General features: G+C 43.4%; 99 protein-coding genes and 2 pseudogenes (2 of these 101 cut by a window edge). 85 read left to right on the plus strand and 16 right to left on the minus strand.

Going from position 1 to position 115,343, the window contains the following annotated elements; translation table 11 throughout:
- Positions 1–102 carry the final stretch of an OsmC family protein gene (locus FS628_RS10245; RefSeq protein WP_145321625.1) on the plus strand. The gene continues 414 nt to the left of window position 1, outside the view, so the window shows 102 of its 516 coding nt (coding positions 415–516); its start codon lies beyond the left edge, outside the window; its stop codon occupies positions 100–102.
- A gap of 119 nt (positions 103–221) precedes the next feature.
- Complete coding sequence (locus tag FS628_RS10250) at positions 222–1,412, plus strand: MalY/PatB family protein (RefSeq protein WP_145321627.1); 1,191 nt, start codon at positions 222–224, stop codon at positions 1,410–1,412.
- 912 nt (positions 1,413–2,324) lie between these two features.
- On the opposite strand, the gene FS628_RS10255 is transcribed toward FS628_RS10250, so the two are convergent.
- Positions 2,325–2,525 (minus strand): hypothetical protein, encoded by a 201-nt coding sequence (locus tag FS628_RS10255; protein ID WP_145321629.1) that lies wholly within the window; start codon positions 2,523–2,525, stop codon positions 2,325–2,327.
- Positions 2,526–2,910: 385 nt separating this feature from the next.
- Between FS628_RS10255 and FS628_RS10260 the strand changes: the two genes are divergently transcribed.
- Both FS628_RS10260 and FS628_RS10265 read left to right on the plus strand, forming a co-directional pair.
- Positions 2,911–3,177 (plus strand): CD3324 family protein, encoded by a 267-nt coding sequence (locus FS628_RS10260; protein WP_145321631.1) that lies wholly within the window; start codon positions 2,911–2,913, stop codon positions 3,175–3,177.
- Positions 3,178–3,302: 125 nt separating this feature from the next.
- Complete coding sequence (locus tag FS628_RS10265; RefSeq protein ID WP_186327785.1) at positions 3,303–4,277, plus strand: phosphotransferase enzyme family protein; 975 nt, start codon at positions 3,303–3,305, stop codon at positions 4,275–4,277.
- Between the two features lie 379 nt (positions 4,278–4,656).
- On the opposite strand, the gene FS628_RS10270 is transcribed toward FS628_RS10265, so the two are convergent.
- Positions 4,657–5,655, minus strand: a complete 999-nt coding sequence (locus FS628_RS10270) for an aldo/keto reductase (protein ID WP_145321635.1) — start codon at positions 5,653–5,655, stop codon at positions 4,657–4,659.
- A gap of 233 nt (positions 5,656–5,888) precedes the next feature.
- Between FS628_RS10270 and FS628_RS10275 the strand changes: the two genes are divergently transcribed.
- The 5 genes from FS628_RS10275 to FS628_RS10295 all read left to right on the plus strand — a co-directional run bounded on the left by FS628_RS10275 (position 5,889) and on the right by FS628_RS10295 (position 10,613).
- Positions 5,889–6,548 carry a TetR/AcrR family transcriptional regulator gene (locus FS628_RS10275; protein ID WP_145321637.1) on the plus strand — a complete coding sequence of 220 codons (660 nt, stop codon included), beginning with the start codon at positions 5,889–5,891 and terminating at the stop codon, positions 6,546–6,548.
- 987 nt (positions 6,549–7,535) lie between these two features.
- The gene (locus tag FS628_RS10280; protein ID WP_145321639.1) at positions 7,536–8,294 is read left to right on the plus strand and encodes a formylglycine-generating enzyme family protein; all 759 of its coding nucleotides are present in this window, start codon (positions 7,536–7,538) and stop codon (positions 8,292–8,294) included.
- A gap of 209 nt (positions 8,295–8,503) precedes the next feature.
- Positions 8,504–8,881 (plus strand): TipAS antibiotic-recognition domain-containing protein, encoded by a 378-nt coding sequence (locus FS628_RS10285; RefSeq protein ID WP_260871081.1) that lies wholly within the window; start codon positions 8,504–8,506, stop codon positions 8,879–8,881.
- Between the two features lie 197 nt (positions 8,882–9,078).
- Positions 9,079–9,615 (plus strand): AAA family ATPase, encoded by a 537-nt coding sequence (locus tag FS628_RS10290; protein WP_260870995.1) that lies wholly within the window; start codon positions 9,079–9,081, stop codon positions 9,613–9,615.
- Between the two features lie 185 nt (positions 9,616–9,800).
- A complete protein-coding gene (locus FS628_RS10295; protein WP_145321641.1) occupies positions 9,801–10,613 on the plus strand; it encodes a hypothetical protein in 813 nt (270 codons plus the stop codon).
- Between the two features lie 657 nt (positions 10,614–11,270).
- On the opposite strand, the gene FS628_RS10300 is transcribed toward FS628_RS10295, so the two are convergent.
- Complete coding sequence (locus FS628_RS10300; RefSeq protein WP_145321643.1) at positions 11,271–12,335, minus strand: GntR family transcriptional regulator; 1,065 nt, start codon at positions 12,333–12,335, stop codon at positions 11,271–11,273.
- 262 nt (positions 12,336–12,597) lie between these two features.
- Here FS628_RS10300 and FS628_RS10305 point away from each other — a divergent pair, with 262 nt between their 5' ends.
- From FS628_RS10305 to FS628_RS10320, 4 genes are all read left to right on the plus strand, one after another.
- Positions 12,598–13,935 (plus strand): ABC transporter substrate-binding protein, encoded by a 1,338-nt coding sequence (locus FS628_RS10305; protein WP_145321645.1) that lies wholly within the window; start codon positions 12,598–12,600, stop codon positions 13,933–13,935.
- Positions 13,936–14,019: 84 nt separating this feature from the next.
- Positions 14,020–14,916 (plus strand): carbohydrate ABC transporter permease, encoded by an 897-nt coding sequence (locus tag FS628_RS10310; RefSeq protein WP_145321647.1) that lies wholly within the window; start codon positions 14,020–14,022, stop codon positions 14,914–14,916.
- A 31-nt stretch (positions 14,917–14,947) separates the two neighbouring features.
- A complete protein-coding gene (locus tag FS628_RS10315) occupies positions 14,948–15,766 on the plus strand; it encodes a carbohydrate ABC transporter permease (protein WP_373461373.1) in 819 nt (272 codons plus the stop codon).
- 28 nt (positions 15,767–15,794) lie between these two features.
- Positions 15,795–16,778, plus strand: a complete 984-nt coding sequence (locus FS628_RS10320; RefSeq protein ID WP_145321651.1) for a glycoside hydrolase family 43 protein — start codon at positions 15,795–15,797, stop codon at positions 16,776–16,778.
- Between the two features lie 248 nt (positions 16,779–17,026).
- On the opposite strand, the gene FS628_RS10325 is transcribed toward FS628_RS10320, so the two are convergent.
- Both FS628_RS10325 and FS628_RS10335 read right to left on the minus strand, forming a co-directional pair.
- Positions 17,027–17,527 carry an AAA family ATPase gene (locus FS628_RS10325; RefSeq protein WP_222125215.1) on the minus strand — a complete coding sequence of 167 codons (501 nt, stop codon included), beginning with the start codon at positions 17,525–17,527 and terminating at the stop codon, positions 17,027–17,029.
- A 1,382-nt stretch (positions 17,528–18,909) separates the two neighbouring features.
- Complete coding sequence (locus FS628_RS10335) at positions 18,910–19,875, minus strand: hypothetical protein (RefSeq protein WP_145321655.1); 966 nt, start codon at positions 19,873–19,875, stop codon at positions 18,910–18,912.
- 461 nt (positions 19,876–20,336) lie between these two features.
- Here FS628_RS10335 and FS628_RS10340 point away from each other — a divergent pair, with 461 nt between their 5' ends.
- Together FS628_RS10340 and FS628_RS31960 are read left to right on the plus strand one after the other, a co-directional pair.
- Positions 20,337–21,014, plus strand: coding sequence for a hypothetical protein (locus FS628_RS10340; RefSeq protein ID WP_260870996.1), 678 nt, complete (start codon positions 20,337–20,339; stop codon positions 21,012–21,014).
- Positions 21,015–21,114: 100 nt separating this feature from the next.
- A complete protein-coding gene (locus tag FS628_RS31960; protein ID WP_222125256.1) occupies positions 21,115–21,255 on the plus strand; it encodes a hypothetical protein in 141 nt (46 codons plus the stop codon).
- Between the two features lie 381 nt (positions 21,256–21,636).
- Here FS628_RS31960 and FS628_RS10345 read toward each other — a convergent pair whose 3' ends face one another.
- Entirely contained in the window at positions 21,637–22,458 is an 822-nt protein-coding gene (locus tag FS628_RS10345) for an oxidoreductase (protein WP_127537184.1), read from the minus strand.
- A 161-nt stretch (positions 22,459–22,619) separates the two neighbouring features.
- Here FS628_RS10345 and FS628_RS10350 point away from each other — a divergent pair, with 161 nt between their 5' ends.
- The 3 genes from FS628_RS10350 to FS628_RS10360 all read left to right on the plus strand — a co-directional run bounded on the left by FS628_RS10350 (position 22,620) and on the right by FS628_RS10360 (position 25,053).
- Positions 22,620–23,270 (plus strand): TetR/AcrR family transcriptional regulator, encoded by a 651-nt coding sequence (locus FS628_RS10350; protein ID WP_127537185.1) that lies wholly within the window; start codon positions 22,620–22,622, stop codon positions 23,268–23,270.
- A gap of 267 nt (positions 23,271–23,537) precedes the next feature.
- Positions 23,538–23,972: a DUF7674 family protein gene (locus FS628_RS10355; protein WP_145321657.1), complete on the plus strand. Its 435-nt coding sequence runs from the start codon at positions 23,538–23,540 to the stop codon at positions 23,970–23,972.
- Between the two features lie 811 nt (positions 23,973–24,783).
- On the plus strand, positions 24,784–25,053 hold the full coding sequence (locus FS628_RS10360; RefSeq protein WP_222125216.1) for a hypothetical protein: 270 nt from the start codon (positions 24,784–24,786) through the stop codon (positions 25,051–25,053).
- 279 nt (positions 25,054–25,332) lie between these two features.
- Here the strand turns inward: FS628_RS10360 and FS628_RS10365 are convergent, their stop codons facing one another.
- A complete protein-coding gene (locus FS628_RS10365; protein ID WP_145321661.1) occupies positions 25,333–26,184 on the minus strand; it encodes an aldo/keto reductase in 852 nt (283 codons plus the stop codon).
- A gap of 173 nt (positions 26,185–26,357) precedes the next feature.
- On the opposite strand from FS628_RS10365, the gene FS628_RS10370 reads away from it, so the two are divergent.
- Together FS628_RS10370 and FS628_RS10375 are read left to right on the plus strand one after the other, a co-directional pair.
- Positions 26,358–26,807, plus strand: coding sequence for a MerR family transcriptional regulator (locus tag FS628_RS10370; RefSeq protein ID WP_145321663.1), 450 nt, complete (start codon positions 26,358–26,360; stop codon positions 26,805–26,807).
- A gap of 147 nt (positions 26,808–26,954) precedes the next feature.
- Positions 26,955–27,383, plus strand: a complete 429-nt coding sequence (locus FS628_RS10375) for an alpha-L-rhamnosidase-related protein (RefSeq protein ID WP_260870997.1) — start codon at positions 26,955–26,957, stop codon at positions 27,381–27,383.
- A 177-nt stretch (positions 27,384–27,560) separates the two neighbouring features.
- On the opposite strand, the gene FS628_RS10380 is transcribed toward FS628_RS10375, so the two are convergent.
- Positions 27,561–28,880: an erythromycin esterase family protein gene (locus FS628_RS10380; protein WP_145321665.1), complete on the minus strand. Its 1,320-nt coding sequence runs from the start codon at positions 28,878–28,880 to the stop codon at positions 27,561–27,563.
- Between the two features lie 91 nt (positions 28,881–28,971).
- Here FS628_RS10380 and FS628_RS31965 point away from each other — a divergent pair, with 91 nt between their 5' ends.
- The 13 genes from FS628_RS31965 to FS628_RS10430 all read left to right on the plus strand — a co-directional run bounded on the left by FS628_RS31965 (position 28,972) and on the right by FS628_RS10430 (position 53,164).
- Positions 28,972–29,142: a hypothetical protein gene (locus FS628_RS31965; RefSeq protein ID WP_222125217.1), complete on the plus strand. Its 171-nt coding sequence runs from the start codon at positions 28,972–28,974 to the stop codon at positions 29,140–29,142.
- 523 nt (positions 29,143–29,665) lie between these two features.
- Positions 29,666–29,806, plus strand: a complete 141-nt coding sequence (locus FS628_RS33110) for a CPBP family glutamic-type intramembrane protease (protein ID WP_369008894.1) — start codon at positions 29,666–29,668, stop codon at positions 29,804–29,806.
- Positions 29,807–30,348: 542 nt separating this feature from the next.
- A complete protein-coding gene (ppsA, locus tag FS628_RS10385; protein ID WP_145321667.1) occupies positions 30,349–32,967 on the plus strand; it encodes a phosphoenolpyruvate synthase in 2,619 nt (872 codons plus the stop codon).
- Between the two features lie 264 nt (positions 32,968–33,231).
- Positions 33,232–33,675, plus strand: a complete 444-nt coding sequence (locus tag FS628_RS31970; RefSeq protein ID WP_222125218.1) for a hypothetical protein — start codon at positions 33,232–33,234, stop codon at positions 33,673–33,675.
- Positions 33,676–34,218: 543 nt separating this feature from the next.
- Positions 34,219–35,409 carry a glycine C-acetyltransferase gene (locus FS628_RS10390; RefSeq protein ID WP_145321669.1) on the plus strand — a complete coding sequence of 397 codons (1,191 nt, stop codon included), beginning with the start codon at positions 34,219–34,221 and terminating at the stop codon, positions 35,407–35,409.
- Between the two features lie 37 nt (positions 35,410–35,446).
- Positions 35,447–36,406 (plus strand): L-threonine 3-dehydrogenase, encoded by a 960-nt coding sequence (locus tag FS628_RS10395; RefSeq protein ID WP_145321671.1) that lies wholly within the window; start codon positions 35,447–35,449, stop codon positions 36,404–36,406.
- A 1,019-nt stretch (positions 36,407–37,425) separates the two neighbouring features.
- Positions 37,426–38,463 (plus strand): LacI family DNA-binding transcriptional regulator, encoded by a 1,038-nt coding sequence (locus FS628_RS10400; protein WP_145321673.1) that lies wholly within the window; start codon positions 37,426–37,428, stop codon positions 38,461–38,463.
- Between the two features lie 133 nt (positions 38,464–38,596).
- A complete protein-coding gene (locus FS628_RS10405) occupies positions 38,597–41,059 on the plus strand; it encodes a hypothetical protein (protein WP_145321675.1) in 2,463 nt (820 codons plus the stop codon).
- A gap of 169 nt (positions 41,060–41,228) precedes the next feature.
- A complete protein-coding gene (locus FS628_RS10410) occupies positions 41,229–42,620 on the plus strand; it encodes an extracellular solute-binding protein (RefSeq protein ID WP_145321676.1) in 1,392 nt (463 codons plus the stop codon).
- A gap of 45 nt (positions 42,621–42,665) precedes the next feature.
- Positions 42,666–43,643 (plus strand): carbohydrate ABC transporter permease, encoded by a 978-nt coding sequence (locus FS628_RS10415; protein WP_186327786.1) that lies wholly within the window; start codon positions 42,666–42,668, stop codon positions 43,641–43,643.
- Positions 43,631–44,524, plus strand: coding sequence for a carbohydrate ABC transporter permease (locus FS628_RS10420; protein ID WP_222125219.1), 894 nt, complete (start codon positions 43,631–43,633; stop codon positions 44,522–44,524). Before FS628_RS10415 ends, FS628_RS10420 begins: the two co-directional genes overlap by 13 nt.
- Before the next feature lie 18 nt (positions 44,525–44,542).
- Positions 44,543–50,878 carry an S-layer homology domain-containing protein gene (locus FS628_RS10425; RefSeq protein WP_145321681.1) on the plus strand — a complete coding sequence of 2,112 codons (6,336 nt, stop codon included), beginning with the start codon at positions 44,543–44,545 and terminating at the stop codon, positions 50,876–50,878.
- A 300-nt stretch (positions 50,879–51,178) separates the two neighbouring features.
- Positions 51,179–53,164, plus strand: a complete 1,986-nt coding sequence (locus FS628_RS10430; RefSeq protein WP_145321682.1) for a glycoside hydrolase family 127 protein — start codon at positions 51,179–51,181, stop codon at positions 53,162–53,164.
- Positions 53,165–53,402: 238 nt separating this feature from the next.
- On the opposite strand, the gene FS628_RS10435 is transcribed toward FS628_RS10430, so the two are convergent.
- The gene (locus FS628_RS10435; RefSeq protein WP_260870998.1) at positions 53,403–54,362 is read right to left on the minus strand and encodes a helix-turn-helix transcriptional regulator; all 960 of its coding nucleotides are present in this window, start codon (positions 54,360–54,362) and stop codon (positions 53,403–53,405) included.
- 120 nt (positions 54,363–54,482) lie between these two features.
- Between FS628_RS10435 and FS628_RS10440 the strand changes: the two genes are divergently transcribed.
- The 4 genes from FS628_RS10440 (at position 54,483) to FS628_RS10455 (ending at position 65,286) form a co-directional block, all read left to right on the plus strand.
- Positions 54,483–55,793, plus strand: coding sequence for an ABC transporter substrate-binding protein (locus FS628_RS10440; protein WP_145321685.1), 1,311 nt, complete (start codon positions 54,483–54,485; stop codon positions 55,791–55,793).
- A gap of 120 nt (positions 55,794–55,913) precedes the next feature.
- Positions 55,914–56,792 carry a carbohydrate ABC transporter permease gene (locus tag FS628_RS10445; RefSeq protein ID WP_260871082.1) on the plus strand — a complete coding sequence of 293 codons (879 nt, stop codon included), beginning with the start codon at positions 55,914–55,916 and terminating at the stop codon, positions 56,790–56,792.
- Positions 56,793–56,796: 4 nt separating this feature from the next.
- Positions 56,797–57,651, plus strand: a complete 855-nt coding sequence (locus tag FS628_RS10450) for a carbohydrate ABC transporter permease (RefSeq protein WP_313958581.1) — start codon at positions 56,797–56,799, stop codon at positions 57,649–57,651.
- 318 nt (positions 57,652–57,969) lie between these two features.
- Positions 57,970–65,286 carry a DUF5695 domain-containing protein gene (locus FS628_RS10455; protein WP_186327787.1) on the plus strand — a complete coding sequence of 2,439 codons (7,317 nt, stop codon included), beginning with the start codon at positions 57,970–57,972 and terminating at the stop codon, positions 65,284–65,286.
- 255 nt (positions 65,287–65,541) lie between these two features.
- Here FS628_RS10455 and FS628_RS10460 read toward each other — a convergent pair whose 3' ends face one another.
- The gene (locus tag FS628_RS10460; RefSeq protein ID WP_145321689.1) at positions 65,542–66,093 is read right to left on the minus strand and encodes a TetR/AcrR family transcriptional regulator; all 552 of its coding nucleotides are present in this window, start codon (positions 66,091–66,093) and stop codon (positions 65,542–65,544) included.
- A 147-nt stretch (positions 66,094–66,240) separates the two neighbouring features.
- Here FS628_RS10460 and FS628_RS10465 point away from each other — a divergent pair, with 147 nt between their 5' ends.
- A complete protein-coding gene (locus FS628_RS10465) occupies positions 66,241–67,161 on the plus strand; it encodes a ketopantoate reductase family protein (protein ID WP_145321691.1) in 921 nt (306 codons plus the stop codon).
- Positions 67,162–67,317: 156 nt separating this feature from the next.
- Here FS628_RS10465 and FS628_RS10470 read toward each other — a convergent pair whose 3' ends face one another.
- On the minus strand, positions 67,318–68,526 hold the full coding sequence (locus FS628_RS10470; protein ID WP_145321693.1) for a sugar efflux transporter: 1,209 nt from the start codon (positions 68,524–68,526) through the stop codon (positions 67,318–67,320).
- A 1,094-nt stretch (positions 68,527–69,620) separates the two neighbouring features.
- Between FS628_RS10470 and FS628_RS10475 the strand changes: the two genes are divergently transcribed.
- Positions 69,621–70,022, plus strand: coding sequence for a DUF3888 domain-containing protein (locus FS628_RS10475; protein WP_145321695.1), 402 nt, complete (start codon positions 69,621–69,623; stop codon positions 70,020–70,022).
- Positions 70,023–70,144: 122 nt separating this feature from the next.
- On the opposite strand, the gene FS628_RS10480 is transcribed toward FS628_RS10475, so the two are convergent.
- Positions 70,145–70,750 carry a GNAT family N-acetyltransferase gene (locus FS628_RS10480; RefSeq protein WP_145321697.1) on the minus strand — a complete coding sequence of 202 codons (606 nt, stop codon included), beginning with the start codon at positions 70,748–70,750 and terminating at the stop codon, positions 70,145–70,147.
- Positions 70,751–71,043: 293 nt separating this feature from the next.
- Between FS628_RS10480 and FS628_RS10485 the strand changes: the two genes are divergently transcribed.
- From FS628_RS10485 to FS628_RS10515, 7 genes are all read left to right on the plus strand, one after another.
- Positions 71,044–71,427, plus strand: coding sequence for a hypothetical protein (locus FS628_RS10485; RefSeq protein WP_222125220.1), 384 nt, complete (start codon positions 71,044–71,046; stop codon positions 71,425–71,427).
- 259 nt (positions 71,428–71,686) lie between these two features.
- On the plus strand, positions 71,687–72,175 hold the full coding sequence (locus FS628_RS10490; protein ID WP_145321699.1) for an NUDIX hydrolase: 489 nt from the start codon (positions 71,687–71,689) through the stop codon (positions 72,173–72,175).
- A 513-nt stretch (positions 72,176–72,688) separates the two neighbouring features.
- Entirely contained in the window at positions 72,689–72,892 is a 204-nt protein-coding gene (locus tag FS628_RS10495) for a response regulator transcription factor (RefSeq protein ID WP_260870999.1), read from the plus strand.
- Positions 72,893–73,049: 157 nt separating this feature from the next.
- Complete coding sequence (locus FS628_RS10500; RefSeq protein WP_145321701.1) at positions 73,050–73,928, plus strand: CPBP family intramembrane glutamic endopeptidase; 879 nt, start codon at positions 73,050–73,052, stop codon at positions 73,926–73,928.
- 347 nt (positions 73,929–74,275) lie between these two features.
- Positions 74,276–74,650: a hypothetical protein gene (locus FS628_RS10505; RefSeq protein ID WP_145321703.1), complete on the plus strand. Its 375-nt coding sequence runs from the start codon at positions 74,276–74,278 to the stop codon at positions 74,648–74,650.
- A 589-nt stretch (positions 74,651–75,239) separates the two neighbouring features.
- On the plus strand, positions 75,240–75,908 hold the full coding sequence (locus tag FS628_RS10510) for a Type 1 glutamine amidotransferase-like domain-containing protein (RefSeq protein ID WP_145321704.1): 669 nt from the start codon (positions 75,240–75,242) through the stop codon (positions 75,906–75,908).
- A 143-nt stretch (positions 75,909–76,051) separates the two neighbouring features.
- Positions 76,052–76,591: a nucleoside deaminase gene (locus tag FS628_RS10515; protein WP_145321706.1), complete on the plus strand. Its 540-nt coding sequence runs from the start codon at positions 76,052–76,054 to the stop codon at positions 76,589–76,591.
- Between the two features lie 148 nt (positions 76,592–76,739).
- On the opposite strand, the gene FS628_RS10520 is transcribed toward FS628_RS10515, so the two are convergent.
- A complete protein-coding gene (locus FS628_RS10520; RefSeq protein ID WP_186327789.1) occupies positions 76,740–78,344 on the minus strand; it encodes a PucR family transcriptional regulator in 1,605 nt (534 codons plus the stop codon).
- A gap of 272 nt (positions 78,345–78,616) precedes the next feature.
- On the opposite strand from FS628_RS10520, the gene FS628_RS10525 reads away from it, so the two are divergent.
- The 20 genes from FS628_RS10525 to FS628_RS10615 all read left to right on the plus strand — a co-directional run bounded on the left by FS628_RS10525 (position 78,617) and on the right by FS628_RS10615 (position 98,606).
- Entirely contained in the window at positions 78,617–79,414 is a 798-nt protein-coding gene (locus FS628_RS10525; protein ID WP_145321710.1) for an ABC transporter ATP-binding protein, read from the plus strand.
- A gap of 30 nt (positions 79,415–79,444) precedes the next feature.
- Positions 79,445–80,323, plus strand: coding sequence for an ABC transporter permease (locus FS628_RS10530; protein WP_145321712.1), 879 nt, complete (start codon positions 79,445–79,447; stop codon positions 80,321–80,323).
- Between the two features lie 26 nt (positions 80,324–80,349).
- Positions 80,350–81,378 carry an ABC transporter substrate-binding protein gene (locus FS628_RS10535; protein WP_145321714.1) on the plus strand — a complete coding sequence of 343 codons (1,029 nt, stop codon included), beginning with the start codon at positions 80,350–80,352 and terminating at the stop codon, positions 81,376–81,378.
- A gap of 62 nt (positions 81,379–81,440) precedes the next feature.
- On the plus strand, positions 81,441–82,253 hold the full coding sequence (locus FS628_RS10540; protein WP_145321715.1) for a cysteine hydrolase family protein: 813 nt from the start codon (positions 81,441–81,443) through the stop codon (positions 82,251–82,253).
- 21 nt (positions 82,254–82,274) lie between these two features.
- The gene (locus FS628_RS10545) at positions 82,275–83,462 is read left to right on the plus strand and encodes an amidase (protein WP_145321717.1); all 1,188 of its coding nucleotides are present in this window, start codon (positions 82,275–82,277) and stop codon (positions 83,460–83,462) included.
- Positions 83,463–83,537: 75 nt separating this feature from the next.
- Entirely contained in the window at positions 83,538–84,380 is an 843-nt protein-coding gene (locus tag FS628_RS10550) for a creatininase family protein (RefSeq protein WP_186327855.1), read from the plus strand.
- Positions 84,377–85,243, plus strand: coding sequence for a fumarylacetoacetate hydrolase family protein (locus FS628_RS10555; protein ID WP_145321721.1), 867 nt, complete (start codon positions 84,377–84,379; stop codon positions 85,241–85,243). The genes FS628_RS10550 and FS628_RS10555 overlap by 4 nt, the downstream gene beginning before the upstream one ends.
- 35 nt (positions 85,244–85,278) lie before the next feature.
- A complete protein-coding gene (locus FS628_RS10560; protein ID WP_145321723.1) occupies positions 85,279–86,295 on the plus strand; it encodes an ABC transporter substrate-binding protein in 1,017 nt (338 codons plus the stop codon).
- Between the two features lie 48 nt (positions 86,296–86,343).
- Entirely contained in the window at positions 86,344–87,678 is a 1,335-nt protein-coding gene (locus tag FS628_RS10565) for an FAD-binding oxidoreductase (RefSeq protein WP_145321724.1), read from the plus strand.
- Positions 87,679–87,774: 96 nt separating this feature from the next.
- The gene (locus FS628_RS10570; protein ID WP_145321726.1) at positions 87,775–89,457 is read left to right on the plus strand and encodes a CocE/NonD family hydrolase; all 1,683 of its coding nucleotides are present in this window, start codon (positions 87,775–87,777) and stop codon (positions 89,455–89,457) included.
- A 45-nt stretch (positions 89,458–89,502) separates the two neighbouring features.
- Positions 89,503–89,943 (plus strand): cupin domain-containing protein, encoded by a 441-nt coding sequence (locus FS628_RS10575; protein WP_090898515.1) that lies wholly within the window; start codon positions 89,503–89,505, stop codon positions 89,941–89,943.
- On the plus strand, positions 89,940–91,268 hold the full coding sequence (locus FS628_RS10580) for an amidohydrolase family protein (RefSeq protein ID WP_145321728.1): 1,329 nt from the start codon (positions 89,940–89,942) through the stop codon (positions 91,266–91,268). The genes FS628_RS10575 and FS628_RS10580 overlap by 4 nt, the downstream gene beginning before the upstream one ends.
- Before the next feature lie 57 nt (positions 91,269–91,325).
- Positions 91,326–92,906 carry a gamma-glutamyltransferase gene (gene ggt / locus FS628_RS10585; protein ID WP_145324063.1) on the plus strand — a complete coding sequence of 527 codons (1,581 nt, stop codon included), beginning with the start codon at positions 91,326–91,328 and terminating at the stop codon, positions 92,904–92,906.
- Between the two features lie 493 nt (positions 92,907–93,399).
- The gene (locus FS628_RS10590; protein WP_145321730.1) at positions 93,400–94,671 is read left to right on the plus strand and encodes a hypothetical protein; all 1,272 of its coding nucleotides are present in this window, start codon (positions 93,400–93,402) and stop codon (positions 94,669–94,671) included.
- Positions 94,672–94,703: 32 nt separating this feature from the next.
- A complete protein-coding gene (locus tag FS628_RS10595) occupies positions 94,704–95,048 on the plus strand; it encodes a DUF3221 domain-containing protein (RefSeq protein ID WP_186327790.1) in 345 nt (114 codons plus the stop codon).
- A 403-nt stretch (positions 95,049–95,451) separates the two neighbouring features.
- A complete protein-coding gene (locus tag FS628_RS10600) occupies positions 95,452–96,498 on the plus strand; it encodes an NADH:flavin oxidoreductase/NADH oxidase (protein WP_145321734.1) in 1,047 nt (348 codons plus the stop codon).
- A 71-nt stretch (positions 96,499–96,569) separates the two neighbouring features.
- A complete protein-coding gene (locus FS628_RS32595) occupies positions 96,570–96,782 on the plus strand; it encodes a hypothetical protein (RefSeq protein ID WP_260871000.1) in 213 nt (70 codons plus the stop codon).
- Positions 96,769–97,092 (plus strand): VOC family protein, encoded by a 324-nt coding sequence (locus tag FS628_RS32600; RefSeq protein WP_260871001.1) that lies wholly within the window; start codon positions 96,769–96,771, stop codon positions 97,090–97,092. The genes FS628_RS32595 and FS628_RS32600 overlap by 14 nt, the downstream gene beginning before the upstream one ends.
- A gap of 190 nt (positions 97,093–97,282) precedes the next feature.
- Positions 97,283–97,696, plus strand: a complete 414-nt coding sequence (locus tag FS628_RS10610) for a MarR family winged helix-turn-helix transcriptional regulator (protein WP_145321736.1) — start codon at positions 97,283–97,285, stop codon at positions 97,694–97,696.
- A gap of 682 nt (positions 97,697–98,378) precedes the next feature.
- Positions 98,379–98,606 carry a hypothetical protein gene (locus FS628_RS10615; protein ID WP_145321738.1) on the plus strand — a complete coding sequence of 76 codons (228 nt, stop codon included), beginning with the start codon at positions 98,379–98,381 and terminating at the stop codon, positions 98,604–98,606.
- Between the two features lie 23 nt (positions 98,607–98,629).
- Here the strand turns inward: FS628_RS10615 and FS628_RS10620 are convergent, their stop codons facing one another.
- A complete protein-coding gene (locus FS628_RS10620; RefSeq protein ID WP_145321740.1) occupies positions 98,630–99,013 on the minus strand; it encodes a RidA family protein in 384 nt (127 codons plus the stop codon).
- A 1,015-nt stretch (positions 99,014–100,028) separates the two neighbouring features.
- Between FS628_RS10620 and FS628_RS32605 the strand changes: the two genes are divergently transcribed.
- The 8 genes and pseudogenes from FS628_RS32605 to FS628_RS10655 all read left to right on the plus strand — a co-directional run bounded on the left by FS628_RS32605 (position 100,029) and on the right by FS628_RS10655 (position 105,578).
- Positions 100,029–100,112, plus strand: a complete 84-nt coding sequence (locus tag FS628_RS32605; protein WP_260871084.1) for a ribosomal-processing cysteine protease Prp — start codon at positions 100,029–100,031, stop codon at positions 100,110–100,112.
- A gap of 696 nt (positions 100,113–100,808) precedes the next feature.
- Positions 100,809–101,207, plus strand: a complete 399-nt coding sequence (locus FS628_RS10630; protein ID WP_260871002.1) for a MarR family winged helix-turn-helix transcriptional regulator — start codon at positions 100,809–100,811, stop codon at positions 101,205–101,207.
- 62 nt (positions 101,208–101,269) lie between these two features.
- Positions 101,270–102,598, plus strand: a complete 1,329-nt coding sequence (locus FS628_RS10635) for an SCP2 sterol-binding domain-containing protein (RefSeq protein WP_260871003.1) — start codon at positions 101,270–101,272, stop codon at positions 102,596–102,598.
- 113 nt (positions 102,599–102,711) lie between these two features.
- Positions 102,712–102,807: a 4Fe-4S domain-containing protein gene (locus tag FS628_RS33455; protein ID WP_440131290.1), complete on the plus strand. Its 96-nt coding sequence runs from the start codon at positions 102,712–102,714 to the stop codon at positions 102,805–102,807.
- A 274-nt stretch (positions 102,808–103,081) separates the two neighbouring features.
- Positions 103,082–103,447, plus strand: a complete 366-nt coding sequence (locus FS628_RS10645; protein WP_145321744.1) for a hypothetical protein — start codon at positions 103,082–103,084, stop codon at positions 103,445–103,447.
- 615 nt (positions 103,448–104,062) lie between these two features.
- Positions 104,063–104,205, plus strand: a pseudogene (locus tag FS628_RS33460) (tyrosine-type recombinase/integrase); the annotation flags it as partial.
- Between the two features lie 246 nt (positions 104,206–104,451).
- Positions 104,452–104,787 (plus strand): glycoside hydrolase family 3 protein, encoded by a 336-nt coding sequence (locus tag FS628_RS31975; RefSeq protein WP_222125221.1) that lies wholly within the window; start codon positions 104,452–104,454, stop codon positions 104,785–104,787.
- A gap of 14 nt (positions 104,788–104,801) precedes the next feature.
- A complete protein-coding gene (locus FS628_RS10655) occupies positions 104,802–105,578 on the plus strand; it encodes a fibronectin type III-like domain-contianing protein (protein WP_222125222.1) in 777 nt (258 codons plus the stop codon).
- 563 nt (positions 105,579–106,141) lie between these two features.
- On the opposite strand, the gene FS628_RS10660 is transcribed toward FS628_RS10655, so the two are convergent.
- Positions 106,142–107,023, minus strand: a complete 882-nt coding sequence (locus FS628_RS10660; RefSeq protein WP_145321745.1) for a LysR family transcriptional regulator — start codon at positions 107,021–107,023, stop codon at positions 106,142–106,144.
- A gap of 184 nt (positions 107,024–107,207) precedes the next feature.
- On the opposite strand from FS628_RS10660, the gene FS628_RS10665 reads away from it, so the two are divergent.
- The 4 genes from FS628_RS10665 to FS628_RS10680 all read left to right on the plus strand — a co-directional run bounded on the left by FS628_RS10665 (position 107,208) and on the right by FS628_RS10680 (position 111,844).
- Positions 107,208–108,191, plus strand: coding sequence for an aldo/keto reductase (locus FS628_RS10665; RefSeq protein ID WP_145321747.1), 984 nt, complete (start codon positions 107,208–107,210; stop codon positions 108,189–108,191).
- 737 nt (positions 108,192–108,928) lie between these two features.
- On the plus strand, positions 108,929–109,393 hold the full coding sequence (locus tag FS628_RS10670) for a hypothetical protein (RefSeq protein WP_145321749.1): 465 nt from the start codon (positions 108,929–108,931) through the stop codon (positions 109,391–109,393).
- A gap of 343 nt (positions 109,394–109,736) precedes the next feature.
- The gene (locus tag FS628_RS10675) at positions 109,737–110,960 is read left to right on the plus strand and encodes an RNA polymerase sigma factor (protein ID WP_145321751.1); all 1,224 of its coding nucleotides are present in this window, start codon (positions 109,737–109,739) and stop codon (positions 110,958–110,960) included.
- A gap of 407 nt (positions 110,961–111,367) precedes the next feature.
- Positions 111,368–111,844, plus strand: coding sequence for a hypothetical protein (locus FS628_RS10680; RefSeq protein ID WP_145321753.1), 477 nt, complete (start codon positions 111,368–111,370; stop codon positions 111,842–111,844).
- A gap of 111 nt (positions 111,845–111,955) precedes the next feature.
- On the opposite strand, the gene FS628_RS10685 is transcribed toward FS628_RS10680, so the two are convergent.
- Complete coding sequence (locus FS628_RS10685; RefSeq protein WP_145321755.1) at positions 111,956–112,300, minus strand: DUF3221 domain-containing protein; 345 nt, start codon at positions 112,298–112,300, stop codon at positions 111,956–111,958.
- A gap of 177 nt (positions 112,301–112,477) precedes the next feature.
- Here FS628_RS10685 and FS628_RS10690 point away from each other — a divergent pair, with 177 nt between their 5' ends.
- The 7 genes and pseudogenes from FS628_RS10690 to FS628_RS10720 form a co-directional block, all read left to right on the plus strand.
- On the plus strand, positions 112,478–113,032 hold the full coding sequence (locus tag FS628_RS10690) for a VanZ family protein (RefSeq protein WP_145321757.1): 555 nt from the start codon (positions 112,478–112,480) through the stop codon (positions 113,030–113,032).
- Positions 113,033–113,112: 80 nt separating this feature from the next.
- Complete coding sequence (locus FS628_RS10695) at positions 113,113–113,514, plus strand: hypothetical protein (RefSeq protein WP_145321759.1); 402 nt, start codon at positions 113,113–113,115, stop codon at positions 113,512–113,514.
- 236 nt (positions 113,515–113,750) lie between these two features.
- Complete coding sequence (locus FS628_RS10705) at positions 113,751–113,981, plus strand: hypothetical protein (RefSeq protein WP_260871085.1); 231 nt, start codon at positions 113,751–113,753, stop codon at positions 113,979–113,981.
- A 106-nt stretch (positions 113,982–114,087) separates the two neighbouring features.
- Positions 114,088–114,318: a hypothetical protein gene (locus tag FS628_RS31335; protein ID WP_186327792.1), complete on the plus strand. Its 231-nt coding sequence runs from the start codon at positions 114,088–114,090 to the stop codon at positions 114,316–114,318.
- A 72-nt stretch (positions 114,319–114,390) separates the two neighbouring features.
- Positions 114,391–114,789 (plus strand): MerR family transcriptional regulator, encoded by a 399-nt coding sequence (locus FS628_RS10710; protein WP_145321763.1) that lies wholly within the window; start codon positions 114,391–114,393, stop codon positions 114,787–114,789.
- 158 nt (positions 114,790–114,947) lie between these two features.
- A pseudogene (locus FS628_RS10715) lies at positions 114,948–115,118 on the plus strand (GNAT family N-acetyltransferase); the annotation flags it as partial.
- 137 nt (positions 115,119–115,255) lie between these two features.
- Positions 115,256–115,343 carry the beginning of a sigma-70 family RNA polymerase sigma factor gene (locus FS628_RS10720; RefSeq protein WP_145324069.1) on the plus strand. The gene runs 479 nt beyond the window's last position, so the window shows 88 of its 567 coding nt (coding positions 1–88); its start codon is at positions 115,256–115,258; its stop codon lies off the right edge, out of view.

A 115,343-nucleotide genomic window follows, 5' to 3' on the forward strand; every position in this document is an offset into this window, starting at 1 on the left:
CAGGTTCAACAGTTGATAGCAAAAGCCATTGAAATATCACCTGTGAAAAACACCATTGAAAGAAACGTTAAAGTGACTTCGTCGTACACACTTAACAGTTAAAACTTTGGATACTTGATTGTCTTGCAAGAAGCGTAGACATTATGCGAGAAACACATAGCATAATGTCTACTTTTTTAAATACCAGTATAAAAGTCTTGCAGTAGGAGTGGAGAAAACAGATGAAATACGATTTTGATGAAATCATTGATCGAAAAAACACTAATGCGATGAGTACAGATGGTTTTAAAGAATACATTTTTAAGGCCTCTAATGATATGACGTTCCCTTTTAAAGATGATGAATTTATTCGCATGTGGGTTGCTGATATGGAATTTGCGACTCCACCTGAAATCATTCAATCTGTTAAAGATCGTTTAGATAAACGAACTTTGGGCTATACCAAAGTATTCGATCCTGACTACTATCTTTCGGTTGTTCAATGGACACAAGATCACTATGATTGGAGCTTTCAAAAAGAACATTTGGTCACTTCACCTGGTATTATTCCCGCGTTATATGAGTTGGTTGAGTACATTTGTAAACCAGACGAAAAGGTTTTAATTGTTACCCCATCATACGCATATTTCAAGCATGCTGTAGACTTCAATCATCTGGAACTGGTGACCTCTGATTTAGTGAATCAACAGGGATACTATACGATGGATTATGATGATATAGAATTAAAAGTGCGTGATGAAAAGGTAAGCTTATGTATTTTTTGCAATCCTCATAATCCCACAGGACGTGTTTGGACACCAGAAGAACTGAGTAAGTTTGGCGAAATATGTCTCGAAAATGACGTTATGATTATTTCAGATGAAATTCATTGTGATTTGCTTAGAAATGATATGGTTCATACACCTTTGGCAAAGGTCTTTCCAAATACAGACAAGATCATCTCCTGTATGGCTCCAAGCAAGACTTTTAATATGGCAGGGATGATGCTATCCAATATCATCATTCCCAATGATGAAGTCAGAGCGTTGTGGAAGGCACGACACTACAGTATGGAAAATCCACTAAGCATAGCTGCAACACAGGCAGCTTATCAACATGGTGATGAGTGGCTGAGACAATTAAAAACTTACTTAGATGATAATTTTCTTTTTACGCAGCAATATTTAGAAAATCATCTACCTCAGGCTGTATTCCGTGTCCCAGAGGCTACTTATCTTGCATGGGTGGATGTCCGTGCATATCTTCCTAATGAAGAAAACATGTCTTTATATTTTGCGAACAATGCAGGAGTGCTACTGGAAGGCGGGAGTATGTTTGTAGCCAATGCTGATGGTTATATTTTGCTTAATCTGGCTTGTCCGAGGGCAATTTTAGAGGAAGGTCTAAAGAGAATTTGTGAAGTTTTGCAGTAGAAAAACTATACCTAGAAAAACGACAAAGATGGGGATTATTAGTTTAGACCTAACGTTTACACATTAGATGATATCGAGTCCAGATAAAGAAAATCGTATGCTCCACGAGTAACAGCTCGTCAAGCATACGGTTATTTCATTTTGTAGAACGATCAACCATAGGAGGACTAGCTGGCATGAATATTGGCGTGAACTCTTGAGGATTGGCTTGATCACAATGTACGAGATTAGGTACACCGGGTTGTTATCAACCCCAGATAACAGCATCTCTTCGGCCTTGTTGCCCATATTGATTTATTGCAGACTGACAAACAAATCCATGATTTGACGATGTATGGTGTCGCAGGCAATCACTACGAGCCAATCGAAGAAGATAAATATAAGCCTCGCCTAGAGGAGTTTCATATTCCTTAAAGACTGGCTTTATTCTTTATATGTGATAACGAATGTATCACGTCATATTGATGTTGACCAATCCCATTTTGAAATAGAAGGTTTTCAACATAATAATTCTTAATTGCATAATAATAGTTTAATACATGATGAATTAGTATAGAACGTAACAAAATTAGAAGTTTTAAATGAACTTTTAACGTTCAAGCAAGTGTGTCTGCTCAATAAATGGGAGGATTATCAGCCAGTACTCCATAGCGGAAATATCTTCATACCGTTGGCATATTAAACCATATGAAATGAGAGGAATTACGAGGAACATAGATACAGATAGACACATTTATCCATATATTGAGACCAACTAGAATTTTATTTAGCAGGTAGTGGTCATTAATAAATGAATGTCGTGTGGAGGAATGAATGGATATGAATATGAATCGCCCTTGAGGATTAATGTCGAGGGACAAGAACATAGTCCGATCGCCGATTAGATTTATATCTAACGATAAGCACATGCACTCAAAATCTCATTAAGTACCATAATACATTGTAGGACGGATCAGGATAAATAAGCCTAAGTGCAGAATGGCTTTCTTCCTCATCCTCCAGTTCAACATTAAGTTGGTTGAAGTAGTTCTCGATTTGCGTAGATAGTGCCGAGAGGATCGTTTCCTCATGATGCAAAATGACAATGTACTGCTTCGTTTTGATGATTTTCAATCTACCTACCTCCTGAAAAAGAAAATAACCCTCGAAAAAGGGGTCGTAGTTCTAGGTCACGAATATAGTATATGTCCCAAAGTTCCCCTGAACCGGTTTTGAGTTATCGGGGTATTTGTGCGGTGCAGGAAATAGTCGAGAACTAGTAATTACGAATATTTGGGGATGCGTTACATTTATAATTTTGGGAGGGAGGGTTTCAACTGATGGGAAAATCCACAATCTGCTCCATGCAAAGTCTATTCTATAAACAACGGCGGTTGTTTGTATGGAGCAATAACGAACGAAATTTAACCGCTGAATCATCTCTGGCATGATGTTTACTGTTTATAGAATGACTTTGCTCCCTTAAATTTTCAAAAAAACTTTAAGGAGCAGAGCTATCATGAAATATGTAAATGCAGACAATATCTTTCCGGAAGAGTTGCTAAAAGAAATTCAGAAGTACATTCACGGCCGCATGGTGTATGTCCCGACCCCTGAAAAATTGCACAAAAAATGGGGAGAAAAATCGGGGAGTAGAGAACAGCTAAGTCTAAGAAACGAAACGATCCGTCAAACATATTTCAATGGAAAGTCGATCGATGAACTCTCGAATGAATTCGGTCTTTCCTACGAAAGCATTAAGAAAATCATTTACTCTAGAAAATAGACTCACTTGTAAGTCACATCGAGCTTTCTGATGTGGCTTTTTGTGTAGAATTTGATTCTGAATCAAATTCAGTATATTTTCAATCAGCACCTTTTGTTACCATGAAAATAAAGGGGAGAGGTTATATGGATAAAAAGATTAAACTACTATACACACAAGATATATTGAGACAGTCCGCACAATGTTTTGGAATACGTGAAGACTCAATTTTCGAATTAAATGGATTTCAAAATTTCGTTTATTCCGGGGTAGTTGGAGATCGAAAAGTTATTTTAAGAATTGCCCATGTCACACATCGAAATGAATTATTAACAAGAGCAGAACTAGATTTTATCATGTTCCTGGCTGATTGCGGAATGAAAGTAGCGAGGCCCATTCAGTCTTTATCAGGGGATCTTATTCATATCATTGACGAGTCCTTTGTTGTGACAGCTTTTGAGAAAGCACCCGGCAAAAATGCAGTAATAGCCGAGGAGAGCAATACGTTTTATGAGAATATCGGTCAAATGGTCGGGAAAATACATAAGTTTTCATTTAATTATTCGTCCCAACATTCACGCTATGAATGGAATGATAATGCCCTATTAGCCTCATTTAAGAAGTATTGTCCGTTAGAATTACATGATAACTTTGATCGTTTAATTACTGAAGTTAGCGCTCTAGCCAAGGAAAAAGATACGTACGGTCTTATTCATGGGGATATCAGCCCTGGCAATTATCTTAATGGTGGGGACAATGCCTTTATTATTGATTATGACGATGCGGAATATAGCTGGTTTGTTTCTGATATTGCTACTCCATTATTCTATGAAATCCCTATTCCGTGGGTTGTGTCTGGAGATGTAAGAAAGGAGATTACAAAGCGTTTCTATTGCAACTTCTTAAACGGCTACTGTAAGGAAAATACTGTGAGTCAAGGTTGGTTAAACAAAATCCCATTATTTATTAATTTAAGGCAAGCTAGAGTTTTAGCCGCGTTCTATAGAAGCAGAGATTTTAACGCTCCTGATTGGAGCGAATGGGATGAGCAAGCCCGACGCTTCTACTATGAAAATTTGTTAAATAACACTCCCTATATTGATATGGACTTTTTGTGTTAACGGGTACGATAGTTTAACAAAGCCAGAAAAGGAAGGGCCATCCCACAAAGGATGGCCTTTAAACTTGCCGTTACAGACAGCGGGGATTGTCGAGGGACAAGAACATAGTCCGATTGCAGATTAGGCGTACATCTAATCGTTATTTTGCCGTTAATTCACCCACAAGCAGTTGCGCTGATGCTCAGAGGCAGTAAACCTGATGAGGCAAAAATGATACTCAGTTGAAGCATATGTGATAAATCATTGTAACACACTTAAGCTTATAGGATTTTTCGAACAGGATGATACGGAGTTTTAAGTGTGTTGATAAAAAACAGCTAACTAAGACTATGTCCTTAGTTAGCTGTTTTTTATTCATCTTTTTAATTTTCTATAAAAGTTATGAATCTCTTGTGAAATTCTCCATCATTCCAGCTGGATACCGGCTACCGGCTGATCCGTGTGGAAGGATCTCCTTAATACGTTGAAGATCAGCTTCTGTAAGTTTAACGTTAGCAGCAGCAACGTTTTGCTCAACCCGCTTAGCACTTCGTGTACCCGGGATCGGAACGATATCTTCTCCCTGGGCGAGAAGCCAAGCCAGTGCCAATTCGGCTACAGAAATACCTTTGTTAGAAGCCAGTTCATTAAGTTGTTCTGTTGCTCGTAAATTGTAGATATAATTTTCGCCTTGCCAGCGCTCGTCGTAACGGCGCATATCGTCTTCCGCGTACTCTTGGGCTGGTTTAACAGCACCTGTCAGGAACCCTCTGCCTAAAGGAGCGTAAGGCACTAAACCTATACCGAGTTCATTCAATGTCTTTCGTATATTGTTGTCCTCAATCTCGCGTTCGAATATCGAGTATTCAGTCTGAAGCATAGAGACTGGTGTAACCGCGTGAGCTTTACGAATTGTGTTTGAACCGGTGTTGCTCAAACCGAAATATTTAACTTTGCCTTCTTTGATAAGGTCTCCGACGACCCCAGCTACTTCTTCGATAGGAACATCGGGATCTGGGATATGCTGATAGAACACATCAATGTAATCAGTCTGCAGATAGCGAAGACTGTTCTCAGCTACCTTACGAATATTTTCTGGCCGGCTGTTAAAACGTGTTCCAATCTGCTCGGCTGTCATATCAAAGCCAAACTTGGTAGCCAGTACTACCTTGTCACGAAAATCCTTTACAGCTTTACCCAGCAACTGTTCATTGTGACCATTTCCATATCCATATAATTCTGCCGTATCAAAAAAGTTAACTCCAAGCTCATAAGCTCGACGAATAGTTGCTATTGCTTCATCTTCATTTGAAGGACCGTATGCCATTGTCATCCCCATCGTACCCAAACCAATAGAAGAGACTTTTAAACCTTGTTGACCAAGACTTCGGGTTTGCATTTTTGTTCCTCCTTAAATAATTCTATCACCTAAGTGTTTAAAGCCTAGATAAAAAGGTATCCAATCTTAGCTCGTTCAATATGAATTTTCATCACTGTTATTCATAGGAACAAAAAACATAATATCATGGGAATTAAATAAAGTAAACAAAAAGTATATAAAATGTCTATTTAGTATAGTTTGTTTAAAATGATGATTATGAGATATAATATAATTTATAAGGGGGCAGTTAGATGGAACGGCAGATTGAAAAACAACATCAGATGAGGCAAAAGCTTACTAATAGATTGTTATTACACGTTAGAAAAAATGGGTTTCAAGGTTTGAAAATGGATGAAATCTCAAAGATTATGGGTATAAGCAGGGCGACTTTATATAAATATTTCTCTACCAAAGAAGATATTATTTCGTTTATTGTGAGTACATTTGTCGAATATATCCACGAAATTATTGAAGATTCTGATGCTGATCAAGTATTTGTTCAGCGATTTCAGCAAACATTTGAACAAACAATCTTATTAAAAGAGTTCATCACAGACATTTTCTTAAGGGAACTTGAAAATAGTTATCCTGAGAACTATGAGCGACTAAAAGAAGCCATGAAGCAACGAGAATATCAGGAATTGGCTTTTTATGATGAAGGAATAAAAGAGGGTTTTTTTAATAAGATTGATGGTAGGCTTATCATTATGCAAGATGAGATTCTAAGTAACGTTTTAGATGTAAAGTACCTGATGGAGAACCATTTGACTGTGTATCAGGTGCTTTTTGACTATTACAATCTAAAGAAATTTCAGTTGTTTAAACCTGATAAAATTAAAATGATGGATGACAACCTGATGATCCCTAGAATTGAGTGCATGGCACAAAAAATTTCAAAAAACTTATATTAATCTTAGCAATTTGGATTATCTAATTTTCTATAAAGTGAACACGTCTTAAGCTTAAGTTGGGCATTTTTCCGTGATATATTAGGAGCATAGAAAAAGGACGGCTGCACAACATTCAAAGTCGCTCATTTAGCGGATTTTTTGTTTTTATGTCGAGGGACAAGAACATGTTCCCATTAAAGTCGCTATTTTAGCGGCTTTTTTAATTTATCGGTACAAGTTCTTGTCCCGATTGCCGGAATGGACAAGAACATAGTCCGATTGCCGATTAAGCGTATATCTAATCGTTATTTTGTCGTTAATTCATTAAACTAACGGGCAGGTTAGTTTAATGATTTCTTTGTTTTCAACATAATTATGATAAAGTAAAACAGGGGGATGGAAATGAGAATAGCAAAAAATATTGGGGTAGTATCTTCAATTTGCACCATGATACTATGAATTATATTAACTTTATTAAATCCTTACACTCATGAACGCGCTGAGAATGATGTTATCATAAGCACATTATTTTCGCTTTTGGTTCCAGCTTGTTTAGCATTGTTAGCATCCGTTATCAAAAAACCATCACTTATGTTTGTTGCATTTGTCTGGTCACTTCCTATCAGTCTATATTTGACGATGACTCCAAGTATTTTTAAGTTGTTTGGAGTTACTTCTTTTATGTACCTCATATCTGGTGTTTTGACGATTAGGGAAATTAGGTCACGACTTAAGGGGATTAATTAGGGATAGAATTGACTTTGAATCATTAGGGAAATATGAACATACATCATTACGCTAAACGGGAAACGATAGCATAATAAACAGCTGATCCATGTGATTGGTTGCTTTATTCAACTAACGGATAGGATACTTTCAAGATTAGACGCGGTGAACCACACTAAAAGTATCGACGAGTTTATCTTCGTTAGCAACTATTAAGCAGGATAATACAGTTTCTGGGTCGAATTTGGTTGGCGGTAAGTTAGAATGGGGGGGGGATAAGATATGGAAAAGTACGGAAGTGACAAGGCACGTTTTCTAAAAGAAATAATGGATTTGATGGTACCCATAGAAGGCGGATCAATTGAACTACGCGATTTTCTTAATACAGATAAATGGCTTAGTACTGATTACACTTTATCTAACCCAGAAAGTAGTAAAAAGACTATAACGTGGACTGAAGCTATAGAGCCATTCCATGTAATGAAGTATCCAGTAACACAGCAGTTATATCATTTTGTCATGCATGAAGAAGAAATAGAGCCACTTGTGAGTAAACTGCCAATCACGGAAGTTTCGTGGATGGATGCTATTGCTTTCTGTAATGAGTTATCGAGAAAGCTTGGCAGGATGGAATGTTACACAGTTACAAACGAAAGTGAGAACACAATATATAACAAAATAGCGAATGGATTTCGATTACTGTCAGACGCTGAATGGCAGTATGCGTGCAAAGCAGGATCAACGGGATATCGGTATGCAAGAATTGATCAAATTGCATGGTATCAAGGAAATTCCAATGGATCTGTTCATAAAGTAGGACAGTTGCTTCCTAATCCATGGGGACTTTATGACTTGATCGGTAACGTCTGGGAATGGTGTTGGGATCTATATGATGCTGAACGATATGGGAACTATAGAGTTTTCAGGGGAGGCAGTTGGGCTGAAGTGGAGAACAATTGTGGTTCTACGAGTAGAAGGAAAAGCATGCCCAATTTCAAAATAGATGATCTTGGTTTTAGAATAGCACTTACAAATCCTTGAGAAAATGACACATCGAGTATGTTCAAGTCGTTGAGCTGACGGTAGGTGTTCAACTATCGGGAACTATAGCTTACTGATGACCCGAAGGCAGCCGACGACTAAGATCGGCTGCCTTCGCTGCGCTAACGGGGGCAGGGTAATTCAATATCTTTGTCTTCATAATGCTTATCCACTTTAACAAAGATGAGAAAACAGTTTAATGAGTAAATATTGCCAATGCAGCCAATGAGGCAAGATTCATTTATGGCGAAACAGAGGCGTACAAAGTATATAGTGAAACGATGGGAAATTTATCAGTAGATGAAAAAAAGAAACATTTTTCCGACATTGAAGAAATATATAAACAAATTGCGTGTTGTATCCATCAGGATCCTTCCTCCGATGAAGTGCAGCGATTAATCGAAGAGTGGAAAGAAAATCTAATGCAATTCATGACATGCGATGCAGAGTTACTGGCTTGCATTGCCCATACCTACAAATTTGATGCACGGTTCAAAAGCTACTTTAATCAATATGGTCATGAGGATTTAGCAGATTTTCTTTACAGCTCAATTATGCTAAATATCAATCGGGAATCATCTCAATGAATGGTTAATGCTCGATAGTCACTCCCTATGGTAGGTTGGACCATGACGATTGTCTATGTGGCATGGTCAGCTGCCTTTATTCAACTAAAGGGCAGGATAGCGTAATAAATGAATATATCTATAATCGACCTTTTTTCGATTTTTCTTATCAACTATTATGTTTATATAATAACTTAAAGGAGGGTGGTTTTACGTTAGTGGAAAATCCAAACATCATACTCATTACAGGAATAATGGCCAGTGGAAAATCTACCGTAGCACAATTACTGTCCGAACAATTTGATAAATCGGTGCATTTACGAGGTGATATTTTTCGAAGAATGATTGTAAATAACCGCAAAGAGGTTCGTCCAGATTCAGAAAGTGACGAGTTTGATCAGTTGAGGTTACGATACCAGCTCGCCGCCCAATCAGCGGAGATGTATTATAAGGCGGGATATACGGTCGTTGTTCAAGATGTTGTCATCGGACCATTACTTACTGATTTCATCTCGTTTATTAAGAGCCGGCCATTTTACTTAGTCGTGCTTTGTCCAAACTCTACAGTGGTTGCAACGAGAGAGGCTACGCGGGCAAAGAAGGGTTATGGGATTTGGAGCGTAGATGAGTTGGATCGCGTATTGCGAAATGAAACTCCACGCTCGGGTCTTTGGTTGGATTCATCTGATTTGTCCCCTAAAGAGACGGTTAAAGAAATAATCATGCGACTACAAAACGAGGCGTTGATAACATAAACGATGACGCTAACGGGAAACGATAGCTCAATAAAAAAAAGGGGCAGCCGGTCAACATGATCGGCTGTCTCTATTCAATTAACGGGCAGGTTAGTTTAATGAATAACTTTCCAGTCATTGGGTAGACTACTCTCGCATTGGTGAGAAGTTATTTCTGCGAGGAGATTCTTCTCAAGGAGGATATTATGAGAGTTAAGACACTATTTATTCTAATGATAATAAGTTTGTTCTATTCACTGCTGTCGAGCACTGCTACAGCCCATAACATAGAACCATCCGAATTTGTGGCAGCCCCTACTGAGGGCGAAACTCGCCAGGGACCAGTAAATCGGTTTGCAAAAGCAATACTTCGAAACGATCTTGATGAGGCACAAAAATATGTAGAAAAGGATTATGTCCAAATCCCCGAGATAAGGGGGAATTCCCAAATCAGCGGAGTACAGCTCGTTTCCTCACCAAAGTCAGATGTGAAATACCTACTAGCTCATTTTAATGATGAATTTTTAGAGGAAGAACGACTTGCTTTCATATGGGAACTAATCATAAAGGAAGACCGTATCACTAAAATCAGCATTCTGTTCGACGGAGCCAATCCGCTCGTCGATGAGGCCCGATTGATCAGGGAATACCAACTGAGGTTCAAAAGGGACGTACTGGTACCCTCTGGGTTTCCGTTCAAGATAACTCACTTCGACGGATACGTTGATAGTAATGAATCACTTGAACTAATCTATCGAAACAAAGCACTGAACGGCTTCTTCCGGGTCAAAGTATTCCCAGTGGTAGTAGAACTGGAACGGTGCAAAGGAAAGGATGATGTGTATTATCAACTAAAAGACGGAACGAAAGCATTGTACCGGCCTAAATTCGAATTGGGATATGAACTTCGATTCCAGAAAAACGGGATGCAATATACGCTTGCGATTGGAAACAAGAAAATGTTGAAAGCGAAGTTTAAAGCAACAGACTTACTCAAACTTGCCAATTCTATGATATAGAGAATCAAGAGCCATATCTTGGCTTGCTTGTGCTAACTCACTATGTCTAGAAAGTATAAGGTTAGATTAGCGTAATCTATGATGAATAGGTGATTACACTAATGGGAAACGATAGCGATATGAAACAAAAAGCAGCCGACCAACGTGATCGGTTGCTTTTATTTCAAACTAAAAGGTTAGCCCGCCGATTCACTCCCGGCGGGCTTTATTATTGTACAGCTATTCGGCACAACAAACTCAACGGAACTCAGATATACGATAGGTCAATGACCGGGAACCATCCGTGAGATAACCGGAAGTGCTTTTGCACGGTGAAGTACGTCCAATCTTGTTGTGTTTTGATGATTCTCACTTATATCCCCCTCGAATGAAAAGACCTGTAATAACCTTAAGACAACAGATGGGCGTGTTGTTGTGGCAAGAAACTAGAGCGAACTACCATCCTTCCCGCAACAGCTCGCCATTCGTCTGGACCATTCATGACCGGCTATGCTCTGAGATTCCTTAGCATTCGCGTAGGAGATGCGCGTTGCAAGGGACATGAACAAATTGGTAGTGAGTCTTAAAATAACTGGGCAGACAATAATGAACAACATCGCCGGTAAAACCAATCAATATGCCTAGTTCATCTATCGCCTGGCTGCAACGTTTGTCGTGTCAAGGGAAAATGAGTTGCACGGGAATAACGGCGTTCTTAGGAGAATAAATATCTTCCATTTGTTCACGTAACAGCTTTACGGCTGTTCGTGCCATTTCCTGTTCATCCTGCTGCACATAAGCTACGCCTGAAAGATGTGGATTATCGAAAGATAGCAAATCGATATTTGAGTGATCGTTCAGACGACTGATAGCGGCCGATGTAAGGCGTGCGGTTTCTTCAGTCAAGGAGAAGGCTGCCGAAATTCCACTGTGGTCCTGCAAGAAGTCGCTTACATAGTCCAATGCTTGCTCGCCGCGTAGAATGTCGAGAGGGATGTGACACCACAAGCTCTTGTCAATCGAGATGCCTTGATCTGTGTACGCCTGCTCAAAGCCGAGCGTGCGATCCTCGACGGCTGTATTGGCATTTTCAGGTGAGATGAGCGCAATCTGCTGATGACTCTTGGATAGCAAATGGGAGACCGCCTTGTACGCACCGCCGTAATTGTCGGATGTAATGGTGTACGTCTCAATATTGCGCAGATAGCGGTCGATGAACACACACGGGAATTTATCGAGCGACAGACGCAGTAATGATTCGTTGTACTTCTCATCTTCTGTCGGAAAAACGATCAGCCCCTTCACACCGAGCTCCGTTAGTGTACGAATGACGTTTGATTCGATAGAGGAGGACTCGCGCGTGATGCTTAGTATCATGCTGAAGCCGGCTTCTTGCAGGAATTGTTCCGTGTAGTCAACGAGCTTCTGAATGACACGGGTCCTCATCGTCGGAATGATGAATCCGATGAGCGGCATGGAGGACGCGCTGCGTGGGGATGGTGGGGAATTGATGCTAGAAACAACAAGACTAGAAGAGACGAATGAGCCTTTGCCTTGTACGCGTATAATTAATCCTTCGTCAGCTAGTAGGGTTAGGGCGTTCCTGACGGTTATTTTACTTACTCTGAATTCGTCCATTAGTTCTTGCTCAGAAGGAATGCGGTCCGTTGGCCGAAGCTGCCCTGATTTAATTTTCTGAAGAATATCTTCTCGAATTTGTTTGTAGAGCGCCAGCTTTTTCAAAAAGTTGCATCTCCCCATAAACTTTATGATTTTATAATCAATTGGTTATATAAAGCATATTTCATCTATATTATAATACGGCATGTAAAGCGCTTACAATATTGAATCTGAGAAATTGTTGCGAAGGGGTCTTTTCTTTGAACGGTTAGAATTATGTTAAGGATGGTGGTGCCAAGGTGGACTGAACCCGCTTAAATTAACAGAACTAACTAGTCAGCCGACTTTTCAAATGCATAACAAAAAAAGAGAGGATGACGAACAAATGAAAAAACGCAGTACTATAATCTCCATCGTTACGGTCCTTATTATGTCACTTGTTTTTACAGCATGTGGTAATCCTTCTGATTCAAAAACGGAAACACAGCAATTAGGCGCTGATGCCGGTGAGAATGCAACAGAATTGTCATTTTGGACATTCGTAGATTTGCACGGCAAGCATTTAGATAAAATGCTGGGGTTATGGAACCAACAGAACCCAGACAAACAGATTAAGTTAAATGTAACGGTTATGCCTTACGATGATATGCACAACAAGCTCTTATTGGCAGTTACAAGCGGAAAAGGTGCGCCTGATATCGCGGATATCGAGCTTGGTCAATTCCCTAAATTCTTGGAAGGTGACAACGTTCCACTGGAATCTTTGAATGATGTATTTGCACCATACAAAGACGTTGTTGTTCCTTCACGTGTCGAGATTTACTCCAAAGCCGACCAGGTTTATGGCTTTGATTATCACGTAGGTGCTACGCTTGCTTTCTACAACACTGAAATTCTCGAACAAGCAGGTGTTGACTACAAGACAATCAAAACTTGGGAAGATTACAAACAAGCAGGCATAAAAGTTTATGAAAAAACTGGCAAGTACTTAGGTACTGCTGATACATCAGCTACGTGGCAAGCTTCGCTGCTGCTAGCTCAGCAAAACGCTGATTTTACAGATGAAAATGGTAATCCAAAAGTTAACTCGCCTGAAATGATTAAAGCGTATGAAATGTTAGTCGATCTGCAGAAGAACAATGTTATTCATACGATCCCTGGCGGGCAACCCGACACAGAAGAAGCAAAAGGCGAATACAACAAAGGCAACTACGCAAGCGCATTGATGCCTGAGTGGTACATGTCCCGCTTTGTAAACGAAATGAAGGACCTTAAAGGTAAGTATGCAATCGCTCCATTGCCTGTATTTGAAGAAGGTAATCCTCGTTCCGTTGGCTTAGGCGGTACCGGCACAGTTGTTACTAAGAATGGTAAAGACGTTCAATTGGCCAAAGAATTTGTAGCCTTTGCTAAGCTTTCGAAAGAAGCTACTACTGAAATCTGGAATACGCTTGGATTCGATCCAATCAACATGGAAGTCTGGAAAGATGATGCAGTAACGAAAAACCCTGATAACGAGTACGTCCAATACTTTAAAACAAATGCATTTGATACTTTGAATGAAATCAAAGACGAAATTCAAGCAATCAAATCCGTTAAAGCGTCACCGACGATCGGCAATGTCTTCAATACGGTTACTTTGAATGCGATCTTTGAAGATGGCCAAGACGTGAAGGAAGCGCTGGATGAAGCACAAGAAGCAATTGAACAAGAATTGAAATAAATATAATAAGTAAATGATTTGATTAAACCTGTCGGCAGGTATAGTAGTCGGCAGGTTTAACCATAGTCAAGGGAGATTGAGAATATGATAAAGAAATTTGTATACTCTCAAAAAGTTGCGCCTTATGTTTTTGTATTGCCATTTATACTCATATTTTTGATCTTCTGGTTTTATCCGCTTCTAAATTCATTCGTAATGAGCTTTCAAGATAAGATGTTGGGACAGGATCCTAAATGGATTGGTGAAGCGAATTATTCGAAATTGCTTACAGATAAAGTGTTTTTGACGGCTATTAAAAATAGCGTTGTGTACATGTTAGGAACCTTAGTGTTGTTGATTCCCTTTCCCATGTTATTCGCCGTTATGATCAACAGTAAGTTAATGATGGGAAGAGAGTTTTTTAAATCTTCGTTCTTTCTCCCTGCATTGACATCTGTCGCAGTTGCGGGTACCATTTTCCGCCTTACATTCGGTGAAATGGAAGGTTCATTAATGAACAGTTTCCTGGGTCTATTTGGTGTAGAGCCTATTAAATTCTTGAAAGACGGAGAATGGAGTATGGCAGCACTGTTAATCCTCGCATGTTGGAGATGGACAGGTGTTAATATGCTTTACTATCTATCCGGTTTGAAAAGCATTGACAATGAATTTTATGAGGCTGCTTCAATTGACGGAGCATCTGCTTGGCAGAAGTTTAGAACGATCACAATGCCATTATTGAAGCCGACCACGGTATATGTTACGACAATTAGTGTTTATGCAGGGTTAGCCATGTTTACCGAGAGCCTGATGATGTTTAACGGTAACAATTCACCCAAAAATATTGGCTTAACCATTGTTGGATATCTGTATAGACAAGGGATTGAGAAAAATAAGCTGGGTTACGCAGCTGCAGTTGGTATCATTCTGTTAGTCATTGCTATGGTTATCAATTTAACGCAGTTGAAATTTAGTGGAATGTTCAAAAAGGAGGAGGATTAAAGTGGGCAAAAGTCAGACGAGGAATGAATTCATATCCAGAATAGTAATTATTAGTTTGTTCATTATACTATTCGTTATAATAATGATTCCATTCTATGCAGTGGCCCTATCTTCCTTCAAACCAGGTGAATCATTAATTAGATATGGTCTTAACCTAAGTTTGGATTTTAGTATTATGAGTTTTGACAATTTTATCTATCTGTTTACAGGAGAACATGATTATTTTGTGTGGTTTTGGAACAGTATGACTTTAACAATCGTTCAAGTAGTTTTAACACTTTTTGTAAGCGCATTTGTTGGATATGGTTTTGCAGCATATGATTTTAAAGGGAAGAACTTCCTCTTTATATGTGTTTTGCTCATTATGATGGTGCCTTTCGAAATACTGCTGGTTCCTTTGTACAGCCTAATTAATGATTTGAAAATGGTGAATAGCTATTCAGCAATCATTCTGCCGGGTATAGCCAATGCCGCGACAATATTTTTCTTCAGGCAATATCTAAGAAGCATACCCAAAGAGATTATTCAATCTGGGCGGGTTGATGGCGCAAACGAGTATGCGATTTATTTCAGACTAATTATGCCGATTATGAAGCCTTCCTTTGCGGCAATGGCCATTTTGAATGGTATGAATAGCTGGAATAATCTGTTGTGGCCATTCATGGTGCTCGGAGATCAGAGTAAATTCACACTTCCAATCGGTTTGAAAACGTTGTTAACTCCTTATGGCAATAACTATGACCTCTTGATCGTGGGCTCCTTCTTCTCCATCATTCCAATTTTCATACTGTTTATTGCTTTCCAGAAATATTTCATAGACGGTATGACTGCAGGGGCTGTTAAAGGGTAGAAAATATTATGATGAAGCAGGTGATAAGATGGAAATCCAGCCAAGAGCGTTACACGACATTCAACCATTAATTGAGCAGAGAGCAGATCCTTTTATGTACCGACATTCGGACGGTTATTATTACTTCGTAGCATCCGTTCCGGAGTATGATCGGATCGAAATCCGTAGAGCTGAGAACCTTGAGGGGCTTGTTACATCAACTCCGGTAGTGATATGGAGAAAGCGCGAGACTGGTATCCTTAGTGCCAATATTTGGGCGCCTGAACTGCATTTTATTGATGACAAATGGTACGTGTATTTCGCTGCCGCACGCACAACGGAAACGATTGAAGGCTTGTTCGACCATCGGATGTACGTGCTAGAGAATGAACATGCCAATCCACTCGAAGGCAGTTGGACGGAAAGAGGGCAGGTTCGTACCGCGTGGGAAAGCTTCGCCCTCGATGCCACTACCTTTGAGCATAATGGCAGCCGTTATTACGTATGGGCACAAAAGGATCCGAATATCGAAGGTAACTCTAATCTGTATATATCTAAAATGAGCAATCCGTGGACGCTGACTGGGCCGCAAACGATGATTTCGATGCCGGAATATGACTGGGAGATCATTGGTTATAAAGTGAACGAAGGCGCGGCATTTCTTCGCAAGGGTAATCGGGTATTCCTTTCTTACTCGGCTAGCGCTACTGATTTCAATTATTGCATGGGCCTGCTTGAAGCCGATGTGGATGCTGATTTGCTCGATGCCACCTCATGGCGCAAGTCGCAAGCAGCGGTTTTCTCGACAGATGAGAGCATCTCTATGTATGGTCCCGGTCATAATTCCTTCACGGTGTCAGAGGCCGACGAAAAGACGCTATTTGTGTTCCACGCAAGAACGTACAAGAACATTATAGGAGATCCGCTATACGATCCGAATCGCCATACATTTGTGACAGAGCTTTTTTGGACGGCTGACGGCAGACCCGATTTCCGCGGCTCTGTTGCAGCACTTGCACGTTCTTTACAGTGAACGAGTGTCCCAACAAGGTTGGTTGATGGATTTGAGTTCGTTTATCCAACTTGCCAAAGAGAGACAGTAAGAACATCGAAGGCACCCTACTGGGTGCCTTCGATTTCGCACTACAGATAATACGCCGAACCGTACCACAAGTAATGGTAAGTTGCTCATTCTATTTTCATTAAGCTAACGGGCAGTTTAGTTTAACAAGCTACTTAGATTGGGCGAACTGGGCGGTATTGTACAGTGCGATTAAGTGATCAGCTAGTGGAGTTGGCAATGAGCTCAAGCTCGGTTACAACTTCATCAAGCGGTTTCCTGGTGTCGATCTCAACAGTAGCTCCAGCACGTAAGAGAGGCTCAACACTAGCGACGTATTGTATAATTTCTTCCCGTTGTTCGACAGTTTTTCCATAATCGTTCGTCTTACGGGAAGCCACACGTTCAAGGATTACTTCGAGGGGGGCACTTAACAACACTACTGCATCAAACATCGGGTAAAACTTCCTCTGATTTGATACACAACCCGAAATGAATAAAGTACCTTCGCTATGTTCAGTGAGCAGCTCATGGATTCGTTTCTCGTGCCATAACCACCCAGAACCATCCACATTCTCACTCCAACCATCATAATCGGTGTCGATAATTCTATGCCCCCTATGAGCAAGTTCGCCCAGAACCGTTGATTTACCTGTACCCGACATCCCTGTAACCAGAATTATCGCCTTCTTTTTTGATATTGAGCCCGAATTATTTGTCATATTTTCGCTCCCTTTTTAAGAAAGTCCCTTGGACTACATTAACACATAAAGGCGATAAAGGAAGTTAAGTTAATTAATTCACTCATATAGTCGGGTTATTTTAACGCACAGTTTTCGTCAACTTTGCGTTATTTCTTATTGTGCTAGCGGGAAATGATAGCTCAATAAAACCAACAAAGCAGCTGACCAATGTGATCGGCTGCTTTTGTTCAACTATCGAGCAGGTTACGCAACATAACAATTATTGGAAACGTCTTAAATAAAAACGAGTACGGAGGTGTAAGATGATATTTTTGTCTATTTGCATAATATTCGTTACTATCGCGATCGTCGTTCTAAGAAAAGCTGGTGTGCTATACCCTTTCTCTAAGGGATTCGCAATGGCTACTGGTATATCCTTGTTAACTGTTGCTTGTCTTGCCCAAAACTACACTCAGAGTTTAATTCCCGTGGCTAACGATGGAATAGCCATATCTAACCAGATAGCTTACTGGATAATAGGTGAAGATGGTTGGTCTCATGATTTGTTTTTGAATACTTTTAAACTATCGATTTTTTTCACCGGAATCATTATCATACTTTATCCAGTAATTCTTGTAGCTGAGTCGAAATTTTCTTCAAAGGCTTTATGCTCATTACGCTAACTGGAAACGATAGCTCAATAACAACAAGAAAGCAGCCGCTCATTGTGATTGGCTGCTTTTATTAATCAACTAGCGGACAGGATAGTCTAATGACAGTAGAGAATGCACCAAGCAACGGGTACTTGATTACTTAGAGGGCTTCAAGACTCTAAAGAAAATGGTACTGTACCCATACGCAATAGCCAGAGGGAGTAAATATGATATGTATGTCCAAGCTATATTCCAATCATTGAAATACAGCACTTTTCCCGATGCTTTTGCTATCCATGGATGTGATTGATGTTGCTTAATATAGTAAATCATGAGACATTCAGTCATGGAGAAAAGTCCTAATTCAAAAGGCAGAGCTGAAAAGGTGTTCCTGGGCTGTACGATCAGTTACTCCATAGGTGAATGAACATTAGGAACTAAAGTTAAAAAATGAATTAAATGCAAAATAACCCCTAATGGCCGCACGTGGATACTGTAGGGAACTTTGTTTCACTGGAGAATGACATAAAGTTGCCTACCAGTCTGGAAAAATGTCGGAGGACAACCCCGGATATATCTTTCAGCGGACGTGGAGGTATACGGTTTAATACGCTTGGACAAAATAATGTCCAAGGTTGTCGAGGGACAAGAACATGGTACCAATGAAGTCGCTATTTTAGCGGCTTTTTTATTTTATCGGTGACACGTGAAAGTCTTCTCCAGAATCTGACTCGACCCGCCAACCTGCGGAGCTTATCTGGAATACTGTTATTTTCCCTCCGGACGCTCTGCGAACAAACCGCTGCTCCGTGCTGAAGCACCCCACAGGAGATCAAAAAAAGGCAGAGATTCTTCAATAGATGAGAATCTCTGCCCTGCTATTCTTTTAAATGACGAAACAATCAATAAAGAGCGGTTATAGCCGTCCACAACTTCGCCTTCATCTACCCTTCCGGGAGCAACTATGCATGAGGCAGAGGCCCGGCATATCTGATAGAGATTGTTCTCTTCATCTTCTTTTCTGATTTGCTCAATAAGCTCAAATTCATCAGGACTCATGTAGTAGAAAGCGATCATTACATCCTCTATCCCTTTTTGCAGCAAGCTTCTCTGGATTAGGTCAATGTTTTTTGCCTCAGCCATTTTATCTATGCTCTTCGTTTGCTTCACATTTACGTCAACAAGAGCAGAGTAATCATAATCCCCGGTTAATGTAGCGGGAGTGTATTTAGTATCCGGCATATTTCCCCAGGCCCCATTATCATATCCGGCGTCGATTTTAATGTCCCTGCCCAAAATGGGAGATATGAGCTCCGATAATTCGCTTTTCAATTTCCCTGCCATAAGGTGATTTATGTAGTCATCCTCAATGATGCCCTTTTCTTCCCAATACTCTACCTTAAACGTTTCTTCGGGCGCATCTACCGGATAAGCCTGTGTTTCAAAGCCCACTACATCTCCAGTGAGTTCTCCAGGAACGTGTATAAAGAGATCATCAGCTGTTTCCACTGCAAATTCCTTTTCATACTTTTCCGCCAGGTGTTTTTCAATCTTCGCGGTTGCTGCTTTTTTTTCTGATGTCGAATGTCTGTTACAGGCTGTTAATGCTACTGTTAATATCAATGTGATTACAGCGAGAAACCAAATCCTCCGGTTCAAAACCATCCCTCCGACGTATTCGTTATCCGATGTGCTCAAAAATACAGTCAAGTTATAAGGTCTATTTTTTACCATTATATACTACATCCTTAATGACTTCACAGCACTCAGTAATCTATAATTATAGTCGCAGCAGCAAATAGGTTAACGTCATTCAGGAATTTATAATCCGGACATCACTCTTAGCCTGTAAAAGGAGTACACTAGTGGGCCGTCCTGGGTGTGAGCTGCGCCGGTGGGCGCTATGAAGCTGCGCGGATCTCGCCCGAATCGAAGAGAGCAGCGGCGTGCCGGTCGCCTGGGCTTCAGCTGTTCTGTGAAAATAAGACTGGCAGCCGGCATTAGCCAACGGGCAGGATAACGGAACCATTAGATGGACTTATTGTTCTCATATGATACAATATATCCCAGAAATATCTTCGTGGGTTAATGAAAAGCGCTGATGAACTAATAAGAGACCAGCACAAAAAAGTGGTAGTTTTATGGATATGCAATAGTCGCCGAATGGAACTTGGTACTAAAAGGAGGCAGGACACATGCTAGAAGAACAGGAAATATTCGCGGGCGAAGGATATAACAGGTCGTACGCAATTGCTACGGGTATGCCGATTTTGAATCTTAGGGGTAGCATACCGCGTGAAGGTAACGGCCAACTACCGTTTCCGTGGGTGACAACGGGCATCAGGATTGATAAAGAACAGATGTTGGAAACCGTTATGAAGCAAAAGACACTCGAGTATTTGTTTAATATGCAATTCAGTAAGGAGGAGATGACCGACCGCAATTTGGTTGTAGGCTGTTATGAATACAGGAATCCGAATGACCAGGAACAAATATTGCTATATGCGCTGGTTTCGTTGAAGGAATTTCTCGCGAGATACGGCGATGAACGGGCATCGGAGATTCTGATGCGAGTTGGCTGCACGTACGAGAAGATTATGGAGGAATGCGATGAAGCCATTGAAGAACACTTTGCAGTGTTGCGCCGGTCACTTCAATTAAAGAATTTGAGGGACAAATATGATGTCGTTTACGAGTGGAGTGAAGAGGAAGGGGTAGAGACGTACATAATCAGATACACCAAATCGAGTTATACGAAGATTAAAGCTAAATCATTCGAAGAGTTGACCAAACTCTATGAGGAGCAACGGAAGAAGGATGCAAAGAAGACGTTCGCGATTCTGGAACCGTTAGAAGCATTTATGCAAGCCTAAGAAAACCGCCCCTTTACGGGGCGGTTATTCAACATTTCATCGAAAGAAGATTCGAGGAATATCCAGCGATAGAGAGGATTCTCGACAGTCGCATCGGAAATTGCTGACCCGTACGCCAGATATGGTCGAATGGGGACTGATGGAAGACGTTGATCTAGCCGATTATTTCGGCAAAACCATAGAGGTAGAACGATTTAAGGCGATTGGAAGCCTAGCGATTCAGGGAGAAATTCTGAACTGAATTTAGTCATAAAAAAACTGCACCTCCAATTGTTAGTTGTGTCTAACAATTGGGGTGCAGTTCATGTCTGGAGTGGTTTTTTTGTTTGTATAATGATGTATTTACTTAGCATTTGAATGAATTCATCACGGTGAAAGGCGTCACAAGTCATTAAGCTAACGGGTAACGTTAATTCAATAGCAAGGAGCAGTTTACCGGTTGGAAGCAAGTTTTTAGAAAAGCCTGTATTTACATCGAGAAGAGTGATTGGTCTCGCTCCATACTACACCTAATTTTTTGCGTGCTAAGGAAATGCGAGAAGGTACATGAGAATAGATAATAATGTGTAGGTCAGTTTATAAAAGTCACTTAATAAAGAGCGTGATGATTAGCGTCAAGCGATCATATGTTAAACGCTCGGTAAAGAATACGATCAAACATTCTATCCGACAAGATTCTTCTTACGAGTATAACCGGTCTGGCGTTGCCCGCTACGTATCTTGTTTTCGGTTTTTTGGATCGGATCGCCTTTGAAACCAAGTGTGCAATCCGAGTAGGAGGATAAACAGCACCGGGTTTTTTTAAAGCTTTTATAAAAGCATCGGCCATGATACTGTATGCCGTACTCCCTGATGTTGTCTGCACATGTTCAAATACAACCTCTGCCCATTCACTATCAGTAGCCCCCGGCTCAATGATAATGACATCAATTCCAAATGGCTTGACTTCCACGCGCAGGCAATCAGAGAATCCTTCCAGAGCATGTTTTGCAGCATGATACCAGGCACCAAGTAACGTATAAACTTTGCCGCCTGCAGACGAAGTGTTGATAATCTTCCCTGATTTTTGTCTTCTCATATAAGGAAGAACCAATTGTGTCAGACGGCTTAATCCAAAAAGATTCACTTCAAATTGTCGTCTTGCTTCCTCCAGTGGTACATCCTCAACTGCGCCATAGGCGCCGTATCCCGCATTATTGAATAAAACGTCAATTCTTCCCTGCTCCCGAATGATACGATATACACCATTACTCATGGAGGTTTCATCGGTTACATCCATTGCTATAATCCGCGCGCCTTTGGATTCAATGTCCTTCATTTGCTCTATTCGTCGGGCGGCTCCATACACTATAAACCCTTCTTGTAATAGTAACTCTACTGTGGCTTTACCTATACCTGCCGATGCTCCTGTGACCAAAACGACCTTTTGTTCATTCCTATTCATCGCACTCGCCTCCTGGATTATTGGTAATCGATAAACCGAATGTAGACGATAATAACCGGTAAGTAACGTGACGTCACGTTACTTACCGGTTATTATAAATTGCTAAATAGGGATGCGCAAGGTTTATATGCTATAATTTTTTTCGAAGGAGGCTCTAAGTGATGGAATTTAACCGGGTAAGAAATGATGAACAGCGAAAGATCAGAATAGAACAGATAAAAAGTGCGGCGATCAAGCTTTTTGATACAGAGGAATTTCATAAAATTGACCTAGCTAAAATTGCTAATGAAACGACCTTTACACGTGGGAATTTATATAAATATATCTCTTCCAAAGAAGAGATATATCTTCTGGTAGCGCTGGATGAGATTAAGGATTGGATGCGTGACATCAGACATACTTTTGACTCTGATATGACTCATGATATTTCAAATTTTTCACGCCAGTGGGCAGAAGTTTTGTATCGGCATCCACGGTTTTTAAAGCTTGTTTCTATGCTTTTTACCATGATTGAGAGAAATGTTTCTCTCGACAGACTTGTAGATTTCAAAAAGCAATATCTTATCACTATGATTGAGGTAAACAACGTCATTAAAATCATTTTTCCTGCATGGGACGTCAAAACCATTGATAAATTCATTCAGTTGCAATCCAATTATGTGATTGGATTATTCCCTTATACATCGCCGACGCCTATCCAAAAACTAGCCATGGAACAATCCGGAATGAATTATGAAGCTATAAATTTTGTTGATGATTTTTCCGAATTTGTTACCTTTACGGCAAGTTATTTGAACAGCAAATTGCATTGAGCATATTCATCCTTCAATACCTCAAACATTTTAGGATTCTACGGGTCCTTTAAGCATTAATGCCGACAGTCCCCTTAAACTAAATCGTATCACATACTGTAGTAAATCGAAGAAGGTGGATTAAGCTAACGGGAAACGATAGCATAATAAAACTAAGAAAGCAGCTGATCGAATTGATCGGCTGCTTTTGTTTAACTAACGGGCAGGATAGTTTAACAAATAAGTCGAAGATTTAAGAGGGATTAACCTTGCTTAAGGAGGAAAGAGATGACGTTGAATTATAAAAACGTTGTTCACGAAATGCGTAGGCTATTGCCAGCATTAAATACTCTATACATAAAAGAGCTAAATGAACTATGGAAAGAAGAGGGGGAGATTCCGCCTCACGTTGCATTTGGCAATATACTGAATCCCTATTTAATCAACCTACTCCAAATTAATCATGAATTAACTAAAAGTGAGGAAAAATTACTTGTTATAATTTTTGGGTTTATTGAACAAATGGCTTTAAGTAATAATGATGATGTTCGAAATGTTGTAAGTGTAACAGTTATGGCTCGGCTAGGCGACGACACAACAGTTTTGACTAACGCCTTGAAATATCTAGGGAAACAAACAAAAGTATTGTCTAAAGAAATTGAGGCGAGTTATGGAAGAAGTGGCAATCTAAAGATTCTAGATTCAACTATCGAGGAACGATAGCTCAATAAAACAAAGGAGGCAGCCGACCATCACGTTCGACTGCCTTTGTTAAGCTAACGGGCAGATTAGTTTAAAAAGTATTGAGTAGTATAAAGTTTAGGTGGAGATATAGGGAAATTTGAATTCTTGATTGGTCGTTACAGAAAATCTATATTGTGTGGTTCCGTAACTGATTATGAGAAAGGAGATAACATGAGTAAAAGCGGAAGACCTCGCGAATTTAATAAGCCGGAAGTGCTAGATGCCACCATGTTCTTGCCCTCTGTCGCGGGACAAGAACATGGTGTCATTTCGGATTAGGTAGTTATCTAAATAGTTTCATGATGGAACTGATGTGGCGAGATAAATGCACATTAATATAAGAATTCGTTTAAATAACGATTTTTTTGTATCAGGAACCAGATTTTTTCTGACCTATGGCAAGAACTCAGTTCATTGCTGAAAAGGTTAACATTGTACCAATCTCGATTTGAAATATTTTTCGTTCGGAAATTTCTAAATCATACAACAATATGGATTTACCTCAAAAGACTTATTTGGGGCAATGGTTAGATCATTAATCAACTAATGGGCAGTTTAACAGAACAACTCCTTTATACATAAAACTCACGCTTATGAGGAAAAATCATGTTGAGGTGATTGTATGAGAAAAATTTTGATGTCGATTCTAGTCCTTTCTATTGGGACTATTTTATCCATTCCGTCAGTAAGTGTAGCTCATCCACATGATGAAGCGACTAAAGGTAAGGATTCGATTGAATGAGTTGCATTATGGGGATTTCCACAAACAAGAGAAGAACAGTTGGAGCGTATGTTAACGACTGAATTGCAAAGGAAGACACTATTTGCGCTCCAAGAAAAACAATACTTAAAGACGGGGAAAGAAAATGTCTATAGCATCGATCCGTTTCAAGTAGCGAATATGAGAACGGTAGATGGTGGTTTTTATGTACTGGATGTAATAGCAAGTGTTCACAAGGTTATTAACAATGAGGTAGACAAGAAAGTAGAAAAATATCAAATAACTTTCCGCCACAGTTACGATTTAGGATTTGTCGTCATGAATGTAGTAAAAAAATAAACCACCCAAAGTAGTTAAACTAACGGGAAAGATAGCTCATACAACAAACAAAGCAGCTGACCAATGTGATCGGCTGCTTTTATTCAACTAACGGGCAGGATAGTTCGGGAGATCTTGGTGCTTCTGTGTGTTACCTGCTTAGATAGATTTCGTTACACTACTAGCTGCAGTTTTGCTATTCTTAGAATTTGCAATTCAAGTAAAAAAAGGACAGGGGTGCCCTGTCCTTTCTTAATAGATGAGTGTAAAATCCTGATGAGTTTACGGTTCGATCAAGGTTTACAGATCGACTTTCAAGGTACCCAGCATCTTGGCGAATTTCGGATCGTGGTAGGATAAGAAAAGACTTTCCCGTGTATCGAGGGTGGCAATCTGTTGCATATCGTCTGCGCTCAACTCAAAATCGAAAATGTCGAAGTTTTCGACGATCCGCTCTTTTCTCACCGATTTTGGAATAACAACGACTTCACGCTGAACAAGCCAGCGCAGTACGACCTGGGCGACGGACTGGTTGTGTTTTTCTGCTATCGAGGCCAGCACTTCGTTGCCGAACATGTTGCCCTTTCCTTCAGCGAACGGCGCCCACGACTGGTGCTGCACTCCCTGCTCTTTCATAAAAGCGGTACTCTCGATCTGCTGGTAGAACGGGTGCGTTTCAACCTGATTGACTGCAGGTACGATTTCGTTATGCACGATGAGGTCCATCAGACGGTCGGGCAGGAAGTTGCTGACACCGATCGCCTTGATCTTGCCTTCGCGGTATAGGTCTTCCATCGCACGCCAAGCGCCATAGTAATCGCCGAACGGCTGGTGTATAAGATATAGATCGAGATATTCGAGCTGTAACTTCTTCAAGGATTTGGCAAACGCCAGCTTGGCACTCTCGTATCCTGCATCTTGAACCCAGAGCTTGGTCGTGATGAACAGCTCCTCACGCGGTACGCCGCTGCGCTTGATCGCGCGTCCGACCGCTTCCTCGTTCAGATAACCGGCGGCGGTGTCGATCAGGCGGTAACCGGCCATCAGCGCTTCATATACCGCGTTCTCGCATTCTTCAGCATCGGGAACCTGGTAGACACCGAAGCCGATAATCGGCATTTTCACTCCGTTGTTCAATGTTACGTTTTGCATTTTAACTCCTCCTAGTATTTAAATGTATGATAGCAAACGGCGCGTATCCCGGGAATCGAGCACTGCAGCGGTAATTCCACTTACGGCTGAATTGCATTACAATAAGCTTAGAACCTTCGTGCTACACGAAGTCAAGTCGTCTTCACAACTTTATTTTCCAAGGAGGATTTGACATGTATACGGTCAAAGAAGCCGCCCAGATAACGGGACTCACCCAGCACGCCGTGCGCTTTTACACGGATAAAGGCCTGGTGCCAAGCCTACAGCGTAATCAAAACAACATTCGGATGTTCAACGACGAATCAATCAACTGGCTGCATGGCGTGAAATGCCTCAAGCAATCCGGGATGCCGATTGAATTCATTAAAAAGTATATCGATCTCTGTCTCGAAGGGGATTCGACCATTCCGCAACGCTTCGCACTTATGATGGAGCATAAAGAAGCGGCGCTCGTTCAGCTTGAAGAAGCCAAACGGCACGTTGCCCATTTAGAACAAAAAACCGACCTATATCAGGCCATTCTGGAGCACCGCACTCCAGACACGACCAATCCCGGTAACTGGGACAAAATTCAGCATATGCATGCTGACGTATTTTACTCGCCCTCTGTTCGGAAGGCGTGAGACATATTTTGAGCACATCAACCGTTTTGGGGAAAATCTTCGGTTTAAAACTCTTGATTGGCTTGCAATGAACAAGATTCACATCAATCTAGATTGAACTAACGGGAGACTATAGTTAATCTAATAAGAATTTTAGAGGGGCTTGGTATGAAAAACATTTTTCTGATTGGCGGTACAATGGGCGTAGGGAAAACAACAACTTGCCAAAGTGGGGAAGCGAGACAGGTGTCCTGGGCATCTCAGGTATGGATGATTCTTGCCGAGGTTGTTGATGCGCCTCTTGCCAGGAATCTGCTCGAACGACTGGAACGCAACGAAAATGCCATTGGCATGGCCACCCCGTATATGGTTCATCATTACGTAGATGCATTGGTTCTGAGCGGGCAAAGGGAAAAAGCCATGGAACAAATCCGAAAATATTGGGGCGGTATGCTGAAAAATGGAGCAGACACGTTTTGGGAGCTCTATGACCCGGAAGACAAAACGTTTTCTCCTTACGGCAGTAATTTGGTCAATAGCTATTGCCACGCATGGAGCTGTACTCCAAGTTATTTTATAAGACGATATTTTTCATAGTTAAGATTCAGAACTAAGTTCGAAGGAGCTGACCATGTTAGTTCTTTATTCATTTACTGACGCTAAACGATAGTCCAATAAAAAACAGCAGTCTTCCGTTTCGATTGAACGATTCAGAGACTGCTGCTTTTATGTTGGAATCTGCCTTCGACACCACCAGACGTTTAGGAAGATCCGTTATGTTGAAAATAAAGCTTCTATTGCAACGGGCTGATGCACTTGCAGTGGCTGAAGAGCGCTGGTCCGATCGATATGAATAAACGCATCATAACGATCCGCCATGTTGGAAGGTACATAATTGCCGTAGCGCTCATGATCAGGATTATATACCACACCGATCGCACGGTGGCCAATGACTTTATGCAAGACGGAGGATGTATCGGAGAGCATGACCAGGCCATCCCGGCCTTCACCTGCCCGGTGCATGTAATCCTCCCAGCTTCCTGGCTGTCCAGGTGGAACAATCATTTTCTCCACAGGATCTCCCCAAGCTCTTCCCGCGAGTACCTCACCCTGATAGGTTCCGAAGCCAACGGCAAACACACGGTGTTCCGGGTCCTCTCGCAGCAGCTGACCCACATTCACCATGCCATCCTGTATCATATCCGTTGCCCGCGCGTCACCAATATGCGTATTGTGCTCCCAGACAATGGCTTTGGCAGATCTTCCATAAAAGGACATGATTCTCTTTAGCGATTCAACCATATGTTTATCCCGAACATTCCAGGATTCCGGACCGCCTCGGACCATCGTACGGTAATAGGCCTCGGAGCTTGAAGTAACCAGCATATTGACCTCAGCATTCAGTTCTTCCTCACTACCCGGATGCGCCATGCGCCGGTTCTGCATTTGTTTTAGCAGTTCAACCACTTCATTCTCACAGCTCTCCGAAAGTAATCCTGCCGCGATGCCATAACTCTGATGATCCTTACTGTAAGGATCGAAACAAGCGTATGTACGGCGTGCCTGTTCCAGTTGGGGAGACTTTGTTTCCTCCAAATAACCGATAATGGCCTCCATCGATTCCCACAATGAATACATGTCTATACCATAAAATCCAACCTTCGGACGTTCACTGCTTTCAGTGTGATTCGCTGCATTATACTCTTTCAGCCACTCGGCAAAATCACAAATATCCGTATTCGCCCACATCCAGGTTGGCCAGCGGGTAAAATCCCCCAGTGCATCGGATGCCGAAGAATCGGATCCCGACATTCCTTTCACATACCGGTTCAGCCGATAAGCAGCAGGCCAATCACCCTCCACGCCGATGATATTGAATCCCTTACTTGCAATCAGTCTCTTCGATAGTTCGGCACGATATCGGTAGAAGTCAGCTGTACCATGGCTTGCTTCGCCGAGCAATACAATATCTGCATCTCCGATCGCGTCAACCATGCGGTCCAGATTCTCCATGCCATCCAAAGGGATAAATAGGGCGTTCAGTTCTTTCAAATAAGCACTCTGCTCTGATGATTGAGAATCATTAGAATTCATGAAGTTGTTCCCTCCTATAGGCGGTATGAGTGAATTATTTCCGAATTGCCCATTTAATAACCAAATTAAGCTTTCGTAGTTTATAATCTTAATGAAGGAACAGGGCTTCGTCCTTGCCGATTACCAGGGTGTTATGCTCAGTTACATCGCGGTGGTGCGGAAGCGGATGGCAACGAACCGATTGCTAAATGAATTAAGTCAGCGATGCGCACCTTTAAAGTCAGGCTGCCTTAACCTGGATCTGTTCAGTTCCTCAGCATAACAGAAGATCAGTGTGTCCGTACTGGCAATAAGGGCTGAAAACAGCACCATGCATGATTCGGCAAACGAAAATTTGAGACTAGGTTGAAATGGAGTATTCACATATAACTCCTGAGCAGAGAGAGGGGATAACAGTGATTGACCATCTGTTTAGGTTACGTAGAGTTATCGTGAGTATAATGATTATTCTGGTGTCAGCCTCGCTATACTGGCGGCTAATGTTGTGGTTTCAACAAAGTTATATGAAGTCTGGCTATAGCCAATTACATCATCTTCTCATGGGCTTAACTATAACTCTCCTGGTATTGATAACGTTGTATATTGCCGGGAGATGCAGTAAGGAGAACTTAAAATGGAGGGAACATCGTTCATTTAGAACAAAACTAAGTTCATTTATTACCGATTTTCTAATCTGGCTCATACCCGCAACATTGGGGGTGACACTATGTATCACTCTAGGTTGGAGTAATGTCAGCATATTAAATACTCCTATTAGCGATATGCTGTTAGGTGCTGGACTTCTCATGATTTCCGTTTTTCTCATTGAGGCACTACCTGAGGAATTGATCTTTAGGGGGTTTGTTTTTAAACTTCTGCAATCAATTCTACCACTTTGGTGGTCTGTTGTGATGATTCAAACGGTACTCTTTTCATTGTTTGCCTAGGTAATCGGTGCATTGTATTCTTCAGAACAGATTCAATTTATACCTGGATTTGCTCTAATCCTAGGCTATCTCCGAGCAGTGTCAGGAACAGTATGGGTTGCGATCGGTTTTCATACAGCCATTATGACGTTTGCCCAATTCCTAGATCCAATTCATGGGTATGTATGGATAGAAGGCATGAAAGCACTCCAATTCACGGCCTTTGTATTGTTTCCATCTGCATTAGGCGGAATTTTCTTAAGTTTATATATCCCAAGCCTGATTGGAAGGGGGATATGCCGTAATTAACTAATGAGAAAAAAGTTATTTAGATTGATAATGATCTTATTAATGGACCTCTCGATCGCGAACATGAAAAAAGAACCTGACAAAATGCTCAGGTTCTTTTTTCATTGCATATTAACAGTCACAATGATATGATCGGATTACGTCTATTAAATAATGTTAAGATATAGTTAGTGCATCTTACATTCTAATTGTAACATGCCGGTAAAATCTTGTCAAAGGATTTTTTTTAATTTGGTGGTTAGGAGAGATGTTGAATGAGTTCTTTGGTTCTTAACATCCAGGAAATCAAGAAGACACAGCATTGGCTCGTTGGCGGGAAGGGTTTAAATTTAGGGGAACTCTCAAAAGCGGGAGGGATACAAGTACCGGAAGGATTTTGTATTACAACAGTAGGATATCAAAAAACCATTGAACTAAACGAAACATACCAAGCATTATTGGACCGTCTTCGTATGCTAAAAGTAGAAGATCGTGATCAAATTGGTGAAATCAGCGGGAAAATTCGGAAAATCATTTTGGACTCAGAAATTCCTTCCGACGTGGTGGAAGCAGTTAGTCGCTCTCTCTCCCAATTTGGTGATGAACATGCTTATGCGGTGCGTTCCAGTGCGACTGCTGAAGATTTACCACATGCCTCTTTTGCTGGTCAACAAGACACCTTCTTAAATATTATCGGCAAAGATGCAATATTACAGCATATTAGCAAATGTTGGGCTTCCTTGTTTACGGATCGCGCGGTAACCTACCGTATACAAAATGAATTTGACCACAGTCAAGTATATTTATCCGTCATTATTCAAAGGATGATCTTCCCTCAAGCTTCAGGGATTATGTTTACTGCTGATCCGATTACATCCAATCGAAAACTGTTATCCATCGATGCCGGTTATGGACTTGGAGAAGCCTTAGTTTCCGGTTTGGTATCAGCGGATTGTTACAAAGTACGGGAAGAGGAAATCACAGATAAAATGATTGCAGCCAAAAAACTGGCTATCTATGGACGAATAGAGGGCGGAACAGAGACTCGAATGATTGATCCTGACCAGCAAAAAAAACAAACGCTTACGGATCAACAAATTCTAAAACTGGCCCAAATAGGAAGACAGATCGAAGCTTATTTTGGTTGCCCGCAGGATATCGAATGGTGTTTGGCCAATGACACATTTTATATTGTGCAGAGTCGGCCGATCACGACCTTATATCCGATTCCTGAAGTATATGATCATGAAAACCACGTTTACGTATCTGTCGCTCATCAACAAATGATGACTGATCCCATGAAACCACTTGGATTATCATTTTACCTGTTAACAACTCCTGCACCGATGCGGACCGCTGGTGGAAGGTTGTATGTTGATGTGACATCAATGCTGGCTTCACCAGCCACTAGAGAAACGATATTAAGTGCTCTGGGACAATCCGATCCGCTCATTCAAGACGCATTAATGACTGTCATTGAGCGAGGCCATTTTATAAAATCGTTACCGAATGACAAAAAAGAAAGCAGTCCCGGTGAGAGTAAAAAAGGCTTGCCGTCTGCCAGTTTTCAAACGCCAATCAATGAAAAAGATCCGACCATCGTTTATGAATTGATTAAGAGCAATCAAGCATCAATCGAAGAGTTAAAACGAGCCATTCACACGAAAGCAGGATCCAATTTATTTGAATTTATTCTGGAAGATATCCAGCGATTAAAGAAGATATTATTTGACCCGCAAAGTTCGGCTGTAATTATGGCTGCTATGGACGCTTCATTATGGATCAACGATAAAATGAACGAGTGGTTAGGCGAAAAAAACGCAGCAGATACGCTTTCCCAATCTGTTCCAAATAATATTACATCGGAAATGGGCCTCGCGCTATTGGATGTTGCAGATGCGATTCGTCCTTACCCGGAAGTCATTGATTATTTACAGGATGTAAAAGATGATCATTTTTTGGAGGAACTCGTAAAGTTTGATGGTGGACGGGAAAGCCGAGAAGCTATTCTCGCTTATCTAAGCAAATACGGAATGCGATGTGCAGGAGAGATTGATCTGACCAGAACTCGTTGGATCGAAAAACCAATGACACTTGTCCCGTTAATTTTGGGTAATATCAAAAATTTTGAGCCCCATGCCAGCAGTCAGAAATTTGAGCAAGGGCGCCAGGAAGCTCTGGAAAAAGAACAAGAGTTAATTGAGCGGTTGAAGCAATTGCCTGATGGGGAACAAAAAGCGAAAGAAACAAAGCAAAAGATCGACCTCATCCGAAATTACAGCGGGTATCGAGAGTATCCCAAATACGGCATGGTTAATCGCTACTTCATTTATAAGCAGGCTTTACTAAGGGAAGCCGAACAACTTGTACAAGCGGGCGTTTTGCAAGAAAAAGAGGATATATACGATCTTACTTTTGAAGAGCTTCACGAAATCGTACGCACCAACAAACCGGATTACCAGATCATTAACAAACGAAAAGACGAGTACAAGGTATACGAAAAACTAACTCCACCCCGTGTTATCACATCTGATGGTGAAATTATAACAGGTAAGTATAAACGAGAAAATCTCCCAGCCGGTGCGATTATAGGTTTGCCTGTTTCTTCCGGAGAGATCGAAGGACGGGCCCGTGTGATCTTAAACATGGAAGAAGCAAAACTCGAAGATGGAGATATCTTAGTCACTGCTTTCACAGATCCGAGCTGGACCCCCTTATTTGTATCCATCAAAGGCCTAGTCACCGAAGTGGGAGGACTGATGACTCATGGAGCCGTTATCGCACGTGAGTATGGACTGCCAGCAGTTGTCGGAGTAGAGAATGCGACCAAGCGGATCAAAGATGGGCAGCGAATTCGGGTTCATGGAACAGAAGGGTATATTGAAATATTGTAACTATCAGACGAACGATTCAAAAGCGTAAGATATACAACAGACAGTGGTTGAGGAACAAGAATAAAGGTCATTGAGAGTCGCTATTCTAGCGACTTTTCTTGTTTTTAATGGTACAAGTTTTGTCGAAGAGTGGTCAATGCTCGCGAATGGTCGTATATTAATAGTATGTGCATCGTGGAAACAACTATGGACCACTTGCGCAATGATAACGATTATACATAAAAGGACGGGAAAATATGGACTTTAAACCGCTTACTTCATTTATTGACCTGGAAGAAGATTTCTACCGAGGACAAAGATCAGGCAGCACGTATCAAAGCGGCCATCAGTGATCTATTTGATGAGAATGATCCCGTGTTTAATCAGGAGCTACCTACATACTATGAACCCTTTCAGCGAATGAAAGACATAAGGTATGAGTTGGAATATCAAATAAGCAAAAGTAATTGTAAGGGTCACAAGTTAATTCATCAAGCAACGAATCGATACAACGAAGAAGTGTTAGTTTTCCAAATGCAAAACGATAGTATGGAGGAAGAGCGAATACGGCTTAGAATTATGGTTGTTACCCCGAAGGGCGTGCAAGCACCGTACTCATATGTCTATCTAAGTATCAAACCTGAACATAAAAGAATGCATATTCAAGATTTTAGGATCGAGGGAGACCGAATTAACAAAGGTTACGGCTGTTGCCATGGGAGCGATTAAGAAACTTGTAGATAAAATGAGTCTTACAGCTATTACCGGAAGCATCAAACCTGCTGCCGAGGGACAAAAACATGTTCCCATTGAATTGAAGTCGCTATTTTAGCGGCTTTTTTATGTTATCGGTAGAAGTGGACAAGAACATATTCCTTTTTCCGATTAGATGGATATCTAAGAGGTCAAGAGAGCCTAACTTCGGCAAGCGCTTCCGTACGGAGTCATCTCATTGCGTTGGCCACGTAAGAATCCCGTTTAGACTGGGGGAGATCGATTGATTTATAGGAATAAACAAAAGAAATAATGGCTGCACAAGAAGTTACCGAGCAGCAAAAGATATAAACAAAAATTTAATAGCGATTACTTCCGGGGAAGGGGAAATAATCACTATGTTTATTTGCTTATTTTTTTACTTTTTGTCCTCCACATGTGTACAAAGAATAAAAAAGATGCTACATTGAAATTAGTCTAACCCCCTTTATAACAAGGTTTTTCGCAGAATGACATGTCTCCTGTACAAGGACAAACGTATATCAAGGAGGGAATCGAATGTCAAGTCAAGCATTGGACCAATTTTTAAGTTCGAACATCGAAGATCTAAAGACTAAAGGTCTATATAACTTCATCGATACACTGCAGGGTGCAAATGGTCCTGTTATTTGTATTGACGGAAAGTCCCTAATCAATTTGTCTTCTAATAACTATTTGGGCCTGGCAACAGATTACCGCCTGATTGATGCTTCAGTTAAGGCGGCGCAGACATACGGGGCAGGGGCAGGGGCTGTGAGAACAATTAATGGAACGATGGATCTTCATATTGAGCTTGAAGAAAAACTGGCCCGTTTCAAAAAAACGGAAGCCGTTATCGTGTATCAATCGGGATTTAACTGTAATATGGCTGCTATATCCGCGGTAATGGACCAGCATGATGCGATTTTATCCGATGAGCTGAACCACGCTTCAATTATTGATGGCTGCCGCCTGTCGAGAGCCAAGGTGATTCGCTTTAAGCATTCAGATATGAATGATTTAAGACAGCAGGCGAAAGAGGCCAAGGAATCCGGTAAGTACCATAAAATTATGGTCATCACCGACGGGGTTTTCTCCATGGATGGTGATATAGCAAAGCTGCCCGAAATCGTGAAAATAGCAGAAGAATTCGATCTGATTACTTATGTGGATGATGCCCACGGTTCGGGCGTTCTCGGAGCAGGTGCGGGAACCGTGAAGCATTTTGAATTGTCCGACCGCATTGACTTTCAAATTGGTACTCTTTCCAAGGCGATCGGCGTTGTCGGCGGTTATGTGGCGGGTAAAAAACAACTGATCGAATGGTTGAAGCTGAGAAGCCGTCCGTTTCTGTTCTCGACATCGCTACCTCCGGCTGCAACCGCTTCTTCTATCGCTTCTGTTGACATTTTGATGAATGACAAAGAGCTGATTGAGAAGCTATGGGAGAACGGCAATCATTTGAAAAATGGCTTGAGCCGGCTTGGATATGATGTAGGCCAAAGCGAAACTCCGATCACACCTTGTATCATTGGCGATGAAGTAACCACCCAACAGTTCAGCAAACGGCTCTATGAAGAAGGCGTTTACGCCAAGGCAATCCTTTTTCCTACGGTCCCGAAAGGAACGGGAAGAATACGCAACATGCCGACAGCTGCCCATACCAAGGAGATGCTCGACGAGGTGATCTATGTTTATGAGAAAGTTGGCAAGGAAATGAAGCTGATTTAGCTGCATTCGCGGGAGTATATTTCGGGAGGAATGTCTTATGAACAAGATTTTGGTGACCGGAGCACTAGGCCAAATCGGTTCTGAGTTAGTTGTTAAATTACGTGAGATTTATGGTGCGGATCACGTCGTTGCTACGGATCTCAGGTCATCAGCCCACGAAATTACCCGATCCGGACCATTCGAGCTGCTGGACGTGACGAATGATAAGGCGATGTTTGAAATTGCCAAGCAGTACGAAGTTGATACCATCATCCATTTGGCTGCGCTGCTGTCGGCTACCGCAGAGGAGAAACCCCTGCTTGCCTGGAATTTGAATATGGGCGGATTGATAAATGCACTTGAAATATCCAGAGAGCTCGGCTGCCAATTGTTCACTCCAAGCTCCATTGGATCTTTTGGCCCTACGACTCCGAAATACAATACCCCGCAGGATACGATCCAGAGGCCCAATACGATGTACGGCGTGAACAAAGTGTCCGGCGAACTGCTTTGTGATTATTATTTTCACAAGTACGGTCTGGATACTAGGGGGCTGCGATTCCCAGGTTTGATATCTTATATGACGCCTCCCGGCGGAGGAACGACGGATTACGCGGTGGAAATTTATTACGCAGCCGTGACGGCTGGCCGGTATACATCTTATATCGCCAAAGACTCAAACATGGACATGATGTATATGCCGGATGCCCTAAACGCTATCATCGATCTAATGGAAGCGGATTCTTCCCGGTTGATGCACCGAAACTCATTTAATGTCACCGCAATGAGCGTGGATCCAGAGGCGATCGCTGCAGCAATTCGAGAGGAGTTTCCCGGCTTTATCCTAGATTATGACGTTGATCCGAAGAGACAGGCGATAGCCGATAGCTGGCCGCATTCCATTGATGCGACGGCAGCAAAAACGGAATGGGGATTTCATGCCCGCTACGACTTGAAGGCTATGACGAAGGATATGCTTTCACAGCTAAGCGAGAGACAAATGCTTCGCAAAGCTTAAAGTTATTATAAATTTACTGTGCAAACCAAGTAGAAATACAAAAGAATCTGCGTCAAGAGGAGGTTTGGCGTTACCCGGATAAAATGAAGGGAAGAACAACGTCAATCGTCAATGGGGTACAAGAACATTGTTCCATTCAAAGTCGCTATTATAGCGGCTTTTTAGTTTTAAGGAACCAAGTTCTTGTACCAAGCTGAGGACAAGAACTTGGTTCCTTTGCCGAAAAGGACAAGAACATTGTGTCATTTCGGATTAGGTAGATTTCTAAATCGTATGATGCTGGAACTTCCATGGCGAGATAAAAGCCACATAAATATAAGACTTCGCTTGAATAACGACTTTTCTTGTATCAGGACCTAAGGCAAGAACTTAGTATCATCGCTGAAAAGGTTAAGAACATGGTACCATGTCGATTAAAATATTTATCTGTTTCATTAAGCTAATCCGACTAGTGGCATTTTCACGAGGAATGGCTGGAATGATGCTATCTGCGCGAAACATAGGTGGATATATTAATAAATTCGTTCCGGGTGGTAATGGGCTGGATCTTCAACTATATTTACCCCTTGTGATAACTGTGTTTATTTACTCGTGCTTCATTCAAAGAAAACAAAGAATTTTTCTGGAAAAAACCTCATTTAGTTGTCTTCATATTTTCATTGCAATAATAAGCTGTTTTTCTGCTTGTGTAGTTTTACTTTTGATTTAATCCTAATTGGTGTTACGCTAGCGGGGAGCGTTAAGTTTAAACATAACAGACCAGCCGGCGAGCGGCTGTTTTTAATATGCTAAATGAGCTGTTAAGCTCAGTAGGTATGGAATTTTAAGGATACTATAAAGTCTAATAAAAGAGATTATTAGTCATAATCAACGCTAGTGTCTCAGTAAAAAAAAGTGGAAGTAAAACCCAAAATAAAGATTGCTTAATCAGTGATTGTAAGGTAAGATTCAACTATCAAAAATCTAAACGTTTAAACAGCTAATGAACGATGGTTCGTATGCTTAGACAGGAGAGACCTATGAGAAAAACTAGCATAAAGGACATCGCACTTAGGGCTAATGTTTCTATTGCTACAGTCTCCTATGTACTCAACGGCACTCGCAATGTGCGTCCCGAAACGCGCAGAAGGGTCCAGGAGGCCATCGAAGCATTGAATTACAAACCGAACGAGATTGCTAAAAGCCTCCAACGTAACCGTACCAACACAATTGGTGTTATTACGGAGGATGTGACTGTTTTTAACGCTCCGGATATTATCGATGGTATTAACGACTTTGGAGACCGTCACGACCTTCATATCCTGCTGGTTAACCTTAGGCTCGACAAACGAATTGGCCGTAATTTTCAAGACGTCGAAGCTTACCGTAAGTATGCAGGCAGTGCTGTATCTGAACTGCTTGGTAAACAGGTGGATGGTATCATTTACATCGGAGTTCACACTCGCGACTTGACAGGTCTAATCAATGTTGAAGGTAAACCGATTATATACACCTACGGTTACACACAAGACGATATTTCAATTCAGTATAATGATGAACAGGCATCTTATGAAGCGATGTCGTACTTGGTACAAATGGGACACAGTCGCATCGCAATTATTAGTGGCTTAATGGATTCAATCCCTTCAAGACGCCGATTAAACGGTTATTACAAAGCAGTCACCGATTTTGAATTGCCGTTTGATCCTTCCTTAATAAAGATGGGGGATTGGGAAAGAGATTCGGGCTATAGGTACGCTAACGAGCTACTCGACATGGACAATCCGCCGACTGCGATCCTGTCAATGAACGATGTTATGGGCGTCGGGGTTCTTCAGGCCGCGAAGGAAAAGGGGCTAAGCGTTCCTGAAGATATTTCTGTAGTTGGTTTTGATGATCGAGAATTCAGCGATTACCTGAGCCCACGTCTGACAACAATGGGATTACCGCTTCATGAGATGGGATATTTAGCGATAGAAACCCTTTACCGCCTAATCAATGGAGAAGATATACAAAACCTAACCATGCCGGAATGTCGCTTGATCGAACGCGATTCCGTTCGGAAGCTTAAAAGCTAAAAAGGCGCATGCCAGTTTCCATATATAGAACCAACGCAGGTAGGATTTGCAATACCAAAGAGGAATTTAAGTTTCTCTTTTCAAAGTAATTTAAACGTTTAACTTAATTCTGATCAATGAAAGGGAGATCTGAGTGACCATTCTTAGTAATGAAAAATTCAGGATCGAGTTTGGTAAACGTGGTACCGTTCAGTCCTTGGTGATGAAAGATGATCCGCATGAGATGAATTGGGTAGTAGATCCTCATTATTTGCAAGAGGTTGGATTCCAAGAGGATGAGGATAAGCTCTTTGGCGAATGGAGTATGCAGCTGAATGATAGGTTTGTTCAAAGCTCGATGTTTGAGCCAAATATTACGAAACATAGCACGAACCATGTTACTGTTGAGTTCAAAGATGTACAGGTCAAGATCTTGTTTTCATATTTGCTGGAAGGCAATCAATTCCGCTGGGGTATCAAACTGACCAATAAATCGGATACGAACATTAAAATTCAAGGGTTGCATGTGTGGTTTTCTCTCGCCTACATTATGTTTCGGACGCAAGATGTTTACCGTAACATGCATGAATCCTGCGCCGTATTTACGCACATCGGTGGGAACTTTGCCAAGTTTGCTGCTGTACGACGAAGTAACGACGGACCTCATCTGGGAATCTACACGCTCAGAGGAAATACATCCACCATGGGTTCTCATTGTCGTTATTGTAACCGCTTTCTAGAGCAAGTTTCTCCATCTTTGGACGGCTTGTTATTCCACAGACTTTCTTTAGTGGAGGATGGGACCTCATTGAAAGATTTGGTACTTACCGATTGGATCTATGATTGCGCTTACAACTCTTTAACGTTAACGCCCGGGCAAGCGGAAAATTGGGAGTACGGATTTGTGTCATTCCAGAATCTGACGGATTTCTACCACCAAGGCAAGGTCCTCGGACATCCTCACTGGAGCTTTACACCCGTTGTGCCTGAAGGAGGACAATTCACAGCCTCAGTCCGTTTGCCTAGGGATCTTGAAATAAGGTCGTTAAAGCTATACAGTGCGCCTGGACACCAGAATGGCATTGAAGAGCAGGATATCTCCGCACTACTGGTTCCTTCAGAAAAGTCTATGTCACTAGACGTAGGCTCTAATCAAATTAGCAACCCTGTTGTTGAACAGGAGTTCATAGTAACCCTACCCGCTGACGTACCGGGAGAACGTAAACTGGAGTTGATACTCAAGGACGGACGTCGTGACATGCTGGTTTGGAATGTCCTTGAACCCGTTCACACCTTACTTGAAAAGCGAGCTGAATGGCTGGCATTAAATAGCTATGAAGGCAGGGAGACAGCGGATCGGCCCCATGCATTCCGTCCGTTATCTAACCAAGGTGAGTCACTGGGAAAATTGGCATTCTTATTGATGAAAAATGGGATGTCTTCGCCTGTTCCCGAGCAGGTTAAAAAGGCGGAAGCAGCTGCGGTGCTAGATATGAAGGTGCACTGGTTCATTGAAGGTGATTTGTCCCGGCCGAAACCTTTGTACGGTAACTTTTATCGTATCTACGATTTCGATTATATCGCGCACGTTTTTTATCTATTATCACAAATGGATGAAGAGCTGCTTCATTTGCATTCTCCTTCCGAGTATTTGAAATGGGCCGCCGAAGTTATGTGTTTGCGACTTGATCCAGATTGCCATTCAGGTCAGCGAGAAAAGGACGAATCGCGTCTAAATGGTGTGTTTATCCTTTACATACGTGAACTGCTACAAGCGTTGAAAGACAAGGGATATGCTGAATTACATAACCAACTACGACAGCTATGGGATCGCTTTGGACAGGAAATGGAAATTGGTGTTCGGCACTATGGCGGGGCCGTTACTGAGCACTTCTATGATAATGCGGGATTTGGTCCAACGTGCAACGCATTATGTTTCCTTGGGCATACCGACGAGGCTTCACAATATGGTCAGCTTATTTTGGCGAATATCGGGTTCAGCAACGACTATAGGCTGCAGAATCCGGATCGATGGTGGGAAGCACTGTCCCCAATGATTCATTCCTTGTGGGGAGGACTAGTGGCATCATCGGCATTGGTTGCGTATGAACATCTCGGTGATCCTGAATATCTGGAAGCAGCTTATCGCTCTACGATGGCAATTTTTCATTGCTATGACTGGAATGTAAGATCCACGCCGCGAAGGCTGGAGCAAGGTGAAGCCGCTTCGACGTATAGTGTATCTGCACCCAACTTGAACATGCCGTCATTGTCGCGTAATCGTTTCGGACAATCGGTGTTCGTGGAAGCAGATGATCCGCTGTTTGCCGCTTTGTTCTCCGATGTATCGGGGGATGACTGGGATATGGGTGAAGAATTAGTGGCGTATTTGCTGGGGTTTGGAACTACGACGTACCTCTATCGAGATGAAGAAGGCAGATTAAGATGTGTCAACGGATTCGTGACAGAAGAGCATGACGGTTGGACCGTGAAAAGTTATGCGGCGTATCCGTCCAGGTACGTATTCCGTGAAGAACACTTAGAATTCCGAGCGCCTCTAGGAACATTGCAAAAGAGCATTCGCCTGGAAAATGGAAAGTTCAGAGTTTGCCTATGACGAGTCTTCTAACTTGGCAGTTTCCACTTGTTCTATAAAGGGAAGTACAGACTTGGCAACGATCAGCACCATGTAATCATCCGGATATGAAAAAGGACTACGTTTTTAAGTTAAACGATTAAATTCGTTGGCTTGAAATAAATAGCATTCGAAAAGGGAGGAAACAAACATGAGGTTTGGTAAGCGCAAGTTGGTACTATCTCTCGCATTAACCTTGGCTTTCTCCACGCTAGCAGGTTGTTCCGGGAATTCGGACACTTCCGGCAATGCCAAAAATGCAGGGGCGGGCAACGGGGATACGTCGGCTGGGGGCGTCACCCTTGAGTTGCTGTATTGGGGGGATGATGTACAGAAGCAACTGGTGGAATCCGCTGCAGAAAAATATACGGCGGACACCGGGGTGAAAATCAATGCGCAGGTGTTGCCCGCAGACGGCACATTCGACACCTTCATCCAGACGAGACTTCAATCCGGAGAACTGCCGGACATCAGTTACATGGGGGAAGCTGACATTCAAAAATATAATGAGATGGGCATTTTAGAGGACATTTCCGATCTACTTGCGGATGGAAGCATTCCAGAGAAACTTCCTGCAATCACCATCCATACTCCAGAACAGAAAGTAATCGGTGTAGGTTTGTCCAATCAAATGGAACTGCTTTTTTATAGTAAATCGAAATTTGATGAGGCAGGCGTTCCATATCCACCTACCAAGGTTGAAGAAGCCTGGGATTGGGATACCTTTGTTGCCAATGCCAAGAAGCTAACCAAGGACTCAAGTGGTAAGACGGCCGCCGATGCTGGGTTCGATGCTGCATTGACCGAAAACTATGGTCTTGGTTTTACGGCAGGTCGTGAATTTCACCATTTTTGGGCAGCGAGCGCGAATGGAGGTGGCATTGTATCCCAGGATGGAAAAGAGTTTCAATGGGATTCACCCAAAACGACAGAAGGTATTCAAAAACTGGTTGATCTGGTGAACAAAGACAAAGTTGCTTCTGCCTTTAGCTATACCTGGAGTTCTGGGATTGGCTCGGCTGTGGATGCATTAAGAGGGGGGTACGCTATGGCAATCAGCGGATCCTGGGATTTAGCGAATATCAAAGGCAATGAGGATATTGGTGTAGGTGTACTCCCTAAAATGGAGAGAGCAGTAACGATGAATGCTGGAGCTCCTCTAGTTGTGTACAATACTTCCAAACATATCGAAGAGGCCAAGAAATTCTACGCCTACATGGTCAACCCGGAAAACAGCCTAGACTTGCTGAAAAGCGGAGCATGGCTGCCCAATCAGGCAGACTGGTATACGGACCCAGCTTTAATCGATCAATGGACGGCAGATCTGCCAGCAAGCGCGAAGGAAACAATCCTTAGCTATGCCACGACTAAGGATGCCATTGTCCAATGGCCTGCGTATTATGTTCCGGCTTACTTGAAAATGAACACAGAATACGAAAAGTCGATCGACCAGGCATTATCGGGACAGAAAAGCGTCAAGGAAATCTATGATGCAATTATGCCGGTAATTAAGTCGCTGTGGGAAAGTGGGAAGGTTTCCTAGCAATAGGAACGCTGAAGTTTGAATTTGAAAAGAGAGGCTATGCTTATGAATCCAGAACGCAAAATTGATTCGGAATCCACCCCAATCCGAAGATTTGCTAAAGGTGCTACCAAAGAGGCCATTGCCGGATATCTATTCGCCGCTCCCGCCATTATTGGATTTTTGGTGCTGACGATGTATCCGATGCTCGCCAGTTTATATTACAGTTTTCATAAAATTACGATTATTAGTGGTAGTCAGGTCATGGAATGGATTGGGCTCGATAATTTCAAGTACATTTTCAGCAATCCCAGCTCTGAATTCAAAAAGTCAATTACGGTTACGCTGGTTTACGCATTTGTTAACGTTGCGCTCGTTATCGTGTTCTGCCTGATCGTTTCCTTGCTGCTGAACCGCAAATTTATCGGAAGAAATTTGCTAAGAGCCATCTTTTTTCTGCCATCCGTCGTACCGATGCTAGCGACAACAATCGTTTGGCAGATGCTATTGCAAAATCAGGCCAAAGGGGGACTCATCAACTGGGTTCTACTGCAGATGGGCATTGCACCATGGGATTTTCTCAATGATCCACTACGGATTTTCTACACCTTGTTTATCATGAGCCTGTGGACATGTGGCGGGACAATTGTTGTATTTATCGCCACGTTGCAGGACGTCCCGGGTGAACTGCTGGAAGCCGTAGAGATGGACGGAGGAAACGCCTGGCACAAGTTTATTAAGGTAACTTACCCTACAATTAAACCCGTACTCTTTTTTCAGCTCATCATGTGTATGATGACGTCGATCCAGATCTACACCCAGAGCGTGGTGTTATCTAGAAATGGTGCGCCTGATCGAATGACATACTTTATCAACGTCATGATCTACGACCATTCCTTTGTTCAAGTGGGCATGCGTGGTTTGGCCTCAGCCGAAGCCTGGATCGTTTTTCTGATCACTTTGGTGATTACGGGTGTGTTGTTTTACTTTCAAGGCGCACTGAAACGTGATGATTCCATGGGCAAACGAAAGTGGGTGAGATAATGGAGACGGTACCTGCACCGATGAAGTATACAAGCATCAAGCAGGCAAAAAACCGAAGAAAAGCGATTCATTTCGGATTAATTTTGTTATCTCTCCTGCTTGCATTAATGTTTGCTTTTCCATTGTACTGGCTATTACGCGGAGCAATGGTTAGTCATTCGGAAATATTGGCCAGGCCGCCTGTATTTTTTCCAAAGGAGCTTGGGTTCGAGAATTTCAGGCTTGGGCTGGAACGGATTCAGTTCTGGCGTCAGCTATGGAATTCGGTCTCCATCGTCGTTCCTTATGTCATTGGTACTGTGATAACGACCAGCTTTGCGGCATACGCGTTTGCCAAATTACGTTTCCCTATGCGCGGCGCCTGGTTTGTACTTGTCATCAGCAGTATGATGCTGCCTAGTGCGGTTACATTACTGCCGCAGTTTTCGTTATATACATCGCTTGGGCTTGCAGGCAAACCTGCGCTAATTATTCCAGCCTTTTTTTGCGCAGGCGGTAATGCATACTTCGTTTTTCTGCTAAGACAATTTTTCATGACCATCCCTGCTGAACTAAGCGAGGCGGCCAAAATCGACGGCGCGGGGTATTTCCGCATTTACTATCGGATCATGCTGCCTCTCATTCGCCCTGCTATGATCGTTGTTGCACTATTCAGTTTTATCAACTGTTGGAACGAATTTTTCTATACAATGATTTATCTGAAAACAGAGGCCGATTATACCTTGCCCATGGGCTTGTACATGGTGAACGGAATGCGTATTCCGAACTATGAGCAGGTCATGGCGCTTGCACTGATCGTAACACTTCCCTGCCTGGTGTTTTTCCTGATCGGCAACAAATACTTTGTAGAAGGCATTACGTTGACGGGAATTAAAGGTTAAAAAGGAGGAGACGAAGCAATGGCGAAAAAGAAGAGGAAATGGGCAACGAAAATGTGGGTGGCCGCTTTGGCCACCGTCGTAACCTTGAATACAGGCATCGTACCAGTATCGGCGAACTATACGACAGATTTTGTGCATGAAGGTGTGGGTACAGACTACGGCAAAGCAACATGGAATAATAATCAGATCGTAAGACAGCCCGTGGATTTCAGTCAGGAAACTGTTGGCCAAATGATGAAAACCATTGAAGATTTTGATTTTGACCAATTCGCTGCAGATCATGCAGACTTACCATGGCTCGATCAATTGCTGGTAAACGAGGGTGTCATCCCAGACGACAATAACGATGATGGCAGTGCCAACACGCTGTTCAGCCGAGGGAGCGCTTTATACATGAAAACGCAGGATAACCGGCAACTCGGTTTTGTCGGGACGGTGCATTATGCGGATACCCTTAACAAGGATACGATGTATAACATTACCCTGTCTACGGGAGCCGTTGTGGAAGACAAGGGTGCTCGTAAAAATTATCCGAGCCATGCTGACCAGACCTACAAAAGCGGCGGATTGGATATCAGCCAGCGTAAATTCATTTCCTCCTCTAACAGTGCCGTTACTTTACTGAAGTTGACCAATAACGGTAATTCGCCAATTACGTTAACGATGACCGTCAAATCTCCATTTGTAACTGAAGTCGAGGGAGATGAATTGATCGGCAAACGGGTGGCTGCCCCAATCATGGTTGGACGCGCCGGAGAAAAATACGTGGAAGCGATGTCGTATGTTGACGTGCATCTAAGTGGGGATGGCATGATGCCTGCTGGCAATGATTTGGTCAAAGAGATTACGATTCCTGCAGGTACATCGGTGGATGAAAAAGTGGTCATGGGATGGCTGGCGGAAGAAATACCAGCCTCGAAAACGCAGTATGCTGCTTTTATAGCAAGTAATAATGAAAAGGCTTTCAGTGATCAGGTGAAGGAGTACAACGAATGGTGGGCGCAGAATATCCCCTACATCGATATTCCGGACGAAAACGTGAAGAAGATACTGTATTACCGTTGGTGGTCCAACCGCTTCAACTTGCTGGAAGCCAACATTCCCGGCAACGACTGGCAATTCCCGATGAACATGGAAGGGGTGCTCGGTTATAACAACGGCATTACGGTCAGTGTTCCGTGGGTGTTGCAGGACTTGAAGTGGCTACGTGATCCATCTTATGCATACGGTACTTGGCTAGCCCAAGGCGAATATTCCGAAAACGCCAATTATAAAAACAACCCGGGACGACCCAATATCTGGACGTGGGATATGATGCAAAACACCTCGCAAGTCGGTTGGGAAGCTTACAAAATTTATGGTGGCGGAGAAAAGGTGTTGAAAAAATTCGCTGATTTCTCGGCAAACGATGTGACAGGTACATTGAATCATTTCCGGGGAACCAATCCTGATTTGGTCTATTACAATCACGGGCCGATTACCGGCAATGATGGAGACACAGTATCCATGCACTGGAAAGGAAACGGAAACTATGCGCGTTTGGACGGTTCTTCTACAGCGTATGCAAACGCGGTAGCCACGCAACAAATGTACGAACAACTCGGGGATGACGCAAACGCTAAACGCATGGAAGAGGTTGCCGAGCGCATTCGGAACGCGATCCTGAACAACATGTGGTACGACGAAGCGGACTTTGACGCTGACGGCGAGGCTGATACCAACGGGGAAGGCAGCTTTTTGCACAAAAAAGTTATCAACCAACAAGACGTATTCAATCCATGGCGTGACAACAATATGTTTGTGTTTAACTTTGGTGTGGTGCCGAAAGAAGGGGAGCCAGGGTACGAATCCAAGTACTTGACCCAATTGTCTGATTACGGCGATCCGAATTATTATCCGATCTTCCCATTCTTCACGGCAGATCAGCACAGTATCATGAAACGTGTGGAAGCATTCCAGAACGGAGAGACCAGCGCGTTCGGAACCGACCAGTTCGCTTGGTGCAACTTTGGAAATTATATCAATACCATTCGCGCTTCTTTACGCCACTACCCAGTGGAGAATATCAACAGTGACACCTACAAAACGTTGTTTGACTGGGGTGCTTGGCTACACACAGTTGAACCGGGTAATACCGACCATCTAGATTCCAATGAATTCTTCTGGCTGGAGGATTATTTCTTTGGTACGCCTTGGACGCCGCAAAACCCGCCGAATCCAAGTGGCAAGATGGTGCGGGCTTGGATTCACCACGATACGCTCGGGATGATGAATTATTCCGTAATGGAGGATATGGCAGGCCTTCAACCACGAGCGGACGATAAAATCGAGCTTTGGCCTCTTGATATCAAATACGACCATTTTGCTGTGGACAATGTGCGTTATCACGATGCCAATCTGTCCATTGTGTGGCAGGACCCGGCCAAGTATAACGATAGCGATCCATACTACAAGGATATCCCTGTCGGGTACTCGTTGTTCATTAATGGCGAACGTGTCATGACTACCGATGAAATGTCACATATCATTTTTGATACAGCAACTGGCAAGGTAGAAAAACCGGACGGTGACGTGCCAGGTGCCGTCGGGGACAACACAAACACCAACGTCATTTATGAAATTGGTAGCGCTGTTGATCTGGCTTCGGCAGACGATACTTCACTGGTAGGCAATGAAAAAGCAGTAGACATGTTCAACAAAGCTGGAGTTGATGTGGAGCATAGCGGCGTAAACCTGGCGACGGCATCTGGAACTACGGTTGAGTCTAGTTATATTCATAGCAACTCCAATGTGAACAGACTGACAGACGGGTCTACGATTGCCTCCATTAATCATACCTCGAATACTGCGTTATTCGGCGGCTCGCCGAACCCATCCGATTCGGTTACGTTTCAATTTGACGGAGCGCAAGCGGTGGATAACGTGAAAGTGTACTTCTATAATGATCGGCGGCCAAACGGCTATGCAGCCCCGCAAACGTTTGGTGTGGAATACTTGGATGCGGACGGCACCACATGGAAGCCTGTGGAAGGGCAATTCCGTTATCCAGATTATGTGGCTGCAAATTACAACAATGTTGAATTTAATGCGGTGAACACGGCGGCCATCCGAGTCCATTTTACGCATGCATCGGGCTACTCGACAGGAATTAAGGAAATTCAAATCTATAATAACGACCTGAACGTTACGCCTTCGGAAAATCTTGCACCAAAAGTGCAACTAGACCTGCCGGTGAACGTGGAGCAAGGTGCCCCATTGAAGTTGGCGCCCGTAATTACGGATGATGGTCTGCCAAGCGGGCGTTTGACGTATGCATGGAATCTAGTATCAGGTGATGCTGGTGCAGTGCAGGCAGAGGCACTGGATCAGGCCACACTAAATGTGACATTCGGCGCGGTGGGCGAATACGTCTACGAGTTGAGCGTCAGTGACGGGGATGCAATCACGAAGGTAGAAGTACCCATCACGGTATACGTAGCGACGGCCGAATTGTCTAATGTCATTGCCAAGTTTGCAGACCGGGTATCGCCGCAGGGCAAACTTGTCCGTAATGCGGATGACTTCACGCCGGAGTCGTGGCAGGCTTTGCAGGCAGCGCTGACTGAGGCCAAGGAACTGCTTGCGAGAGATGATTATACGCTTGATGAAGTGCAGTCCATGACGAATCGAGTGCGCCTTGCTGAAGAGAGTCTCCGTTATCGCAATGCTGCCCTTTTGGCTACGCCAAGCGCTTCTTATACATCGGCATGGGAATCTTTGAACTCGGTGAATGACGGGTATATTCCTTTAGTTCCTGGGAGCATCGGTAACCCAGAGATCGAAACTCAATATGGAAACTGGGGATCGCCCAACCAGAATCATTGGGTGGAATATACATGGAAAAACCCTGTGACCCTGTCTGGTAGTTCGATGTACTTTTATGATGATGGGGGCGGCGTTCAGGTTCCGGCTGATTACAACTTCGAGTATTGGGATCAGGAGACGGGCGAGTATGTGGCGGTTAGCGGACTTAGTGATAAGAAAATGGAAAAGGGCAAATTCAACCAAGTCACCTTTAATGAAGTCATGACCGACAAATTACGTTTAACGATGAAAAATCAAAGCAGTTCGGTGTACACCGGTTTAAAAGAATGGCGGGCCATCTCTGCCAAACCTGAGGGGGAAGAACCACCTCAAACGGACCATGGCCCGATTACGGCCATTGAGCCAACTTCGGTCAATACGACCATTAACATCATGCCTGAGCTGCCAACCCAAGTCACCGTGACCTATGCAGACAATACAAAAGGGCTAGCTAATGTAGTGTGGGATGAAATTCCGGAAAATAAGCTATCCATCGCGACCGATTTTGTTGTGCTTGGCAGTGTGGAAGGAACCGACCTGAGAGCAAGCCTACGTATTTATGTTAAATACGATAAGTCCCGCCTAAAAGCGGCAATTGATGCTGTATCAGATCCTTCCGTGAACAAAGAGAACTATATTGGCACACCGGAACAATGGCAAACGTTGCAAGCAGCTTTGCAGTTAGCTAGTGACGTGTATAATAATGACGCTTCGACCGAAGGAGATATCGATTCAGCGTACAAAGCGTTGCTGGAAGCATTTGAAGCCCTAGAGCCGGTAGAGGGACACAATGTAACTATTATCGGTATCAACATTCCAGGCGGTTCTGTGGATCAGTTGGCGAAGGAAATCGTTGTTCCTGAAACGACGACGCTGGAAGAACTTAATGCGGGGTTGAACGTCCCTGCAAGTGTGACATTTGCGGTGTACGAATCTGATGGGCTGACATCGGCAATTGATTTGAAGACTGGATACAAAGTGACGGTAACAGGTTCTGATCAAATCACGACGAAGACGTACACCGTCCTGATGATTACAGAAAATCCGCCAGTGAATACAGCGGCGCTCGAAGCGAAGCTGAATGAAGCAAAGGCGTTGAAGCAAGAGCGGTATACTGCGGCAAGCTGGCAGAACCTAGCGGAAAAGATGGCATCTGCTGAACAATTGTTGACGAGCGGTTCCGCTTCACAGGCTGACATTGATGCTGCGGTTCTCGCGCTGGATTCTGCAATTGCGGGATTAAAACTGTTACCTACACCGACTCCAAGCCCATCGCCATCAGCTCCAACACCAGTTCCAGCACCAGCTCCTACGCCTTCGGATCCGAAAGAGCTTACGCCAGTTACCGTGAGCCAAGGCAGAATCAAAGTAAAAGCAGTTGCTAGCGGAAAAGATGGTAGGGCCAAGGCTCAGCTTACAGACAGCGATATTAAAGCAGCGCTGCAAGATATGAAGGACGGGAAGTTAACCATTGTCATTCAGAAGGACTTGGAAACACAACAAGTCGAAGCCTTGCTTCCGTGGAAAACGCTTAGTACTGCGAAGTCTTTAACCACTGTGAGGATCGAAATGGGACCAACCTTGTTGACGATACCTCATCAATTCCTGACTACGTTTAAGGACATCAGTAATCTGGGAGTGGCCTTTGAAGCCGTGGAACCAAGCCAGCTGCCAAAACATGCTGGAAAACTTCGTGAAGCGGAAGTGGTCAGCAACATCTCGGTAACTGCGGATGGAAATAGTATTTCTTCTAAAGAACTACATGGAAAAGGACTAAGACTAGCCATGCCTTATCTGTTGAAGGTAGGGATAAAAGGGCATCAGGTTGTGGCCTTCACGCTGAACGATGCCGGTACAGCCCGAGCTATTGTTGGCGGTAAATATGATGAACCCACAAAAATGTTTGAGTTTAACATGGAGCAGAACGGCATGTTCGGAGTAATTGGCGTAAACGTTGCCTTTAAGGACTTGATCAATGTGAACTGGGCTGTGGAAGGCATTGAAGCACTAGCAGCAAGAGGAGCTATTGAGGGAACGGGAGCTGGAGATTTTAATCCGGCATCTCAAGTAACCCGGGCAGAATTCATCAAAACATTGATGAACTCATTCGATCTGTTGGATGAAACAGCAATAACTGCATTTAGCGATATCAAAGAAGGTGCTTGGTATAGCACTTCAATCGCAAGTGCGCATAAGCTGGGCATTGTCAAAGGCAAAGCAGATGGCACTTTTGGTCCCAATGAACCAATTACCCGCGAGGAAATGGCTGTGATGATTTATCGTCTAGCAGGTAATTTAAATGTTACATTACCAACCGAAGGGGAAGATGATTCTGCGAAGTTTGTTGATTTGGAGAATCTTTCATCGGAATCCTCAGCAGCAGTAGAGGCTGTTCGCATGGGTGGTTTAATTACAGGCATGCCGGATGGCCGCTTTATCCCTAATGGCCAGACCACACGTGCGCAAGCGGTGACGGTCATTTACCGATTGCTGACAAACCTAGAAAAGTAGACTGCACAACTCTAGAATCTACTTGTTACAAAAATAATGGTTGCCCAACATATTTGTTGAGGGGCAACCATTATTTATATTATACTGACCAGTTTGCATCCGAATTGCCGATTCCAATCATGGTTATAAGCTGTCGGCCGTGTATCTTGTTGAGGAGAAAAGCCTGAATAAGAACAATTGTAGCAAGGAAGGCGCTCGTGCAAGGTTGTAATCATATAAATTTCAGTTGGAAATGATGATTTCACCCTGATGTAATGATTTGTAAAATAAGGATATTGAATAGAACAAGGAGAGGTTCCCATGACAAAACCAGATGTGCCGCACCATCCACAGACACCAGGATATAGCCATAAAATCAATGATCCATTCTGGTCCCATTATATTGAACTGGTCCGCAACGTGGTTGTTCCCTACCAATGGGAAGCCCTCAATGATCGTATCGAAGGAGCTGAACCAAGCCGGGCCATTCGGAATTTCCGCATTGCTGCAGGGGAGGAAGAGGGCGTTCATTACGGCATGGTATTTCAGGACAGCGATGTTGCAAAATGGATTGAAGCAGCTGCGTACCTGCTCTCTGCGAAGCCCGATCCGGAACTGGAAGTCCTCGTGGATTCCGTAGTTGAGACCATAGCACAGGCGCAGCAAGCTGATGGTTACTTGAACACCTACTTTACCTTGCGTGAACCTGGGGCGCGCTGGACAAACCTCGCCGAATGCCATGAACTCTACTGTGCAGGACATATGATTGAGGCTGGTGTGGCGTACTATCATGCCACGGGCAAGCGCATGCTGCTGGATGTGGTTATTCGCCTGGCGGATCATATAGGCACCGTGTTTGGTACAGAGCCGGGACAATTGCCTGGTTATGATGGGCATCAGGAGATCGAACTTGCACTCTTCAAGCTGTATGAGACGACAAAGGAAGAGAATTACCTCGAACTAAGCCGTTATTTTTTGGATCAGCGGGGAGCGAGTCCGCATTTTTTTGTAGAGGAATGGGAACAAAGGGGCCGTACCGTACATTTTGGCGAGTTGGACATGGTTCATCGGCACACCTACTCCCAGTCTCATCTCCCCATTAGGGAGCAGTCGACAGCAGAAGGCCATGCGGTTCGACTGGTGTACATGTGTGCGGCTATGGCAGATGTAGCTGCAAAGACGGGGGATACATCGCTGAAAGAAGCCTGTGAACGATTGTGGAGCAACACAGTGAGCAAGCGAATGTACATTACGGGAAGCATTGGCACATCAGCAAAAGAAGAAGCATTTACAGCCGATTATGACCTGCCGGGAGATACTGCCTATGCAGAGACTTGTGCCTCGATTGGCCTGATCTTTTGGGCGAAGCGTATGCTTCAGATGAATCCGGATAGCAAGTATGCGGACGTTATGGAGCGGGCTCTGTACAATACGGTGATTAGTGGAATGTCCTTGGATGGTCAACGCTTCTTCTATGTGAATCCGCTTGAAGTCGATCCGGAGATTCAACGTGTGAATCCTAATTATGCCCACGTGCGAACACGCCGGCAAGGATGGTTTGGTTGTGCCTGCTGTCCGCCGAACATTGCACGATTACTGGCCTCATTGGATCAATATGTGTATACCCCAGTTGTGGAACAGGCTACGTTGTATGTGCAATTGTACATCGGCGGGGAAGGAGAATTCACACTAAAGGATAGAAAAGTAGCTCTAACTATGGCGTCTGACTACACCTCCACCGGAGAAGTAAAGCTGATCGTTCAGCCCGATTCCTCGGAAGGTATGGAGTTTACGATAGCTCTGAGAAAGCCGGACTGGTGTGAAATTCCCGAGTTATGGATTAATGGGGAGAAGACAGAACATGGTGGATTTATTTTTGAATGGGGTTACATGAAAGTGACCCGTACATGGAGAGCTGGTGATGAGATCAGGCTTCATTTCCCTATGGAGTTACTGCGGATGAAAGGGCATGATCACATCAGAGCCACTTTCGGAAAAGTAGCCATACAGCGGGGACCGTTTATGTACTGTCTGGAAGAAGTCGACAATGGCCGCGGATTGCATCGCATTCAGCTGCCCCGGGACGCCCAGTTTCATATCGGTAGCGGGGATCGGATGCCTCTGGGGGTTCCGGCATTTACAACCATTGGGCAGCGAATGGTATCCAATGAAGACTGGGGAACACATCTGTATCGCAGCGATGTCCACTGGGATGCCCAGCCTGCCGATCTTCGCTTCATTCCCTACTTCACTTGGGCCAATCGGGATGAAGGAGAAATGAGCGTTTGGATTCGGGAGTGCGAATAAGGGGATGTCTACCAGGAATTTACCGATCGAGGAACAGTAGAGGGGACCGAGCTAAAAGCTGTTGCCACAGTGACGATTACCCGTCCTGCGAAACTGGAACCAGAAGCAGGGCAAGGTGAAGCTTAGGTTGAAAAGTACTTCTTCATAAAGGATAGACAAAAAAGGGAAAGCGTCCGATAGACCCAGAATGCGCGTTGCAGGATAACGCGATCTCTGGGGATCGGACGCTTTTTAATTTTCAAGTTATCGGTTCTGAATGAGTCGGTTTATTTTCTGTGTTGGTGAACTTGCTGCGGAAGTTGGAAGGAGAAATGCCCTCTTTTTTGGAGAAACAGGAAGAGAAGTAGGATACATGATTGAAGCCGATCTCTTCGGCGATACGAGCAACGGACCAGGCTGTTTGCAGCAGCAGCTTTTTGGCCTGTTCGATTCTGTAATGCAGCAGATATTCCATGGGTGTCATGCCATACACTTTCAGCATGCTGCGTGCGAGATAGTTTGGATGGTAGTTGAGTTCCTTTTGCAGCAATGGATTGGAGATCGGTAGAGGGTAATTGTGGCGGATGTAGAGTTCAATTTTCTCGGCAATCCGAATGGCGGCAACGTCGGACAGTGAGGACAGCCCAAGGTCCAGATGCTGCATAAATTGCTGGAAGGTCGCCTGTCGTTTCCAGTTGCGCATGGACTGGGGCTCCTGATCGAGCTGAGAGAAATGCTCCAGCAGTTCCATGTCTTTGGTTGTAATGTGCATATGTTTGGGGATGAAGATGGAACAGACATCACAGTGGTTCAGATACGCGCTTACCTTATGTGTCTCGATTAGTTCGGCCTGATTGAGGAGGCATTCGTCCATGTTCGCAGACTCTCTCCAGCTGCCATAGGTTTGAAAATGAATCCAGATCATTTCCGTTTCCGCTTCACAGGCTGCGCTGCCGTAATGGTGTCCATCCGGCTTAAGGATCAGCGCTTCTCCTTGCTTCAGAAGCCATTCCGTCCCGTTTTCACTAATGGCGAGTGAACCGCGTGTAACCACAATCAGGTCAAAGACACCGATGTCTCTGCGGTTGATGTGATATTCACCAGCTTCGTAATAAGCACGTCCGCAATCAATAAAATAGGGAATGGGCGGGGTGATGAAATGAAGGATGGGCGAGTCCAATCCGGCACCTCCGAACAGGTTGAAATATTTAAAATTCATGTTGGCATCGAGCATTTATTTTTTATGATACAGCAAGTAACATATAAAATAAAGCGCTTACGAAATTCAGTTTTCCATCCTTAAACGGAATCAGATTCAACCTTGGGAAGGGGATTGTACATGAAGAAAATGCAGGTTTGGTTAGGGGTATGTCTTCTTGTGATGGTGGTGGCTCTGAATGGTTGCAGTACAACAAAGGAAGCATCAGGCGGGACATCTGAAGAGGCAGGAAGCGGAGGAGTGACCAAACTGGTCTTCTGGACTTTTGTGGATGCCCATCAGAAATTTTATGAGAGCATGGCAGAGCAGTGGAATCAGGACCATCCTGATCAACAGATTGAACTCGAAGCAACCACGATTCCATATGACGATATGCATACCAAGCTATTGCTTGCCTTACAATCCGGTGTTGGCGCACCTGATCTGGTTGATATCGAGCAGAGCAAATTCCCCAATTTTATGAAAGGTGTACCGCAGCTGGTGGATCTGACTGACATGATTCAGCCCGAACTGAACAACATTGTGCAATCTCGTGTGGAGATTTACAGCAAGGAAGGCAAATACTACGGCATCGATTATCATGTCGGTGCAACCGTCATGTATTACAACCGGGACATTCTGGATCAAGCGGGCGTTAACGTAGAGGATATCAAAACATGGAGCGATTTTGAGCAGGCAGGGAAGCAGGTGCTTGAGAAGACCGGCAAACCGATGATCACGTTTGAAGGTAACGGGAACTGGTCCTGGTGGCCGGCCATTAGCCAGCAGAAGTCGGATCAGGTGGATGCCGATGGCAATGTAACGGTGAACGCACCCATCAATATTGAAACGATGAAGTTCTTTCAGAACATGGTCCAAGAAGGGGTTGCTGCTGTCGCGCCTGGTGCAGGGCATGACACGGAAGAATACTTCGGATATATGGATAAGGGGAGTGCAGCAGCGGTGTTTATGCCGTTCTGGTTCATGAATCGGTTCACCGATCATATCCCGGATCTCAAGGGCAAGATGATCATTCGCCCAATGCCGGCCTGGGAAGAGGGTGGTAATCGTTCCGCAGGCATGGGAGGTACAGCAACGTCCATTACCAACCAGTCCGCATCGATTGAACTCGCCAAGCAGTTTCTCGCTTATGCCAAATTGTCCAAAGAGGGTAACATTCAGATCTGGAAGCAGCTTGGATTTGACCCGATTCGCACAGATGTATGGACAGATGCAGCCATGAAGGAGTCGAACAAATACACGGATTATTTCGGTGATGATATTTTCGACACCCTGCTCGAAGTGAAGGATGAGATTGCTCCAGTCCACATTCGGGAGAAGTCGCCTGAAGTATTCGATGCGGTGCGTAATAAAGCGATGCCAGAAATCTTCATTAATATGAAGGATCCTGAACAAGTTTTGAATGACGTGCAGGCTGAATTGACTCGGTAAACGGTGTTGTTTGATCGTTTTTGATATAGAGGATATGGCTTATTCCAGGTGGGGGGTTGGTCCACAGTGCAGCTTCATAAGGAAACAACAGCTTCAGTACACGCCAACAGGCGCCGGAGCATCAGATTGAATACCAGAACATGGGCTCCGTATTGGTTTGTGTTGCCATTTATCTTGTCATTTCTCATTTTTTTCGCTTATCCGTTGTTCCGGGCTGGCATGATGAGCTTTCAGCAGGTTCTCCCTGGAGATGTTCAGTTTGTGGGGCTGGAGCATTACAGCAAACTCTGGAACGCCGACTTTCGGGCTGCACTGTGGAATAGCACACGTTACACCTTCTGGACGTTGCTGTTGTTGGTTCCGGTACCCATGGTGCTTGCCGTATTGCTTAATTCCAGTCGCATGATGGCGCGCAATCTCTTTCGCTCAGCCCTGTTTATTCCTGCACTGACTTCGGTTGTTGTGGCAGGGGTTGTATTTCGACTCATCTTCGGAGAACTCGACGGAGCACTGATGAACTCCATCTTGAGCGTCTTTGGTATTCCAAGCCAGCAGTGGTTATACAGTTCGTCACTGGCCATGGTTGCACTGGTCGTGCTCGCAGGCTGGCGCTGGATGGGCATTAACATGCTGTACTTTCTCTCCGCGCTGCAGAGCATTCCCAAGGATCTGTATGAGGCCGCAGATATCGATGGTGCTGGAGTGATGAGGAAATTCACGAATATTACGGTGCCCATGCTTAAGCCGATTACCATCTATGTGATTACGATTACGCTGTATGGTGGGTATGCGATGTTCACGGAGAGCTACATGCTCTGGGCAGGCAAACCCTCTCCGCAAAATATCGGACTGACAATGGTGGGTTATATCTATCAGCAGGGATTCCAATATTTTAATCTCGGATTCGGTGCAGCCATCGGCATCACATTGCTGGTGATCACACTCCTGATCAGCATGCTTCAGCTTACCGTGCTGGGCATGTTCAGGAAGGAGGATTAGTACCTTGGGGACACGGAAAAATAAAATAAATGCTGCTTCTGTGCTGTTACTGGTGCTGTTTGCGGCTTTGGCTGTCTTGATGCTGTTTCCGCTGTATGCACTAATACTTGCCTCACTGAAGCCAGCTGCCGAATTGTTCCGGTACGGCCTCAACGTTCGTTGGGATTGGGCATTAATGAGCCTGGACAATTATAAGACGATTTTTGCCGGATCAGGAGCGGCAGGCCACTACTTCACGTGGTACAAAAACAGTCTGGTCATCACCGCGTTGTTCACAGTACTGAGCCTCTTATTTTCCTCCATGGTCGGTTACGGACTGGGCGTGTACCGGTTCAGAGGACAGAACCTAATCTTCACTCTCGTGCTGGTTGTGATGATGATTCCAATGGAAATTATTATCCTGCCCCTGTATGAATTGACAATTAAACTGAAGCTGATAAATACAGTATGGGGCGTTATTCTGCCTTTTGTGGTGGCGCCTTTGCCGATCTTCTTCTTCAGACAATTCGCTCAGGGTTTGCCCAAGGATTTTATGGATGCAGGCAGAATTGACGGCTGTACCGAGTTTGGCATCTTCTTCCGCATCATGGTGCCGCTGATGGCCCCGGCATTTGGGGCAATTGCCATCTTGCAGGCCATGAACAGCTGGAATAACTTTCTTTGGCCACTCATTGTGCTGCGGACAACGGAACAGTTTACCCTACCGATTGGGCTGGCTTCCTTCGTATCCCCATTGGGCAATCATTATGAGGAACTGATCTCAGGAGCCGTGCTTGCCATTGTACCCATCTTGATTCTGTTTCTTTTCTTTCAGCGCTACTTTATCTCAGGTCTCACGGTTGGCGGGGTGAAAGGTTAAATCAAACTCCCTCCATTTGACGATATGGATGTCCCAAGCTTCATTCAAGTTTTTATTGCCTCTGCTTCGAACTAGGAGATGGGATGGGGCATTCAATCATCATCTGAAGAGATGTAATCGATGTAAGCTCCACGTATGTGGAGTAACGGTTATAGGATTCGATTATCTTAACAAACAACTTAGAGATTCTACTTTAGACGAAAGCATAAACGTCATTTTCGATTGATCGTCAAAGGTATTTCGTAGAAGAGCTATACTCACCGGTTTAAGAGAATTAAACCCTTAATGGATATGATCACATATATACAGGAGGTTATAATGACAATGATTTCGAAGAAGTGGAAGCCGCTTATGATCGCGCTGCTTCTGGCTATTCCAAGTCTGCCGATACAGGTTAGTGCTTTGCCTGAGGTTGCGGCGGCTACAGTAAAGACCGGTATCTCCAATGCCAGCCTGTCGGCCAAAGTCGGCGATTTAGGCCAGATTGAGGAACTCTATATCAACAACAATCCTACCAATAAACAGGGGGAGCCGATCAATTTCGTTCTGCCTAACACTACATCGCCGCAGAATGGTACCCAGCACCAATGGATGGGGGAAATGATCTTCTCTTACCGTACGGGTGCCAATGGACAATTCCCTGACAACAGGGACGGCTTTGTAGAAGTTGATACCAATAAAACATTGGCTGCCGGGGGATCTACACAATATTCGACCATTAATCCGGATAACCCCTACATTAACAAGACAGCATCAGCAGACGGCAAGAAGGTAGAAGTCAATTTTATTGGACAGAACCTGGGATCTACAGACCAGCGGGTAATGAAGGGCTTCGATGTGAAATCAGTTTTTGATATGGAGACCAATGACGGTTCACTGCTTTGGGAAATTACGGTGAAGAACAAGAGCAATCAGTATATCGAATTCGGGGATATCGGCTTGCCGATGCCTTGGAACAACAAATACCAGACCTTATCCGATACCTATGATGACCGTGTGACGGTGCATAATTTCGCAGGTGCTGACAGTGGATATTCTTATGCCATCCGCACCAGTGGTGAGGGAAACTTTATGCTCTTCACTCCGGTGCCGGAAAGCGGCGCTCGAATCGAGTATGTGGATTATTGGATGCATGAAGCAGGAGAGCGACGTGCTGCAGACACCTTTAAGAACTGGACAGGAGACAGTGGCGGCTGGTATCCGGGGCTGAACGTGCTCTATATTCACTCCAAAGAAATCCAAAAAACGGGACGCGGATACTTTACTGATGCTTCCAGCCTCGTCCTAGGACCGGATGAGTCCAAGACGTATAAGTTCAAATTCTCCGCAGTCCGTGGAGGCGACAATACGCCGCAGGAAAGCGCCCAAAGCCCAAATAACAGTTCGACCTCGATGGAAGACCGTGAAGCCAATCTCCGGTCCATCCTATATAAATCAGGCATGATTGATGCCGTAGCGGTGCCGGGCTTCCAGACAGCGATCAATATGCCTGTAAAGCTAGACCTGCACTATGACGACAGTATCGTTGATGTACAGTCTATCGATATTCAGAATGTGGAAGAGAATGATCCGTTTGACGAAGCGCATATTCCGGATATCAAGCCTGGAAAGAGCAGGAAGGAAATGGTTGACAATTCGCGGACCGGACGTGGACTGCCTGACGGGAGCCCCGGCTACAACGAGTCGGTTGAGTTTGTGAAGACCAAGATCGTAAATGGTGAACAGCATCATATCTATTCACTTCAGTTTGATTCGGTCGGCAACAACAGCGTACGTATCGAATATAAACTGAAGGACGGAAACGAATGGGTGGATAAATTCACTCAATTTGAATTCAATGTTCTAGCCGAGCTGGATGCAATCTCGGATGCCCATTCCGAATTCATGGTTCAGCAAACACAGGATAAGAACCCGGAAAGTCCGACTTACGGTAACTATTTCGACTGGTATCTTTCAAGCGGCATCGATCCCAACACAAGCCATTGGGGAGATGACTGGAGCCATGACAACATCAACTTCATGACGATGAAGAACTATCTGGCCCCCAATCCCGATGAAATTCGCTCTATCGAGACATACCTGATCGACTTCATGTGGGAACGATACATGAAGAATACTCAGGATAGCTACATCGTTGCGAACTGGCTGAAAGATTCTGGAGCGTATACCGACAAAGATAAGCCTTATACACGTACCTTCTCCGAAATCATGGAAGCTACCGGATTTTTCAACATGTACCGGATTCAGAAGGCTTATCCTAATTTGATCGAGTACCGGGAATCGCCTCAGTTTTATCTGGAGAAAGCTTATAACATCTACTATAAGCGCGTTTCCACCGGGGCCATCGGATTCTATGGCGAGCAGCAAATCCCGGATATGATTGAAGCACTGAAGGAAGAGGGAATGCAGAACGAGTCAACCAATCTGCAGAAGAAGTTCGCCCTCGACAAGGGACGGAATATGACCAGAGCCACTTATCCTTACGGATCGGAATTTGAATATGATAATACTGGCGAAGAAGGGGCCTATGCAGCAGCGAAGGCGCTGCGCACGTACTATCCTGCAGACGCGCTTACAGGTGCAGCTGAGAAAAGTATGGAAATGGCCGATTGGAAAACACGTGCTATGCGCGGGATTCAGCCTACCTGGTTCCATTATTCCGTGCCCGTTTTCCGCGGCGGTGAAGGCTGGTGGAATTTCCAATATACTGCGTCTTTAGCAGGTTACATTATGGATGACTGGCTAAGGTATGAGAATGATGGCAGATCGGTGGAGCAGAAGGCAATTGCACAGCAGCGCAATTATGCCGCTAAGATTTCGAATTTCAATGCCGTCAATATGGGACAGATTTCGGCTAATTCAGTTGGCAGTACCTCTTGGAGATATTCGATGTATAAAGGAGGCACAGGTACGAAGGACGTATACGATGGCGGCTCACGCGTCATGAGTAACGGCTGGAATGATTTTTCGGGCGAATCAGAAGAAGGCCTCTATGGTTCCCTTCTCAGCATCAGCTCCGATATTGTTACAGATCCGATATTCGGGCTGTTCGGTTATGGAGCGCTGGTAACTGACGAAGGAGATAGCTACTATATTACGCCGAAAGACGGTTTCGGCAAACGGATCAATCTGATCGATGAGAAAATCTATTTGGAGCTGGAAAGCGATAAAGTAGAAAGCGCGCAAATTCAAAAAGATGGTAAGGGTTTTACTCTCCAGCTCCTGAATCCATCAGGGAAAGAGCATACTTCACGGATTTTGTTCGATGGAGTGGGGATGGAGAATGGCTACTATACCATGAAGCTGAATGGTGCAGCTGCCGGACAGTTTTATGTTCAGAACAATGAAGGCGTTGCCATGTTTCAGATGGGTAGCGTGCAGCGTGCTGAATTGATCATTGAAAAGTCAGCCGGCGGTGAAAATGAAGCTCCGCAAATTACTGTAGAGCTGGCGACACAACATCCACAGGCGTTGATTCCATTTATGCTGAATGGGATTGTAACCGATGATGGCGCGCCGGAAGGAACTCTGTCTTACCAATGGGAAGTGGTCAGTGCCCCAGAAGGTGCCAAGCTAACCTTTACTCATCCGAAAGCAAGCATTACACAGGCTACGGGTACCAAAGCAGGCTCATATACGGTTAAGCTTAGCGCAAGTGATGGACAACTGACTGGCTCCAGCCAGGTAATCTTCGAACTGGCTTCACCGCCGGATAAACAGCCTCCAGCAATTGGCCACGTAACTGCGGTTCAGGATGTTGCAAATAACAGTATCGTGGTATTGTCCGGGGAGGCCATTCCTGACCCTGTGCATAGCGAGGCAGAAGAACCCCAGTTGAAGTACACTTGGACCGTCAAGCAAAAGCCTCAAGGTTCAGCGGACATTTCATTTGTGGATGGTGACAAAACAGCAGCCTATGCGCGTGTAAGCATGGCAGGCACCTACGTGTTTACCTTCAGTGCGGCAGACGGAGACAAGAAGGCCAGCAAGGATATAACGATAGAGATTAAGGAAGATACAGTTGACGTTTACCGGGCACTCAGCGTTGTCACCAAGAAGGATATTGAACCAGAACTTCCTAGACAAATCTATATTCTGTCAGAGGAAGGGTATCTAGAGCAGGAAATCACTTGGGATGCTATTGATCCAAGCGGCTATGCTAGTGTAGGCCAATTTGAAGCCAGAGGAAAGGTCAATGGCAGTGCCTTGGAGGTTTGGGCTACCGTACATGTCGTGAATACTGAGCTGCAAAATGCGGCGCTGACAGCCAAGGCTTCCGCTAGCTTCTCTGGTGGCGACGGATATCCGGAAGCGATGAATAACGGCATTGAACCTAAAAGCTCGGCAGATTTCTCGCCGAACCGTGGTGCCCCCAACAGTGCATGGCATAACTGGGGTAGAGAAGGAGATCCAGCATGGGTGACGTATGAATGGGATCAGCCATTCCTGGCCTCATCCATGGATGTATATGTATTTCAAGACAACGGCGGGAACTTCCGTCCAAAGGATATGCAACTTATGCTTCGCGGCGAAGATGGGAAATGGTACACCCCGCGGGACATAAAGGGATTGGGCAATGAACTTAATAAATACAATACGACTACCTTTGAGCCCGCATATATTACAGGTGTTCGTATGGACATGAAGCCTTCCGTTAATGGCAGTGGTATTCTGGAATGGAAGATATACGGCTATACCGGAGCGGTAGATAAGTCAGAACTGATCAAGGTCTATAACTATGTAAATACATTAAATTCTTCGAACCTTGCAGATCCTGGCCTTGCACCAATAGAAGCGGCGAAGACAGATGCATCTGCTGTGATCAAGAATATGAATGCCACAGACGAAGAAGTTAGCCTGGCGCTTGAGAAGCTGTTGATGGATTTGCGTCTGCTCAGTCCGAGAGACGGCAATATGGCCTTCCTCGCAAATGCTTCTTCCAGCTATACCTCTCCTTGGGAGAGTCTGGCTGCAGTAAACGACGGAAAGAAAGATGGCAATAACATTTTGCATTGGGGAACCTGGGGCCATGAGGGCGCAGAGGAGTGGGTGCAATATGAATGGCCGCAGGGTGCCACCATCCGGAGTTCGAATCTGGTGTTGTGGTCAGATGGCGGCGGAATCAAGCCGCCTACCCAAATTGTATATTCCTACATCCCGGCGGATAGCGCAACTGATGAATGGGTAACAGCGGGAACGGTTACGGAGGGAATCAAAGTGGTTGAACATACTCCAGCGGAATCCTCCAATCCGTACACGTTTGACTCGGTGCTGAATGTAAAGGCAGTGCGAGTAACCCTGACCAAGCAATCACAGGCAGGCGATAACGGTGTTGGCCTTTGGGAATGGGAAGTTCTCCAGACCGGATCCACTCAAGATCGCGAGGCTCCAGTAACACCAGCTGGGGTGGCACCGTCCGTTCTCCATGGAGATGACGGCAAACTGATTGGTGTGACAACAGAAATGGAGTATAAGAAGGAAGGTGAAGAAGAATATACAGCAATTGCAGGAATTGAGGTCACAGGTCTCACCGCCGGTAAATATTATGTCCGGTATATGAAGACCGGTTCGCTGAGCGCCAGCCTGGATAAGGAAGTCGTTATTCCGCAAGGGCAGACACAGGAGCAGGCTGCACCAGATGCAAGTGGGTGGGGGATCTCACACGCCAATTCGGACACCAACATAAAAGGCATAATTGAGGGTTTGAATGATACGATGGAATACCGGAAGCTTGGCGAAGAGGACTACACGCCTGTTACAGGTTCAAGTATCAACGATCTGGAGCCTGGCAGCTATCAGATCCGGTATGCAGCCACAGACATCCTAAAGGCAAGTCCGCCGGTAACCGTGGACATTCGCAATGAAGCCAGGGCAGACAGAGAGGCACCAACAGCGGAAGGACTCGTCATTACACCGCCTACAGCGGCAGGCGGAAATGACGGCAGAATTGAAAATGTGACAGCCGATATGGAGTATCGAAAGGTGGATCAAGGTGGTTACATGCCGGTGAGTGGAACCAGCATTGAAGGCCTCGAAGCCGGCAGCTACGAGCTCCGGTACGCCGGGACGGATATGAGCAATCCAAGTCCTGCTATCCTGATCGTTGTGCCTGGCGGAACCAAGCAGGAGCAAAATCCGCCGTCCAGTGCAGAGGTCAAGGCTGTAAATGTCAGTGCAGCTGGAGCCAAGGATGGTAAGATCACTGGTGTAAGTCCAGTAATGGAATACCGGCAACTGGGAGTGGACGCTGGCAGCTGGAATGCGATCACAGGCACAGAGGTTACAGGTCTTGGCAACGGAATCTACGAAGTGAGATTCAAAGAAACGGCAACCCATTATGCGAGCCAATCCCTTACTGTCGTTATCAGCAATCCAGTCATTAATCCGAAGCCGACGGAAACACCGCCTTCAACGGATGCACCTGTGTCAGTCACCGCACCTTCACCGACTCCTGAAAACATCAAAGTCGAAGGGAATTGGATTAAGATTGTGGCACCAAAGACGGATACCAAAACCGGCAAAGCTAAAGGAGAACCCATCCGCCAGGAAGACCTTAATAAGGCTCTGGAGCATGTAAAGGCGAATAGCAGTAATATTAAAACACTCATTATGGACATTCCGAATGCAGAGGGAGCCAATTCCTATGCGGTTGAGCTTCCTGCAGCTGCACTAACCGCAGAGCATGCCAACATCAAGATCGAGATTAATACGGAATTTGGAACCGTTACAGTACCTTCTAATTTGCTGAAGTATGTATCAGGTGCCAAAAGTGTGGAACTGACACTGAGCTGGCTAGATACGGCAAAGCTACATTCAGAAGTAAAATCCGTAACAGCCAGCAGACCTGTTATTGCATTCGCTGTTCAACTAGATGGAGAAGAAATGGTAGCCTTGAATGCACCGGCTGAAATCAGACTGCCTTATGCTCCTGATGTTGAAGAATTGGCCAATTCCAAATACCTTACAGTTTCGTACGTGGCTGCGAATAGTACATTTGTTCAGCTACTGAATGGCAAATACGACAGTGCTCTACAAGCCATGGTTTTTCCAGCGTCAAACACAGGTGAATATGCAGTTGTGTATACAAAGAAGTTCTTCAATGATGTCATCAAGGATTCGTGGTACGCACCAGCGGTTGAAACAATGGCGTCCAAAGGATTCATCGACGGGACATCAGCAACAAGCTTTAGTCCTGGCCAAAAGGTCACAAGAGGTGAGTATCTAGCCTGGTTGGTAAGGACACTGGATCTCAAAGCAGAGTTCAACACCTCCTTCAGTGATATGAAGCGAACAGACCTTTATTATGAGGAAATCGGAATCGCCAAAGCACTCGGGATCGCCCTGGGCACGAACGGCAGCTTCTATCCGGAAACGGAAATTGCTAGACAAGATTTGGCTGTGCTGACCATGCGGGCTTTACGGGCAGTAGGCAAAACCGAGCAGACCCATACAGCTGAGGATCTCAAGAGATTTACAGATGCAGCAAATGTAGCAAAGTACGCAGTTGATGACATGGCTGCAATGGTTAAAATGGGTTTCATAAACGGGCGAAGCAATGTCACCTTGAGTCCTGCTGGAACGACAACCAGAGCAGAAGCTGCTCAGGTTCTGTGTAAGATTTTCTTGCAGCTATAATTAAAGAAACCGACCTTGATCCTGTTTTATGCAGGAACAAGGTCGGTTTCTTTTTCAGGGAATGCTTCGAGCATGATGCCTTGCCAATGTTTAAAAAAACGTTATTAACTATGTGAACCTGAGGATAATGTGAGCACAGTATTGATGTTTATCTGTTTCGTTAAGCTAACCGGCAGGTAAAAGTGGGTTAGTCTTTAGGGAGTGGGTTGTGTAATCAAGCTTATGCGCGCTTTTCATTGTTAAAAAATGACCGACTCATTCTTTAATATAGGGCGTAATCCCTCTTGAATATAGGTTCTCCACTAACTTGAAAAATTTTTCTGACGATAAATCCTTTTGACGCTGGAGCCAAAGACGAAATAAAGAAAGGGAAGTTGTCAGGTAAAACTCAATTAAGTATGGCGTTAAGGCATGGTTTTGTGGAACGTTAAATTCCAATTGGTCCAAAGTGATTTCTTTTTTTAGACGTTTTAAAAAACGTGCACTTCCATAATCACCCAAAAGGGCATTAAGAACCAGGAGATGTTCTCTTTTGTCCAAACAATAGAGCGTATCTTGAACCGTATGCATCGATAGCTCTTTATTCGCCAATTCTTTTTTAATGTCATTTAACAACTCATTTTCAACAGAGTCTAGCAATTCATAAATGTCAGGAAAGTATTGATAAAAGGTGCTACGGTTATATCCTGACTTATTCGCAATTTCCTGAACTGAAATTTTCTCAATTGGTTTTTGGCTGTATAACTCACAAAAAACTTCAACAAATGTTTGTCTTGTTTTCTCCGTTATTTGGGGTTGCTTTTTCATGTTTTCCTCCTACTAGCGAATAAGAATATCATCCGACAAATCATAAAAAACTGATGGTTGATCAATGTATAATGAAAATTTATAATCACATCATACAACATGTTGTCGGATAATCAAAAGAAATGTTAATAAGTAGGAGTGTTTTTAATGTCAACAAAACAAGATCGAATTCTAATTTTTGGTGCAGGTGTCATCGGGAGCATGTACGCAATTAAGCTTATTGAAGCAGGTTTTGACGTTACCCTGTTTGCACGTTCTAATAAATATAAATCATTAAGAGAAAATGGCCTGCGATATGAGGGAAAAGGTACAGTTAGATCGATACAAGTGAATGTCATCGATACGCTCGAAAATGATGATATATACGATTTCATTTTCGTTACCGTTCGTTATGATCGGTCCGAATCAGCATTGTTAGCGCTAAAAGATAATCAAAGCAAAAATGTAGTTACGATGACTAGTAATTCAATGGGATTTTCTTCGTGGCTGGATATCGTGGGGGATAGACTTTTACCAGCTTTTCCTGGCTTCGGCGGACAGATTAAAGATGGAGTATTGCATGCTCGATTTCTACCAAAGATTATAGCGGCAACAGCATTTGGAGAAATTAATGGTGTAGTGACAGAACGCATAGAAAACCTCGCAAAAATATTTAAAACAGCAAAGTTTCCTTACGTTATTAAAAAGGATATGCAGTCGTATCTAATCACACATTCCGTATCAGACATTGCCATGCTGAGCGTTTTACAATCCGAGAATAAGATAATTGACAAAAAAACAGCCAGAACCAGAAGGACGGCACGCAAAATAACAGTCACTTTAAAAGCGTATCTGAGGGCAATACAAAAAGCTGGCGTTTTAATTGATCCACCAATGCTTAAAATGGTGCTTAATTTTCCAAACTTAATTTTGGATCTTTTCTTTATGACATGGCTACGAACGAATATGGTTAGGGATATGATGTTGCCGGATTATGCGAATAATGCTAACAATGAGATTGTTCTGCTTAGTAACGATTTAATGAAATTTTTAAATCCAAATGATATCAAACCGGAAATCATTCACTAAACTCACAGGAAATTATAATTCAAAAGTCGAACAAGAGCAGCTAATCAATGATCGGCTGCTTTTGTTCAACTATTGTGCAGGTTAGTTTAGTGATAAGATGACATACCCCATACGTAGAAAAGCTCAAAATCTAAATTATCCCGTTGAATCGCGTAGTTAAGTTGAAATTTGCGGTTCATCTACAGGCTGTCGTCCACTTACCACAAGCATAATTACAGCAACAATGATAAGTATAAAGCAGAAGATAAATGAGTATCGGTAACCCACAATGCTGGCTACTCCACCACCAACAAGACTACCAATCAGCCTGCCGATTGTGGATGAATTCGAATAGAGTGTGGAAGCATATCCCGGCATACTAGGCAGCAGGTCCTGAATGTAGCTAATTCCAATCGCAGAAATGACGGCGACAAAAACAGCGAGCAAAATTTGTGCTGCAAGCATTTGCCACATCGCGTTCGAAATAAGGATAACGAAATAATAAGCTCCTCCGAAAATAGCCCCGCAAAACACCAAGATTCGGTTACTATACTTTGCACTAAGTAGACCGAGTACAATCATAAAAGGAATTTCCAGCGCAGCACATATACTGCTGACTAAACCGACATGACTTGTCGTTCCCCCAAGATTATTTGTAATAAAGAGAGCCGTGTTTATGCTGCTCATCCAATGAGCCGTGTACATGAGTACCAGAATTAGAAAAGGAATTAAAATATCTCGGTTTTGAGCCAGTCGGAAACTTTTTATATTCGCTTCAGCATTACTGCTCTTCATTTCTGTGTTTGATTTGAGAAACAGGAAAACAAGCAGAGCAACGAGTAGGAAAGCTCCGATCGTACCCAAAAAAATCCCCTTAAATCCAATAGCAGCGAGTAATAAAGTGCCGATTAAAGGACCTGTAATAAAGCCGAGAGAGAAAGCAGAACGCAAGGTAGAATTAGCAAACGCACGCTCAGTAAAATTACTCTTTATCACTGCTTCTCTAGAAATAGCGAACAACTGGGGCATCCCTGGTGCACCAAGGGCAGTAAACACAGTCATGTAAATGAACAAAATCGGAAAATCTTGAATGAACAAGTATCCACTAAAGGCCAGGACATTAGAGAGAGTAGAGAAAAGATAAACGCTTTTCCGATTCAAGCCGAGGTCAGAACGTCTCCCGATTAGCGTACTGATCCATATTCCTGCAATTAGTGTAACGGCTAGATAAAGACCAAACATTCCAATAGATACTCCAAGCTGTTCCGTGAAATAAATAGATAAAAAGGGGGTACTGAGCGAAATGCCCATTCCCTGTAATGCCATACACATAAAGAGTAAAGCATACGAAGGAATGGAAAATAGGCTAATGAATCGATTGATCATAGTGTGAAATTACTCCTCAGAATTTTTTGTTGTGTAATCACCTTACATGACCTTGCTTAAACTCGTCTAATTGTATTTTACTGGTAAATTCTTTACATTCACTTTGGGAAGCTTAAACGCTCATATTCATGGCTGGATAGAATCAATCGTACATCTTTATTATGTACTAAATGACAACACAAACAATATAACATTCGTGTCAAATGCTTGCCTAAACCTACTATAGACTCGTGTGAGTGTACAGTAAAGTAAAGGCAGTTTCCCGGAAAAATGAGATTCCCTTTTCACTATCAACAGGTTGTTTTTAAGGAAATACATAGTCATTTTTAAGACAGTACATGTTGAACATGATCCAAGGCCTCATTCTGCTGTAAACTATGCTTGAAGCCACCAAAAATCCCTTTACAAGATAGGGGATGAACGTTAAAGTTAACGCAATTAAAGACAGGCGATAGATTTAAAAAGATGAGATGAGCACCAAAGGAAGGATGCCCATGATAAAAAAGTTGAGGTTTCAAAACAAATAGATGTTGAGTTACAAATGCAATTGCCCAAATCTCTGAAAAGATTGCCGGTTTTTTTGTGTTTAAACAGGGTAAAATGAGAAGGAAAAGGCAACGTAAACGGCAATAGGTACAAGTGTCGAGGGACAAGAACATGGTCCCATTGAAGTCGCTATTTTAACGGCTTTTTTATTTTATCGGTACAAGTTCTTGTCCCAAGCCAAGGACAAGAACTTGTACCGATTGCCGGAATTGACAAGAACATAGTCCGATTGCCGATTAGATATATATCTAAACATTGATCACATGCACTTAAAACTTCATTAAGTACCATAACACATAAAAATGTTCATATTGTTATGGACAACTGAATCAAAGAGAGGTTAAACATGGTTGGATGGGTATTAAAAAAGCGAATATCAGACTGAAACTAGCTGTTGAGGACAAGAACATGTTCCTATTTCCGGTTAGACACATAACTAATCGTCATCTTGCCCTTCAATTCATTAAACTAACGGGCATGTTAGCATAATAAATTATCTTCATTTAGTGAAAACTACCCTTAAAAATCTGGGGATGAGGGTTTCAGAAATGAAAAGATTTATGGGATCATTGCTAACAGTCATCATTTTCTTGATGGTAATCCAGCCCATTTGCGCAAAGCCAAATGATGAACCATTGAAACGGCTTGTACTTACTTTGTTAGCTCCAAAAATACAGGAACAGATTAACCACTACTACAAAAATAAATTAACTGTATCACCTACGTTTACGCCTTTTTTGGATGGAACTGATGTAGACGTTAAATATCATTCTTCACATATTGATGTTCAGGTTAAAACTATCCCGTACGTAGGACCTCATTTGAATGTTGGACTCGACTCAATGAGGTTTAGTATAGATAACTCGGGATCAATAGTGGTTCTTGAGTATAAGCACATTAGGGATTATGACTTGCCTCCTAACTGGCAAGAAATTATTAAATCTCATTGAACTAATGAAGAAACTATAGCTCAATAAAGCCCCTTGTTACGATGGGCTTTTATTGAGCTTACCAATGGCATTTGGCTAGGAAAATATCAGGGTGCTTCTTTTACTTTCTTTTGTACAAACATCTATCTTGTGTTTTTTGGAGAGTATTTTATATGGATCATATGTTCAAGAGTGCTTTTTACCTCAGGCCAGTCGTTATCTGTAATGCTATAAAAAACATTGTCATGAAATCTACCTTGAGTATCCCGCCTATGCTTCCTAAATATGCCTTCTTTAGTTGCCCCAATCCGTTCTATCGCTCGCTGTGACCTTATGTTATAGCCGCTGATGGAAAATTGCACGCGGACTAGCGCTAATTGTTCGAAGCAATAATTTAACAGTAAAAACTTACATTCCGTATTTACACCTGTACGCCAGTAAGTTGGTGTTAGCCATGTCCAGCCGATTTCCGCATTTTGATTGACCATATCAATATCTCCGATTCTTGTGGTTCCAATAATTTTTTCCGACATGAGTTCGACGATGACGAAAGGGAGTTGGGTGCCATGAAGCTGGTTTTGTATGGCTTGTTCGATTAAATGCTTAATATCATCATATGTTGCATTTTTTCTCCAAGTAAATTCCCATATGTTTGGATTCATCAGTGTTTCAAGTAAATCTTCTTTATGTTTAGATTCTAGGGGTAAGAGTTTTATTGTCTTGCCTATTAAAGTAACATTTTGATTCATGTCATTTACACCTCCGATTCCGTTGTGATTCATTATCTTAACGTGGTGGGATTAGTATATATTTATTGGTATCGACGTTGAATGCATTAACCGTTGAATTATTGTACTTTCATGCATCACAAATTCCCTACAGGTGTTCTATTAAGTTAACTAACGAGCAGGATAGTTTAGTGAAGGGGGAGGATAAATTCAGATAGAATTCAATAACAAAACCAAGGTAACTTAATAAATTTTAGTTACAAAGGGAAGATCAATGTTGAAACGAATGCCTTTTGAACGTCCAACGGAGCATTATGACGAACGAATTTATAAAATTGACGAACAAACTTTGTGAAATGTTAAAACTTCGGAAGCAGCTTTCAAATAACAATCCTGGTTTCCCGCCATTTGAATATATCTCTAAATGGGCTGAAACTTTTGAACTTTACGAGGATTTTCTGAAAATCGTTTTTGGAACATTGAGAAGTGAAGAGCATTATAAACCAATGGTTGGTCCATCGGACTTTAGAAAACATGTACCCGTACTAATGTCAGTCGAAGAAGGGAACTTCTTTTATACTTTAAATTCAATAAGGCAATATAGTAATGCAAGTGTAGTGACTTTTAATATTGATTGGGATGAGGTTGAGGTACCCTCAATTCAAAATGGAGAAGAAAACGTAGAAATGTTAGCTTAAAGCATCCTCGTGATCAACTGCGGTTTACAACTAGTGGATGATAATAGGGATCGTTGCAGAAATGCTGACGATCCTTTTTATATACCTTTAGGGACGGTAGAGAACGAAGAAATTATATTAGAGTGATAATGCCTCATTAAGCCAACGGGCAGGTTGGTTCAATCATGCTGGCAGTATCTTTTAGAAATTCACAAAGGCAGGAAAGTGTAGGAATTGTGTGGAATAAATATACAAATTCATCTTATTTGGAGGTTGTAAAATGGCGTTCCCGACACATATTGTATCTGCAGGCGGAATTGTAGAAGATGGAACTGGAAATATCCTTTTAGTAAAAGCTCATGACGATGGTTGGGTGTATCCTGGTGGGATAACTGAAGTAGGAGAAAACCTGATTGATGGCGTCATTCGTGAAATCAAAGAGGAAAGTGGAATAGACGCCATGGTTAGCCATTTGATTAGTGTTGTTTCGAATACAACAAGCCATAAGTGGTATGACGGTGTGACTGATGTCCCTACGAAGGTCATGTTTGATTTTGTGTGTAAAGCTGTGGGGGGAGAGTTAGCTACTTCTAATGAAACGAGCGAATGTAGGTGGGTACCAAAGGAAAATGTTCTGGATTTGATTACTTTACCTGGAATCCGCATGCGTTATGAAGCTTATTTGAACTTTAACGGATCTGTGAATTATATGGAGTATGTCACTGCGTCAACGACAGAATTTGATGTCAAGCTTCAAAGGAGTGTTTAGTTGTACGAGGGATAGTGTATTGAACTAACGGGGAACGGATAGCTCAATAAAATTAAATGAACAAAAAACAGCCGATAACGTGACTGGCTGTTTTTTGTTCATTTAATTAGCACTATAAGTTGAAGTTTAGGGAGTACAATGAATGGGTCCGAGATAAACAAGGTTCGTTTGCCTGGGAGAAACAGAGGGCAGGTGTTATATCCAACACTGAGCAAAAGACGCATTCTTACTATGCACGATTCGGGCTAAAGAGGAGCCTGCAGTTATCGATGTCCACTACATTTTGGTTGAATCCTGTAAGGGCGCGCTTTGGCCGTTGGCTTTTCATTCATAATTTTTCTTCATAGGAATTTCGAAGCTCCAGTCTCCGATGAGCAGATCCTGCTGAGGCGGGGCATCGTTCAGGACTAACTGCCGGGATACGGGTGGTTCATGCGGGAGGGACGTTAATCTCGCAGGAGATGGCGAGTAAAATGATCAAAAGTATGAATACGGTATCCGCTATTAAAAATAATGAATATGGGCTTAGTAGCCGTGAAATTGAAGTATTACATAAGCTGGCTTCTGGCCTTGGGTAATCAAGAAATTGCAGAGGCTTTGTATCTTAGTGAAGGAACGGTTAAGAATTATATTTCAGCGATCTACTCAAAACTCAATGTAAAGGGAGGACAAGCGGCGGCCCGCAAAGCCAGAGACTCGGGAATCATGAATAACTAAGATAAACACCCCTAAGAAGCCGGCAACTTATATAGTTGCCGGCTTCTTAGGGGTATAGTCACATGACTTTATCATGACAAAAGCGCACTGTCACTTTATGACTTTTTCAGCCTATACTCATAACTATCATCAATCTATAAAGGGGCTGACTCAAGACATGAAGAAAAGATCTGCACACAAAGAACATTCGCAGATGGATGAAAAATTAAGCAAATGGAATTTGTTTTGGCACTTTCCAATCATCTGGATGATAGCGGGGACCATCGGTATAATTCTTGTGGATGCGCTCATCCGGCCGCTAGTAGAGCAAGCACCGGGCTTGGTTTCTCTTCTGTTGACATTAACGTTGGGCTTTCTGGCAATCATGGTCTATATGCTCATCATGAAATATTTGGCTCGTCGGTCCATTCCTGAATTATCAAGAAAGGGCGCAGGAGTTGAAGCTGTTATGGGAGCACTCACCGGGCTTATCTTTATTGCCCTATCTACTATTATTATTGTTTTATTGGGAGGTTACACCTTTCAATGGGCAAATGATGCGGACACGGTTACTGTTCTAATCGTTTCTATTGAAGCAGCATTAGGCGCAGCCATTGTCGAGGAACTTATCTTTCGTGGACTAGTGTTTCAAGCCATAAATAAATTGCTGGGAACTTGGACCGGGCTCGCTGTCACTTCTCTATTCTTTGGAATAGCCCATCTTGGGAATACAGGATCAACATTATGGAGCGCGTTCGCCTTATCATTAGAAGCGGGTCTTCTACTCGGAGCCGCTTATTTATGGAGACGAAATCTGTGGTTTGTTATGGGGCTACATTTTTCCTGGAATGCACTTGAAGGTTTGCTTGGCATTCCTGTTTCTGGACACAGTTCAGCCGGTCTGTTTATTGTGAAAGTGCATGGTCCTTCACTTCTCACTGGAGGTGATTTTGGACTGGAGGGGTCTGTGGTTCCGGTTATCATCAGTCTTCTGATTTCCATTCCTATGCTGTATGGCGCTATTCGCAATCGCAATCTGCCACCGAATTTCACATAAGCCATGTACAGAATTTATTAAAATCTACAACACAATTTATATCTTAAATATGCTTCATAAAGCGAAATGAGAGCTAGGTTGTAGACAGAATATGTCCTGAAACCTTTGATGACCTCGTTGTTTCAGACTAATAAGGGAGACTTTTCCTTTATCATAGTTTCCCTCACCCGCTTAATGCGGGTATTTTTTTAGTTACCAAGTAAGGTATCCACTTCTAGATAGTAACAAAAGAAACGGTAACTACCGGATTCCGAATATCCGTATATAAAAAATACTTTTGCACTTAAACTGTATCCTTCTCCTCATGTTGGGGAAAATAAAGTCTCCTCACTACGAGGTACATGTATTTGATAAAGTTAATTTTGACAATCGTTTTAGCGCTCGGGTTAACTTCGCTAATTAAAACCCCAGCTTCAGGCGAAGAAACTCTGTCAGTATCACATACAACGCAATGCTCGTTAATCCAGCAGGCATTGATAATTGAATTAAATCCTCAAATAATGAGTGCTCTTCGTCAAAAGTACCGCGACAATTTTTTGTACGCGAACGTCCACGTGTTACCAATCCAAGGTTCGGATAATGTAGAGGCTGATTTTATTTTAGAAATGACAGTGATGAAAGGAGAGTGGCCAGAAACAGTTCAAATAACGTTTCGACGAGATGGTCTTAATGGCTATAAGGTAGATGATATTAATGTGATTACTACTTTGAACCAAGACTAGGCTAACGGGAAACGATAGCTCAATAAAACCAATAAAGCAGCTGACCAACGTGATCGGCTGCTTTGTTCAACTAACGCGCAGGTTAGTTGAATGATGAGCTGTTAAACATTTGAATAGAGCTTTTTTTGACATGACAGTGGTTTGGTAGTAATGGGGTTCCACAGCCCGACTGAGAATGAGATTCGGACCCAACGTAATTGTGTCGAGGGACAAAAACTGTACCGATTGCCGGAATGGACAAGAACATACTCCGATTGCCGATTAGATGGATATCTAAAAAGTTATAAGTGGAACTATTGTGGCGGGATAAAGCACGTTAATAAAAGATTGACCGTTTGAAAACGTGTTGTTGTACCAAGACCAGATTTTTTCTGGCTAAGGCAAGAGCTCTTTACATGAGGAAGGATTAAGTACATGGTACCAATGTTGATTAGGATATTTAACTGTTTCATTAAGCTAACGGGCAGGTTAACGTGGAGACATATTTCTCATGAATTCCAGTTTATAGTAATATAGAGTTATATTTATGAAAAAAGTTTTTTCGTAAAGAATGGAAGAATTTAAACAGTACATATGGAGGTAATTAAGTTTGAATACCCACTACTACTTCAGTTGGTTTAATCATTTTTTTCCAGAGAAGCTGGTCCAATGTTTGGATGAGGATATTAAAGACAGAAAATCACTGGTACTGATTAGCGCTAATCCGTCTATTGATCAAGATGAGCAAGTTAACGTTGCTGATACTTCTGAATGGACATGGTTGAATCAGGCTAACATTGTTTTTGATGAATATCATTTCATTGATTACCGCATGCAGAAGGAAGATGCCCAGCGATTCATTCAAAACGCTTCAGTCATTTTTCTATGCGGCGGCTATCCGGTTTTGCAGAAAGACTTTTTAATGGATTATGAATTATCGGATGTGATTAAGAACAGCAATGCCGTTATACTGGGTGCTAGTGCTGGCTCGTTAAACATGGCTGCCCAATGGTTAAGCTTGAACGATACTGGCAATGAAGTTGAAACAACTACGATTTATGATGGTATTGGCTTTGATCAATTTGCCTATGAATCTCACTCTCAACGTGACTACGCTACGTTTGTTCAAGGCTACCTGTTCCTTTTGTCTGAAGAGATTGATGTGTATGCGGCAGAACAGGAAAGCGCTATACGTGTAAAGGACGGCAAAATAGAAATATTGGGCCCTGTATATTTAATTTCCCACTCAAAGATTCAGAAATTGGTTGAGACGCTCTAATTAAGGTGATCAGCTACTTTGTTCAACTAACGGGCAGGTTAGCGTAGCCGTACAATAAAAAATTAGCATTATGGGAGAAGGAGTAGCAGTATATTTCTGGAATATATTATTATTGGGAATTACTGAGATGGGATGTATATAAGATGGACAAGCATTACGAAAACCTTCTGTTAGCTTTTGAAGAAGCAGAAAAGGCTAGAGATGAAGGTACTTTTCCTATCGGTGCAATTATTGTTGATGCAGATGGCTCAGTTGTAAGCCGAGGTAGGAACAGAGTTTTTTCAAGCTGTAATTCTACAGCTCACGCCGAAGTGGACGCTATAAGAAAAGCCGGAAATGTGATACTTCATCTTGAGAGCAAGAAATTTATTCCTAAGAACGAACTGACCTTATATACTACCTGTGAGCCTTGTCCCATGTGCACAGGTACAATCGTGTTGTCTTTGATTAAAAAAGTGGTTTGGGCTGCAAATGATAAGGATATAGGTGCATTTAAAAAATTCCAGGAATTAAATAGCGAATTACCTATTTATAATGATCTGTTCCACGACATCGAGTTTGTTGCAGCCCCTTACAGAGATTTAGAATTGAGACAAAGAAAAATGTTAGCAGATTGGAACAACAGCCGTGGGTATACCGATAATCATTGGAATGATGAATTAGTAAATGAAACTGTTCAATAATAAATGAAACTTTGCACCTGATGTATTAAGCTGATGGGAAACGATAGCTCAACAAAACCAACAAAGCAGCTGACCAACGTGATCAGCTGCTTTTGTTAAACTAACGGGCAACCAGGAATCGAGGCTTTCTAGGCCCCCTAGTCCTTTCTCAAATTGGTCTCTCGGGTGACATCAAATGCCTAAACATAAGTCCCATCTTTAAGAGCAGCAGATGATCGGTATTCTTCAAATCCAGATTCAGCAGCCCTGAAATTTTCTCCAGCCTGTACAGCACCGTGTTGCGATGGATAAATAGCTCGCGTGCGGTCTCATTCACTTGGCCGTTGTGGGCGAAATACGCTTCAAGCGTGTGCATCATCTCGCTGGCGTATTCCTCGTCCTTATCCAGCAGTGGACGGAATAAATAAGAGCAATACCTGACCATAACCTCCTGTGGAATATGCTTGAAGAGATAAATAAACTCCAGGTCAGCAAACATGACAACCGGTTCGCTTAAACCAAGCTCCGTACTGATTCTCTCAGCCTCTCCGCACTCCCGGAAGCCGTCGATGAACTCCTCCATGCCCGTTCTCACTTTACTGATATAACATGTCCTTGCTCCTGCTCCGTGGTCCCATGAATGCATCAAATCTGCATACAAACGTGCCGAATTCTCATACTTCCTTCGATCCTTGGCCTCTTCATCTGGAAGAGGTAAGAGTGAATATATGCGGTTCATCACATAAAAATGATGGGATTCCAAGAAGGTCATTTTGGGATGGTCCTGAAGCTTATTCTGAATCTCCCTCAGTTTGCGTCGCTGGCTCTCGTGGTCCCATGCATCAGCTCTTGTGGAAGATACCATGCATACGTAGGGAGTGCTCCAAAATGTGCTTCCCAACGCTTCCGCAAATTCGAGCACCGTTTTCAGAGAAGCGTTCCCCTTTAGGTAACGTTCCATGGCTGTGCCAAGACGACTACCTGCCGCAGTAGCCTCCTGATTCTGGATGACCTCCAGATGATAGGAAAGAATAACGGCAGCTTGGTGAAAAATGCCCTCCATTTCATGTGCTTCCAGCAGATTTTCAGTTTGTATCAGCAAGTAACCGTATGACTTTCCGTTTTTCAGCAGGGGGACCCGATACAACAGATTGTTGGCCGACTTATAAAACCGATTGTCCAGATTCCAGGGCCAGTCGCTTAACAGCTCCATTTCGGAACAGCGTGTCATGTTATACAAGGTCTGTCCCTCAGAGGTAACGATGGCTAAAGGAACCCCTAAAATGCTTGTGATACTTTGAAAATAATTGGTGTACTCATCCGCCTGCATCGCAAAATCAACAAGCTTCTTCTGCGTTTCAAGCAATTCATTCAGCCGGCGGGTATCGCGTTGGAACTCGGATTGGTAGAGAGCGGTGATCTGCTCGGAGAAGGTGAATTCAAAAGGCAGCTCAATTAGGGGCAAGCCCAGCCGATCGGCTTCCAGCAGGGCTATCTCTGGTATTTCCGCCCAGTATCGACCAAGCTTGATGCCCAGCCCGGAGGCCCCACGTTCATTCAGCTTTTGCAGCAAATTAACAAATTCCTCGGGTGAATCCCTAATCGCATAAGCTGTAGTCAACAATAGTTCCCCTTCTTTCATCCAGTTGATCACATCCGGCGCATCCATCAAGTTGATGGAGCTAATCGTTCGAGAAATTCCTTGTTTACCGGCTGCCAACTTCCCTTCCGATAACGGGTACACCGCCAACGCATCTTCTATAGTTAAATGCATGTCAATCCATCCTCCTAAACGATACATATCTGAATCAGGTACCGGACACAACGTAACTTTTTAAGCAATTATATAGGTTCTTGTCGAATTTCTGCAATCATTTTTGTGATGTATATGTTATATAAGTTGACTCTATATATGAGTTTTACTGTTTTTGAACCAATGTAAAGCGTATACCGTTAGATAAAAAAACAAAATCGTGTGAGGAATATTTACACGCTTATTTTTTGGCTTTATGATAGGACCAACTTCAAAGAGAAGAGGGGATTCAGATGCAGCTTACCCAAAATCAACAGACAGCGGCCCAAAAGGACAGCCGTTCCATGCTTGTAATCGATGATGTCGGCAAAATCTACCCCAATGGCACTGTAGCTGTGCAGCATGCGAATCTGCATGTGGGGGAAGGGGAATTTCTGTGTTTTGTCGGCCCTTCCGGTTGCGGGAAATCTACCATCTTTAATATGATTGCCGGTTTGACGGAACCGACCTCCGGTCACCTGACAGTGCTGGGTACCACGCCAAAGGAAGCACGTAAACAGAATGAGATTGCCTTTGTATTTCAGGAGCATACCCTGCTACCATGGGCCAAGCTAATTGATAATGTCACCATGCCTCTTACTTTGCGTGGCGTATCTAGGAAGGAGCGTGTTACCGAAGGGGAGCGGGTTCTTGAGCTGGTAGGCCTGAAGGATTATATGAAGGTGCTGCCCCGTGAGTTGTCAGGCGGAATGAAGATGAGGGTATCTATTGCACGAGCGTTGATATCCCGTCCAAAGTTGCTGTTAATGGACGAACCGTTTGGCGCCCTTGATGAAATTACAAGGCAGACGCTACAGAATGAACTGCTAAATATTTGGGAACAGGACAAAAAGATGTCGGTTCTGTTCATTACGCATAACGTGTTTGAAAGTGTGTTCCTATCGACGAAAGTCGTGGTGATGACGCCTCGTCCCGGTAAAATTTCGGATTTCATCGATATTCCTTTTGCTTATCCGAGGGATGATGAATTCCGGACCCAGCCTGAATTCGGTGAATATGTGCGTAGCGTGTCCAATGTACTGAAACATTGATAGCCAGAAATGAGAGGAGAGGGAAGCAACATGGAAGAGATGGTAGCTAATCCAGCCGTTGAAACGACAGCAGGTATCCGAACTTCTAGAAAGGGAAATGTCCGCAGTCACTATCCGGCAGGAGAAAATCAAGTCATGGGCCTGTTGAAGAAAATACTGCCGCCAATAGTCGTGTTTGTCCTGTTTATCGGCGGATGGGAACTGATCGTGCGAATGCTCGGAATGCCTCCGTATATCTTGCCCAAGCCATCCGATATTGCCACAGCCGCTGCTGAGAACTTCACGAATCTGATTACGTCGGTAAGCACAACCATTGTAGAGGCGTTGATCGGTTTTACGATCAGTGTAGTGCTCGGTATTTCATTGGCCATTTTGCTGGCCCTGTCCAAAACAGTGGAAAAAAGTGTATATCCATATGCTATTATCTTGCAAACTATACCGGTCGTTGCGGTAGCGCCAATCATTGTGATCTGGTTCGGAGCGGGAATAAATGCCATTGTGATCATCTCATTCTTAATTAGCTTTTTCCCGATTTTATCGAATACGCTGATCGGATTGAACTCAACGGATCAGAACATGAAGAATTTATTCTATTTGTATAATGCAAGCAAGCTGCAAACCATTTGGAGGCTGAGATTTCCGGCGGCACTCCCGTACATTATGGCAGGGCTAAAAATTTCATGTTCCAGTTCGGTTGTCGGAGCGATCGTGGGTGAATACATTGCAGGCATTGGTGGCGGACAAGGCGGACTCGGTTACGGGATTACCGTTGCGGCAACCCGCCTGCAAACTCCTTATCTGTTCGCCTGCGGTTTAGCGGCATCCGCCCTAGGAATCGCATTTTTCCTGATCATCAACATGGTGTCGAACAAACTTTTGAAGTCCTGGCATGAATCAGCAATGAAATGATACCAGAACCGGGGGAGAGATCCAACATGTCCAAACATCATATGAACTTTCGTTACAAGAAATGGCTGCTGTCGGCTACTTCTTTGATCATGCTGCTTCTGAGCGCATGCTCCAATTCCTCCGCTCTAGAATCCTCCGCCCCCGCGATAGGGGAAGCCGGTACAGATTTGAAGCAGGTGAAACTAATCGAGGGCTGGTACGCCAAAGGGGAAGATGGAGGCTATTTTGCGGCATTGCAGCAGAACTATTATAAGGACAAAGGGATCGACATGACGATTCAGCCGGGAGGGCCCGAGGTGTCAACCATGCAGCTTGTCGCTGCAGGCAAAGCTGAATTCGGCATATCTTATGCGGATGAAATTTTAAAGGCGCGGGAACAAGGAATCCCTGTTGTAGGTATCCTTGCCGGCTTTCAAAGCACACCGCAGGTTCTTATGTACCACAAGGGGGAGAACATTCAGGATTTCACAGACCTGAACGGCAAAACTGTATATATCGGTACAGCCGTGCCTTACTGGGAATATATCAAGAGCCAATACAAGCTGACAGATGTAAAAGAAATGAAGTATAACGGCCAGCTTGTCAATTTTATCAATGATCCCACTTCGCTCAATCAGGGTTACATCACGAATGAGCCTTACGCGCTTTCTCAGCAGGGGGTTGAGGTAGACTATCTGAAAATCGCCGATTCCGGTTATGCGAACTATGCAGACGTTCTTTTTACAACTGAAGATTACCTCAAAGAGCACCCTGATGTCGTTAAAGCTGTGGTGCAGGCAAGTCAGAAAGGCTGGAGCTATTATCTAGACAACTATGAAAAGGTAAACCCGTTTATTCAAACCTACAATCCCGATATGACGGTAGAAGCAATGAATTACGAGGCAGTGCAGGAAAAACCATTTATTCTTAACAAGGATTCCGAGGCAAATGGTATTGGTTACATGACAAAGGAACGCTGGAGCACCCTGCAGGATCAGATGATCAAAGGCGGAGGATTAACGAAAGCACTAGATGTTACCCAGGCGTTTACAACCGAGTATCTGATGAAGCCATAAACCTGGACCAAAAGTATTTGATGCCTCAAATCAGAAATTTCAGAAAAATGAGGGGACTTTATATGTTCAAACTTGGAAATCGAAAGAGCTATTGGCAAGTGTCCGAAACGCTGGTGGATCTAAGGCGAACGCAAAAGTACGGCAAGTCAGTAACCCTCCCTGCACAGCCGCAGGAAGTCATATTTGATCTCGAGCATACGGCAGCTATTGTCATCGATATGCAGAATGATTTCTGTACACCGGGTGGATGGCTGGATTCCATTGGGGTCGATACCTCGCCGCTCCTAAACCCGGTCAGCCGGCTGAACCGACTGATGCCCGAGCTGCGCAAAGCGGGAGTGCCTGTAATATGGGTGAACTGGGGCAACCGGGAAGACCGAATGAACGTGCCGCCATCCGTACTCCATGTGTACAATTTGGATGGACGGGGCAACGGCATCGGGGACCCGCTGCCGGGGAACGGCTCCAAGGTGCTGGAGAAAGGCAGTTGGGGAACGGCAATTGTCGATGGCTTGGATTCATCCCCCGATGATATCTATGTGGATAAATACCGCATGAGTGGGTTTTGGGATACACCACTGGACAGTATCCTGCGTAACCTCAATATTCAAACGGTGTTGTTTGCCGGGGTAAATCTCGATCAGTGTGTCATGCATACCCTGCAGGACGCAGCTTGTCTCGGATATGACGGCATACTTCTGGAGGATTGCTCGGCAACAAGCTCCCCAGATTTCTGCAAAGAAGCGACATTGTACAATATCAAGCAATGTTATGGCTTCGTTACGGATTCCACCTGGTTGGTAGAAGAGCTGAACGGGGCAGCGACCCCTATAGAGAGAAACACATCGGAAGAGCTGGCATCGCTAGAAGGCTGAGCGGAAGGATGGGATGACGCAATGAAGGACCAATGGAACGCCATTGTCAACCAGATGGTAGTTGAACCGACAGGACAGGGTAGGCTGAACGGACTCAGCTTTATGGTCAAGGATGTGTTTGCCGTACGTGACATTACAAATGGCGCGGGTAATCCATGTTGGCTCCAGACGCATGGGCCGGCGACGGAACACGCGGAAACGCTCAACCTGCTATTGCAGCAAGGAGCTCGAATAACGGGGATGACGCATACGGATGAGCTGATGTTCAGCTTGAATGGTGAAAATGTTCATTATGGAACACCAGTGAATCCAAGGGCACCCGATCGTATCCCTGGCGGTTCATCTAGCGGATCGGCGGTTGCTGTCGCCGCTGGGCTTGCTGACTTTTCCCTTGGAACGGATACGGGAGGATCGGTACGTGTGCCATCTTCGTACTGTGGAATTTATGGAATGCGTCCATCGCATGGCATTGTCTCCGAGAAAGGCGTTATCCCACTCGCTCCCAGCTTCGACACCGTTGGCTGGATGGCACGCGATCTCGAGACGCTGTGCCGGGTAGGTGAAGTGCTTTTACCGCAGACAGACTCGGGTACAGGCTTTAGCCGGGTGCTCATCGGTGAGGATGCGTGGGAGCTGGCTGACACTGAGAGCAAAGAGGCGCTTACCCCTTACCTGAAGTTGCTGAGCGGCCTGGCTGCGAGCCATGAAACTATTCGCATCGCCCCGCAGGGTCTGCCTGAATGGATGACCATGTTCAGGACGATCCAGGGCTATGAAATATGGCAGGAGCACAGGGCGTGGATTGAACGTGAGCAGCCGACCTTCGGACCAGATACAGCCGGGCGATTCTCCTGGGCAAGCACCGTTGAACGTGCCGATCATGAGAAGGCAACCAAACGCCGAATTGAGGTATGCAAGCACATGGCTGACCTGCTCAGAACAGATACGGTGCTTGTGATTCCGACGACGACTGGAGCGGCCCCGAAGCTGGGATTGGGAGGGCCTTTAATTGAAGAACGAAGAGTAAAAACGATGCGATTAACCTGCATTGCCGGTTTGTCGGGTCTGCCGCAGCTTACGATCCCCGCTGCCGAGGTACTGGGCTGCCCGGTCGGTATTTCCCTTATCGCTGGCCAGGGACAGGATCAACGTCTGCTGGAATGGGCCACATCCCTTTTTCCAGCGGTAAATTCAGCAGTAAAAGGATAAGAGCATCATTCGATAAATAAGGACATTAAGCTACGCGGAAAGAACATCAAAGCCACAGGAGAAAGGGTGTCAGTTATGTTTCAGCGATATGTAGGAACAGCATGGGAGGAGCGCTTTTTGCCCCGTCTGACCAGCAAACAGGTCAAAGAACTGCCGAAGGATAAGGCGCTGGTTATTCTGCCGGTCGGAGCTGTGGAGCAGCATGGACCCCATCTGCCTGTATATACGGACACTCTGATTGGGGAAGCGACATTAACACAAACGCTGGAGCGCGTGCGGGCAGATAAGGAAATTTGGCTACTGCCACCGGTCTCGTATGGTAAAAGCAATGAACATATAGGTCTTCCGGGCACCATTTCCTTATCTGCGAGCACACTGCATGCCATAATGCTGGACATTGCAGAAAGTCTGAAGGCCAGTGGTTTTCGCAAGTTGCTGTTGTTTAATACCCATGGCGGCAATGTAGATTTGCTGAATACCGTATCACGAGAAATACGGATTAGAACGGGGATGATGGTTTTCTATCTCAGTCCCAGCAGTCTGAATGTGGCGGAGGATCTCCTGTCTTCCGAGGAGCTGGAATACGGTATTCATGGTGGCGATTATGAGACCTCTCTCGTGATGTCCATTAAACCGGACTGGGTGAAGAAGGAATTCCTCGTCAAAGAGCTTCCTGATATGTCCTCTTACCGCTTTCTTACATTAGAAGGGAAAATTCGCTTCGCCTGGAAGATGGCTGATATTTCCGCTACTGGCATTGCTGGTGATGCTACGACGGCCACACCTGAGAAAGGCAGGATTATTCAGGATAGAATCTCAACGATTTTGTCGGAGGCGCTTGAGGAACTGTGTGATTTTGAAATCACCGATGTCCGCGGGTCTGAACCGGTTCAGCAGCCAGCAGGAAGCACCTCATGAAGCTCGTCAGTCTGAAACACGGCGATGGTGAACAGGCAGCGATTGAACATGGGGAACGATTCTTTCTTCTGGAGGAGATTAACAGGGTGGAAGGAAGCACATGGGGAACCTCCATAATGGAAATCTTGCAGCAAGGCCAGCTAGATGAGCTTGTCCAGTGGTATCAGAATTACGGGGATAGAACATGTTCATCGATCCCTTTTATACCTTCGGAGGGGGCCATACCTGCTCCTCTCTTCCGCCACCCTCGTAAGATCTGGGGAATTGGCATGAATTATGTGCAAAAAGCGATCGATCTCGCATCCACTCCTCCAGAGCGTGAGCCGGTCTGCTTCATGAAGCCGGACTCAAGCCTGATCGGGCCGGAAGAGTATATCCAGCTGACGGCTCAGGATGTGAATGTGACATCAGAAGCAGAGCTTGGCATTATCATCGGCCGAAGCTGTAAAAATGTGCCGGAAGAACGTGCGCAGGAGGTTATTGCCGGTTTCGCCGCAACACTGGATATGACAAACCAGGACATTCACGCACGGAACCCCAGATTCCTGCAGCGATCCAAGGTGTCCGATACATTTTTCAGTCTTGGACCCCAACTAATAACACCTGATGAAATAAGCGATCTGCAGAGTCTCGTCGTTGAAACTGTGTTGAATGATAAGGTTATTCATAGCAATATGGTGTCTCGCATGATTTATCATCCATGGTTCATTGTCTCGTATTTTTCACAGATGATGACTCTGCATCCGGGCGATGTGATCATGACAGGCACACCCGGGTCCGTCCAGATTCAGCAAGGAGATGTCGCCGAGTGTAGAATCAGTGGCTTTATGACGCTTCGAAATCCGGTAGGGGAAGTAGAATAAATCATCAGTAATTTTCCTTGGGGAGTGGTAATGAGATGAACAAGTACAGACAAAAGGGAACTGTAGTTTTACTGGCAGCAATGTTTTCCTTATCCACATTGCTGGCGGCCTGCGGGAATCAGCCAACTGCTCAGAATGCCGCTGCTACGGGGGAAAGCGAGAAACTCACGGCAATTACACAGGTGACGAACTGGTTTGCACAAGCGGAGCACGGGGGTCTTTATGCGGCAAAGGAACAAGGATATTACAATGAGGCTGGTCTCGATATGACCATCCAGGCAGGTGGGCCGCAGGTGTCTCCAACACAGATCGTGGCTTCCGGCAAGGCGCAGTTCGGACTTGCTACAGCGGATCAATTGCTGGTCGCTCGTGAAGAAGGAATCCCCCTTGTAGCGATTGCGACGATATTCCAGAAAAGCCCGCAGGGACTTATGGTTCATGCCAACCAGAACATGTCCTCCCTGGCCGATTTGAACAACCGCTCTGTATATGTGGGGACAGGCTCGGTGTTCTGGGATTTTGTGAAGAGTAAATACCAATTGGGCAACGTGAAGGAACTGGCATATACCGGTTCTCTGGCTCCTTTTGTAGCCGATGAAACGGTTGCGATTCAAGGCTATGTGACCAGTGAGCCGTACGAGATGAAGCAGCAGAATGTGGACGTTAATTTCCTGCTACTGGCGGATGCTGGTTATAACCCGTATTCCAATGTGCTGTTCACCACGGAGCAGTATATACAGGATCATCCTGATATTGTGCGTGGTTATGTCGAGGCTTCGATGAAGGGCTGGGATTATTACAAGACCAATTATGATACCGTGAATGACGTCATTTTAAAGGAAAACCCTGATTTTACGAAAGAAAAGCTGAACTATGCCGCTGAAACGCTTATCCCGTTCGTATACGAAGGTGATGCGGCGGAACACGGTGTTGGTTACATGACAGAGGAACGCTGGGCGGAGCTCGGAAAGCAGCTAAAGGAGATTGGGGCATTGAAAGAGGAGCCTGATGTCAGCAAAGTATTTACGGATGAGTTCTTGCCGAATTCCTAAGAGATTCCTTTAGGAGATCAGTTTTACAACATACGGGAGGGGAACCGAATGAATGAACATTGGATAGCCGTATTGAAAGAACGCATGGATCCGGAATTGCTGCAGTGGGAGGAGGCGGCGCTTGCCAAATATTCGATGGATTATCATCACTTCTCTCCTGTGCTGGCCAGTCAGCTGCAGGGTAAGGTCGCCGATTGCATCGCCAGTCCGCGCACTGAGGAAGAGCTTGACGATCTGCTCTCCATTGCAGCAGAGCTGGGAGTTCCGCTGACCATCAGGGGGAACGGCACCGGCAACTACGGTCAATGCGTTCCGGTCACAGGCGGAATCGTCCTGAATCTGGCCAAATACAACAAGGTGCTCGAAATGGGAGAAGGCACTATGCGGATCCAGGCCGGGGCTAGACTCGGCAAAATGGAATCCACTGCCCGCAAGGCAGGTTATGAGCTGCGTACGATGCCTTCCACCTTTCAATCAGCGACGATCGGCGGTTTTTTATGCGGCGGTTTTGGCGGTATCGGTTCGATCAGCTGGGGGACGATCTGGGATGGGCTGGTACGTTCTCTAAAAATCAAGACCGTTGAGGTTCATCCCCGTACCATTGAGCTCCAGGGGGACGAAGTGCTGCCTTACCTGCATACTTACGGTACAATCGGCATTTTATCCGAAGTGGAAATCAATCTGGCTCCCCGGGTGGAATGGATGCAGTGGGCAGTAACCTTTGACAGGTTTGAACAGGCTTTTCGCTTCGGGCAGTCGGTTGCTGAGGACACTTCCTTGGTGAAAAGGCTAATCTCCATTCATGAATGGCCGGTTCCGTCCTATTTTCTTCCGCTTGATCTCCCCGCTGGTCGTGCTGTTGTATTGCTTGAAGTGGATACAGCCAACGAATCCCAACTTGAACGTATCCTATCGGAATATGAAGGTCATATGGTTATGAAGGTCTCTGCCGAGCAGTATCACAAAGGTGTAGGGGTCTCCGATTTCACATGGAATCATACGACTTTGTGGGCGCGCAAGGCAGACCCCGGCTTAACCTACCTGCAGCTGAATTTTGATCCATCCTGTGCCCTTGAGCAAATCTCATCTATGAAAAAGGAATATCCGGAAGTGATGAATCATATCGAATTTGCCCGGCAAAACGGAAATTTGCTGATCTCTGGCCTGCCACTGGTTCCCTTCACAACGGAGGAAAACCTGAATCAGTTGATGGAACTTTACGAGGAAAATCGGGTTATAGTCAATAATCCACATACTTGGGATTTGAAGGAAGGCGGGCGATCATACGCCCATGATCGTTTGTGGGAAATCAAACATCGTAACGATCCGAAGGGAATTTTGAATCAGGAGAAATTAAAGCGTTCGGCTGTTAGCGGTGTCTGATCAACGGGTGACGGAAGAATGGCGCAACCTGCAGCAGTTAACGTGCCATGCGGATTTTTATAGTCAATCCGTATCTACAGCAAAGGAGCGAGTTGCATGAAATTTGGAAATGTGGTCATCCGCCGAAAGGTTCCTTGCACGATGCGCGACGGCATAACGTTGTATTCAGATATATACCTGCCGGACGAGACAGGAGAATTTCCTGTGCTGCTGATGCGCCAGCCTTACGGCCGGTCCATTGCCTCTACTGTTACACATGCCCATCCCGTCTGGTATGCCAGTAAGGGGTACATCGTAGTAATCCAGGACGTTAGAGGGCGTGGAGAGTCGGAAGGCGAATTTAATCCGTTTGTTCAAGAAGCAGAGGACGGATTTGATACCATCGCATGGGCAGCCGGTCTGTCCGGCTCGACCGGGAAAGTAGGCATGTACGGTTTCTCTTATCAAGGGCTAACACAATGGGCAGCAGCTTCCCTTCACCCCCCTGCGCTCAAGGCGATAGCACCGAGCATGTGTCCGGCAGACATGTATCATGGCTTATTTTATCCGCATGGCTCCTTCGCACTTGGCAATCATCTGCCGTGGGCTTTCCAGCTGGCTCGTGACACAGCGCAAAGAGCGGGTGACTTCGAAACGGCAGAGCAATGCTCCCGATTGATGCGCAGCCCCGAGGAGATGCTCTGGAAAATGCCGCTGAATGAAAGACATCCGATTCTGGAGCAATATTTTCCCGCATTTTATGATTGGATCGATTATCAAGCGTACGATGAGTACTGGGAGCGGATGAACTGGATCGACGAGATCGTCCGGGAACCGGTGCCGGCGTTGCATATTGGGGGCTGGTATGACGGTTTCCTCATGGGCACGTTACAGTCGTTCGAGGCTCTGCAAGCTACGGCCACTTCGGATTGTTTTCATCGGCTCATTGTCGGCCCGTGGGCTCACATTCCATGGGGACGCAGAGCGAGCGGAATCGACCATGGAGAGCAAGCGGATGGTGGTCATCATCTGGAGCAGCTGCGCTGGTTTGATTATTGGCTGAAGGGCAAGGAAGACATGGAATTGCCTGGTGAACTGCCGATCCGATATTTTGACCAAATGAGTCATGAATGGCATACGGCGGAACAGCTGCCTTCTGTATTTGAGGATGGGTCCTCTCCGTCCGAATCTTTTTATCTGTCGGGGTCACAGACCCCGGCGAACGGTGCAGCAGGAGGCGGAAGACTCGAAAGGCATAAGGAAGACGTGGAGGAGGCTGTTCCGGATGTATTCGTATACGACTCGCGTCTGCCGATGCGTTTGGACTCTTACTTACCGTCCGACCGAACTGCCATTCAGGAACGGCAAGAGATTCTGGTATATACGGGAGGACCGCTTGCAGAGGATATCCCGATTTTTGGGTCCCCGGAATTATCCGTTCAGTACCAAACATTGGGAGGTCCGACGGATCTGGTGGCCATCCTCACGACCCTATCCGAGAAAGGGACGGCCCGGCTACTGAGTGTGGGTCGCACGGAAATCTCCAGTGAAGGAGCAGATGCCTCCAATGAATGGAGAATGGCGCGGATTCGGCTGCGTCCCTTGGCTGCTACCCTGCCGGCTGGCTCGTATGTCCGGCTTGAGTTGACAGGCAGCGCCTTCCCGTTATTCGCCCGGCATCCGAACGGTGTCTGGGATGAGACGAACAGCACGGGAACAGGTGGGTTGAAGATTGCCACCACGGCTGTTCGCAGTACTGAACAGGACATATCCTGTTTGAAGCTGCCGTTGAAAAGATGAAAAGCGAAGCATAAATTAAATCAATCAAAGTGAGGTTGAATGTATATGGTGAACATTCCAGGTCTGGTTGCTGGTAACTTTGAGAATTGTCCCGTCCACAAAATTTCCGCACAGGATACGAATAAGTTCATTTTACTGTGCGACAGGGAGCAGGTTCCTTTCACTTCATTTGTGGAGATCTTCGAGGTTGGAGGCAGAACTCCATCCAATGAACACCGGGAGGCTTATGAATATTTTTATGTGTTAAAAGGGGAGGGGCTTGCCAAAGTTGGAAACGAATATGAGACTCCGATCCGCCAAGGCTCATTCATTATTATTCCACCGGGCAACCATCACGATATTATCAACACGGGCAGTACACGTCTGTATTGTCTGACGACGATGGTACCGGACGAAATGTTCTCGGATATGATCAAAGCAGGTCCTGCCACCGAGCTGGATGAGGAGGATCTGGCCGTGCTTCAGGCACTGGCTACCGCGCAATGAGTGCAGAGCTGCGCTTCATTAATGTTCGCCTTCCGCACCGAGAAGACCTGTGTCTTTATGAAGTAAAGGCGAAGGATGGAAAATGGGTTAGCGTCCGTCGGCAGGACCGTTTCCTTGTTGCACGGGAAAGTGGTGCTTCCCGTCTGCTGGTCCCGCATCAGGCCGGATCGGATCTGAAACGGTTGGCAGACGCGGATTGCATCGATCTGCAGGGCGGCATAATGCTTCCTGGCCTGGTTGACTGTCATATGCATCTGGATAAAGCTTTTTCGCTTAAGCAGGTGTCGAACCGATCCGGCACACTTCATGAAGCCATTCTTAATTACAGCCAGGCTGTACAGATATTCAGCAAGGAGCAGCTGGCGGAACGCATGCTGACGGCCGCCAGAATGGCACTGAGCTACGGGACCACGACCATAAGGAGCCACCTTGACTTCCCTGTTCATTTGGGGAGAGAGGTGGCCTTTCGGACGATTGAGGCAGCCTTGGAAGTACGGGAGAAGTTGAAGGGCAGTATGGCTATCCAATATGCGCTCATGGTTCCGTTCCGCGGCAATCATGAAGCTGCGGATGAGGCAATCGAGGAAGCACTGCGGTTGGGAATAGATGTACTGGGTGGAGCCCCTCATCTGGCAGACGACCCTGAACGGGAGATTGGCAGGATTTTTCGGTTAGCGGAACGTTTCGGCGTACCCATTGATCTGCATGCAGATGAAAGTGATAATCCCGGAAAAAAAACCGTGCTGAGCATCGCAGAGCATACAATTCGCTACGGTTATCAGGGCAGAGTGACGGCAGATCATCTGTGCTCGTTGTCCGCAATGACGGAAAATGATGCACAGCATGTGATGGCGAAGATGAAGGAAGCAGGTCTGAACGCCGTAACGCTGCCTGCGGTGAACATGTATCTTCAGGGACGGGAAGATCGCGGCCTGGTAAGACGGGGCACAACACGCATTCGCGAGCTGCTTGCAGAAGGCATTCCGCTTGCTGCGGCCTCCGACAATATTCAGGACCCGTTCCATCCGTTTGGCCGGGGGGATCTGATACAAATCGCCCAAATCACATCGTATGCGGCCCATATGGGCAGTGAACAGGATTTAGTACAGCTGCTGCGGATGATCACGGAGACACCTGCTGAGATCACAGGCTGCGACGGGTACGGAATAGAAGAAGGGCATGACTGCAACTTTGTCGTAACGGATGCTTCGGATATCACGCAGCTGCTATCAGGTACAAAAATGAGTCGCTGGGTGTATGCCTGCGGCAGATGGCAGTCTGCTTTGCATACAGCCCAGACGTTTGCGTCTGATTTGATAACATGATTGGCAACAAAAGGGAATTACTGTAAGTTGAACACAGAAGAGAAAGAGGGTGGCAAGATGGTTGCACAAGTCACAGGCACACAGACGATGGTAGTCAGTCCTCACTCTTTGGCCAGCGCGGCAGGAGCGCGTATTTTGCAGCAAGGAGGTAACGCCTTTGATGCCGCCGTGGCGGTGAGCGCCTGTCTTGCCGTCGTATACCCACATATGACGGGACTGGGAGGCGATTCCTTCTGGTTGACCTATAGCAACGAAGATAGAAAATTCAGGGCATATAACGCGAGTGGACGTTCGGGCAGCCGGATTACCGCCAGCTGCTTTGCCGGCGAATCAGCCATCCCACAGCGGGGACCCCGAAGTGTCATTACCGTGCCGGGTATGGTGGACGGCTGGGATGCCATATTGCAGGAATATGGCTCGAAGACGCTGGCAGAGGTGCTTGAGCCCGCGATCCAATATGCACTGGAAGGCTTCCCGCTGTCGCCGGACCAGCATGTCAATACAGCCGAGCGTTTCGATGTGCTGGCAGCTTATCCACAGACAGCCGCCATCTATCTGCCCGGAGGCAAGATCCCCGAGCAAGGCAGCCGCTTTGTGCAGTCTGCTTTGGGAAGCAGCCTGCTGCAGGTTGCGGACCAGGGCCGAGACGTATTTTATTCAGGCAGTGTTGGTCAGGAGATTGTTCGCTCCCTTAAGAAGCAGGGCGGTCTGCTGACACTGGAGGACTTTGCGAGACACAGAGGTGAATGGGTGGAACCGATCAAAGGGAGTTACCGAGGACTTGATCTTTATCAGGTCCCTCCGAACTCACAGGGCTTTACTGGTATAATGGCGCTTCAAATTCTAGAAAAGTTTGATTTGGAGAGTATAGAGCATGGTTCCTATGAGTACTATCACCTGCTTGTGGAGGCGCTGAAGCTGAGCTTCCGTGACCGCGATCGTTATTTGACAGACCCACAGTTTTCCTCCATTCCCCTGGACCGGCTGCTATCCAAATCCTATGCCGCGAAGCTGGCGGCCTGCATCGATATGGAGCGAGCTCTGCCGATGGATACCCAGCCGGTAGGCCATGATACGGCTTATGCGGCAGTAGTAGACAGTGAGGGCAATGCCGTTTCATTTATCCAAAGCCTCTATTTTGAGTTCGGCTCGGCTGTGGTTGGGGGAGACACCGGTATTTTGCTGCAGAACCGGGGCTCGTTCTTTTCTCTTGAACCGTCGCATGTGAACAGGCTTGAACCAGGCAAAAGAACTTTTCATACACTGATGCCAGCGATGGCTTGCCGCGATGGGAAGCCGTATATTTTGTACGGTACCCAGGGAGGAGAAGGTCAGCCGCAGACACAAACCGCGCTGCTGACCCGCATGGTGGATTATCGCATGGCCCCCCAGATCGCTGTGCGTGAACCCCGCTGGGTGTGGGGAAGAACATGGGGAGAGACAACGCAAGAATTGAGAGTGGAAGGCCGAATTTCGGCAGAAGTGCAGCAGCGTTTACGGCTAGCCGGACACGAGGTACACACAGTTGAAGATTTTGCTAGAGTCATGGGACATGCGCATGCCATTATGATCGATGACAATGGCTTCCTACTCGGGGGCACAGACCCCCGCTGCGATGGTGCGGCTATCGGATGGTAAATCAGAACCGAGGCGTAGCCTTAACAGTCATATATTAAACGGAAATATCATGTCGCTTTTTATTAGATGTTATGATAAATCTAGTATTGGACGGATTCTCCCACCGGTTTCCAGCCGAACAAATTCCGGGTATGAACTGCGCTATTAATCTGGGCAGCGGGATTATTTTGTATCAATTATCAACCGTTGCCGTAACTCTCAGTAATTTGGGACATCTTGGTGTTGATGTTTCCGAATCTTTGTTTTGATACAAACATGACGAGGGACAAGAACATATTCCTATTGAAGTCGCTATTTTAGCGGCTTTTTTATGTTATCGGTACAAGTTCTTGTCCCGAGCCAAGGACAAGAACTTGTACCGATTGCCGAAATGAACAAGAACATGTTCCCATTCTCGATTAGATGAACCAATTTGAGTAAAAATATAAAAATAAATGCAACATTTTACTGAAAATTGCGTTTATTTTATTTACCTTATGAGAGGAGATAGTTTATGAACAAGCGCATTTTATCACTGATAGTAACCTTGCTAATGATATCGTTAAGTATTTTTATTAGTACAGGTCAAGCGGCGGAGTCCATATCAAATGATAACATTAGAGTGCAAAGCAATGATCCAGGTCATAAATGGGAGATACCTACCGCTACTAGTTTCACGAAGTCATCAGAAACTGAGGCAGAGGCAGTCACGGAACAATATCCTGAAGCCAGTCTACTTAACACAAATATATTGATTGATCGAGGTAACGTACAACTAGAGTTAATGAGCAACCATAGCGATATTTATACTGGTGCATACACCGATGAAAACGGTAAGAATGTCATACTTGTTACTGAGTTACCAAACGAATTAAAAAGTTCAATAATGAGCACGAGTGTTTTTCCTCAAAATATTGAATATTTAATTGTAAAATATTCTTTAGAAGAACTGACTAAAGCAAAAGAATCATTATCTGGAAAAATGAAAGAGTTAGGGTTAGAAGCGGTTGGTATAAATCCTAAGTTGAACAAAGTTAATGTGTACATCTCACAAGAGCAGTACGATAATGCTAAGGAAGAGATACTAAACTATATCGATGAAGATATGGTGAGATGGGTAATAGGCGAGTTGAGCCTTCAAACACAAGCGTATAACTTGTTTCCCGGAGAAAAAATTGAACGAGGAACTGCTATTACTTCCCCGGCATGTAGTTTAGGTTTCAACGGTCGTGCCAATGGTAACAACGTCGGTGTTACTGCGGGGCATTGTGAGAATGGAACTTGGTATGACTTATCTGACGGTTCTAGCCCGATTGGTACAATGAACAATGCTGTATTTTCGGATACGTCTAAGTTCGATGCAGGTTATATAGTATACAACTCATCTGTAAATCCGAGCCATAATTTAAATGGTAATTCTTTAACGATAGGGACAACGGATTACTCTGGCCTATATCGTCAGGTTGGAGATAAGGTAAGAGTACACGGGTACAATTTGAATGGAAGTAGTTATCCTCTAGCTGAGATTGTTGACACTAGTTATGATATTAATGGTGGACCGACTGATATGATCATTACTGGACTTAGTGGTACACAGCTAGGAGATAGTGGAGGATTAGTATACAATGTCGTCAATAATGGTGTACGAAACTATGCAAGAATTGAAGGTACCCACACTGGTATAGTTAGACAAGGTGGAGTAGATACATGGCAAGCTTTTTCAAAATATAGTTATACAATTAGTTCGCTAGGTCTCTCGGGAGTCTACACAGATTCCTCCTACTGATGATTTTATATTGCAAGTGGAAGGTGATAATTATGGCTAAACTAGTGAGTGGACTCACACTCGTTTTGTTGCTACTAGCCGTCGGCTGTAGTTCTCAAAATGAACAAACTCAATCAGATGCGGACATCAGCGGTACAATTATAGAAGTTAATGAACAAGATAATCAAATATTGATTGAACAAGATAACCCAGATGATCCTGCAACGAAACAAATTTGGATAAGTAAAGATGAGGATAGTGAAATAGTTATCGGTGGGGCAGCCGAGTCTAAATTTGCTAGTTCAATAAAAAATAAAAAAGCTGAAGTATGGATAAAAAATCTTATAGCCCAGTCATCACCTCCACGAGCTATAGCTGAAAAAGTCATTATTGAATAATAAAGGTTAAGGTAATTAATATCATTATGTCGCGGGACAAGAACTTGGTTCCTTTGCCGACAAGGACAAGAACATTGTGTCATTTCGGATTAGGTGATTATCTAAATAGTATCATTATGGAGATCATGTGGCTAGATAAAATCATATGAATATAAGACTTCACTTGAATAACGATTTTTTTGTTTCAGGAACTAGGTTTTTTCGACCAAAGGCAAAGAACTAGTTCATTGTTGAAAAGGTTAAAAATATGGTACCAATGTTGATAAGATTCTTTATCGGTTTCATTAAGCTAACGGGCAGGTTAGTTTGGTATGGTTTAATGAAATGACTACTGTTTTGACAAGAAGAGATTCGAGTGATATTATTTGCATGTGCAAACAAATAAAAATGGAGGTAATTTAAAATGAATAATTTATCCACTCCTTTCAAACTAAAGAACCTGGAACTCAAAAATAGAACTGTCATGGCTCCGATGTGTCAATATTCTGTTGAACTAAAAGATGGCGTACCCAATGATTGGCATTTTGTGCACTATGCTTCCAGAGCTGTTGGTGGAACAGGACTAATCATTGTTGAAATGACAGGAGTTGATCCTGATGGAAGAATCACAGATGGTGATCTTGGTCTGTGGTCCGATGATCAAATTCCTCCATATCAACATCTCGTCTCTGAAGTCCAGAAGCATGGATCTAAGATAGGTATACAGATTGGGCATGCCGGCAGAAAGGCAGAGGATGCTATTCAACCTGTAGCGCCGTCCTCTGTTCAAGGTGGAGCGCTACCTGAAGAGACGAAATATGGAGAGTTGAAACTCCCCAGAGCCCTAACGATCGAAGAGATTAATCGAGTAATTAGTCAATTTAAGGATGCTGCTAGACGTGCGGTTGAAGCCGGGTTTGATACCATCGAACTTCATGGTGCTCATGGGTATTTACTTCATCAGTTTATGTCACCCAGTATTAATATCAGAGAAGATGTATATGGAACAGACCTATCGAAATTTGGTGTAGAGGTCATTCAAGCGGTGAAAAGTGTCATGCCTGAAAATATGCCCCTGATTATGAGACTTTCTGCAATTGAATACATTGATGGCGGGTATGACATTGAACATGCATTGAATATGGGAGAGAGATTTAAAACTGCAGGTGTAGACATTTTCCATATTTCTAGCGGTGGTGAAGGTATACCAGGCAAATTGAAGCCATTAAACACGCCTGGTTACCAAGTACCTTTCGCAAGAATGTTTAAGGATCGTCTTGGTCTTCCTGTGATTGCTGTTGGAAAGCTTGAAAATGCTGAACTTGCTCAAGCAACTATTGCAAATGGTGATGCAGATCTGGTTGCGGTGGCGAGAGGAATGTTGAATGATCCATATTGGACATTGCATGCGATCAAAACGACAACAAAGAAAGTGGAACCACCTTTTCAGTATTCGAGAGGAATCCGTTAAAGGATTAGTCTAATATGAATTTGCTTGATAGCTAAGAATAAAAACAAATTTGATAAAGGGAGACATAAAACGTGAAAAGAACTACAAGAGGAATCGATCATATTGGAGTAACCGTGCCCGATATCGAAGAAGCAACAGTTTTCTTTAAAAAGGCTTTTGACGCTAAAATTGCTTATGATAATAAAAAATTAGAAGATGAGCCTTTAGCTGGACCAAATGTAGAGAAAACATTAGGTCTAAAAAAAGGAACCAAAGTTATCCACATGCGGTTTGCTTTCTTTTAATAATAGCGCTAGTATCGAACTATTTAATTACGTCGATGCGGATCAACGGAAACCGTCAATTGCTTCTGACTTAGGTGTTCAACATTTTGGTTTCTATGTGGATGACATTAAAGAAGCAGCTAAAGCATTTGTTGAAGCAGGTGGAGAGTTATTAAATGATCCCGGTGAATTGTTGGGAGATGTTGAAGATGGAACAGGTCATTTTGTATATGGGCGTGCACCATGGGGAATGTTAATTGAACTCATTAGCTATACACCGCATGGATTAAACTACCCTGAAGATAGTGAAGCAAAACGTTTTACACCATAACATCTAGACTTATGACCAACCATATAAGAAATTTGAGTATCCCTATGTCAGTATATTCTAAGGAACTGCATGCACTAAAGCTATACTCATTTTGAGGAGACGGCATCCATTTGATCTTTTGACATCAGCTTAAGTTGAGGTAATACTATATGTGAGACAATACAACGTATAGAATGAAAGGACGATATACTTGAGCGATTCAGATTATCTAATTCATGACTGGGTCAATTTCTCCAAATATCATGATCGTATTAATAATGCTTTAAACCATATTCTTCAGGAACGTTATCAATTTAGCTTAAAAGAGTTTTATTTGCTTATGTACCTATATCATTCCGAAGACAACAAGCTTCGTCTGTCTACTGCATCGAATATGATTGGTTTAAGCCAGAGTGCTCTTACTCGTCTAATTACCAGATTGGAAAACCATACTTTTCAACCTGTAGAACGAGTTGTGTATGAAGAAGATAAGAGAGGCTTCTATGTTGTTCTTACTCCAAACGGTGAGAAATATACGAGTGATATTATTTCAGAAGTTAGTTCTGCTTTAGAGGCGTCTATGTCTGAAAAGGATAAAAAAAACATTCGATTATTTACGTCTTAAATACGGTACACAAATAAATTTGCCGACATCGAATCATATTCAGACCTTTGGAACTCTCAGCGCTCATCACACTAATCCGACTATCAAATAAACGGAACGGACATTATAACAGTAAATACATGATGGGCAAAATAACCACAGTCGCAATTTATAGCGACTGTGGTTATTTGATCGTTACAAACAGAGGATGATAACTTTGTTCTGGTACCGTAATGACTAAGAAAAAGTTCTGATTTCGTATTAAGTATGAATCTCATCAAATATTGTACTATATCATTAAGCTAACGGGAAACGATAGCTCAATATAAATATAAGAAGGGCAGCCGGTGTTTGTGAGCGGCTGCTTTTGTTCAGCTAACGTGCAGGTTGGTTTCAACTTAGGTACTGGCTAGTATATAATTAGTAAAACCATGTTGCCTGGAGGAAAAAATGAAAGAAGAGAAAGAAAAGCTCTGAAGGTGTCGAGGGACAAGAACATGTTCCTACCAACTAACGGGCTGACAATAGAGATGTTGCAGAAGTGCTGACATCCTACCTTGATTGAGGAGGTAGTAAAGAGACGACCTCGAACAATCGCACTACTTCAACAGCTAATAAAAATGCTCCCGTACATTTTAGCCACAGGTACGGGAGCATTTTTCATTAAATAGACAATAACCCCCATTAATGTACAGGAGGGAAATTGATCTCCGCAAAACTGGAAGAGGGACGGGCGGAGTTAGGTGAAGCCATTTTAGATCCTAAATTAAAATTGGCTGTCGATGAAGATAGTCAAATTGGAATCGAGCAAACAAGGATCGCCGCTGATTTATACGTAAACGATAGTTCAATAAAGATAAACTGCAACCGAGCAATTGATCGGCTGCAGTTTCTTTACGCTAACGGCAATATACTTCTAGTTTTAGAGTGACAGTATAAAAAACAGTAATGGAGTTAGTTTGTGTGTGCAACGGCACTGATTTCTATCAGCTGCTCAGGTGACGCTAGGTATGTCACACCGATACAGCTTCCCGCAGGCCGGTGTTGTCCCATGTATTCCCTAAACAACCCGATGCACGGCTCTATATGCTCTTGTGCGTTTGTCAGATAGATCTCCACATAAGCGAGGTTTGATTTTGTGATACCAAATTCCGCCAGCACGCGATCGAGATTCTCCAGCGTCTGCCGGGTCTGTGCTTCAATATCGCCCTCACCAACAAATTCACCCTCCGTATTGTGGGAAAATTGTCCTGAAATGTAAATTGTGCCGTTGACGCTGTAGCCCTGGCTGATGCCGTGATCCCAAAGATCGTGACTGTAGGTTTTGACTTTAGTCATTGTTTTGACTCCTTTTCTTCAAAGTAAGGCTAGTATAAAATAAATACTTACTTAAAAAAAGTACGCACTTTATTGATAGTTACTATCAGAAAGGATAGTGTGTGTATATATGAGTATGTTTAATATAAAGGCGAATGAAGGGCATCAAACTACCCAAATAACGACCTCGACGTTTACAGATGCAATTTGATCCGTTGATTATTTACCATGAAGTGACTAAAGTCGCTGTAATCCTGAACCGAATTTACCAGTACCTCCTCTTTCAACATAGATGTTGAGTAAGTTTGTTGCAGATCTAAAAACCCCAACTGTTCCCCAAAGTAGAATACGCACATCACTTTCGTTTGGGGTTCCTATTGCAGCGACAGTTTGAAGACCGATATCACCCAGTAACGTAGGGGTTGTTACTAAGGTTGTAGTACCCGAACTAAAGGTATTATTAAGGGACATGCGTGAATCTTAAATATGCATACTTTACACCTCTCACTCTTCTATTCTTATTTACTGTATGTCAACAAATTTTTAATTGCTTAGACGCAGATTCATAGAGGCAGGTTAATCCACTTTATTAAACTAACGGGAAACGATAGCTCAATAAAACGGACAAAGCAGCTGACCAACGTGATCGGCTGCTTTGGTTTAACTAACGGGCAGAAAAATTCAAAAAAGGACTTAACACACTTGTTAAGTTTGTTCTCGGTTTAAGTGCTGGTTATACATTACCTTGAACAGTAAAATCTAAATGTAAGGTAAGAATTCGCTTTAGGGGTGCAAACATGAAGATTGGTTCGATCATCAAAAAACTAAGGTTACAAAGCGGTATAACGCAAGAGCAATTCGCAAGCTTCTATTTATAAGAAATTACGTACCTTGAAGAAAAAAGGGAACCTTCATAATAGAGGTGATCGCTGGTTCTTTATGAATAGCAATGTAGGGGGAGGGTAAGTACCCTTTAGAAGGGAGGGCAGGAATTGATTAAAGTAGAAAGGGTCATGCGAATTATGACGTACATGGCATGGACATTGCTTGTGCTGGTGTATCGGCTGTAACAATTGGAGCGTTTAACTCAATAGAAGCGTTGTTGGAGATCGTTCCATAACATAAGATAGATCATGGATATTTGGAAGTAAATATACCTAGAAAAATGGAGCCAAAAACATCTGAGCAGGTACAGCTTTTGCTGGAATCCAATGGTGGTCATGTTGAACACTATACAAGAATCTTACGATGAATTTTTAACTATCGAACAAACTAACAAAAGTCGATTGATTAAATTGTAACAAATAATTTGAAAACTGTTTTTATGTTAAATTTCGGGGCATTTATTATTGCTGCAACGAATATTGTTTTGCCACACGGTGAAGAACTGGCTTGTACTTTAAAATACACGTAGGTAAATAAATAAGCAAACAAGCAGGCTATCCATATCGATGTTATGTGAGACTAAACTCCAGATGATAATTTTGTTTAATACTAAGCTACCTTTTAAGGTAGCTTTTTTAGTTGTCCACTATAATCCTCGACACAAACATTAACTCATTAAAGGAGAACGAGATAAATCATACCATCAAGCAGAACAGACAATCGTAGACAAAGTAAAATTTCTGGAATTTCGGCCTTTGCGCCTTTCTCTAAGAGCATAAACGGATCTTCACCTTATGCTTTGACAGGGAGATTCCGATGGTTATAAAAATTGACATCGAAATAATGTGTGTATATACTCCTATTTATGAGAGAACATAATTCAACTTCAAGTTTTTCAGGGACAACCGATTATACAGCAGATTGCGCTTGCTTGAATTTTAGAAAAGCGTCACGGTTCATTACCAGTTTATATGATGAATATTTAAGACCTGTCGGGCTTCGGGCTACACAGTTATCTTTGCTGATGGCACTTGAACAGACCGGGTCTGTCACTATTACATCTCTTGCCGAAGTACTTCTAATGGATCGTACTACCTTACCACGCGATCTGAAGCCGCTTGAGAGAAAGGGATGGGTGTCCATCACGGAAGGAAAGGATCGTAGGAAACGTTTTATTGATTTAACACCTGAAGGTAGGGATCTTCTCAACCGTGCGCTGCCGTTATGGGAACAGGCACAAATCCGTATTCAAGACTATATGGGCGAGGACCGTTATACAGGTTTACTTGGTCAGTTATCTGATATCGTTAAGCTAAATAGACAAGAATAATTTTTTTTAATCAAAAAGGTGTATATACACCTAATTAGAAGGGATAGATGAAAATGGCCAATATGAAAAAACATCCTACAGTTGTGCGTTACTACGAATCTTCTGCACAATCTGCCACTCTTGACAACGAAATACTTGATTACGATTGGATACGCAAATTGTGTCTTGAGGCTGGAGCGGACGATGTCGGGGTTATATCCATTGAACGCTCCGAATTGGATGATCAGCGTGATGATATTCTATCCGTATTTCCGCATGCTAAGACGATGATCAGTTTCGTTGCCAGAATGAATCGAGAACCGATCCGCACACCAGCGCGTTCCCTTGCCAATATTGAATTCCATCATACTGGCGATAAGGTAGCCGAGACATCCCATAACATTGTATCCGCATTGGAAGCGCGAGGAATACGGGCTTTAAATGCAGCTATGGGTTTCCCAATGGAGATGGATAAGTTTCCCGGTAAAGCATGGGTCGTTTCACTCAAACCTGTTGCCGTTGCGGCAGGATTAGGCATGATGGGCATTCATCGCAATGTGATTCATCCGAAATTCGGAAATTTTATTCTGCTTGGTGCCATTATGCTGGATGCTCGGGTCAACAAGGAAGATCGGCCGATTGACTACAACCCGTGTCTGGAATGCAAGCTTTGTGTAGCTGCCTGCCCTGTCGGCGCGATCGGTGCAGACGGACAATTTAATTTTTCATCATGCGCTACGCACAATTATCGTGAGTTTATGGGCGGTTTCAGCGATTTTGTGGAAACGGTTGTGGACAGCAAGAACACCAAAGAGTTCCGGAATGAAGTACCCGCAACTGAAACGGCTTCATGGTGGCAAAGTTTGAGTTTTGGAGCTAACTACAAAGCAGCTTATTGCTTATCCGTTTGTCCGGCGGGCGATGACGTGATCGGGCCGTTTCTGGAAGACCGTAAAGGGTTCATGAATGATATATTAAAGCCGTTGCAGGCGAAAGAAGAGACCATTTATGTCACTCCGGACTCAGATGCAGAAGCGCATGTCAAAAAACGGTTTCCTCATAAAACAGTAAAACGTGTTGGGAATGGACTTATACCGAATTCGGTCAGTCTTTTGGTCACCCTGATGCCTCATGTATTCCAACCGAATCAGGCAACAGATTTAAACTGTACTTATCATTTTACATTCACTGGCAATGAAACGAGACAAACAACATTCGATATTCGTGACAAAAAGCTTCAGGTTAAGGACGGTTTCCACGGCAAACCGGATATTCAGATTACAGTGGATAGCAAAACATGGCTTAAAATCGTGGCGAAGGAAAAAAATGTAGGAGTAGCATTACTAACAGGAAAACTACGACTCAAAGGGAATCCCAAATTGTTGATGAAATTTGAGAAATGCTTTGCATAATGGCAAAGTTGAGTAAATCTTCTTGATTGCAGGAAAGCTTAGTAACACCCAATGACAAATAAGGGAAGGAGAGTGGAAATGAAAAATATACAATTGTAGATAAAGAAACTTGTATTGGGTGTGGAGCATGTGGAGATACTGCACCAATTATTTTCGATTACGACGATGAGGGGCTCGCTTCTGTTATTTTAGATAACCATCGTACCTGATGAATACGAAGATGACTTACAAGATGCTGCTTATCATGAACAATAAAAGTGATGAGTATAAGATGCTCCAAAAAACAGTCGAAACATATGTAAAAAAATTAGATTTTAAAAAAACGTTAATCTGAAAAGATTGACGGTTTTTTTTGTGTTAATTCGTCACTATTAATTAGCGACTTTTTTTCGACCTTAATACGGAAATTAACCAATTGGATGTGACTAGGATGTCCTATAAGACAGAACATTAATAACCGATTAATATAACAGGGGGGATAGTATGAGTGGCAAAAGTATGTTGGATGAGTATAAAGCGTATAGAGAAAATTTACATGAAGAGAACCGATTGCAAAGAGAGCACATGGTAAGGTTTAAACACGAGAAAGAAGAGGAAAGAAAAAAGATCAACCGTAAGTTTGATGAAAAAATGAAACTTGCCGAAGAGTTAAGAAAGCTGGAAGAAGAAGAGAAAAAGAAACTAGATGATGAACTGAAAAAGAAACTAGATGATGAACTGAAAAAGCGAAGAGAAACAGAAAAGGTTGAATATGAAAAAAAAGTAATGCAAGAAAAGCAAAAAAATATTCAAATTCAGATAGAAAAGCGATATTTGGTCTTAAAGCTGCTGGTGTTACTACTGTACTGATGGTTATTTTACTCATTACAAATGCCGTAGTACTTGGACAATTCATTTCTTTTATTGGGATTATAGTGGTTGGAATTATTGTATTAAAGAATGTTCATGCAAAATATAGCATTCTAATTCTTTTTAGCTCTCCATTTATTATTTCTGCCTTTTTGCAAATATTCGCTCCTGGTGGGTGGGTGGTCCCATGGGTAATCTTCATTATAATTGTGTCAGTAAAATCGTACAAAAACTTGCGTAAATACAAGAAGTTTCAATCAACCTTAGATTAGGAGTTTTAATCAAAGAATATTGTATATAACTGAACAGGAGGGATATGATATGACCATGACCCATTTTCCCCTCTCTCAGTTAAATGGGTAGCCGATCCTTGCGATACGAGGGTCGGTTCTTTGTGTTAAATAAAGTTTCCGGAATCAATCTTGAGGATTTAGATCTGACGAAATCATCTGTAAGAGTAGTCCGAAAAGGGGGAAAAGAGCAATATGTTTACTTTAGCAGCCAAGCATCCCTAGATATTAGAATTACCTGCAGATTACAAAGGCTGTTGCATATTTCTCAACAAGTTTTTCTATAGAACGTTGTGTTAAACGTCTATTTTTACCTTTGCGTCAGCCGGCTTTGACGGTTCATTCTTTGAGGCATTCATTTGCCACACGTTATCATATTGAGAATAATGATGTCCCAAAATTAAAGAATCAATTAGGACATTCTTTAATACAACTACAATGATTTATACGCACTTAACAGATGTCGAGGGACAAGAACATGGTCCCATTGAAGTCGCTATTTTAGCGGCTTTTTTATTTTATCGGTACAAGTTCTTGTCCCAAGGCAAGGACAAGAACTTGTACCGATTGCCGTATTGGACAAGAACATGGTCCTATTGCCGATTAGGCGTGTATCTAATCGTCATCCATTCATATGTAAATAATAACAAATGAATACAATTTATAATATTATGATTAGTAAATAGGGTATCAGGAGGGTGATTATGGATATTAATGAATGGTTATATTGATGGGGAAGATGCCAATGAGGCGGTGTTGTTGCAAGAAGCTCTGAAGGTGGCGCAGGCATCCGAAGTCGTCGTTCTGTTTCTTGGATTGCCGGATAATATCGAATCGGAAGGACATGATCGGGCTGATATCCATTTGCCGGACAACCAGACCAGCTTGCTAAATGAAATCTCAAAGGTCAATGAAAATATCATCGTCGTGCTGAGTAATGGTTCGCCTGTTTCGATGCCATGGATCGATCAAGCGAAGGCTGTATTAGAAGTATGGCTTAACGTCAGGCTAGCGGTTCGGCAATCGCCGACATCTTATTTGGGAAAGTGAATCCGTCCGGAAAATTGCAAGAAACGTTCGCTTTGCAAGTAGAAGATAATCCGTCGTATCTGAATTTTCCCGGAGAAGAAGGCAAGGTCGCGTACCGGGAGGGCATTTTCATCGGTTACCGCTATTATGACAAGAAAAAGATGGAGGTTTTATTCCCGTTCGGACACGGTTTGTCCTATACGACATTTGAATATAGCAGCATGCGTCTAAGCGGGGACACCATACTAGATACGGATGGCTTGGTGGTTGAAGTCGATATTACGAATACCGGAAAATGCGAAGGTGCCGAAATCGTTCAATTGTATGTAAAGAGTCAAAAGGCAAGATTGATTCGCCCGGAGAAGGAACTTAAGGGGTTTGAGAAAATAAACTTGCTTCCAGGTGAAACCGATACAATTCGGTACACATTGAATAAAAGAGATTTCTCCTACTACGATTGCTCGAATAAGAAGTGGGTTGTAGAGACAGGCTTGTATGAAATTTGGATCGGAAAATCGTCCAGGAATATTTGTTTGAAGAGGACGGTAAACGTTATATCAACGGATGCATTGAAACCGTCGTTAACCGGAGAAAGCCTTGTGAAGGAATGGTTTTCTTGGAGTGCGGCAAAACAAGCCCTTTTCGAAGTTTTTGCACAGGAGAAGATGAAGGAGCAAATCGAAGCTGCTCTTCAAGGCGAGCATTCGGACAGGGTACTAAATATGCCGTTACGAAAATTGTTTTATTTTGATCCTAAGCGTGCCGAAAGAGCCGAAGAAATTATTGAAAAATTGTTGGTTCAAATGAATTAACATGGATGAAGCTTTGCGGATGATTTTGATTTCTGCCGACTGTCAATCCTCTCGAAAGTATCATGCATTTTTTTAAAAATAATCTGATTTAAACGGATTATGCACGCCCATTGGGCGTGCTTTTTCTTGTTATTATTAACTGCGTTAAAACGCTTGTCAGGAATGAGGAGCGTGTGTCGCGGGAAAAGAACATTATATAGCTTACTTATGACCTGAAGGCAGCCGACGACTAAGATCGGCTACCTTCGCTGCGCTAATGGGGGCAGGGAAATTCAATAGGATATTAGTCTTTTATGGTAAGATTATAGAGAAAGAAAAGATAGTTAAAGTCGTCGTTTTTTTTAGAAAGCCTGAGCTAACGTTCTTATCGAGCGGAAAATAATTAATTTTGGTAGGGAGGAGAATAAATAATTATTATTGTCGAGGGACAAGAACATGGTACTATGGCCGATTAGATAGATATCCAAAAGCCCACGTATTATCAAAATTTGAGCAATACGTGGGCTGATATTTGAATAAACTTGGAGTATTATTTTTGCACTTTTTAATATCTGTAATTCATATTACGAATGATAGGTTTCATTTATAAATTGAATAAAATGTGCAGTAGCTGAACTAAAAATCTTATTCTTTTTCCAAGCGATTACATGAGTTGTAATTCGTTCAGGTTCAAAAGGAACAAAACAAGTACTATTACTTTCCCGGATCGTATATGATCCACTCACACATATTGCATATCCTAGTTTCCTTTCTACCAACAGCATAGCATTCGTCAATAGATTATGCGATGCAAAAATAAAAAGGTTATCATTCTCAACACCAAGCCAGCTTGCAATCTCATTCTGTACAATTGTACGTCGGGGTGGAATTAAGGGTAAAGAAAGAATATCTTGAATACTAATAGACGCTTTTTGGGCAAGAGGATCATCACGTCTCATCAGAATCCCCCACTTTTCCTGATAGGGCAAACGAATATATTCATATTTTGCAGTTTCAATCGGTTCCAATAATATACCGATATCTATATTCCCTCGGTCAAGTTTCTCCCTAATATCATCTCCATCTGCACTATACAATTCATATTGTACCATAGGGTGCCGATTAGAAAATTCCTCTAATAACTCTGGCAACACTCTGGATACAGTGGACTCTACACATCCAACAGAAACAACTCCACCAATCAGATCTTTTTGTTCCGCTAGATCTCTTTCCGTCTTATCTAAGAGGGAAACGATTTCTTTTACCCGTTGCTGAAACAGAAGTCCGCTATCTGTTAGTGTAATCTGCCTCTTGCCGCGTATAAACAAACGAGTACCCAGTTCTTCTTCAAGATCCATAAGCTGTCTGCTTAAAGTTGGCTGTGTAATATGAAGGATTTCTGCTGCTTTTGTTATGTTTCCTGCTTTAGCCACTGTTAAAAAATACCTCAACACACGAACATCCATTTCTTATCATCCTTCCATATTTCATCTGATGGATAGTTTACTGATTATTATACGATACATACTAGGCATGATAATAAATTCATCATAGGCATTAGAAATTTTTCGCTTTGGAAAGTACCATAAGAGTATACAATCTTACTCAAATTTATGGACTTGATAAAAACGGTTAAGAAAGGAAAAAATTATGAAGAAAAGAATTTTGGGAATCAACGGTTTGGACACCTCGGAAATTGGATTTGGATGTATGGGACTAAACTACCATCGGGGACCGGTAAAAGACCGTGGTGAAATGATTTCCGTTGTACACTCAGCTATTGATGCTGGCATAACAATGTTTGATACAGCGGAAGTTTATGGGCCGTACACAAATGAGGAGCTTGTTGGTGAGGCGCTGGCAGGACATCGGAATAAGGTACAGATTGCAACGAAAGGCGGCTTTAAGATCACTGACGCAACAAATGAGCTTGACAGCCGGCCAGAATCAATTAGGCTTTCGGTTGAGGGTTCTTTAAAAAGATTAAAAACAGATTATATCGATTTATACTACATCCATCGCGTAGATCCAAAGGTTCCAATTGAAGAAGTGGCGTTGGCCATGCAACAGTTGAAAAAAGACGGAAAGATCCTCCATTGGGGGTTGTCAGAGGCAAGCGCTGAAACAATTCGCCGTGCGCATTGCGTTGAACCACTGACGGCAGTGGAGAGTGAATACTCGATTTGGTGGCGAGAGATCGAAAGAGACATTATCCCCGTACTCGAAGATTTAGGGATTGGTTTAGTAGCCTACAGTCCCCTTGGACGTGGATTTCTTACCGGGAAATTAGACAAAAATGTTTCATTCACCGAGAACGACAACCGTCGCGAGCTTCCGCGGTTTACTAAGGAAGCGATGGAAGCGAATCAGGTGATTATTGATTATTTGAATAAACTGGCCGAGAAAAAAAATGTAACCACAGCGCAAATAGCACTAGCGTGGATCCTTGCCCAGAAACCCTTTATTGTACCAATTCCAGGGACAACAAATTCAAGTAGAATCGCAGAAAATGTTGGAGCAACCGATATCGTCTTCACCGAGCAGGAGATGATGACAATCAATGATGAGATTGGCAAGATCCAAATTGTTGGTGACCGCTATCCAGAAGCTGAGAAGAGGAGAACAGGCAAATAAGCGATGATGTACCAGATTCTCTCCGACGACGACAAGAACATATACACTATGAGGGTCGCATAAAATGTGGCCTTTTTTATATAAATACCCAGGCACCCCTTGTTCTACAACGTCTTGATGTAGAAATTTCAGTATATTATTAGTGGAGAACATCTCAACCAGGATTCAAGATACGGTTTAATACGCCCATAAATAATAATGTGTCGAGGGACAAGAACATTGTTCCATTCAAAGTCTCTATTATAGCGGCTTTTTTGTTTTAAGGAACCAAGTTCTTGTCTCAAGCTGAGGACAAGAACAATGTACCGTTGCCGAAAAGGACAAAAACATTGTGTCATTTCCGATTAGGTAAATATCTAAATAGTTTCATGGCTGGAATTCATGTCGCGTGACAAAAGAAAATAACATAAAACGTCACGTAAATAGCGTTCTTATTTAAGGAACCAAGCTTATTTCCCGAACTGAGGACAAGGACATCGTGTCATAGTCGATTAGACAAATAGGTAATTATAATATGATATCTGCTTCATTAAGCTAACGGGCAGGTTAGCGTAACTAAACTTGCTAATTAGTTGTTTATTAAGTGATAGAACATCCATAAGCAGAGAGGTGTATGATAGATCTTATTTACTTGCGTTTATTCTGATGGAGATGATCTACAAAAAGTTTTGGACTACAATATATTATTGTGTGGGATATGTTTCTTTGAGCATGTCTATTGAAAGGAATGTTAATAATTGAAAAACAAAGTTCTAGTGATTATTGGTACTATTGCATTGTCTATCTCACTTATTTTTGGAGTTTCTATCGCTTGGAAAGATAATGTTGGTTTAAGATCTGAAGAAGGAAATAAAATTATTGAAAACAGTCCTAAAACATCTAAAGAACCACAAACACTAACTTGGGATTTGAAGGGCGACAAGGTGGACCCTGTAAAAGATTATTCTGTGACAATTGGATATTCACACATCAAACTTAATGTAAAAAATACAGGAGGACACTCTTTTAGAGTTGAAATAAAGCACAACAGTAAGAATACAGTTATTTTTAATGAAGACATTGCAGCAGATGAAATAGTAGAATTCGTAAATAATGATCTTATGCCGCTTGTTCCTTCGGGCGCTTATACAGTAACTATTTATGGTGGATCAGGACTACCCAAAGGACAAGTTTTTCTTACACAGTCAAAAGTACCATATTAAAATATTATTATGAACAATGGAAAAGGGAAGAACTTCTGGGCTTAAAAAATGTCATGTTAATAGCTGGAGCAATATACAGAGTTAGTTTAAATCAATGAGAAAACTAGGATTGAACTAACGGAAAACGTTAGCTCAATCAAAATCATCATGGAGCAGGTTGCTGTGTTGGCTCTGCTCCATTTTTACATTCTTTTGTTTGTTTAGAGCTTATATTTTCTAATCCTGTAAGTAGTTGAGCAAACCACAAGCATGAAAGGTTGTATACATATTTATTTTACATTTACGTGGCCTTCTGATTGTCTCTGGTGTCTAATTCAATGTAAAACAAGAGGAGGTTCTTACCATGTCAGGAACTCATGACACAAAACCCGTTTATCCGGATAAACAGGAAAGTATCACCAACTTTGAAAGCACTTATGAGCTGTATCGTCAAAGAATTTGCAAGTACGTTTCGCTGAAATTGAATCCGATGGTTGCAGATGATCTGACTCAACAGGTGTTTTTAAAAGCTGTAGAGAATCTTCACCGATTTCAAGGAAAATCAAATTTATTTACGTGGATATTCAAGATTGCTCAGAATACAGTGAAAAACGAATATCGAAGGTTATCGCGAAAAAAAGAATCTCCGTTTGATTTTACGGGATATGAATCACAGTCGATTTCCCTTGAATTTACGAAGTATGTTGATTTTCGAATTGATATCGGAGTTGCGCTGAAAAATCTAGATGAAACGGACCAAGAAATCATTGCATTACGCTTTTTTGTGGACTGCACATTGCTTGAAATTTCTAAGATCGTAGGGATGCGTGAAAGTGCAGTAAAGAACAGGCTCTACAGAGCTTTGGGAAAACTTAAAAAGGAACTAAAAGAGTGGGGAGGCGTTACGATCATGTCTATTCAAGATTTGATTTCAATTGTTAATAAGGGTGGAAAAGAGGTTTTAAACAACCGGCTCAATAAGGTACACCATGATCTGTTTAATGAACTAAGTGATCATATTGAGCGAATCTCCTTAAAGTACAATTATCATCCATCACGAAAAGTAACTATCGAAGTATATCCTGATATGCCATCGTTTCACCAAGCGGTCGGAGAAGCAGATGCTCCGAATTGGTTCATGGGTACCTATGAAGGGAGTATTCTTAAAATTGTATCTCCATTAAATCCAGGACCGGAGCATACCTATCAATCGATTCTTAAAGGTACGGTTCACTTGTTCACCATGTGGCTAATAAGTGAAATCAATCCGAAGGCTCCAAAATGGATAAGGCAGGGGATAGGTGGATATGAAGCCAAGCTGATGACTCAGGACTATATTGAAGGTACAACGGAAGAGGATATTCACAATTTTGCGATCCCAACGTTCGAACAATTAGATAATGATACCTGGGATTTCGAAACGATGAAGGGTTTTCAGTTCTCTTACCTATTCGTGAAGTTTGTTGTTCAGCAATATGGAATAGACCATTTAAACAAATTGATCCGTAACCCTCAGGATTTTAATGGTATCTTTCAATGTTCCGAGAAGGAATTGCATCAGAAGATGGTTGAGTTTATAAGTAAGTAACCCATACAAAAATTGTATGTTGCCGGGGTATACCGGGCTTTTTTTAAATAGCGTGCTTGGTCTTCATGTTCATGTTGAAAAGAACATGGTCATATTCAAACCTTGTTTTAATTGACTAGATAGGTATTTTACTAATTCTCATTGCTCCGTTTTATTAAGCTAACGGGAAACGTTAGCTTAATAAAACTTAAGAAGGCATCAAAGTGATCAGCTGCTGATTTCAACTAGCGGACTGACAATAGGGATCGTTGCAGTATGCTGACGATTTTTTTTTGTATACCTTTACGGAAATAAATTAACTTCCTAGCTATCTCCAACTTTTTAGTAATTTACTCCGTTATATCTAGTAGACCTAAAGAAGATTTCCCATTCATTAGGAATATAACAGGAAAAGGAGTCTTCAATCCATGAAAGGAAAAAAATTAGTATCGCTTTTGCTTGCAGGAGTTGTGGCTGGTTCTATTTTAGTGGCATCGACTACAACTGCGGAAAGAGTCGTTGCACAAACTCCGATGGAAGCAGCAACTGAGTACTATGATGCTTACATTGCTAGGGATGCAGAGGGAATGATGTTCTATTCAAAAGATATAAACTATTTGGATGAGAAAAGTCGTGAAGAAGGATATGTAAAGGATTTCAAAACCAATCCTACTACTGGGTATGAAATTGTTGGAAGCAAACAGATCAATAGTAATGAAGTTGAGATTTCAGTGATCGAAAAGTATGCAGGACAAGGCTACGAACAGTCACCACCACTCCCTTATAAAGTTTTTAAAAGCGACAATGGGTGGAAGGTTTTAGTAGAACCCCTAGAAATCAATACAGCGACAGGTGAAGTCACTAAAGGTACGCCGATTCACCAAAGGAAGTATACGGATAATTAGCTTTGCATTTGAACACGTGACCTGTTCTATTCACATATTCTGAACATAACATATCCGGGTACTTCTCGCTCTTGTGGATCCCCACAATAGCGTTCTACACTATAAATGATACTAGTTCTTGATTCTAACGGTAGCAGTGGCTTGAGAAGGATACGACTTTTTAATTGGTCCTGTAATACTTAAATCAACATTATCACCTATTACTATGGTGTCATACACTTCTGAGTTTTTAAGCGTTATCCAAATTGCATCAAGTGTGTTTTGTTCGAAAATTTGCGATATTGAGATATTGCCAGTCTCAGGGGTATGCTTAACTACTAATATTTTATGATCTTCTTTTCCAATGACATATCCATTTGAACGATCCCATTTCTCAGGGTTGGTTGATTCGTTGCCAGAGCAACCGATTATAAACAATAAAAGAAAAGGCACTACAAGTAGACTCCACTTTTTCATTAATAGTCCTCCTAATGTGTTTTCCTTACCAATTGACGTTCTCTCCCCGTTGGATGTTGCTTTATAATGAGGTCAAACTACAGATATTGTAAACTTTATACACCTTGAGACGACATTTCAAATAACTTTAAGAGAAGCTCAAGACGGGGAGGATTTGTATTCACGTAATTATCTTAAATGAGAGTTGTGAGAATTATAAAATTTGTTATCACTATATTTGTGATCTATCTTCTTGGTTTGCTTAACTTTGTGACTGTAAAATTTTTCGGGAGTTTCCAGGCAGTTCAAAAAAGAATCGATCATGTGCTTCTGCAAAGAGAACAGTATGGGATATGGAACATTTCATTGGAACCTTTTCAGTCAATTTCTTCTTCAATTGCTTCATTCATTCGTGATCCAACTTTGGGGATAGTAACTTTATTTTTAATTGGCAACGTATTGATATTTGTACCACTAGGTTTTTTATTACCCTTACTGTTGAAAAATTCTTTCTACATTAAAACAATGATGATCTCATTGGGCATTATTGTTAGCATTGAAATAATTCAATTTGTGACTTGTCTTGGAATTGCAGATGTAGAAGATGTGCTGCTTAACATGCTGGGTAGTATGATAGGCTATTTTACTTTTTTTTGGGCTGAAAAACGGTTTGCTATCAACCAGAAGATTCATTCCTCTATGCAATTAAGTAAGCGTAAGAAGCGAAACAAACCGAAAATTCCAGTAGTATGATTCAAAACACAGGCAAGTCTGAACTAGACAAAATGGATTTCTGAATGCATACACTAACTAGGATTGAGGAGCGACCTCCAATGAAAAAATTCTTTATTAGTTCGGCATTAATAATTACTTTGTCAGCAGGAACTGCATTGAGTATTTATGCTAGTAATTATTATGATGAGGGTAAAACTGATGCGCCATCGAGTCCTACTACTCACAACGAAATAAATACTGATAAGGAAATGAAAATCACTGACGTTAATAACCCAAACAATCCATACGTTACACCTTCAGTGGAATTATCAGAAGAGGATATTAAGAGAGGTCAAGAAAGTCTCGACATTATAATTAATCCTTTCGGAACTTTTAATAAGGTAGCCAAGAAGGACTCCTCCATTTCCGAAGAGGAAACAGTTGATAACTTAGATGATGTCACTGCTGATACAGAACAGATTCTCCATCACGGCAATTACTTTGTAAAAAGCGATTCCTAGCTTACTAAGCCTCATTAAGCTAACGGGAAACGTTAGCTCAGTAGAACCAAAGGAGGCAGCAGATCAACATCATGATCGGCTGCCTTTATTCAACTAACGGGCAGGTTAATTTAACATGACCCGTACAGCATCTATAGGGCGTTTATCCATCAATGGGTTTCAAGATAACCCGGAATTGAATCAAGGATTGAAACTGTACAGAGAATTCGTAAAGGAGCTGATTCAACGTGTCTAAGATGGATGAATTGAAAAACAAAATTAGAAGCACATCGAGCAGCAGCGTTCATCCAGAACTTATTGATTCTTCTACAGAAGTCCAAACGACTCCTAAGCCTAAAAAGAATAAGTTTGAAGAACTACATCAAAGGGATACCGTTTGGATCGAGAATGAATTGAAAAAAAGACTGGATAATGAGAGCGCCGCAAATGGTCGAGGCGAAAAAAACCGAATCATTAACGAAGCATAAAGGCGTTACTTTTCTACCAACTAATTATGATTAGTATACGTTTATGTTTCATTATTTTCGATTACTTCTCGCTGACCCATTAAAATTATTAGGGGGAATATAGCTTTTGACGCGCGTCTTGATGAGCTTCAAAACATTCAACGCAAGCTTGATTCGATTTGCGAGAACCTTTAGATTGCGTAAACATAAACGTATACGTGTACGTATACAAGATATTCAACCTACACGGGGTAGTACCAGCGAAGCTGACACCACCCGCAAAGTAGATGTAATTAATGGGGAATTCATTGATAACCTCGCTATATTCCTGCTGGCCATCAGTGATTGCAAGCTTTGAATAGACTTCCAACGACTTGCGGCTTTCGTTGACTTAGAGTGCGCTCTAAGATGTAAGATGTGAACATACACTATGGACAAATATTTAAGCATCCAAGACATTTCCAACCTTACCGGCATCAGTGCATACACCTTGCGTTACTACGAAAAAAACGGTCTGATTCATGCAATAGAGAGGGGTTCGAACGGTCGCCGCCAATATTCTGCAAACGATTTAGCATGGATTCGTTTTTTGGTAAGGCTCCGAACAACTGGAATGACCATTCGACAAATGCAACAGATCGCTGACTTGAGAAGACAAGGTTCCGCTACGACCAAAGAAAGGATAATTCTGTTGGAAGTCCATAAGAACAAGTTAGCGGAACAGATCGAGAGGCTTCAAGAACATTATAAAGTCATTAACGAAAAAGTAGAGATTTACCGCCAAAGAGAATTAGAGAACCCACAACTGGAGGTAGCTGTTGAGCAATGAACTCACCATATGAAATTGGAAAATTGGGAACCACCTCGTACAGCAGTTGGTGTGAAGAATCGTGTTGGTCGCCTTAAGGCACTAGGGAATGCAGTAAATCCGTTACAGATTTATCCGGTAATAGCTGCGATAAGTCATATTCATGCCGCGAGATGCTTTTTTATTGGGAAAATGAAATGAAGCAGCGGGGGTTCAAACGGCTGATGACCTCGACGATGTCCAATGAAGGGGCGCAGCATTTTTACAGAAAACTGGGGTGCCGGTATGCCGGCGGACTGCTGCTTAACGATGAACCATTGGAGATTTTGCTGGCCAAAACAATACTGTAATGTGCGGCAAACGGGTGCTGTCCCTGTGAGGGCGATGCAGCCGTTTCTTTTTTTTTGTAATGGAACCGGGATACGGGCGTATTAACTGTTGAATTACTTGGCCAGGTAATACATTGGCGAAAGGAGATTCTCAAGTGATGCAAGACCGCGCGCTGCTTCACCCTTTCATGCAGGAGGAGATCAGGGAAAAGACGGAAATAGACAGGTTGTTTACAGAGATTTTTG

This window comes from Paenibacillus xylanexedens (genome assembly GCF_007676705.1).
Taxonomy (GTDB): Bacteria; Bacillota; Bacilli; order Paenibacillales; family Paenibacillaceae; genus Paenibacillus; species Paenibacillus xylanexedens_C.

What these genes read in the sequence shown, in the direction of transcription:
- FS628_RS10250 (WP_145321627.1), top strand. Translation starts at nt 222, where the DNA reads ATGAAATACGATTTTGATGAAATCATTGATCGAAAAAACACTAATGCG.
- FS628_RS10260 (WP_145321631.1), top strand. Translation starts at nt 2,911, where the DNA reads ATGAAATATGTAAATGCAGACAATATCTTTCCGGAAGAGTTGCTAAAA.
- FS628_RS10265 (WP_186327785.1), top strand. Translation starts at nt 3,303, where the DNA reads ATGGATAAAAAGATTAAACTACTATACACACAAGATATATTGAGACAG.
- FS628_RS10270 (WP_145321635.1), bottom strand. Translation starts at nt 5,655, where the DNA reads ATGCAAACCCGAAGTCTTGGTCAACAAGGTTTAAAAGTCTCTTCTATT.
- FS628_RS10275 (WP_145321637.1), top strand. Translation starts at nt 5,889, where the DNA reads ATGGAACGGCAGATTGAAAAACAACATCAGATGAGGCAAAAGCTTACT.
- FS628_RS10280 (WP_145321639.1), top strand. Translation starts at nt 7,536, where the DNA reads ATGGAAAAGTACGGAAGTGACAAGGCACGTTTTCTAAAAGAAATAATG.
- FS628_RS10295 (WP_145321641.1), top strand. Translation starts at nt 9,801, where the DNA reads ATGAGAGTTAAGACACTATTTATTCTAATGATAATAAGTTTGTTCTAT.
- FS628_RS10305 (WP_145321645.1), top strand. Translation starts at nt 12,598, where the DNA reads ATGAAAAAACGCAGTACTATAATCTCCATCGTTACGGTCCTTATTATG.
- FS628_RS10310 (WP_145321647.1), top strand. Translation starts at nt 14,020, where the DNA reads ATGATAAAGAAATTTGTATACTCTCAAAAAGTTGCGCCTTATGTTTTT.
- FS628_RS10320 (WP_145321651.1), top strand. Translation starts at nt 15,795, where the DNA reads ATGGAAATCCAGCCAAGAGCGTTACACGACATTCAACCATTAATTGAG.
- FS628_RS10325 (WP_222125215.1), bottom strand. Translation starts at nt 17,527, where the DNA reads ATGACAAATAATTCGGGCTCAATATCAAAAAAGAAGGCGATAATTCTG.
- FS628_RS10335 (WP_145321655.1), bottom strand. Translation starts at nt 19,875, where the DNA reads ATGGTAAAAAATAGACCTTATAACTTGACTGTATTTTTGAGCACATCG.
- FS628_RS10340 (WP_260870996.1), top strand. Translation starts at nt 20,337, where the DNA reads ATGCTAGAAGAACAGGAAATATTCGCGGGCGAAGGATATAACAGGTCG.
- FS628_RS10345 (WP_127537184.1), bottom strand. Translation starts at nt 22,458, where the DNA reads ATGAATAGGAATGAACAAAAGGTCGTTTTGGTCACAGGAGCATCGGCA.
- FS628_RS10350 (WP_127537185.1), top strand. Translation starts at nt 22,620, where the DNA reads ATGGAATTTAACCGGGTAAGAAATGATGAACAGCGAAAGATCAGAATA.
- FS628_RS10355 (WP_145321657.1), top strand. Translation starts at nt 23,538, where the DNA reads ATGACGTTGAATTATAAAAACGTTGTTCACGAAATGCGTAGGCTATTG.
- FS628_RS10360 (WP_222125216.1), top strand. Translation starts at nt 24,784, where the DNA reads ATGTTAACGACTGAATTGCAAAGGAAGACACTATTTGCGCTCCAAGAA.
- FS628_RS10365 (WP_145321661.1), bottom strand. Translation starts at nt 26,184, where the DNA reads ATGCAAAACGTAACATTGAACAACGGAGTGAAAATGCCGATTATCGGC.
- FS628_RS10370 (WP_145321663.1), top strand. Translation starts at nt 26,358, where the DNA reads ATGTATACGGTCAAAGAAGCCGCCCAGATAACGGGACTCACCCAGCAC.
- FS628_RS10375 (WP_260870997.1), top strand. Translation starts at nt 26,955, where the DNA reads ATGAAAAACATTTTTCTGATTGGCGGTACAATGGGCGTAGGGAAAACA.
- FS628_RS10380 (WP_145321665.1), bottom strand. Translation starts at nt 28,880, where the DNA reads ATGAATTCTAATGATTCTCAATCATCAGAGCAGAGTGCTTATTTGAAA.
- FS628_RS31965 (WP_222125217.1), top strand. Translation starts at nt 28,972, where the DNA reads ATGAAGGAACAGGGCTTCGTCCTTGCCGATTACCAGGGTGTTATGCTC.
- FS628_RS33110 (WP_369008894.1), top strand. Translation starts at nt 29,666, where the DNA reads ATGATTTCCGTTTTTCTCATTGAGGCACTACCTGAGGAATTGATCTTT.
- ppsA (WP_145321667.1), top strand. Translation starts at nt 30,349, where the DNA reads ATGAGTTCTTTGGTTCTTAACATCCAGGAAATCAAGAAGACACAGCAT.
- FS628_RS10390 (WP_145321669.1), top strand. Translation starts at nt 34,219, where the DNA reads ATGTCAAGTCAAGCATTGGACCAATTTTTAAGTTCGAACATCGAAGAT.
- FS628_RS10395 (WP_145321671.1), top strand. Translation starts at nt 35,447, where the DNA reads ATGAACAAGATTTTGGTGACCGGAGCACTAGGCCAAATCGGTTCTGAG.
- FS628_RS10400 (WP_145321673.1), top strand. Translation starts at nt 37,426, where the DNA reads ATGAGAAAAACTAGCATAAAGGACATCGCACTTAGGGCTAATGTTTCT.
- FS628_RS10410 (WP_145321676.1), top strand. Translation starts at nt 41,229, where the DNA reads ATGAGGTTTGGTAAGCGCAAGTTGGTACTATCTCTCGCATTAACCTTG.
- FS628_RS10415 (WP_186327786.1), top strand. Translation starts at nt 42,666, where the DNA reads ATGAATCCAGAACGCAAAATTGATTCGGAATCCACCCCAATCCGAAGA.
- FS628_RS10425 (WP_145321681.1), top strand. Translation starts at nt 44,543, where the DNA reads ATGGCGAAAAAGAAGAGGAAATGGGCAACGAAAATGTGGGTGGCCGCT.
- FS628_RS10430 (WP_145321682.1), top strand. Translation starts at nt 51,179, where the DNA reads ATGACAAAACCAGATGTGCCGCACCATCCACAGACACCAGGATATAGC.
- FS628_RS10435 (WP_260870998.1), bottom strand. Translation starts at nt 54,362, where the DNA reads ATGAATTTTAAATATTTCAACCTGTTCGGAGGTGCCGGATTGGACTCG.
- FS628_RS10440 (WP_145321685.1), top strand. Translation starts at nt 54,483, where the DNA reads ATGAAGAAAATGCAGGTTTGGTTAGGGGTATGTCTTCTTGTGATGGTG.
- FS628_RS10455 (WP_186327787.1), top strand. Translation starts at nt 57,970, where the DNA reads ATGACAATGATTTCGAAGAAGTGGAAGCCGCTTATGATCGCGCTGCTT.
- FS628_RS10460 (WP_145321689.1), bottom strand. Translation starts at nt 66,093, where the DNA reads ATGAAAAAGCAACCCCAAATAACGGAGAAAACAAGACAAACATTTGTT.
- FS628_RS10465 (WP_145321691.1), top strand. Translation starts at nt 66,241, where the DNA reads ATGTCAACAAAACAAGATCGAATTCTAATTTTTGGTGCAGGTGTCATC.
- FS628_RS10470 (WP_145321693.1), bottom strand. Translation starts at nt 68,526, where the DNA reads ATGATCAATCGATTCATTAGCCTATTTTCCATTCCTTCGTATGCTTTA.
- FS628_RS10475 (WP_145321695.1), top strand. Translation starts at nt 69,621, where the DNA reads ATGAAAAGATTTATGGGATCATTGCTAACAGTCATCATTTTCTTGATG.
- FS628_RS10480 (WP_145321697.1), bottom strand. Translation starts at nt 70,750, where the DNA reads ATGAATCAAAATGTTACTTTAATAGGCAAGACAATAAAACTCTTACCC.
- FS628_RS10485 (WP_222125220.1), top strand. Translation starts at nt 71,044, where the DNA reads ATGACGAACGAATTTATAAAATTGACGAACAAACTTTGTGAAATGTTA.
- FS628_RS10490 (WP_145321699.1), top strand. Translation starts at nt 71,687, where the DNA reads ATGGCGTTCCCGACACATATTGTATCTGCAGGCGGAATTGTAGAAGAT.
- FS628_RS10495 (WP_260870999.1), top strand. Translation starts at nt 72,689, where the DNA reads ATGAATATGGGCTTAGTAGCCGTGAAATTGAAGTATTACATAAGCTGG.
- FS628_RS10500 (WP_145321701.1), top strand. Translation starts at nt 73,050, where the DNA reads ATGAAGAAAAGATCTGCACACAAAGAACATTCGCAGATGGATGAAAAA.
- FS628_RS10515 (WP_145321706.1), top strand. Translation starts at nt 76,052, where the DNA reads ATGGACAAGCATTACGAAAACCTTCTGTTAGCTTTTGAAGAAGCAGAA.
- FS628_RS10520 (WP_186327789.1), bottom strand. Translation starts at nt 78,344, where the DNA reads ATGCATTTAACTATAGAAGATGCGTTGGCGGTGTACCCGTTATCGGAA.
- FS628_RS10525 (WP_145321710.1), top strand. Translation starts at nt 78,617, where the DNA reads ATGCAGCTTACCCAAAATCAACAGACAGCGGCCCAAAAGGACAGCCGT.
- FS628_RS10530 (WP_145321712.1), top strand. Translation starts at nt 79,445, where the DNA reads ATGGAAGAGATGGTAGCTAATCCAGCCGTTGAAACGACAGCAGGTATC.
- FS628_RS10535 (WP_145321714.1), top strand. Translation starts at nt 80,350, where the DNA reads ATGTCCAAACATCATATGAACTTTCGTTACAAGAAATGGCTGCTGTCG.
- FS628_RS10540 (WP_145321715.1), top strand. Translation starts at nt 81,441, where the DNA reads ATGTTCAAACTTGGAAATCGAAAGAGCTATTGGCAAGTGTCCGAAACG.
- FS628_RS10545 (WP_145321717.1), top strand. Translation starts at nt 82,275, where the DNA reads ATGAAGGACCAATGGAACGCCATTGTCAACCAGATGGTAGTTGAACCG.
- FS628_RS10550 (WP_186327855.1), top strand. Translation starts at nt 83,538, where the DNA reads ATGTTTCAGCGATATGTAGGAACAGCATGGGAGGAGCGCTTTTTGCCC.
- FS628_RS10555 (WP_145321721.1), top strand. Translation starts at nt 84,377, where the DNA reads ATGAAGCTCGTCAGTCTGAAACACGGCGATGGTGAACAGGCAGCGATT.
- FS628_RS10560 (WP_145321723.1), top strand. Translation starts at nt 85,279, where the DNA reads ATGAACAAGTACAGACAAAAGGGAACTGTAGTTTTACTGGCAGCAATG.
- FS628_RS10565 (WP_145321724.1), top strand. Translation starts at nt 86,344, where the DNA reads ATGAATGAACATTGGATAGCCGTATTGAAAGAACGCATGGATCCGGAA.
- FS628_RS10570 (WP_145321726.1), top strand. Translation starts at nt 87,775, where the DNA reads ATGAAATTTGGAAATGTGGTCATCCGCCGAAAGGTTCCTTGCACGATG.
- FS628_RS10575 (WP_090898515.1), top strand. Translation starts at nt 89,503, where the DNA reads ATGGTGAACATTCCAGGTCTGGTTGCTGGTAACTTTGAGAATTGTCCC.
- FS628_RS10580 (WP_145321728.1), top strand. Translation starts at nt 89,940, where the DNA reads ATGAGTGCAGAGCTGCGCTTCATTAATGTTCGCCTTCCGCACCGAGAA.
- ggt (WP_145324063.1), top strand. Translation starts at nt 91,326, where the DNA reads ATGGTTGCACAAGTCACAGGCACACAGACGATGGTAGTCAGTCCTCAC.
- FS628_RS10590 (WP_145321730.1), top strand. Translation starts at nt 93,400, where the DNA reads ATGAACAAGCGCATTTTATCACTGATAGTAACCTTGCTAATGATATCG.
- FS628_RS10595 (WP_186327790.1), top strand. Translation starts at nt 94,704, where the DNA reads ATGGCTAAACTAGTGAGTGGACTCACACTCGTTTTGTTGCTACTAGCC.
- FS628_RS10600 (WP_145321734.1), top strand. Translation starts at nt 95,452, where the DNA reads ATGAATAATTTATCCACTCCTTTCAAACTAAAGAACCTGGAACTCAAA.
- FS628_RS10620 (WP_145321740.1), bottom strand. Translation starts at nt 99,013, where the DNA reads ATGACTAAAGTCAAAACCTACAGTCACGATCTTTGGGATCACGGCATC.
- FS628_RS32605 (WP_260871084.1), top strand. Translation starts at nt 100,029, where the DNA reads ATGGACATTGCTTGTGCTGGTGTATCGGCTGTAACAATTGGAGCGTTT.
- FS628_RS10635 (WP_260871003.1), top strand. Translation starts at nt 101,270, where the DNA reads ATGAAAAAACATCCTACAGTTGTGCGTTACTACGAATCTTCTGCACAA.
- FS628_RS10645 (WP_145321744.1), top strand. Translation starts at nt 103,082, where the DNA reads ATGAGTGGCAAAAGTATGTTGGATGAGTATAAAGCGTATAGAGAAAAT.
- FS628_RS31975 (WP_222125221.1), top strand. Translation starts at nt 104,452, where the DNA reads ATGAATGGTTATATTGATGGGGAAGATGCCAATGAGGCGGTGTTGTTG.
- FS628_RS10660 (WP_145321745.1), bottom strand. Translation starts at nt 107,023, where the DNA reads ATGGATGTTCGTGTGTTGAGGTATTTTTTAACAGTGGCTAAAGCAGGA.
- FS628_RS10665 (WP_145321747.1), top strand. Translation starts at nt 107,208, where the DNA reads ATGAAGAAAAGAATTTTGGGAATCAACGGTTTGGACACCTCGGAAATT.
- FS628_RS10675 (WP_145321751.1), top strand. Translation starts at nt 109,737, where the DNA reads ATGTCAGGAACTCATGACACAAAACCCGTTTATCCGGATAAACAGGAA.
- FS628_RS10680 (WP_145321753.1), top strand. Translation starts at nt 111,368, where the DNA reads ATGAAAGGAAAAAAATTAGTATCGCTTTTGCTTGCAGGAGTTGTGGCT.
- FS628_RS10685 (WP_145321755.1), bottom strand. Translation starts at nt 112,300, where the DNA reads ATGAAAAAGTGGAGTCTACTTGTAGTGCCTTTTCTTTTATTGTTTATA.
- FS628_RS10690 (WP_145321757.1), top strand. Translation starts at nt 112,478, where the DNA reads ATGAGAGTTGTGAGAATTATAAAATTTGTTATCACTATATTTGTGATC.
- FS628_RS10695 (WP_145321759.1), top strand. Translation starts at nt 113,113, where the DNA reads ATGAAAAAATTCTTTATTAGTTCGGCATTAATAATTACTTTGTCAGCA.
- FS628_RS10705 (WP_260871085.1), top strand. Translation starts at nt 113,751, where the DNA reads ATGGATGAATTGAAAAACAAAATTAGAAGCACATCGAGCAGCAGCGTT.
- FS628_RS10710 (WP_145321763.1), top strand. Translation starts at nt 114,391, where the DNA reads ATGGACAAATATTTAAGCATCCAAGACATTTCCAACCTTACCGGCATC.